Source organism: Mesorhizobium sp. WSM4820 (assembly GCF_055811075.1).
The window spans coordinates 293130-403845 of the sequence record NZ_JBVVQN010000003.1 but is presented as its reverse complement, the minus strand read 5'-3'; the positions used below and the strand labels follow the sequence as shown (position 1 = coordinate 403845).

The window sequence follows — 110716 nt, the reverse complement described above, 5'->3', positions numbered from 1 at the left end:
GCACCAAGCGACAGGGCAAGGTCGAGCTTGACCCTGCTGCCGGCGACCGCGATCACGTTGCTGGCGGCCTGGCGTTTGGCGAGTTGGACCAGCAGGGAGCCAACACCGCCTGCAGCTGCAGTGACCAGCACCGATTTGCCGGCTGGCGGGCTTTGCCGCAGCAGATGAAAAGCCGTCAGTCCCTGCACCATCAAAGCCGTCGCGCCGTCGAATGAGAGCGCATCGGGCAAAGGCACGGCCAGCCTTGCATCGATCGTCACATAGTCGGCATAGCCGCCAAACGGGCGCTTCGAAGCGAACAGCGGCGCAGCTATGCGTGTCCCGGCCAGCGAGATGTCGACCCCGTGACCAAGCGCCTCCACGGTGCCGGCAGCCTCGACGCCGGGAACCATCGGCAATTGCGGCGTCACCGCGTAGCGATCCCCGCGCATCAACACTTCGAAGAAATTCACGCCGGCCGCATGAACGCGGATCAGCACCTCGCCTGTTTGCGGCTCTGGCTTCGGCATCTCGACGACGTCCAGGACGTCAGGACCGCCGAAACGGTTCAGTTGAATGGCTCTCATGGCATGCATCCATCGCTATGGCATCGGCTGCTGTTTGCCACTATCTGCCTGATCGCGACTACACACTCATTTGTCCCCTGCTGACCAGGAGGTGACCATGGCCATGCCTACCAAAACGGGGCCGACCAAAACGGGGCCGACCAAAAGGCTGCCAACCAAGAGACTGCCGCTGCTGCCGGCGGAACGCGCGCTGAAGGTGATCTCGGGCAGATGGAAGGCTGTCATTCTCTACCATCTCTTCGACGGCCCCCGGCGGCTGTCGGTGCTGAAGACGCAGGTGCCTGATATCACCCAAAAAGTGCTGATCCAGCAGCTTCGCGAAATGGAGGAACACGGCCTCGTCAGACGCGAGATCTTTGCCGAGATTCCCTCACGCGTCGAATATTCGGCGACGCACCTCGGCCTCAGCCTCGAGCCTATCCTTCTGGCGCTCTGCGCGTGGGGCCAGCACCACGCGGATGAGCTGAACGAGATGGACCGCCTCGCCGATTGCATCATCAAGCCTCGGCAGGCGCGGCAGCCAGCCATCGCCTGAATACCAGCCACCGCCTGAATCAAAAGGGGCGACGCAAGCGCCGCCCCCCGGAATCCTTCTAGGCATAAACCCTTGGGAGGATTGTCCTGGTCTGCGGTTCAGGCCGCCTTGACTTCCTCGGCCACCGCGTCGGCCTGGCGCGCCGCCTTCAGCACTTTGGCCCACCATGCAACGTCGTTGACCAGCGCGGTCGCCGCCTGGTTCAGGTGCTCGAGCTCCTCGAGCTTCTTTTCACCTTGCCGGACGGCAAGGAAATCGCCCCAGGCGATATGGACTGCCGACTTGACCGGCGCCATCTGCAGCTCGACCGCATGCAGCCTCAGCTGCTCGACGGCACGCGCGCCGCCGACGCTGCCATAGCCGACGAAGCCGGCCGACTTCTTGTTCCATTCATTGGCGGCGTAGTCGATCGCGTTCTTCAGCACGGCGGTCGGGCCATGGTTGTATTCGGCGGCGGTGAAGATGAAGCCATCGAACTCGGCGACCTTCTTCTGCCAGCGCTTTGCCACTTCATTCTGCGACGGCGCCCAGGCGGACGAAGCGACCTCGTCGAAGAACGGCAGCGGGAAGTCGCGCAGGTCGACCACTTCCACGTCGATGTCGGCATGCGACTTGGCGATCTTGGCGATCCACTGGGTCGGAACGTCGGCGAAGCGTGCGGCGCGGGTCGAACCGACGACAATGGCGATTTTGGGTTTGGACATAGAGGGGCTCTCCTTCAGGCGAATTTCTGGTATCGTTTAGATACCTGAGCTATATGAGTGACTGTGCTCACGAGGCGCAAGGAGGCACCTTTTTGATACCAAGGCACCCGCACCGCACCGAGGACTGCCGCGCCATCTCGGAAATCCTGCAGCGCGTCGGCGACAAATGGACCGTGCTCGTCGTCGGCAAGCTCGGTGACGGGCCGCTGCGCTTCAACGAATTGCGCAGCGCCGTCGGCGGCATTTCGCAAAAGATGCTGACCACCACGTTGCGCGGGCTGGAGCGCGACGGCTTCGTCACCCGCACCGTGTTTCCGACCATTCCGCCACGCGTCGACTATGAGCTGACCGACCTTGGCTACGAGCTGCTTGTACCGGTCGGCGCGCTCGGCGAATGGGCGCGCAAGAACACCGAGCGGGTCAAGGCCGCTCGCGAAAAGTTCGATGAGATACATGCCTGAAACCTTTGCGCCGCAAGGCTTTGCGGCAGCGAGCCGCTCGTCTCGCCGTCCCTTCTCTCCTTGTGGGAGAAGGTGGATTGGCGCGCAGCGCCAAGACGGAAGAGGGGTGTTGGACGGAGTGCCGTCGGTGCCAAGCTGGACCACCCCTCATCCGACCGCGCTTCGCGCGGCCACCTTCTCCCACAAGGGGAGAAGGTAACTCAGCCCTCCGCCGGAACTGCCTTCGGCTTGCCTTCGCCGTCCAGCGCCACCATGACGAAGTCGGCGTGGGTGACCTTCTCCATCAGGTCGGAGAGGTAGCGCTGCGCCCATGCCTCGACCTTGAGCGTCATCGAGGTGCGGCCGACGCGCTCGACATGCGTATAGATGCACAGCGTGTCGCCGATCTTCATCGCCTTGGCGAACGACATTTCCTTCACCGCTGCCGTCACCACGCGGCCCTTGGCGCGCTCGGCGGCGCGGATGCCGCAGGCCAGATCCATCTGCGCCATCACCCAGCCGCCAAAAATGTCGCCCGCCGCATTGGCGTCCGAAGGCATGGCCAAGGTCCTCAGCGTCAGATCGCCGATCGGCCGTCCGTCCGCGTAATGCACCATGCGCCAAATCCCCTCGATATCGATCTTCTCCCCTATCGGGATGGCACCGATGCGTCAACGCGCTGCCAGGTGCTAGACTGCGCACAGCGAGTTGAGAAAGGCAGCTGACATGGAACTTACCTCTCGCCCTCTGACATCAGATCTATGGCCCGCGCTCGAGGAGCTGTTCGGTGAGAGCGCCGTCTGCAGTCGCTGTTGGTGTATGTACGGGCGGATCGGCAGTTCTTATCGAAAGCGACCAGGCGAGGAAAACAAGGCTGCGTTCCGACAAGCCGTCGAGCATGGTCCGCCTCCAGGCGTACTCGCTTTCGACGGCGCTACTGCTGTCGGCTGGTGTCAGGTGACGCCCAGAGATGCCGCGCCCTGGCTCGATCGGCTGTGGCAGCTCAAGCGAGTGGATGATGCGCCGGTCTGGTCCTTGTCCTGCCTCTACGTGCGAAAAGCATACCGCCTGCAAGGCATCACGTCTCACCTGATCGCAGCGGCGCTGCAAGCTGCAAGGCGCGCAAACGCCCCTGCACTCGAGGCCTATCCTTTTGATGCCGGCGTATCGCCGAGCGCTTCCGGCAGCGGATACGCCTCCACCTTCGCTCGCGCCGGGTTCAGGGTCGTCGCCCGCAGGGTGCCAGCCCGCCCGATCATGCGTTATGATTTCACGCAAAATGCTGATGATGGCGTGTAATGCTGGACCGCTTGGCGACGCGGCAAAGGCCGCTTCGGGCAGGACACCAACTGCAAATGAAGTGCCGGTCGCTTTTTTCACAGGCGATGCCGGAAGCTCCGGTGATCGCGGCGGCTTGCGGCGTCTAGGTTGAGCGAGAATTCGGAGCCGGCCGCAGCCATCATGCAGACCTATGATTTCATCATTGTTGGCTCCGGCTCGGCCGGCTCGGTTGTGGCCGAAAGACTGTCGGCTTCCGGCCGCTTCTCGGTTCTGGTGCTCGAGGCCGGCGGCAGCGACCGGCGTTTCTACGTCCAGATGCCGCTCGGCTACGGCAAGACCTTCTTCGACCCTGCGGTCAACTGGAACTACAAGACCGAGCCGGACCCCGGCCTCGCCGGCAATGTCGACCACTGGCCGCGCGGCAGGCTGCTCGGCGGCTCGAGCTCGATCAACGCCATGGTCTGGATTAGGGGCGCGCGCGAGGATTTCGACGCTTGGGCAGCGGCCGGCAATCCCGGCTGGGGCTTTGACGACCTGCTGCCCGTCTTCAAGGCGCTGGAGGACAATCAGGCCGGCGCCGATCAATGGCGCGGGGTTGGCGGTCCGCTGCATATCACCGACTGCTCGACCTCGGTCCATCCGCTGACCAAGCGCTATCTGGCGGCCGCCAATCAGGCCGGCCTGCCGTTCAACCCGGATTTCAACGGCGCCGCCCAGGAGGGCGCCGGCATCTATCAGATCACCACCAAGAACGGCCGCCGCATGTCGGCCGCCCGCGCCTTCCTGCGCCCGGCGATGAAGCGCAAAAACCTCCGCGTCGAGATCAATGCGCTGGCGACCAGGATCCTGTTCGAGGGCAAGCGCGCCGTTGGCATCGAGTATCTCCAAAATGGTGAGACGAAAACCGCCCGCGCCGGCCGCGAGGTCATCCTGTCGGGCGGCTCGATCAATTCGCCGCAGTTGCTGCAGCTTTCCGGGATCGGTCCCTCGGCGATCCTTGGCGCCCTCGGCATTGCCGTCGTCCACGCCAACGAGAATGTCGGCGCGAACCTGCAGGACCATGTCGGCATCAACTACACTTTCAAGGGCAGGCTGCCGACGCTCAACCAGATCCTGCGCCCGTGGTGGGGCAAGCTCATGGTCGGCATGCAATACATGCTGATGCGCTCCGGCCCGCTGTCGCTGTCGATGAACAATGCCGGCGGCTTCTTCCGCACCGACCCGGCCGCGGCACGGCCCAACATGCAGCTCTATTTCCAGGCATTCTCGACCGTCATTCCGAAGAGCGGCGAGCGCCCGATCCTGACCCCAGATCCGTGGCCGGGCTTTTCGATCGGCCTGTCCAATTGCCGTCCCTCGAGCCGCGGCGAGATCATGATCCGCTCCAGCAATCCGCGCGACTATCCGAAGATCGTCGCCAACGCCTTTTCGACCGAGGCTGATGTCGCCGAGATGCTGGCGGCGGTGAAGTTCATCCGGAAGATCGCCGCCATGCCGGCAATGGCCGAGATCATCGAGGAAGAGGTGTTGCCGGGCCCGTCAATCACCTCCGACGCGGATATCATCCAGGATTTCAGAAAGCGCTCGGGCACCGTTTACCACCCGGTCTCGACCTGCCGCATGGGACCGGACGCTACCGCCGCCGTCGTCGACCCGCGCCTGCGGGTTCACGGCCTCGCCGGCTTGCGGGTCATCGACGCCTCGATCTTTCCCGATAACATCACCGGCAACACCAATGCCGCCGCGATCATAACCGGATGGAAGGGCGCCGAACTGGTTCTGGAGGATCAAAAATGAAAATCACCGACGTAAAGACCTGGGTTGTCGGCAATCCGCCGCCCGGCATCGGCGGCAAGTATTTCATCTTCGTCAAGCTCACCACCGACGGCGGCGTCGTCGGCTATGGCGAGGCCTACAACGCCACCTTCTCGGCCCATGTCACCGCAAGAATGATCGAGGACATGGCCGAGCGCTATCTGATCGGCCGCGATCCGCACGACATCGAGAACTTCTTCCGCCGCGCCTATTCGTCGGGCTTCACCCAGCGCCCGGACGTGTCCGGCATGGGCTGTTTTTCGGCGCTCGAAATCGCCTGCTGGGATATTATCGGCAAGGAGGCCGGCAAGCCGGTCTACAAGCTGCTCGGCGGCCAGGTGAACGAAACGCTGCGTTCCTATACCTATCTCTATCCGCACAGCGGCAGCGTCCATTCGGAAGATGCGCGCGGCAAGAACGTCTACAACGACCCCGGCCTGGCGGCCGAATGCGCGCTTGAATATGTCGAGCAGGGTTTTAATGCCGTCAAGCTCGATCCGGCCGGCCCCTACACCGCCTTTGACGGTCACCAGCCGCGTCTCGCCGACATCGATCTCTCCGCCCGCATGATCAAGGCGATCCGCGAGGCGGTCGGCACAAGGGCCGACATCCTGTTCGGCACGCATGGCCAGTTCACCGCATCGGGCGCGCTGCGCATGGCCCGCGCCATCGAACCCTACGATCCGCTGTGGTTCGAGGAACCGGTGCCGCCCGACATGCCCGAAGTGATGGCGCAGGTGGCGCGCGGCACGTCGATCCCGATCGCCACCGGCGAACGGCTGACGACCAAGTTCGAGTTTGCCCGCGTCATCGAGAACCGCGCCGCGACCATTCTGCAGCCCGACCTCGGCCGCTCCGGCGGCATTCTCGAAACCAAGAAGATCGCCGCCATGGCCGAGGCCTATCACATCCAGGTCGCCCCGCACTGCTATTGCGGGCCGATCGTCGGCGCGGCCAACATCCAGCTTGCCGTGACCTTGCCCAACTTCCTCATCCTGGAATCGCTGAAGCAGTGGGACGGTTTTCACGAAAAACTGCTGAAGAAGAAGATCGAGTGGCAGGACGGCAACGTCATTCCGTCGAAGGAGCCGGGCCTTGGCGTCGAGCTCGACGAAGCCGTCTGCGAAGCGCATCCCTGGACCGGCACGGAGCTGCATTTGCAGATGATGCAAACGCCGTTGACGCCGTGAGCGCGCGCAAGAGTTGCGGCCGGGTTTCCCTGCCAGGCTCAAGCTCTGCCGTCAGGTAATTGTCGCGCGATTCCAGCATGTTGTCCTGGTCGCCTAAATCACGATCGAAGCGACCGGAACCAAGGTCTCAACAGCTTGATTCAATACCTCAGCGTCAGCGCGCCGGGCAGGATCTCGAAGGTCGCCGGTATGCGCCCCGGCGACTCGCCGTCTATGTCGACCAGAGCGCCGTTTTTTTGCACATCGCCGAGTGGTTCGACAACGACTTTCCTGCCGCGCAAAATGGTGATTGCCGGATGGTTGCGATGCCGGCCGCCATAGAGCAGACGGATGTCCCAGATCAGCTTCAGCTTGCCAGCCGCGCGCAGGATGACGATGTCGAACTGGCCGTCGTCCAGTTCGGCATCCGGCGCGATCATCATGCCGGCGCCGAAGAATTTTCCGTTGGCCACCGCCACCAGCGCGACGCGCGCCTCGACCGGGACGCCGTCGTCGACGGTGATCACAACGTCCTGGAACCGATAGCGCATGAATTCCCACACGGTGCGCCAGTAGAACAGCGCCTTGGCCGACACATTGCCCTTGCGCTTGTCGGCGTTGACCGCGCGGTCGGTGGCGCCCGACAGGCCGAGGCTGGCGATGTTGATGAAATGGCGGCTGGCCAGGGCGCCATGGTCGTCGACATAGGAGATGCGGCCGGCATCGACCCGGCGGGCCTTGGCCTCGGCGATGCGCTTCAGCGTCAGGTCGACCTCACCAGACAGGCCGAGCCCGCGGGCGAAATCGATGCCGGCGCCGCAAGGCAGCAGGCCGAGCTCGGCCGTCCGGCCGCTTTCCGCAAACGCCTGCAGCAGCCCATCGGCGACTTCGCTGGCGGTGCCGTCGCCGCCCGCCGCGATCACCAGATCGAAGCCGCTGGCGGCAAGGACCAGCGCCAGCCGTTCGGCGTCGCCGGTCGCCTGCGTCTCGCGCAGCTCGAAATCGCCGAAATGTTTCCTGAGCGAAGCGCTGACCTCCGGCCAATGCCGCTTGAGCCAGCCGCCGCCGGCAATCGGATTGAGAACCACCCCGACCTTCAAGAATGCCTCCCCATAGGATAGCAACGACACTGCTGTCCTAAAATCCTTCGCCGGCATTGAAGCCCGCGCCGCAGTGTCGGGCAAGGGCAGAATCCTGCAGCTCGCCGCAGGATGGGCGTGTCCCGCCCCGCATCTCGGCAAAATAAACGCGCCGATGCGGGCCCTGGTCCCCGATAATCCCGCTATCCACAGGCTCGCAACCGTTTCGCCGAACGCTTATCTCCCGTACATTAATCCCATCTCAGGCGGCTACCGATTGCCAAGTCGAAAGGCAAAGCGAAACGGCGGATTTCCTGAGGCCCGTACGGCCCCGAACGCAGGCTTGCCTGTTTTGAGGACCGAGACTACGGGGCCGCGGAAAGCGTGCGAACGCCTACGGCGGACCGATGCTGCCATGAAGGACGGCAAAAACCTTCGATGGCGCGCTGGACGAAGCTTGCAAGGGTGGAGACTGGCGAGGTCCCGAACGGACGCTGCCCTCGGGCGGTGGCTGGCAGGACCGTCAACATCAAGGCCGGCATGGCGCGACGTCTTTACGGAAGTTGCTGCCGCGACCGTGTCCTGATCTGACAGGGAGGCGCTGGGAGAAATCCCGGCGCCGACTGTTTTTTGGGCTTCTCTCGCGATTTGACTGCCTGTCTCACGCGGTTCGACCGGAGCGAAGCTTCCTGGTGTTGATTCAGAAGCTGGCAGCAGACCTCAAGTTCGGGCTAACCCGCCGCCGCGTCCGTTGCGCCGATCTTGCGCACCAGCGCCGCCGTCGCCAGCATCGCCCCCATGTCTGATATCATAGGCGCGACATGCTTGGCGTAGTCGAGCGGCACCGAGATATCGGGCAGCTCGAAAAAATTCCTCGTCTGCGGCAGGAGTAAAAATCCGTCGCTGCCATTGAGCGCGACCCGCGCCGGATCATCAGGCCATGTCTCCTTGAGCCATGTCAGTGCCTGCGCCAGCCGGCCGCTCACCAGCGGCTGCGCAGCCTCGATGTTGTCGCTGCGGAAGTCGTAGGCGGCATCGAGTTCGGGCACCCCGCATGACAATTCCTGCATCCTGCTGGCGAACATGCCGCGGAAGAACCCGACGGCCATCTCACTCCGGCGGGCGGCCACCGATATGCCGGGGAACGGCACCATGGTCCCGAAGGCAACGACGATCCCCTTGAATGCTATCGTGCCGCCCGTGCCTTGCCGGAGATCGGCTTCGTAAAGCTCGAACGGAAATCCCTCGTAACGGCCGGAGACGATGTCGTCGAAGCGTTTGGTGGTGAACGTGCCGATCGTCTCGCGCGGCAGCCGGTCGAACGAGTTCGGTGTCACCTCATGCTCGTAGCGCATGTCCCTGATGAAGCCGAAGATGATCGGCAGCAGTGTCTTGCGGTGCTGCAACCTGCTCGTCGGCTTGATCGCCTGGAAATAGAGCAGGATCGCCGCCACCAACCCGACGACATAGAGCAACACATGCGGCGTCGAGAGCCATTGCTCGTAGGGATCGGCGATCCTGTTGAAAAGCCAGGCGACAAGCGCCACGAACACCAGCACCAGTCCGATGAACAGCGGCACCCGCCAGCGGACTTGCCGGTAGGCCGAAGCCCTTTCGGCCTCGTAGGCCGCCAGATTGCGCTTGATGCCGGCGATGTCAGCTTCATCAGGCATGAAATCCGCTGCTTCCATCGCCATCCCGCGCCCCCTAACAAACTCATGATAGCCGATTTTATAGACATCTCGACTACAGCGCTGAGAGGCAGCGCTTCTCAAGCAGATGTTTGTGCTGCCCCTCATCCGCCTGCCGGCACCTCTCCCCGTGACCGGGGAGAAATGTCCGGCAGGACAATGAGGGGCAGCGCCATACTTGTGCGATAAGCAACGTGCGACTAGCCCTCACTTACGGCGCTACGGAAAAATCGCAGTCAACCGGCCTTCGACTTTGCTGCGCATTCGGTCCTCCAGCGCCTCGACCGGAACCAGATGCTCATGGTCGCCGGCGCGCAGCCGCATGAAGGGATGCAGCCGGTAGGCGGCAATGGCGCCACGCGTGCCGGCGTCGGCGCTGATATCGACGGTCAGGATGCTACCGATGCGGCCGGGCCATGGCTGGCGCGCCAAGGCGGTGCCGAGGAAATCGCCGAGCCCATAGGCGACGAGCGCCTTGCCGATCCGCTCCACCGGCTGCACAACATGGGCATGATGGCCAGCGATCAGCCCGACGCCCTGCGCGGCCAAACGCCGGGCCAGCGCCCGCGTTTCAGCCTGCGGAAAATGCCGGAATTCCCAATCCCAATGTGGCACGGCGCAGGTGAGGTCGACGGCGTCGCGGCGCGGCCATCGTGCGGGGTCGCCTTGCATCGACACACGGCCGGCGAACGCCGCCGCGCCGGCGTTGCGCCACAGCGTGAAGGCGGCGAAGCCTATTGTCAGCGGCCCGACTGCGATGCGTTCGACCGGACCGGCGGCCGCGGTACCGATGCTGCGGATGCCAAGCCGTTCCAGCGCTGCCACGGTCTCGTCAAAACCCTCGACGCCCTGGTCGAGCGCATGGTTGTTGGCGAGCGACAGCACCAGTTTATCGCGCGAGATGCCTACTGACGCCAACGCCTCGGCAAAGAACCGCTCGGTCATGGCATGACGGGTGCCAAGCTTCGTACCCATCGCCGCGCTCGGTCGCTCCACCACCGGGCTTTCGCAATTGCCGATCACCAGATCGGCGGAGCCGAGCAGCGTGGCGATCGCCGGGTCGCATTGCGGCGCGCTGCGATTGGCCACCGCCGAGATATCGCCGACAAAGGCGAACCGCACCGTCCGCGCCGGTGGCGGCTCGATCATGATTCCTGCCGCTGGCGCAAAGCCTTGGCGATCGCCGCTGAGCGAAGGCTTCAAGAAGCGTGGCAGCCAGGACAATTTGTAGGAAAGCGGATAGTTCGACACGCGCAGCCCTGCACCGGGATGAACGGCCAAGGTAGACGATGCGCCCGATATAGCGAAGCGCCTCCGTTCGCAATCGTGCGACCAGAAGCCCGCAGTAGGCGCAACACACAAGATGCGTATATGGTTGCCGCCGAACGGCATACCGGAGGACCAAGATGAAGCGATTTTCGAGCCTGCTGGCATCCGCCCTTCTTCTGCTGCTGCCGGTTGCTTCCGCCGGTGCCGCGGCCTCCGAACCGGCCGCCCTGTTCGAGGCTAAAACCGTGGCCGACCGCGACAGCACGCTTGCTGCGCTGGAAGCCGCTGCGCCCACTGATCCTGCGTCGGCCTACGCCACCGGCGCCGGCCAGTTCTTCACCGCGCTGGAGATCCTGGCCGGCGGCCTGCACCGCCACGGTTTCGAAAGCCCGCAATCCTTCATGCTGCCGCTGATGCGGCTGCCGGTGCCGGACAATCCCAATCCCGAGCCACTAACCTACGACGACTTCCGCGCCATCCTGGTCGCCTTCCGCGATCGGCTGGAAAAGTCCGCGGCCACGCTTGGATCCGTGCCTGCCGATGCCGACATCGGCATCGAGGTCGACCTCACCCGTCTCGGCATCGACCTCAACGAGGACGGCCAGATCGCGCCGGACGAAAGTGCCGCCGCGATCATGGCGTCCCTGTCACACGGCGGCGGTGCGCCAGACCCGGCCGCACCCGCCCTCACCTTCCGCTTCGACCGCGCCGATGGCTACTGGCTGCAGGGCTATGCCGAATTCCTGATGGCGCAGGCGGATTTCTGGCTGGCGCATGACTTCAGCAACGCCTTCGACGGCTCGTTCCACATGCTGTTTCCGCGCGCAAAACTGCCGCTGCAGGACACGCTCGTGCCGCCGGACGGCGGCATGAGCGGCGGCATGTTGTCGGCCGAGTGGCGCATCGCCGACTTCATCTCGCTGGTTCATCTGGTCAATTGGCCGGTGGTCGAGCCGGAGCGCCGCCACGCGGCGCGCCGCCACCTCATGGAAATGATCCGGCTGTCCCGCGAAGACTGGAAGGCGATCCGCGCCGAGACCGACAACGACCGTGAATGGCTGCCCGGCCCGCAACAGAAAGGCGCCAGCCCGCTCACCGGCCTGGAGGTCGGCGAGGAGCAGGTCCAGGCCTGGCACGCCGCGCTTGATATGGCCGAGGACCTGCTCGAAGGCCGCACCTTGCTGCCGCATTTCCGCTTCGCCGACAAGGGCATCAACATGAAGCGCTTCTTCGACGAGCCAAAGCCCTTCGACCTGGTGCTGTCGATCACCGGCCCGGCCATCGCGCCCTATCTCGACAGCGGAAAGATCCTCACCAGCGAAGAGTTCGACCAGATCCGGCGCCAGTTCGGCGGCGCCGGGTTTTTGACCTTTGCGCTGTGGTTCAACTGAGGGCGCGTTCGACATCGCTCCTGACACCCTTGTGTCAGCAGCCTGGTTTCCTCTCGCGCCCCTGGCCACTCCGCTCTTTCCATTTTGGCCGATACCTCCCATATTTGGGGCATGGCCAAACTTCCCGACAAAAAGACGCCGCCGCCGGCGCGTGACGATCGTGCTTCGCCGCCCAAGCGGCGCAGCCCGTTGACCGATTTCCTCGATGCGTCCGAGCCGCTGCACAAGCGCGGTTTTGCCGAGGCGCCGCAGGCTGAATTGTCAGGCACGCCGCTGACCGGCTCGATCGCCGATTGGGCCGAGCAGATCGAGCAGGAGGCCGAAAAGGAAGGGCGCCAAGTCTCCCCCCTCGAGGGGGAGAAGGCGACAGAGGGGGTCGGCAAAGGAAGCGCTCAACATGAGGGCACGTCGAGCCCGGCCGCACCGACCCCACCCGGCGGCTCCGCCGCCACCCTCCCCTCAAGGGGGAGGGAAGTCGCCAAGGCGAAAAAGATCCCTGAACGCTCCTCTTCCCCTGGCCGCACGGCGCGCGGCACCTCCATGGGCGGCGCGGCTTCAGCGCGGGAGCGAACCGCGGCCGGCCTCAATCCGGTTGCCGGCCTCGATGTTTCGCTGGAGGAAGCCGAGACCATGGCCTCCGGCGGCGTCACCGCCACCGTGGCGGCGCTGTCGGCGCTGATCGAGTCCGGCAACCCGCTGCACAAGGACGGCGTGCTGTGGACGCCGCATCGCCCTGCCCGGCCCGAAAAATCCGAAGGCGGCATCGCCATCAAGATGGTGTCGGATTTCGAGCCGGCCGGCGACCAGCCGACGGCGATCAAGGATCTTGTCGAAGGCGTCAACGACAACGACCGCACCCAGGTGCTGCTCGGCGTCACCGGCTCGGGAAAAACCTTCACCATGGCCAAGGTGATCGAGGAGACGCAGCGCCCTGCCTTGATCCTCGCCCCCAACAAGACGCTGGCCGCGCAGCTTTATTCCGAATTCAAGAAATTCTTCCCGGAGAATGCCGTCGAGTATTTCGTCTCCTATTACGACTACTACCAGCCGGAAGCCTATGTGCCGCGGACGGATACCTTCATCGAAAAGGAATCGTCGATCAACGAGCAGATCGATCGCATGCGCCATTCGGCGACGCGCTCGCTGCTGGAGCGCGACGATGTCATCATCGTCGCCTCAGTGTCCTGCATCTACGGTATCGGCTCGGTCGAGACCTACACGGCGATGACCTTCCAGATGCAGATCGGTGACCGGCTCGACCAGCGCGCGCTGCTCGCCGATCTCGTCGCCCAGCAATACAAGCGGCAGGATATCAATTTCGTCCGCGGCTCGTTCCGCGTTCGCGGCGACACGATCGAGATTTTTCCGGCCCACTTGGAAGACCGCGCCTGGCGTATTTCGCTGTTCGGCGACGAGATCGAGGCGATCACCGAGTTCGACCCGCTGACCGGCCAGAAGACCGGTGAATTGAAGAGCGTCAAGATCTACGCCAATTCGCACTATGTGACGCCGCGCCCGACCTTGAATCAGGCTATCAAGTCGATCAAGGAAGAGCTCAAGCAGCGGCTGGTCGAACTCGAGCGCGCCGGACGCCTGCTCGAGGCGCAGCGGCTGGAGCAGCGCAGCCGCTTCGACCTCGAGATGCTGGAAGCCACCGGCTCCTGCGCTGGCATCGAGAACTATTCGCGCTATCTCACCGGCCGCCAGCCGGGCGATCCGCCGCCGACCCTGTTCGAGTACATCCCCGACAATGCGCTGGTCTTCATCGACGAAAGCCACGTCACCATACCGCAGATCGGCGGCATGTATCGCGGCGACTTTCGCCGCAAGGCGACGCTGGCCGAGTACGGTTTCCGCCTGCCGTCCTGCATGGACAACCGGCCGCTGCGTTTCGAGGAATGGGACGCGATGCGCCCGCTTTCGGTCGCGGTTTCGGCGACGCCCGGCGCCTGGGAGATGGAGCAGTCCGGCGGCGTCTTTGCCGAGCAGGTCATCCGCCCGACCGGCCTGATCGATCCGCCGGTCGAGGTGCGCCCGGCCAAGACCCAGGTCGACGACGTCGTCGGCGAAATCCGCGAAACGACGAAGGCCGGCTACCGCACGCTGGTCACCGTGCTGACCAAGCGCATGGCCGAGGACCTGACCGAGTATCTGCACGAGCAGGGCATTCGCGTCCGCTACATGCACTCCGACATCGACACGCTGGAGCGCATCGAGATCCTGCGCGACCTGCGCCTCGGCGCCTTCGACGTGCTGGTCGGCATCAACCTTTTGCGCGAAGGCCTCGACATCCCCGAATGCGGCTTCGTCGCCATCCTCGATGCCGACAAGGAGGGTTTTTTGCGCTCCGAAACCTCGCTGATCCAGACCATCGGCCGTGCCGCCCGAAACGTCGACGGCAAGGTCACCCTCTACGCCGACCAGGTCACCGGCTCGATGGAGCGGGCGATGGCCGAGACCAACCGCCGGCGCGAAAAGCAGATGGAGTGGAACGCGGCCAACGGCATCACCCCGGAATCGGTCAAGTCGCGCATCTCCGACATCCTGGACTCGGTCTACGAGAAGGACCACGTCCGCGCCGACATCTCGCAGTTCACCGACAGCGCCGGCGCGATGATGGGCAACAATCTGAAAGCCCATCTCGACGCGATGGACAAGCAGATGCGCGACGCCGCCGCCAATCTCGACTTCGAGAAGGCGGCCCGCATCCGCGACGAGATCAAGCGGCTGCGCGAGATGGAACTGTCCATCTCCGACGATCCGCTGGCCAAATATGCCGATATGGAAAGCCCGGTTTCGGGCCGCGAAAAGGGCAAGCACAACAAGGGCCGCGCCATCCACCGCACGGTGGATGATGACGGCAAGGGTCTGTTCCGCAAGCCCGCACTCGACGAGATGGGCGCCGACGGCGCCGTGCCGGTCAAGAAGCCGCTCTTCGCAAAACCCTCGCTCGACGTCATGGGCCCGGGCACCGACATGCCGACACCGGCCGGGGCGGTGTCGCGCTCGCTGTTCAAGAAGCAGTCGGCCGAAGAGGCACACGGTTCTGATTTCGGCATCCCTGGCGATTCAACCAAGCCGCTGTTCAAGAAGAACTCGCTCGACGAGATGACGGTGCGACGCACGGAAAAACCGGTCGAAGGCAAAGTGCCAGCCAAGCCACAGCCGATCTCCCCCCAAGTGGGCGCGAAGGAACGCGACGGTTCGGCCAAGCCAGTTGTCCGCCAGCGCGCCGGCATCGGCTCCTACGAAGATCCAGCCGATGCCCGCCGTGAAAAGCGCCGGCCGGGTAAGACGGGCAGGCCGGGACGGTAGCGAGCTTCCCTTCTCCCCTTGTGGGAGAAGGTGGCCGAGCGAAGCTCGGTCGGATGAGGGGTGTTCCAGCTTGGCAAAAGCGGTGCTCCGTCCAGCACCCCTCAACCTGTCTCGGCGCTGCGCGCCGATCCACCTTCTCCCACAAGGGGAGAAGGGATGCGCCCGCCCTTGCCATCGGCCCCTCCCTTGGTGTAGCCAGTTCTACAACTCGAACGTCTTAAAAGGAGGGCTGCGTGCATATCGACCACCACCGTCAGCGCGGCCCTGTCCCTGCCCTGCGAGCTTGCTTGCAGGGCTGACCAGAGACGGTCCGGGTTCTCCCGCTTCGATTTTCTTGGTCCTGCCCTTCGTGGTGCTGCAACGCCGAGCCTGATGGCCAGCCTGCGCACCGTCAAAGTGCATCGAACCGGACCTTTATTCCGGGCAGACCAGAGAAACCAACGTGGCCCTGATCAGCCTCAAGTCCCTCGGCGTCACCATGAGTGCGCCGCTCTTTTCCAACCTTGACCTCAGCATCGGCACCGGCGACCGGCTCGGCATCGTCGCCGCCAACGGCCGCGGCAAGTCCACCTTGCTGAAGTGCCTGACCGGCGAGATGGAGCCGACATCCGGCGACATCACCCGCACGCGCGGCCTGCGCGTCGGCCATGTCGAGCAAGCCATTCCCGCAGCATTGGCCGAGCACGGCTTTCAGCAGGTGGTGGCCGACGCCTTGCCGGCCGAGCAGGCCGAAAGCGAGCAATGGCGCGTCGATGTCGTTCTCGATTCACTCGACGTGCCCCAGCCGATGCGCGAGCGGCCGATGCGGGCCTTGAGCGGCGGCTGGCAAAGACTGGCGCTTATCGCCCGCGTCTGGGTCACCGATCCCGATGTGCTGCTTCTCGACGAGCCGACCAACCACCTTGACCTTGCCAAGATCAGCCAGCTCGAAACCTGGCTGAACGCACTGCCGCGCGAGGTGCCGGTGGTGATCGCCAGCCACGATCGGGCTTTCCTCGACGCAACGACCAACCGGACGCTGTTCCTGCGCCCCGAGCAGTCGCCGGTATTTTCGTTGCCCTATTCGCGGGCGCGCGATGCGTTGAGCGAAGTCGACGCCTCGACCGAGCGCAAGTTCCAGCGCGACATGAAGGTGGCGCAGCAATTGCGCCGGCAGGCGGCCAAGCTCAACAACATCGGCATTAATTCGGGCAGCGACCTTTTGACGGTCAAGACCAAGCAGCTCAACCAGCGCGCCCAGCGCCTCGAGGAGGTCGCAGCACCGGCGCACCGCGAAAAATCGGCGGGCGCGATAAAGCTCGCCAATCGCGGCACCCATGCCAAGGTGCTGATCACGCTTGACGACGTGGCGGTCGAAACGCCTGACGGCACGCTGCTGTTCAGGACCGGCAAGCGCCACATCTGCCAGGGCGACCGCATCGTGTTGCTCGGCCGCAACGGCGTCGGCAAGTCGCGGCTGATCAGTCTGGTCAGAAATGCCGTCGTCGAGCCAGAGACGGCAACACAAGGCGTGAAGGTGACGCCGTCGACGGTGCTCGGCTACAGCGACCAGGCATTGTCGGGCATCAGCGGCGACGACACGCCGCTGGCGATGCTCTCGCGCAAATTCGATGTCGGCGAGCAGCGCGCCCGCTCGCTGCTGGCCGGTGCAGGCGTCAGCATCGACATGCAGGAGCGCAGGATCGGCGTGCTGTCGGGCGGACAGAAGGCGCGGCTGATGATGCTGGCGCTGAGGCTCGCCAATCCCAATTTCTACCTGCTCGACGAGCCGACCAACCATCTCGACATCGACGGCCAGGAGGCGCTGGAGGCGGAATTGCTCGGCCATCAGGCGAGCTGCGTGCTGGCATCGCACGACCGCTCCTTCATCAGGGCGATCGGCAACCGTTTCTGGCTGATCGAGAAGCAGCGGCTGGCCGAGATCGACAGCCCGGAGGATTTCTTCCGGGAAGTCGCCCGGACGGCAGGTTGAGTGATTTGGCGGCAGGATGTCTGTCGATGATCTCTGGCAGGTGTGATCTGACCACGAAGGGGCCGCTTGCTCGGCTGAGCGGCCCTTCTGAATGCCCTTCATAGGTGGAGCAGTAACGCCCCGGATGGAGATAGACACTTATGACGACGTTCCGACGCGTCAGCGCGACCTTCAGATCACAAGAATTTCGTATCACACTATGAGACGCTTCCTTGACTTCCGAGACGTATCATGTGATGGTACGCTTCCTGGAGACGGCAGATGATCCGTTCGTTCAAGGACAGGACCAGCGAGGCGGTTTCGAAAGGCAAGGCTCCGAAGGGCTTCCCCTCTGATCTTGTTCGTTCGGCTCAGCGTAAGTTGTTCATGATCGACAACGCCGCTGAACTGGCGGACCTGAAGACGCCGCCCGGCAACAGGCTTGAACCGCTGAAAGGCAATCGTACCGGTCAGCATTCAATTCGCATCAACGATCAGTTCCGCGTCTGCTTTCGGTGGGTGGACGGGCAAGCAGAGGATGTCGAATCACCGACTATCACTGAACTAGGGCTCGATACCACGATGCACGACGCATGATCATCGCTTTCCTTGGCAATTAACTGTTGTCAACCGCTCACTGCCAGGAGCTTGTAATGTTGTACTTTGACACCCCGATCCACCCCGGAGAAATCCTTCGAGAGGAATTTCTGGTTCCGCTTCGTCTGAAGCCTTACACGCTGGCCAAAAAGCTGCATGTTCCGCGCACGCGCATCGAGCGCCTAGCCAGCGAGACGACACCGGTAACTCCCGACACCGCGCTGCGCCTTGCCAAGTTCTTCGGAACAACGCCACAGTTTTGGATGAACATGCAGTCCAGTTACGATCTCGCGGTAGAGGGCGAAGCCAAGAAGGCCGAACTCGACGCAATCGAGCGGATGGAAGCTGCTTGAGATCATCGACGGTGGAGTGAATCCGGTCCTGCGGCAAAAAAATTCCAGCGGTCTGTCGGATCGTCGCTGCGCGCCACGTCCTTGGGATGCCGACACGGTGATGCCGGCGCCAATCGAGGAGAGAGCATCATGTCTATTCTGTCATCCGTAGGCCGCATAGCGACCCGTTACTCAGCGGCGCGCGCCCGCTACCGCAGCGAGCGTGCCATCCTTTCGTTGCCGATCGAACTGCGCAAAGACATCGGCTGGCCGGAAATCGTCATCGACGCACAGAACAGCCCGCGGATTGGCCTGGCTCCTTGACAAGGGGGCTCCTTGACAAGGGCGGCCGTCGCACGCTCGGCATCAAAAAAACAGCAGCGGCCATGTAGGATCGCCGCCGCTTCATTCGTCCTGTGATCCGCAAGGTCAAACCAAACGCAGAGAGGAGCAAAAAGATGAACGACCAGCCCCAAACCCAGCCTAAAGCGAAAGTCCTCGGCGGATTGACGCCCTACCTTCAGTTGGACGGCGCCTTCAAGGCTTCGGAATTCTATCAGAAGGCCTTCGGCGCCGAGCAGGTCTTCTTCTACCCGCCGGACGAGCAGGGCCGGACGATGCACATCCATCTCCACATCAACAGTTCGACCTTGATGATTTCCGACTTCTATCCCGAGCACGGAATGGCCCCGGTGAAGCCGCAGGGCTTCACCATGCAGCTCCATCTCGGCAGCGACGACATCGACGCCTGGTGGCAGCGCGCCATCGATGCCGGTTGCAAGGTCGGCACGCCGCTGCAGGTGATGTTCTGGGGCGATCGCTGGGGTCAGTTGACTGATCCCTTCGGCGTGGAGTGGGCGATGAACGCGCCAGTAAAGGCGGCGTAGCGTCACCGTTTCTTCCTTCTCCCCTTGTGGGCCCCTTGTGGGAGCAGGAAATCCAACCCAAGGAGAACCACAATGTCCTATGTCGATGGTTTCGTACTCGCCGTGCCCAAGGCGAATCTCGATGCCTACAAGGAAATGGCGCAGCTGGGCGGCACCGTCTGGATGGAGCATGGCGCGCTCGCCTATGTCGAGTGCATTGGCGACGACGTGCCCTATGGCGAAATGACCTCGTTCCCGCGCGCCGTGCAGGCCAAGGACGACGAGATCGTCGTCTTCTCGTGGGTCGTCTATGAATCGCGGCAGAGCCGCGATGCGGTGATGGCCAAGGTCATGGCCGATGAGCGGCTGAAGTCCGACTGGTCGGCGATGCCGTTCGACGGCAAGCGCATGATCTTCGGCGGCTTTCAGCCCTTCATTGAGTTGTAGGCCCGCATTACGCCAGCCGGTCGAGCAGCGGCTTGAGCCGGTCGCCATAGCGCTTCCACAGATCGACCGAGCCCTGGTACATCGGCTGGCGCACCTGCGCCGCCGACGCCGTGCGCACCGGCCGGTCGGTCTCGTGGAACGACAGCACTGCATCGTCCCATGGCAGGCCGAGATAGGCGATCAGCGCCCGCGTCTGCCCTTCCTGGTCGGCAACGAAATCCTCGTAGCGCACATCATGCACGACATCAGGCAGAACGGTGCGCCAATGCGCCATGATGTCGGTGTAGAGATTGTGGAAATCGGCAAGCTCGCCGAGGTCGTAGCCGTAGCGGTGGCTGTCGCCGCGGAAATGCACCTTGTAGATCGACAGGCAGGTCGCCGCCGCGTCGCGCGCGCAATGGATGATCTTGGCCTTGGGCAGCATCAGATGGATGAAGCCGACCAAAAGGAAATTGCCGGGCATCTTGTCGGTGACATGCCGGAAATCCGGATAGCGGGCGTGCAGCAGGTCGAGATAGGCCTGGCCTGCCTCGGCAAAGGCCTTGTCGGGCATGTCGGCGATCCCGCTGGGGAAACCGCCCTTCATACCAGGCGGAAACTGTTTTCCCACCGCCGTCTTCAAAATGCCGAGCTCGCCCGCGCCATAGACTTGGCGGTGGCTGGCGATGATCTGCTCGACAAGCGTGGTGCCGGAGCGCGGCATGCCGACGACGAAGATCGGCGTGTCGTCGGCAATCCCGCTCGGTCTGTGCTTGTCGAAGAAGGCCTTGTCGAACACCGCCTTCATCGTTTCGAATTCGGCGCGTGTCTTGTCCGCATCATAGTCGATGCCCATGCGGCGGATGGCATTGCCTTCGGCGAAATAATCGAAGGCACGGCCATAATCCTTCAGGTCGTCATTGGCCTTGCCGAGGCCGAACGAAAGCTGCATGCGCGCCAGGCTGCCGTCCGGCGCCTTGGCGTGCTGCGCCTCCATCCCGGCAAGCTCGGCGTCGCGCTCCTGCTGGCGCTTGACCTGGGTGAGCAGCAGCCAGGCCCTGGCCATGCCGGGATCGACCGCCAGCGCCTGCCGGAAATGCTCCGCTGCCTCTGCGAGGCTGCCCTTCTCCATCAGCCCGACGCCCAGCCCGTGCAGCAGGTCGGCGTCCTTCGGCCGAATTGCCAATGCTTCGCGGAAGACGGCGAGCGCCTCGTCGAGCCGCCCAGCCTCCTGCAGCGTCTCGGCAAGCCCGATGCGGGCGCGGACATGGAACGGATTGCGGCCGATGGTGCCGCGATAGATCTCCTCCGCGCCCTCGAACTGGCCGAGTTGCTTCAGCGAAGAGCCGAGATTGTCGCGCGCCGCGAGTTGCTCCGGCCGGATTGCCACCGCGCCACGGAAGAAATCGACGGCTGCACCGACACGGCCGAGGTCGCGCATCACCGTGCCGAGATTGTTGAGGAAATCTGGATTCTTGGGTTGCAGGCGCACCGACTGTTCGAGGAGATCAAGTCCTTCGGCGCTGCGCCCGGTCTGGTGCAGCAGCAAACCGAGGAAATGTGCTGCCGCCGCGTGATTGGCCTTTTGCGCCAGCACCTGCCGGTAGAGCATCTCGGCTTCCTGCCGGCGCCCCGCCTGATGCAATTGCAGGGCCTGCTGCACGCGCTGGTCGAGCCCCAGCGGCGGCTGTCCGCCTGAGCCGAAATTGCCGCCCGCGCCTGCCGGTCTTCTCGGATCTCTGTTGATGGGAAACCTGCCGTGTTTTGTCCGCCTGCCGCGATCTAAGCCATCGGCGCGGCAGGTTCAAGGGTTCGCAGGCCAGCTTGCCGGAAATCCTGGGTTCATGGGCCGGCCGTGTCAGATCAGGCGGTTGGTCTCCGCAACCTGTCTGGCCCGCCGCAGCGTGCCGTCGGTATCGGCGATCCTGCGCCTTGCTGCCTCGTCACTTCGTATCGTCAGCCGTGCCGACACGACTTTCGCAGGCCCGGCGACCTGCTTGACAATCGGCTGGATGGTTACGGTCGAACCATCAGGTGTTTTCACGGAAAACATGATTTTTCCTTTCAGATGTAAATAAAAATCGATTCCGGGATGAATTTTTCCGGCACAATCTCAAACAATTCTTGTGAAGTTTCCGGACCGTATCACCATTTCCCAAATAGCCCTAGAAAAGTAAATTTACGACGAGGTCGGCGACGGGCGGGAATCTTCTTGAATAAACCGCATTTTGGGATTAGTGAATTGAGATCGTTTTTTGGGCCAAGCTTGGCATCTCGCGGCGTCAGAAGTTCTCGACCCGCCAAACTCATTCCAGATCGCCGATACCCAAATTGCCGATACCCAAATTGCCGAACAGGGACCCACGACCTTAGGTCCCGGTGCCGCGAAGCGGGCACCACCCTATCGGATCCAAGACGACACTTCGAGGCACGAGAATGTCTGGCCGAACTACCCATTCCATCGCGCATTTCGAGGCACCCTTCATGATTGGCGGCCTAGAAGGACAATTGCCGGCCGGCGACTACGACATCGACCACGATGAGGAGCTTGTCGATGGCATCTCGTGGCTTGCCTGGCGCCGTGTCGCCACTTTCATCCACCTGCCGGCAAGGACGGTGAAAAGCCAGACCAGCCAATTGGTCGCCATCGACTTCGCCGAACTCGAAACCGCGCTGAGGCGCGACCAGGAGAATGCCGCATGATCCGCTTCCAGCAGAACGCGCGCCCGCGCACCGACACGCCTGCGCATCTTTTCGCGATCGGCCAGACCGTTCGCATGAAGAGCCGCACCGGCCTTGTTCAGAAGACCGCCGAGCTGTTCCAGATCAAAAGCAGGCTGCCGGTCAAGGACGGCTCGCCGCAATACCGCATCCGCAGCAACGAGGAGACCCATGAGCGGGTCACCACGGAAGACAATCTCGAAGTGGCCGAGGATCCAAACAGCTAGCCGCCCATCAAGCGTCGCCACCATGTTCATCAATCACGAGGACCAGGAAACGGCCAAGGGTCAACAGCGCAGCAACCGCGAGACACGCAAGCCCAAGAAGGACAAGACGGCGGCAAAACCGATCTCCCCCTTCGGCTCGGCTGTGAAGCAGGCGGAAGCCGGTTTGAAACCGAAGTCCAAGGGCTAGCGGCGGACGGATGAGCAGCCCTGCATTCATCCAGCCATCGCGGGGCGGATTAAAGATCACGTAATTTCGAAGCCCTATAAGGTCCGCTGGAACCGGGCCCGATCACGGTTGGCTGCCTGGCGGGCCGCGCGCGAAATCGTCGCTCGCAGCCGAAGGCAGGGAGGCGCACATGGACAGGTCGCGCATCATCGTGACTGCGGTGGTGCTGGCCCTGCTCGGGGCGATAGTGCCCATCGCGGCGATGTTCCACTTTTCATGGGTCCTGGCGGTTCAAGAAGAACACGAGCGGCTGGAGCTGTTCGCCAACCGCGCGATCGCCAGGGCCAGCATATCCCTCAAGGATGCAGCCGGCGCGTTGCGGGAGATCGACCGGTTCACCGGCGACCGCTGTTCGGTGGACCACATTGCCCGCATGCGGCGGCTCACCATCAACACGCGCTCGATCGAAGAAATGGGCTATTTCGAAAACGGCCTGCTCAAATGCACATCCTGGGGACCGACCGAAGGAAGCGTTGCGCAAGCCGCACCGGATTTCACCGCTGCAGACGGCGTTGCCGTCACTGCCCGGATACGGCCCCTGGCCAACCAGGACCATCCGCTGATGGCCCTGCAGTACAAGCGCCATAATGTCCTTATCGACCCCCTGCGCTTTGTCGACATCGTCGTCGATCCCGACGTTCAGCTTGCCCTGGCGACAAACACGGGCGTCCTGCTCAGCGCGCTGAACGGGCCTGATCCTGCGCGCATCGGCAAGATCATCGCCGACCCGGGCAAAGGGCCTGGATGACGGTCATCTGTTTGCCGCGGTGCGCGGGACGGACTGGATCGCCGTCGCCACCGAACCGGAAAGCCAGATTGTGGACAGCGTGCGTCGGCGGCAATTGCTGTTGCTTCCCCTCGGCGCTTTCATCGCCGCCTTCATCATCGGCATGGTTGTCTGGCTGTCACGGCGGCGGCTGTCGCCGCTTGGAGAATTGCAGATTGCCGTGCGCAAGCACGAGTTTATCGTCCACTATCAGCCGATCGTCGCGCTCAGGACAGGCAATTGCGTGGGTGCCGAAGCGCTGGTGCGCTGGAGACGACCCGACGGCTCGCTGGTCCGGCCCGATCTTTTCGTCCCGCTGGCCGAAGAGAGCGGCCTGATCGCGGCAATCACTGACCAGATCATCGCCCTTGTTGTTTTGGACCTGAAAAAACTTCTTGTCGCCAATCGTTCGCTCCACATCGCGATCAATCTCAGCCCGGCCGACGTCAGAACGGCAAGGGTCCTTCCGGTTATCGAAAAGACCCTGCAGCACACCGGAATTCAGCCTCGGCAGATCTGGCTGGAGGCGACGGAGCGCGGTTTCGTCGACGTCGATTCAGCGCGTTCGACCGTCATTCGCGCCCGCGAGCTTGGCCATGCCGTCGCAATCGACGACTTCGGCACAGGCTATTCGAGCCTGTCCCATCTCGAGGGCCTGCCGCTCGATGCGCTGAAGATCGACAAGTCGTTCATCGACACGATCACTACGGATTCCGCCACCAGTTCCGTCACGCCGCATATCATCGACATGGCCAAGACGCTGAAGCTGAAGATCATTGCCGAGGGCGTGGAGACACAGGCACAGGTCGACTATCTGATGGAACGCGACGTCGACTATGGTCAGGGTTGGTTGTTTGCCAAACCTATGCCCGCGGCCGAGTTCATTGCCTATTGCCGCAAGGCCAGGCTGCCGGCGTAGAAGCAAGAGCCGCCAGCTGCACTCGCGCGGCTGCGCCCAGTTGATGGATGAGCCTCCCCGCCCGGAGACGGGGAGTAAACCAGCCTCTCAGCAGGGACCGTCGTCGACGATGCGATAGTCGGCGGCGCGAGCCTCGCAGGCGTTGGGGAAGGTGCGCAACGCGCTGCCGCGGCGGGCGCAGACCGGGCGGTATTCGCGCGTGCAGAACGTCTGCTCTCCATCACCGCCACCGTCGCGGCACCGGCCGCCGCTGATGATGCGATATCCGGCCCGCTCGGCAAGGCAGGCATTGGCGAAGGTCTGACGGTCGCCACCGCGCCGGGCGCAGACCGGATCATATTGTCTGGTGCAAAATTGCGGCTCGGGCCGAGGCGGGCGGTACCCGGGTCCGTCCTCCTCCACCACCACCGCGGTACAGGCTGCAAGAACCGCCGACAGCAACAGGATGGCAAAACCCTGTCGCGAGAAGATTGCCGCAGGAAATTTCATCACCAGACCTCCCTCGAGCCCCCGCTCCAATGCATGTCACCCAAAGCATGCCTACGGGACTCTGATCCGAGGGTGCGAAGCGGTTTGGGACAACGGCATGCCAAAAATGAAGCCGATCCTCGCCATTCCACCCGCCGAATGCAACCCCTGTTTGCAGGCTCCCAGCCTGCGTGGCCGGGCTATGGCCGACGACCACCGGGCGAGAACACCGCTTTCTCGATGCCGTGCGTGCGGACGCGCCCATGGGCGGCCGTTGGCGCTACCTTGCAACTACCGCGTTTCCGTGCGATAAATTTTGTGTTCGGGCATTTGCGACCCGGAGAGCGGAACGTTTTGGACGACCTTTCCCCGATACTGTGAATCTCTGACGGCCCCGTTTTTCGGCGGGGGGTTTTTACCATGCGCCAATGCATGACTGCCGAAGCAACCACCGGGACTTGCCCACGGCGTCAGGCGGCGGGCAAACCACAAAGACTGACACGGGTGAAGGAGTTTCCCCAATGGCCCAGACCGGCACCGTTAAATTCTTCAACGCTACCAAAGGCTTCGGCTTCATCACGCCAGATGACGGCGCCAAGGATGTGTTCGTTCACATCTCCGCGATCGAGGCTTCGGGCCTGCGCACGCTCGTCGATGGCCAGAAGGTCACGTTCGATGTCGAGCCCGACCGCATGGGAAAGGGACCGAAGGCGGTCAATCTCCGCGCGGACTGAATCGTCGGCGCGCGCACGTCCGCGCGGACGTGCCAGGAACGAGCCCGAGGCCGCTCCAAAGGCCTTGAACCGGCTTTCAGCGCCGGACCGGAGTTTCGAAGGCGCGGCGGTTTCGTCGCGCCTTTTTTCGTGGCAGGGCGGCAAGCCACTGCTCGCAAAACTTTCTCTTGCCGATGGCGCTAAAATAAACGACAAATTTCCACTCGGGCATTTGCCGGCCCGAGACTGGACTTGATGGGATCAAAGGAGCTTCCCATGCCGCAGACCGGCACCGTCAAATTCTTCAATCATGCCAAAGGCTTCGGCTTCATCACGCCGGATGATGGCGCGAAGGATGTCTTCGTCCATATTTCGGCCGTGCAGGCGTCGGGTCTTCCCGGTCTTGAGGATGGGCAGAAGGTAACATTCGACACCGAGCCGGACAAGCGCGGCAAGGGTCCGAAAGCCGTCAACCTGTCGATCGGCTGAGCCGAGTTCGAGACAGCGTCGGACGATCCGCTGACGCAGCTCCGCTCCTTGTTGAGCATACGATATTTGTGCCTTGCGCCATGCCTGATCGATGAATCGACTGGTCCCAGCCCGCCAATTTCGTTCAGCCCCCGTTCAGCCACGGTCACCTATTAATCTTCGGTAAAGCCGTACCGCATCCCCCAGATTACCCGGGCCGCAGATTACCCGGGCCGGCACGAAGGAGACCGAGATGAACCGAATTTTCAAGACCGCCGTCCTGTCCGCCGCAATTGTTGCAAGCACGCTCGCGACCTTGCCGGCGGCCAGCGCTGGTGACTGGCGCCACCGGCACCATCATCGTGGCAATGGCGATGCGATCGCGGCAGGCGTCCTTGGCCTCGCGGCCGGCGCCCTGATCGTTGGTGCGCTCAACAACCCGCAGCCCAGCTATTACGACCCCGGCTATGACGATTATGGTCGTTATCCACGGCCGGCCCCGGTGCGCCGCTACTACGCGGAACCGCGGGTCGTCTACAATGACGGCTATGCCGAGCCATGGACCCGCGGCTGGTATGAATATTGTTCGGATCGCTATCGCTCTTTCAACGGCCGCACCGGCACGTTCACCGGCTATGACGGCGAACAGCATTTCTGCACCGCGAACTGAGGCTTCCCTGCCCCCCCAAAAAGCGCTGTCCGCAAGGCCAGCGCTTTTTTTCGGCGTCATAAGGAAAGGAGAGACCGACGCGCGCCGCGTGAGGCTCCGCAGCCACGACGCGTTTAAATCAGGAAGGGGTTGCTCCGGCGCTCCTCGCCGAAGCGGCCGCCGGGACCATGGCCGCAGATGAAGCCGATGTCGTCGCCGAGCGGCAGAAGCTTGTCCTTGATCGAGGCGATCAGCGCGGCGTGGTCGCCGCCCGGCAGATCGGTGCGCCCGACCGAGCCGCGGAACAACACGTCGCCGACATGGGCGAACTTCGCAGCACGATTGTAGAAGACGACATGGCCGGGCGCGTGGCCCGGGCAATGAAAGACTTCGAACGCGTGCTGGCCGAACGAGACGGTATCGCCTTCGCCGAGAAAGCGGTCGGGCACGCAATTGCGCACCGGATCGGTGATGCCGTAGTGTTTCGCCTGCTTCTCGAGATTGGCAAGCAACGGACGGTCGGCCTCATGCGGGCCGATGATCTCGAGGCCGAGCGCCTCCTTCAGCTCCATGGCGCCGCCGGCGTGGTCGATGTGACCATGCGTGATCCAGATCGCGCCGGCGTTGATCGCATTGTCCTTGAGCACTGCCAGCACCTTGTCGATGTCGCCGCCGGGATCGACGACGACGCCTTGCCTGTCGTCCATGTCGAAGAGGATGGTGCAGTTTTGCTGGAAGGCCGTGACCGGCACGATGCCGGCGTTGAGCTGACCCATGATCGTCCTTTCGCTGTGTCGCTTCTGATTTAGAGACACATGCGAACGTCGTCCACCGCATCCGGCTGTCGCGACAACGCCAAAATGAAATGGGCGGCCGAAGCCGCCCACGCAAAAGCCCGAAACCGCTAAAGCGCGTCGCGGCTGAATGGATTTATGCGACGCGCTTTAAGTTATTGTCTTTATGCATGTCGTTATCGCAAAACCGCTGCGCACCACGGGTCAGGCCCTGGAGGGCATGCTTTTGCGCGACATGCATTAAGCTCACTTCTTCGTCGCGTTCATGACCGCGCCGATGATGGCCGTCAGGATGGCGCCACCACCAGCACCGCCGAGGATGTTCTGCACATTCAGCGCGCTGCCCAATCCGCCCGTTGCCGCTGCGGCCGCAGCCGGATCGATCGTGCCGCCGCCGAGCAGGCTGCCGAGGATGGCCGCACCGCCGACGCCGCCAAGGGCGCCGCCGAGGATTTTGGTAAGCTGCCCCATTGCCGCTGTCTTGAGCGCGGCGCCCACCGCCTGACCACCAATGACACCCATAATCACCTGAACAATGATCTGAAGAAGCGTGTTCATGTCCATATTACCAGTCCCTCCATAGCTGCCAGCCTCCGTGGCGACAGCATCATGAGACGCCGAACTGGACGAAAGTCAAATGCCGAGGTGCTTAAATAAAAGGGGCAGTCCGAAAACCGCCCCTACTTGTTAAAAAAGTTGTGACTTTCGTTATTCTGCGGCAATCGCATGCTTGGGTTGAACGGCTGCAGAATAGTCGTTCATCAGAGTCTTGGCGATTTCGCCCACCTCGAATCGGTATGGACCGATTTCTGAAACGGGCGTCACCTCGGCCGCCGTTCCGGTGAGGAAGCACTGCTGGAAGCCTTCGAGTTCTTCCGGCATGATGGTGCGCTCGATCACCTCGAAGCCGCGATCCTTGGCAAGACCAATGACTGTACGGCGGGTGATGCCGTCGAGGAAGCAATCGGGGGTGGGTGTGTGGATCTTGCCGTCCTTGACGAAGAAGATGTTGGCGCCGGTTGCTTCCGCAACCTGGCCGCGCCAGTCGAGCATCATGGCGTCGGCATAGCCTTTGGCTTCGGCGGCATGCTTGGACATGGTGCAGATCATGTAGAGGCCGGCAGCCTTCGATTTCGACGGCGCGGTGCGCGGATCGGGGCGGCGCCATTCGGCCAGATCGAGGCGGATGCCCTTCAGCTTCTGTGCCGGATCGAAATAGCTGGGCCACTGCCAGATGGCGATGGCGCAGTTGATCCGGCTGTTTTGCGCCGAGACGCCCATCTGTTCGCTGCCGCGCCAGGCGATCGGCCGGACATAGGCATCCTGAAAACCCTGCTTCTTCAACAGCGTGCGGCAGGCGTCGTCGATCTCGGCAACCGAATAAGGAATCTTGAAGCCGAGCAGGCGTGCCGATTCGTGCAGGCGCTCGCTGTGGTCGGTCAGCTTGAAAATCTCGCCGCCATAGGCGCGTTCGCCCTCGAATACCGCGCTGGCGTAGTGCAGGCCATGGGTCAGCACGTGGATCTTGGCGTCGGCCCATTGGACGAACTCGCCGTTCATCCAGATAAAGCCGTCCATTTGGTCAAAGGGAACGGATGCCATGGTAACCTCCCGCGGGCGGCCGCCCGCACATTATCGTTGCGCGTTTCTTGTCAGCCGCACCGGGCGGCCACTATCTCGAAGCGTAGGCGGATATATAAGGTCTGGCAAACACAGGAAGTTCCGGAAAAACGGCTTTCCCTTGCCTTTTCGTTCGCAATCCGCCGAAAAGCTTGTCAAAAATTACCATTGCCGGGAAATTACGTCAATAGTACTGACATAATTTCCCTTTCGCACGGAGAAAAGATGACGGATCGCAGCCACCCAGCCGGAAAACCGATCAGGACGGCGATCACCGACGAGGACGGCATCGACTTTGCCATCATCGAACTGTTCTTCTTCGCCTATCGCGATTTTACCTCCGATCCGGACCAGATCCTGTCGGACTATGGTTTCGGCCGCGCCCATCACCGGGTCCTGCATTTCGTCAATCGCAGGCCGGGCCTGACGGTCGCCGAACTCCTCGACGTGCTGAAGATCACCAAGCAGAGCCTGGCGCGCGTGCTCAAGCAACTAATCGATACCGACCACATCGTCCAGTTGCAGGGTCCGCGCGACCGCCGCCAGCGCGAGCTCTATCCGACAGCCAAGGGCCGCGCCCTGGCGCTGGCGCTGGCACGGCCACAGTCACGCCGCATCCATGCTGCATTGGAAGATTCCGGAGCCACCGAACGCGCCTTGATCGAGCGCTTCCTGGAAGCGATGGTCAATCCGGAACTAAGGGCGCAGATCGACATTGTGCCCGCAAAAACGTCAGGGAAAAGCCATGGAGACCATTGAAAGGGTTGATCAACCGGCAGCACCGGACGACGATGCGCCGCATCTGCTGGTGATTGATGACGATACCCGTATCCGCAATCTTCTCAAACAATATCTGACCGAAAACGGCTTTCGTGTCACCGTTGCCGGAAATTCCGGCGAAGCGCGGCGCAAGCTCGCCGGCCTCGATTTCGATCTGCTGGTGCTCGATATCATGATGCCGGGCGAAACCGGCGTCGATCTCGCCAAGGCGTTGCGGGCAACCAAGAACGTGCCGATCCTGATGCTTACCGCGCTGTCCGAGACCGACAGCCGGATCACCGGGCTCGAGGCCGGCGCCGACGACTATCTGCCGAAGCCTTTCGATCCCCGCGAATTGATCCTGCGCATCAACAACATCCTGCGCCGCGGCGGTCCTGCAACGACGCCCAAGGTCGAGCAGCTGGTTTTCGGGCCTTACACGTTCCAGATCGCCAGGCGGGAGCTCAAGCGCGGCGGCGAGGCTTTGAAGCTGACCGACCGCGAGCAGGAGATCCTGGCGATCTTCGCGGCCCGGGCCGGCGAAACGATACCGCGTCATGAACTTGTCGGCGACGAATCCGAAGTCGGCGAGCGCACCATCGACGTCCAGATCAACAGGCTGCGCCGCAAGATCGAGCGCGATCCGTCCAATCCGGTCTGGCTGCAGACCGTGCGCGGTATTGGGTATCGGCTCAGCGTGGAATAGACTGCCGCCCGCAGCCCCTTGTCGAGTGGCTGCGGATGAGCAAAAGGGCGAATGGCGACCACGCAACTGGAACGGCCGGGAGATCGCGGCTTGAGCGCTCGCGCCAGGCGGGCACTGAAGGCCGTGCCGCTTGCCTGGAAACGGTTCTGGCGCCTGGTTTCGCTTTACATGCCGAAGCGGCTCTATGCCCGCTCGCTGATCATCGTCATCGCGCCGATGATCCTGCTGCAATCGGTCCTCGCCTTTGTCTTCATGGAACGCCACTGGCAGACCGTGACACAGCGCCTGTCGCAGGCCACGGTCCGCGACATTGCCGCGATCGTCGACCTGGTGGAAACCTATCCGCACGACGCCGACTACGCCAACATCATCCGCATCGCGCAGGATCGCATGCAGCTGAAGATCGACTTGCTGCCGCCCGATCCGCTGCCGGCGCCCGGTCCAAAGCCGTTCTTCTCGATCCTCGACGAAATTCTCTCGTCCGAGATCACCCATCAGATCAACCGTCCGTTCTGGATCGATACGGTCGGCAATTCCAATATCATTGAGGTCCGCGTCCAGCTCGAAGGCAAGGTGCTGCGCGCCTTCGTGCGCCGCAGCCAGGCCTATGCCTCGAACACGCACATTTTCCTGATCTGGATGGTCGGCACCTCGCTGGTGCTGCTGATGATTGCCATCCCGTTCCTGCGCAACCAGATCCGGCCGATCCTGACGCTGGCCGAGGCCGCCGAAAGTTTCGGCAAGGGCCGGCCGATGCCGCTCGATTTCCGTCCGCGCGGCGCCGAGGAGGTTCGCCGCGCCGGCTTTGCCTTCATCCAGATGCGCGAACGCATCGAACGCCAGCTCGAACAGCGCACCGCCATGCTGAGCGGCGTCAGTCACGATCTGAGGACCATCCTCACGCGCTTCAAGCTGCAGCTTGCGCTGACCGGGACCAAGGCCGACACCGAGGCGCTCGGCCAGGACATCGACGACATGCAGTCCATGCTGGAAGGCTATCTCGCCTTTGCCCGCGGCGAGGCAACGGAAGACGCCGGCCGTTTCAACCTTGAAGCCTATTTCGACAAGCTCGGCGAGGAGGCGACGCTGCGCAAGCGCAAACTGTCGACCTCGCTCGCCGGCGATCCAAATGTGCATGTGCGGCCCCACGCCTTTGCCCGGCTGTTGTCCAATGTCGTCGGCAACGCCTTCCGTTATGCCAAGACGGTTGAGATCAACGCCAACCACGGCCGCGGCTCGCTGCTCGTCACCATCGACGACGACGGTCCGGGCATTCCGCCTGAAAAGCGCGAGCACGTGTTCAAGCCTTTCGTGCGGCTTGATGAAGCCCGCAACCTCGATGCCAGCGGCACCGGCCTTGGCCTTGCCATCGCACGCGACATTGCCCGCAGCCATGGCGGCGACATCATGCTCGACAAGAGCCCGCTCGGCGGCTTGCGCGCCGTCATCAAGGTTCCGGCCTGATTAGAGCGACGTGCGTCCTTGGATGCACAAAGTACGCTCTACACATAGAACCCACGCGACGTGCGTCCAATTGGACGTACTGCCTTCATCGGCCCGTCATGAAACCATGCTGAAGAGCGCGCATGAAGCGCGTGATCCTGATTGATTCGGCCTTGCGGCCCCGCATCAAGGAAACCGACGACCTTTCAAGCAAAGGCCTGCTATGCGCATCCTGATGGTGACCGACGCCTGGCGCCCGCAAGTCAACGGCGTTGTCCATACGCTGGAACGGCTTTCAGAAACCCTGAAGTCCTTTGACGTCGAGACGGACTTCCTGACCCCGAATATCTTTCGCACCTTGCCGCTGCCGACCTACCCGGACATCCGGCTGGCGCTGACGACGCCAGGCCGCGTCGCGCGCCTGATCGAAGCGCGCAACGCCGATCATATCCATATCGTCACCGAGGGGCCGCTCGGTATGATGGCGTGGCGCTATTGCCGCAAGGCCGGCCGGCCGTTCACGACAAGCTATCACACGCGCTTCCCGGAATATCTGAGCGCGCGGCTGCCCATACCGGAAGCCTGGGCCTATCGCTGGCTTCGCGATTTCCACAATTCCGGACAAGGCACGCTGGTCGCCACCCAGTCTCTGGCGGACGATCTGGCGGCGCGCGGCTTCACCAAGCTCAGGCCATGGACGCGGGGCGTCGATACCGACCATTTCCGGCCGGACAAGAAAAAGGATATGGGGCTCAAGCGACCGATCTTCCTCTGCGTCGGCCGCGTCGCGATCGAAAAGAACCTGGCCGCCTTCCTCGACCTGGATTTGCCCGGCAGCAAGGTGGTCGTCGGCGAGGGACCGGAGTTGGCGAGGCTCAAGGCGAGATACCCCGATGCCCATTTCCTTGGCCACCGCCCGAACGACGAACTGGCCGAAATCTATGCCTCGGCCGATGTCTTCATTTTTCCCAGCCGCACCGACACGTTCGGCAATGTCATCATCGAGGCGCTGGCCAGCGGCACGCCGGTCGCAGCCTATCCGGTGACCGGGCCGATCGACATTGTCGGCGACGGCGTCGGCGGAGCCGTATCGAACGATTTGCGTGAGGCCGCGCTCGCCGCGCTCGATGTCGACCGCGCCGAAGCGCGCCAACGGGCAATGCGCTATAGCTGGAAGGCCTGCGCGGAGATGTTCCTGGAGACGGTTGGAGAGGCGCTGGGCACCCAGCGAAAACTGACACCACCTTCGTCATCCACGGGCGAAGCGGCGGCAACGCCGGCGCGCAGACCCGAGGATCCATTTCGTGACCTGCGAGCGGCCCCTTCGGTGAAGAACTTGTTGGGTTGAGGCGGCGGCGGGCCGCACTTACTCCGCAGGTTCATCCGGAACGCTTTGCCGAAAACAGGCAAGCGGAGGCGCTGATCGATTTCAATTACTTGCGCCAGTGTGCAGCTCTTGGCGTCCGTCTGGATCGTGACTGCGCTAGCTGAGGCAGCGACCCGGTAGCGCACCCCTCCCGTCGGAAGCAAGAACGCCGTTGATCAGTTGAAGGTGTGCAGCCGGAGTTTCAGGCTGCCATCTGCCTGCTTTTCGAAGACGTGGGTTGCCACCCCGGCCCACGGCTGATCCGCACCATTGGCGTCTTTGCCCTTGGCCGACCATTTCGCCGTGCCAAACAGCAGGTTGCCGTCACCTCCTGCTTCGATCAGTTCGAGCTTGTGGCCTGTCACTCCCATGCCGAAGAGGCCGCCAAAGAATTTCTCGACCCCGTCCGGTGCCTTGATGACGTCATGGGTGGCGGGCAAGAAGATCGCGTCGTCGGTGTAGAAGGCCGCAACCGCCTTTGCGTCTGCTTTGTTGAAAGCAGCGTCCCAGGCCACGTAAGCGGCTTTCACTTGATCGTCGACGGGGTCAGCGTTGGCGGACGACCACGAAAAGAGGCAAAGGGAAAGCACAGCGAAAATCGCAGTCAGCAATCGAACCATCGTATCCTCCCGAGAATTGGCGGCACAGCCCGACAGATGCCGCGTCAAAACAATAAGCCTGGGCCGTTGGACTGTCGACTAATCCGTTTGGGGTGGTCCAAACCATCTAATCTCTCAAGGGCTCTTCGACTGAAAAACGATCATATGGCCGCCCGCAACGAAAGCTCAATCGATGTTGTCGCCGAGGTTCTGGTGATCACGACTTTGGGGAAACCACGCGCTTCATCCTCGTGCCGATGGTCGAGTTCAAACAATTGCTCGCACCCAGAGCGCAACCATTTTTCGTGGGAGATCGGTGGAGCTCGCATCAGAATGGCGCGCTCGATGCGTTTGAGATTAAACCCAGGAACGGCCACGGAAAGTCTGCGCGTCGGCTTCGGTGACGAAGCTAGAACAGTCGGCCGCCGTCAGGCACTCTGCGTTCGATCGCACCGAGGACGACCGCACCCTCCTCGTCGGGAAAGCCAAGCGTCAGCACTTCCGACATGAAGGGGCCGATCTGCCGCGGCGGAAAATTGACCACCGCGAACACCTGCCGGCCGATCAGCGTCTCGGGCGCATAGTATTTGGTGATCTGCGCCGACGATTTCTTCACTCCGATGTCAGCGCCGAAATCGATCTTCAGCTTGATCGACGGCTTGCGCGCCTCGGGAAACGGCTCGGCCTCGACGATCGTGCCGGCGCGAATGTCGACACGGTCGAAATCGGCGAAGCTGATCTCTGGCTTGCGCTGGCTGCTCGAACTCATGGAGAATCAGGACCTGGCTCAGGCGTTTCCGTAGGTCTCGAACAGGACGCCGGCCAGCGCATCCTTGGCCGAGGTTCCCGACCAGACGACGAACTGGAACGCCTGGAAGTAGCATTCGCAGGCTTCCAGCGCCGACGACAGCAGCACCTCGACCTGCTGGCTCGACGGCTCGACCCCGCCGGCGAGCAGCAGCGACTGGCGGAACATGATCGCGCCCTCCTGCTCCCAGAGGTCGAAATGGCCGAACAGCATCTGCTCGTTGATCAGCGAAAGCAGCCGCATCACTTCGAGCGCGCGCGCCTCCGGCACCTTGATGTCGAAAGCGCAGGCCAGATGCAGCGCCTCGAAATCCTCCATCCAGGAAAATGAGACGTGGTAGTCGGTCCAGCTTCCGGCAACCGAAATCGAAATCTCGTCGTCGCCGGCCCGTTCGAAGGACCAGTCGTTGTTGTGCGCCACCTGCTCGATAACATCCACCGGATGGATTTCGCGCGAGAATTCGAGTTCGAGAAGTTCCATGAATGCTTCCTGTCGTTCCTTCGCCTCGGCCGGCGGGGCACCCACAACGAACAATTTTGTCTAGAACTCGGACGGCCGGGACTTCGTCAACGCACAAAGACCCCAGACCGGACCCCACCGCCCGGCGCATGATCCTGCTCCGAATCATGCAACAAATTCAGTCTATTGATCGGGAGTCGCGTGACCAGCCCAATTTTTCGCACTGCGTCATTCGCATGTGGAAAGCCGCTGTCACAAAGATTCACGCAATGCCGGTAAGCGATTCACGACAAAGCGCTTTTTGCGATTGTGCTTTGTGGAAAAGTTTAACGTTATTTTTTTGGTCTGGGCTTCGCCGCAGCCGCAGGCGCGGCCTGCCCGGTCAGATCGGCGAGCTTTGCCTCAAGCGTCTCGATGCGCGCAGCGAGACGGGTGTTTTCTTCCCTGGCTTTTACCGCCATGTCGCGGGCGGCCTCGAATTCTTCGCGCTGCACCAGGTCCATCGAGTTGAGAACACGCTCGGCCTGCCCCTTGAAGGCGGTTTCCACTTCGCGGCGCACGCCTTGCGCGGCACCGGCAGCGTCGGTCATCAGCTTGGCGAATTCATCGAGAATGCGGTTCGGTCCGGTCGACATGGCAAATCCTCGCTTGCTCGATTTGACGTAGTGGCGCGCGACGCGGAATGCAAGAACGTTGAGGCTGCTGCGTCATCAAGTCGATGCAATTTGACCTAGTCTCGCAAGCCATAGCTGGTACCAATCCAAGGAAGAGCATTCCGACCGGGACTGCAATGGCTTTCAGTGTGAATTTGGACCAGCGTCTTGCCGCACGCGACGCCGCGCTCGCCAAGGGCATTGGCGATGCCGACGCAGGGCGGGTGAAGCCTGCGGAAGACGTGCTTGACCGCCTGGAGGCCAAATACAGGGCATTGGCCGGGACCAAGCTGTGAGGCGGCAGTACCGGCACGATCAGCCTGCTTCCCGAAGCCGTATTTGCCGCGCCAGCGTCGCCTTGACCGGGCCAAAACCCTGCCGCATGGTCCGCGCCCGAACGTGATCGCAACCGGGAGATCCTGTTGAGCGAGTATCTTATGCTGCCGCTGGCCGCCCTGCCCTTCCCCAATATCGACCCGGTCATCGTCCAGATCGGGCCGCTGGCAGTGCATTGGTATGGCGTCGGCTACATCGTCGGCATTCTCTTCGCCTGGTGGTATGCCAAGCGGCTCGTCACCAATGCTAGGCTCTGGCCCGACGGCACTGTGCCCATGAAGCCCGAGGATCTCGACGACTTCATCGTCTGGGCGGCTATCGGCGTGGTGCTTGGCGGGCGTGTCGGCTACGTGCTGTTCTACGACCTGCCGCGCTACATCGCTCAACCGTTCGATATCCTTGCCGTCTGGCAGGGCGGCATGTCGTTCCATGGCGGGCTGCTCGGCGTCATTCTCGCCATGACGCTGTTTTCCTGGTCGCGCGGCATCCGCACATGGTCGCTGTTCGACGTGGTGGCGGCCGGCGTGCCGGTCGGCCTTGGCCTCGTCCGCATGGCGAATTTCATCAACTCCGAACTCTGGGGCAGCCCGACCGAGGTGCCATGGGCGGTCGAATTCCCCAATGGCGGGCCATTTGCGCGCCATCCGAGCCAGCTCTACGAGGCGCTGCTCGAAGGCCTGGTGCTGTTCCTGGTCCTGCGCTTCATCACCCATTCCAGGCTCAAGCTGAAGACGCCGCGCTTCGTCGGCGGCGCCTTCATCGCCGGTTACGGTCTCTCGCGCATCTTTGTCGAATTCTTCCGCGAGCCCGACCAGCAGCTCGGCTACCTCCTCGGCACCAACTGGCTGACGATGGGCATGGTGCTGTCGCTGCCGATGCTGCTGGCCGGCATCTGGGCGATGGCGACCGCTGCCGCATCGGGCCAAAAATCGGAATCGATTTTGGGGAAGCACGATGCGTAGAATCAAAGTGCCAGGGCGTACTTTCCAAATGGACGCACGTCGCCCTAGGGCGGTAACACAGCCACAGCCGGTATGACGCGGCTGAAAACCCGAATCGTCGAGCTGATCGGTGCGGCGGGGCCGATCCCCGTCAACCACTACATGGCGCTTTGCCTGTTCGATCCGCTGGACGGCTACTATACGACGCGCGAGCCGTTCGGGGCTGCCGGCGACTTCGTCACCGCACCGGAGATCAGCCAGATGTTCGGCGAGCTGATCGCCGTCTGGCTCTACGAAGCCTGGCTGGCGACCGGCCGGCCGATGCCGGCCACCATCGCCGAGATCGGCCCCGGCCGCGGCACGCTGATGAAGGACATGCTGCGCACGCTTGCGCGGCTCGATCCGGCGCTGACCGCCGGTGCGTCGTTCGCCATGATCGAGACCAGTCCGCGACTGGCCGATGTCCAAAGGCAAACGCTTGCCGCCACGCCGGCCGCGATCGGCTGGCACGAAAGCATCGACACCTTGCCGCAGACCCCGCTTTTCATCGTCGGCAACGAATTGTTCGACGCGGTGCCGATCCGCCAGTTCGTCCGCGCCGGAACAGGCTGGCGCGAACGGATGATCGGCCTCGACGGCGCCGACGAATTGCACGTCTTCGCCGGCGCCGGCTCGGTCGATCCAACGCTGTTGCCGGACGATGCTGAAAACGCGCCACAGGGCGCGATCATCGAGGTCGCGCCGGCCCGAGCCGCGCTGATGGCGACCATCGCCGAGCGCTTGGCCGGGCTCGGCGGCGCCGGCCTGTTCCTCGACTATGGCTACCTCCAGCCAGGGATCGGCGACACCTTGCAGGCCTTGCGCAAGCACGATCACGAAGATGTGCTGGCCAATCCGGGCGAAGCCGATCTCACCGCCCATGTCGATTTCGCCGCCCTTGCCGCGGTTGTGCGGGCGCATGGCCTCGATGCCCATCTCTCCACGCAAGGCGAATTCCTGGTGGAAATGGGGCTTCTCGAACGCGCCGGCCAGCTCGGCGCCAATGCCAATGAGGCGGCGCGCGAAAAGATTGCCGGCGAGGTCGAACGCCTCGCCGGCCCGCAAGCCATGGGCGACCTGTTCAAGGTGCTTGCTGTCCTGCCTGCCGGCATCGCCGTTCCACCCTTTGCAACGGCGGATTGACTTTTCACTGCCGCCTCTCCCACTCTCCCACCTTCCGACTGTCGCCGTTGGACTGTCGCCATCTTTTCGACTGTCGCTTGACGAAACCGCTCTCACGGACAACAACGCAGCCATGCTGAATCAGACCAAACCGGATCCCGTTCGGTCGCCCTTGCTGGAGAAAGCGCATGCGCAAGGCATTCGCCACGGCTATTTCACCCGCGTCGGCGGCGTCTCCAGCGGCATCTATCAGGGCCTCAACATCGGCACCGGCTCGAGCGACGACCAGACGCAGGTCGCCGAGAACCGCCGCCGCGTCGCCGACTGGATGGGCGTGCCGTCAAGACATCTGTTGACCGCCCACCAGATCCATTCGCCCGACGTCGTCATCGCCAGGGAGCCTTTTTCCGGCGAGCGGCCGAAGGCCGACGCCGTCGTCACCGACCGGCCGGGCATTGCGGTGGGCGCCTCGACGGCCGATTGCGGACCGGTGCTGTTCGCCGATACCGAGGCGCGAATCGTCGGCGCAGCCCATGCCGGCTGGAAGGGCGCCTTGTCAGGCGTGCTGGAAAACACCATTGCGGCGATGGAAAGCCTCGGCGCCCGGCGCGAGCGCATCGTTGCGGTTCTCGGCCCGTCCATCGGCCCGGAAAACTATGAAGTCGGCCCGGAATTCATCGCTCGTTTTGTCGAGGCAGATGCCGACAATATCAGCTATTTCGCGCCTTCGGCGAAGCCGGAACATGCAATGTTCGACCTCAACCGCTATACGGTCGATCGGCTGACCCGGGCCGGCGTCACCGCCGATGGGCTCGGCCGCTGCACCTACGCCGAGGAGGATCTGTTCTATTCCTACCGGCGCAGCACCCATCGCAAGGAGCCGGATTACGGGCGGCAGATTTCGGCAATCGTTTTGGAGACAGAATAATGGCGCTGCATTTCGAACGGTCGGAATTTGACGCGCGGCGCGATCGGCTGATGATCGAGATCGCCGAGAAGAAGCTCGATGCCGTCCTTTTGTTTGCGCAGGAGAGCATGTACTGGCTGACCGGCTACGATACGTTCGGCTTCTGCTTCTTCCAGTGCCTGGTGGTGAAGGCAGACGGCTCGATGATCCTGCTCACGCGCTCGGCCGATCTGCGCCAGGCGCGCCACACCTCGATCATCGACAACATCGTGCTGTGGACCGACCGCGACGGCGCCAATCCGGCGATCGACCTGCGCAATCTGCTCAACGACCTCGACCTGCTCGGCGCCCGCATCGGCGTCGAATACGACACCCACGGGCTGACCGCCTACAATGGCCGGCGCCTGGACGAGCAATTGCAGACCTTTGGCCAGATCGCCGACGCGTCCGGCATCGTCAGCCGGCTGCGTCTGTTCAAGAGCCCTGCCGAAATCGCCAAGGTGGAAAAGGCCGCAAATCTCGCCGACGACGCTCTGGACGCGGCCCTGCCGCTGATCAAGCAGGGTGGCGACGAAGCCTTGATCCTTGCCGCCATGCAGGGCGCGATATTTGCCGGCGGCGGCGACTATCCGGCCAACGAGTTCATCATCGGCTCCGGCGTGGACGCACTGCTTTGCCGTTACAAGGCTGGCCGCCGCAAGCTGAGCAAGAATGACCAGCTGACGCTCGAATGGGCCGGCGTCTTCCACCATTACCATGCGGCGATGATGCGCACGGTGCTGACCGGCAAGGTGTCGAAACGTCACCAGGAACTGTTCGATGCGGCGCGCGCCGCACTTCTGGCGGTCGAAAAGGCGATGACGCCCGGAAATACCTTCGGCGACGTGTTCGACGCGCATGCCCGCACGCTCGAAACCCACAATTTGACCAAGCACCGGCTCAACGCCTGCGGCTATTCGCTCGGCGCCCGCTTCACCCCATCATGGATGGACATGCCGATGTTCTATCAGGGCAATCCCGAACCGATCGCGCCGAACATGACGCTGTTCGCCCATATGATCATCATGGACTCCGAAACCGAGACGGCAATGACGCTTGGCCGCACCTATCTGACGACTGAATCGCAGCCGAAGCCGCTGTCCCGCCATGATCTCGACTTGATTGTGCAATGAATCCATAATGGTAAGAATGCAAAGAGGCGTTCATCGCCAGGGAGTTTTGAGGCAAATGAGGCGATCGCATGCGACGACCGTGTCATTGCTCGCGGCGCTGACGCTGGCCGCCTGCACCAACGCGAAGGACGTTCTCGAACCCTCGGCCATCGCCCCGCAGTCGACACAGACCGTGCCAACGGCCGGAAGCGGCACGGCTGCAACGCCGACCGCACCTGCAGCCACCGCCCAGCCTTCCGCAACAACACAGCCTTCCGCGACGGCACAGCCCGCAACCGAGCTGCCGGCAAAGAGCGCCGCCGTCATCGCACGCACCCGCCTGCAGGTGGCGCCGATCGTCGGCGCCTCGGTGGAAGCCGCGACACCGCTGACCGCGGCGCTTCAGACGCGAGCCAAGCAGCGCGGCATCACCTTGGCAGGAAGCGCCGGACAGACCCCGACGCATGTGCTGAAAGGCTATTTCTCGACGATGTCGGAAGGCAAGGATACCACCGTCATCTATGTCTGGGACGTCTATGACCCGGCAGGCAACCGGCTGCATCGCATCAACGGCCAGCAGAAGGCGCCCTCGGTCAATGATGGCGAAGGCTGGGCTGCAGTCGCGCCGGAGACCATGCAATCGATCGCCGACCAGACGATCGACCAGTTTGCCACATGGCTTGGCGGCCAAGCGGGCTGACCGGCGGGCTGACATGTTGCCGGCTTCCCTCGCCGTCGACGTTTATTGAGATTAGCCGGCGGATTCCGATCACGACGCTTGCAATACCGGCACGGGCCGCTAAAAGCCCCGACTAAGGGGCTCAAGAGAGTCTGCCAGAGTCTCCATACTTCACCAGGAACGGTGCATGAAGCTTTTCGCGGGCAATTCCAACAGGGTGCTGGCCGAAGCGGTCGCCCGCTATCTCAACATTCCGCTGGGCAAAGCCAGCGTCAGGCGCTTCGCCGATCAGGAAATCTTCGTCGAAATACAGGAGAATGTGCGTGGCGAGGATGTCTTCATCCTGCAGTCCACCTCGTTCCCGACCAACGATCACCTGATGGAACTGCTCATCATGATCGATGCCTTCATGCGCTCGTCGGCCAAGCGCATCACGGCGGTCATTCCCTATTTCGGCTATGCAAGGCAAGACCGCCGCGCCTCGGGCCGCACGCCGATCTCGGCCAAGCTGGTCGCCAACATGATCACGCGGGCCGGGGTCGATCGCGTCTTGACGCTGGATCTCCACGCCGGCCAGATCCAGGGCTTTTTCGACATCCCGACCGACAATCTGTTCTCGGTGCCGGTCATGGCCCGCGATGTGAAGGCGAAATACAAGCGCCTTGCCAATGTCATGGTCGTGTCGCCGGATGTCGGCGGCGTAGTCCGTGCCCGCGCGCTCGCCAAGCGCATCGACGCCCAGCTTGCCATTGTCGACAAGCGTCGCGAGCGCCCTGGCGAATCGGAAGTCATGAACGTCATCGGCGACGTGCGCGGCAAGGATTGCCTGCTGATCGACGACATCATCGATTCGGGCGGTACCTTGTGCAATGCGGCCGATGCGCTGCTTGCCGCCGGCGCCACCAGCGTCACCGCCTACACCACCCATGGCGTTCTGTCCGGCGGCGCCATCGCACGCATCGGCGCCTCGAAGCTGCAGGAACTGGTCATCACCGATTCCATCCAGCCGACCCAGGCGGTGCTCGACGCCAGCAACATCCGCGTCGTCTCCATCGCCGACCTGATGGGTGAGGCGATCTCGCGCACGGCGACCGAAGAGTCGGTGTCGAGCCTGTTCGACTGAAATCTGCCCGCGATACAGCGCCGCGCGTCCAGAGACGCGCAAAGGACGCTGTAGCACCTTGATTTTGCGCATGATCCTCTCCGAAAAGGTTCGGGGTCATGCGCTAGCGTTCGACACCCTGATGTTGTCCCTAGAGCCGCGCATATAGCCGCGCGGCGATGCCCCCAGCATGCGCTTGAACATGGTGATGAAGGCCGGCACGCTGTCATAGCCGAGGTCGAGTGCTACCCTTGTGATCGGCTCGCCGTCCGCCAGCCGCGGCAAGGCCGCGAACAGGCAGGCCTGCTGGCGCCATGTCGACAACGACAGTCCGGTCTGGCGATGAAAGGCGCGGGTGAAGGAACGCCGGCTCATGCCGACAATATCGGCCCATTCGTCGATCGTCGCGTGCGGCGAGGGTGCTGCGACGAAGCGCCGGCACAGTGCTGCAAGCCTTGGATCCGAAGGAAAAGGCAGGCCGAGCGGCCGTTCCGGCAGGTTCGGGATTTCATGCAGCAGCAGGCTCATGATCAGCCCGCCGCGCCCCTCCAACTCGGCGCCCTGCGGCAGCTTTTCCGATTCCACGATGAGGCTGTGCATCAGATCGGTGATGCCGACGACGCGCAAGCCATCCGGCAGCCCGGCAATGGCGTCCGGCATCACATAGACCGATCGCATGCTGACGTCGCCAAGCATCTCGACGGAATGCTCGGTGCCGGCAGGAATCCACATCGCATGATCGGGCGGCACCATCCAGCGCCCATGCCGCGTCGTCACCAGCACGACGCCGACAAGCGCATGCAGCAATTGACTGCGGCTGTGACGGTGCTGCGGCACGTGGTAGCCGTCGGGAAATTCGGTCGGCAGGGCCACCGCCGGCCCGACAGCCTGCTCCAGCCATTGCCAGCGGCGCAACAGCCCGAGATCGGTGAACTGGCCGAGATCGGTGTCGCCCGCTTTGAAGATTTCTTTGCCATGCGGCATTGGCTATTGGCCCACTCGCGAAACTATTGGACCAAACCACGAAAGAAGTCGCCCGGCAAGTAACTTATAAGGCAGCGGGGCCATAAGGCCCGCCTGCGGGAGCGTCCGCCAAAAAGACCATGGAGCCTGCGTTGACCGATACGACAGCCACCTCCGCCGCCACGCCGGCGACGGCCAGCCACACTTCGGCGCAAGCGACGGCCTTCACCGTCATCCTTGCGGTGAGCTTTTGCCATTGTGTCAACGACATCATGCAGTCGCTGCTGTCGGCCATCTATCCGCTGCTGAAGGACAATTACCATCTCGATTTCTGGCAGATCGGTCTTTTGACCTTCACCTTCCAGGTGACGGCGTCATTGCTGCAGCCGCTGATCGGCATGGTCACCGACAAGCGGCCGATGCCCTACTCGCTGCCCTATGGCATGGCGTCCTCACTGATCGGCCTGATCGTGCTGGCCTATGCCGGACATTATTGGCTGCTGCTGATCGGCGCGTCGCTGATCGGCATCGGCTCTGCGATCTTCCACCCGGAATCGTCGCGCATCGCCCGCTTCGCCTCGGGCGGCAGGTTCGGCCTGGCGCAATCGCTGTTCCAGGTCGGCGGCAATCTCGGCCAGGCCATCGGGCCGCTGCTCGCCGCCTTCATCGTCGTGCCGTTCGGCCAGACCAGCATAGCGTGGTTCGCCGCCGGATCGCTGATCGGCATCATCGTGCTGTGGCGGGTCGGCGGCTGGTACAGCCGGCTGCGCGCCTCGCTCGCCAACCGCAAGGCGGCAGGCTTCGTCTCGCCCTTCCCGCGCCGCAAGGTGATCGGCGCGCTGGCGGTGCTGACCTTGCTGGTGCTGACAAAGAACGCCTACGTTGCCAGCCTCGCCAGTTACTACACCTTCTACGCCATCGATAAATTCGGCGTTTCGGTGCAGATGTCGCAGGTCATGCTGTTCCTGTTCCTCGGCGCCTCGGCGCTGGGCATCCTGCTCGGCGGCCCGTTCGGCGACCGCTACGGACAGAAGCCGATGATCTGGTTCTCGATCGTCGGCGTGCTGCCGTTTACGCTGGCCCTGCCCTACGCCAATTTCGAATGGACGATGATCCTGACCGTGCTGATCGGCCTGATCCTGTCCTCGGCCTTCTCGAACATCGTCGTCTTCGCCCAGGAACTGGTGCCCGGCCGCGTCGGCATGATCGCCGGCATCTTCTTCGGCTTCGCCTTTGGCATGGGCGGCATCGCCGCCGCCGTGCTCGGCGTCGTCGCCGATATGAAAGGCATCGACTTCGTCTTTCAGGTCTGCTCGTATTTGCCGCTGCTTGGGCTGCTGACGGTTTTTTTGCCGAACATGAAGGAGGCGAGGAAGCTCGAAGCTGGAACCACTATCGGGTGAACCTTGAGTTGGCTTGCCCCGGCGACGCCGGCTTCGGCTCTGTCAGCCGCTTTCGTAGTTCATGCCGTCGACATCAAGGCTTGGGGTCAGCCACTCGGGAAAGCCGCCTTCGAACCGGCGTGAGGCCCAGCCTCGCGCCCTCAGGATTGCCAGCGCGTCAGCAGAAAGAATGCACTGGACACCACGACAATAGGCGACGATGACCTTCTGTCGTGGAAGCTCTGCAAGTCGCTCTTCCAACTCACCCACGGGAATGTTGATCGCACCCGGCAAATGCCCGGCCGCGTATTCCTCTTGCGGCCGGACGTCGAGCAGCACGACTTCGTCGTCCCGCATGCGGCGCGCCAGTTCCTCGCGCGAGATGCTCTCCAGCCTGTCCGGCCGGCTCATAGTGTCATCGATAAGCTCGCGGATTTGCCCGCGCCTGTGGTTCGCAAGGCTGCGCAGGGCCCCAAGCACGTTTTCGATTGGACCATCGGCCAAACGATAAAGCACGCGTTTCCCGTCTCGCCGGGTCTGCACCAAGCCGGCCCGCTTGAGCTGTTGAAGATGCTGCGAGGTGTTGGCCATGGCGATGCCGGAAAGTTGCGTCAGCTGCTCCACGGCCAGTTCGCCGTCGGCAATGTGGCGCAGAAGAACCAGCCGGTATGCATGCCCCAGCGTGCGGGCGAGATCGGCTATTTCGTCAAAGATCGGATGATGGACATCTGCGTTTTTCATATCGCATGATACAATAATCAAACGATCAATCAATACATTGAACGTTTTATTTGAAACGGCTAGTGTCTGGCGCCGTGACAGGAAGCATGGACAAGGCAGGAGCAAAAAAATGAACGAGCAGTTGGAGTTCGTTGTCCGCGCAGCCGCGATCGGAACGGGGGCGACGGCGGTGATGGATCTTTGGGGATTGTTCCTGAAACGAACGTTGGCGATTCCGCCGCTTGATTATGGCTGGGTCGGCCGCTGGATCGGCCACTTTCCGCGAGGACGTTTCGCACATGCGAATATCGCGCAGGCGCCCCGAATTCGCGGCGAAACGCCTGTTGGCTGGGTCGCGCATTACGCGATCGGCATCGTCTTTGCTGCATTGCTGATGGCAGTATGGGGCCTCGACTGGGCACGAGACCCGACATTGCTTCCCGCCCTTGTTGTCGGTATGTCCACTGTCGTTGCCCCGTTTTTCATAATGCAGCCAGCCTTTGGAGCCGGAATTGCAGCCTCGAAAACGCACAATCCGAGCACCGCGCGTCTGCGCGGCCTCATCACTCATCTGTCCTTCGGCGTCGGGCTGTATGCCGCTGCGTTGTTTTCCGCACACCTGTTCCCGATCTGATACTGGTCGATTGCGGTCGGCTTTCAGGACACAACCCCAATATTTTGCAAATGCGGGAGCAAGCACGAAACTCAAAAGCGAGACACTGCCCACCCGCGTTCGCCACCCGCCTTTGGCTTGCACCCCGCCCCACCTTCCGCTATAGAGCCGCCACCCGCGTAGACACCCTTGGAGGCAACGCGGCGGAAGGCTGTCCGGCCTCACGTGATCCCAAATAGATTTTGGACCAGATCATGTAGGGCCATGACGGCTTTCGACGTTTACGGCCCAGGCATCTCGCCGGCCGCGAACGCTCCAGAACAACGCGAAAGGAAATGCCATGAGCCAAGCTTCTTACGAGCTCAAGGCCGAAGCGCGCGAACAGGTCGGTAAGGGGTCCGCCCGTGCAGTTCGCCGCAACGGTAAAGTGCCTGCAGTAATCTACGGCGACAAGCAGCCTCCCCTGGCGATTGCGCTGACCTACAAGGACATCTACTACAAGATCCATGGCGGCGGGTTCCTGACCACGATCGCCACGATCGATGTCGACGGCAAGAAGATCCAGGTCCTGCCGAAGGACTACCAGCTCGACCCGGTCAAGGATTTTCCGGTCCATGTCGACTTCCTGCGTATCGGCAAGGACACCGAAGTCAATGTCGACGTGCCGGTCCACTTCATCAACGAGGACAAGTCGCCCGGCATCAAGCGCGGCGGCGTGCTCAACATCGTGCGTCACGAGGTCGAGTTCCACTGCCCGGCCAATGCGATCCCGGAATTCATCACCGTCGATCTCACCGGCACCGATATCGGCGATTCGATCCACATCTCGGCGGTCAAGCTGCCGGCCGGCGTCAAGCCGGTGATCTCCGACCGCGACTTCACCGTCGCGACAATTGCCGGCTCCGCGGCGATGAAGCCGGAGGCTGAAGAGACGGTCGAAGCGGCTGAACCCGAAGCGGCTCCTGCCGACGAAGAGAAGTAATCCTTTCCGCTCGGAGGTGACGATGCTGCTGTTTGCAGGCCTCGGCAATCCGGGCGCGAAATACGCCAACAATCGGCACAATGTCGGCTTCATGGCGGCGGACGCAATCGCCCGCCGCCATTCCTTTTCGCCCTGGTCGAAAAAGTTCCAGGGCCTGATCGCCGAAGGCACGCTTGCCGGCGAAAAAATCATCCTGATCAAGCCGCAGACCTTCATGAACCTGTCCGGCCAGTCGGTCGGCGAGGCCCTGCGCTTCTACAAGCTCGACGCTTCGGCGCTGACCGTCTTTTATGACGAGATCGACCTTGCCGCCGGCAAGGTGCGGGTAAAAGTCGGCGGCGGTTCCGGTGGCCACAACGGTATCCGCTCGATAGACCAGCATGTCGGGAAGGATTTCCGCCGTGTGCGCATTGGCGTCAGCCACCCTGGCGTCAAGGAAATGGTGCATGGCCATGTGCTTGGCGATTTCGCCAAAGCCGACCGCGAGTGGCTGGACGTGCTGCTCGACACCATCGCCGACGATGCCGGACTGCTTGCCAAGGGCGACGACAATTCCTTCATGAATCGCGTGACGCTGGCCTTGCGCGACAAGCTCACGCCGACGGGCGACGACGACCGCCCACCACCCAAGGCGCCGAAAGCACAAAGCCACGTTCGCCAGGCGCGGCCGCAGCAGCCGGCGGCCAAGCTGCCCGAAACCGGCCCGATGGCCGCCATGCTGAAGAAGCTGTTTGGCGGCAAGGATTGAGCCTGGCCAGGATCGGGGCTGCAGGGCTTGACGTCCGTCACCCGTTTCGCCCATAGCCCTCATCAAATTACGATTTCCCGATAGGACCGGATAAAAATGGGTTTCAAATGCGGCATCGTTGGCTTGCCCAACGTCGGCAAGTCGACGCTTTTCAACGCGCTGACCAGAACGGCGGCGGCGCAGGCCGCCAACTATCCGTTCTGCACCATCGAACCGAACACCGGCGAAGTGGCGGTGCCCGACCCGCGCCTGCAAAAAATCGCGGCGATCGGCAAGTCGAAGGAGATCATCCCCACCCGCATCTCGTTCGTCGACATCGCCGGCCTGGTGCGCGGCGCCTCGAAAGGCGAAGGGCTGGGCAACCAGTTCCTGGCCAATATCCGCGAGGTCGACGCCATCGTCCATGTGCTGCGCTGCTTCGAGGATGACGACATCACCCATGTCGAGGGCCGCATCGATCCCGTCGCCGACGCCGAGACCGTCGAGACCGAGCTGATGCTCGCCGATCTCGACAGCCTCGAGCGCCGCATCGTGCAGTTCCGCAAGCGCGCTTCCGGCAAGGACAAGGAGGCGCTGACCGTGCTTCCGATGATGGAAGCCGCCCTTGAGCTCCTGCAGGCCGGCAAGCCGGCCCGCATCCTGCTCAAAAACATCTCCGCGGAGGATCTGCGCATCCTGCAGGGGCTGAACCTGCTGACATCGCACCCCGTGCTCTATGTCTGCAATGTCGCCGAGGCCGATGCTGCCACCGGCAACGCACACACCAAAGCGGTCGAACAGATGGCTGCCGCGCAGGGTGCCCGCACCGTGGTGATTTCGGCGGCGATCGAGGCCGAGGTCGCGCAACTCAGCGACGAAGAGGAAATGGAATTTTTGGCGACCCTGGGGCTCGACGAGCCCGGCCTGAACAAGGTCATCCGCGCCGGCTACGAGCTGCTGCAACTCATCACCTATTTCACCGTCGGGCCGAAGGAGACGCGCGCCTGGACCGTGCACAAGGGCGCCAAGGCGCCGCAGGCTGCAGGCGTCATCCACACCGATTTCGAGCGCGGCTTCATCCGCGCCCAGACCATCGCCTACAACGACTTCGTCACGCTGGGCGGCGAAGTGGCGGCCAAGGAAGCCGGCAAGGCGCGCGACGAAGGCAAGGAGTATGTCGTCCAGGACGGCGACATCATGCTGTTCAAGTTCAACACCTGAGCTGACCGACGGCGCCTTCTTCCTTCTCTGGTGCCAAGCTGGAACACCCGTCATCCGACCTCGCTTCGCGAGGCCACCTTCTCCCACAAGGGGAGAAGGAAGAGCCGTTCCGGCGCGGCTTGACTGCCCGCAACGCCCGGTCTAAGGGGCGTCTGCACCGGCCCTGCTTTCGTCGAAAGCGCGTGCAATCCGAAACGACGCGCCCGCTCCAACCTATCCTTTTGGCCTCAGCAACGGAGACCCGGCGATGATCAAGGCATTCGTCGTGGACAATGATCGCCTGCGCCTTGCCGACGATCTCCTGGCAAACAGCGACCAGGTCGTCTGGGCCGATCTTGTGAGCCCGACAAAGGAAGAGGAAGCGGCCATCGAGGCCTGGCTCGGCGTTGCCATTCCGACGCGCGAGGAGATGGAGGAGATCGAGATTTCGAGCCGCCTCTATGTCGAGGACGGCGCCTATTTCATGACCGCCATTCTGCCGGCCCAGACCGAGGCCGACGATCCCCTGATGTCGCCGGTCACCTTCGTGCTGGCCGGCAACAGGCTGATCACCGTGCGCTACCACGAACCGAAGGCCTTCAAGACGTTTCCGCAGCGCGCCGAGAAGGTGGCGACCGGCTGCACCAGCGGCGACACCATCCTGATCGGCCTGCTGGAGGCGATCGTCGACCGCCTCGCCGACATTCTGGAGCGCGCCGGCCGCGACATCGAGGCGATCTCGCGCGACATCTTCCAGCCAAGCTCGACCAAGGCGTCGAAGCGCAATCGCGATTTTCAGGAATTGCTGAAAGCCATCGGCCGCAAGGAGGACATCGCCTCCTCGATCCGCGACAGCCTGATCTCGCTGCAGCGGCTCGCCGGCTTCCTCACCCACGCCTCGACCCAGACCAAGATGAGCAAGGACATCCGCGCGCGCATCAAGACCTTGTCGCGCGATGTGCTGTCGCTCGCCGACCACGCCACCTTCCTGTCGCAGAAGATCAACTTCCTGCTCGACGCGACGCTCGGCATGATCTCGATCGAGCAGAACGCCATCATCAAGATCTTTTCCGTCGCCGCGGTCATCTTCCTGCCGCCGACGCTGGTCGCCTCGATCTACGGCATGAATTTCAACGTCATGCCTGAACTGACCTGGAACTTCGGCTATCCTTTCGCCATTGGCTTGATGATCCTCTCAGCGATCCTGCCCTTCTGGTATTTCCGCCGCCGCGGCTGGCTGTAGAGGCTTCGGAGCTTCCATTCCCGTTGAGCGTGATGGCCTGGCGCACCAGAAATGACTTGACCGCCCCGCCTGCATCCGGGAAACCCGATCCGTGTCGATCGTACAATCTTGAACCGGATTCCAGACCATGACCGGAAAGAACGAAAAGACTTGGGCCTATGAGGATTTCGTCGAGGGCGCCTCGCTCGACCTCGGCACGAAGCTGGTGAGTGCGGCCGAGATCATCGAATTCGCGCAAGAGTTCGATGCGCAGCCGATGCATCTCGACGAGGCGGCGGGCAGGGCCAGCATCCTTGGCGGGCTGGCGGCCTCCGGCTGGCACACCTGCGCGATGTTCATGCGCATGCTGTGCGACGCCTTCCTGCTGGACTCGACCTCGCAAGGCGCCCCTGGTGTCGACCAGGTCCGGTGGAAGAGGCCGGTGCTGGCCGGCGACATCTTGAGCGGCAGCACCACCGTCCTTGCCAAGCGTCTGTCCAGGTCCAAGCCGCAGCTCGGCCTCGTCACTTTGCGCAGCGAGCTTTTCAACCAGCGTGGCGAAGGCGTCTTCGAACTCGAGAACACGGTCATGTTCCTCGCCCGTGATGCCGCACAGGGCCGCTCATGACATTGGACGAGTTCTTCTGCATCGGCGTCACCGTCACCCTCGGCTCGCATAGATTCGAGCCCGAGGCGATCAAGGCGTTCGCCAGGAAATACGATCCGCAGATATTCCATCTCGACGAAGAGGCGGCGAAGAACAGCGTGTTCGGCGGCCTGTGCGCCTCCGGCTGGCACACAGCTGCAACCTGGATGAAGCTGAACCTCGAGACCGGCGTGGCGGCGGAAGGCGCCCGCTGGGCCGGCGCTGGGCCCGCCCCCGAATTCGGCCCCTCGCCCGGCTTCAAGAACCTCAAATGGCTAAAACCCGTCTATGCCGGAGAAACCGTGACCTTCACCCGCACCGCGCTTGCCCACCGCCCCATCGCATCGCGGCCGGGCTGGCGAGTGCTGACGCTGCGCTCGGAAGCTTTCGATTCGACCGGCGACAAGGTCATCGAGTTCGAAAGCGCCGTGCTGGTGAAGGTGGGGTGAGGCGCCGTTTTCCCTTCTCCCCTTGTGGGAGAAGGTGGATTGTCGCGAAGCGACAAGACGGATGAGGGGTGCTGGCCGGAGCGCGGGGTGCCAAGCTGGAACACCCCTCGTCCGACCTCGCTTCGCGAGGCCACCTTCTCCCACAAGGGGAGAAGGAAAGAGCACTTCAATGCCCTTCGAACCCGATCAGCGTCCTGACCGGCACGCCGAGCGCCTCGAGCTTCTCGCGACCACCGAGATCCGGCAGGTCGATGACGAAGCAGGCGGCGAGGATGTCGGCGCCGATCTGCCGCAGCAGCTTGACCGCTGCCTCTGCCGTGCCGCCGGTGGCGATCAAATCGTCGACGAGGATCACCTTCTCACCCGGAGACACGCCATCCCTGTGCATCTCCATCTCGTCCAGCCCGTATTCGAGGCTGTAGGCGACGCGCACCGTTTCGTAAGGCAGCTTGCCCTTCTTGCGGATCGGCACGAAGCCGGCCGAGAGCTGGTGGGCGACGGCGCCGCCAAGGATGAAACCACGCGCCTCGATGCCGGCGATCTTGTCGACCTTCTGGCCGGCATAGGGATGCACCAGCTCGTCGATGGCGCGGCGGAAGGCGCGCGCATTGCTTAGCAGCGTGGTGATGTCGCGAAACAGGATGCCCGGCTTCGGATAGTCCGGAATGGTGCGGATCGCGGCAACCAGCGTGTCTTCGAGCGAAGGTTTCATGGGGCGGCTCTCCGGGCGTTCGTCCGACTTGAAGACATGAAAGGGAATTTCGGCCGATCGTAACCCGGCGCGGCCGCCGACGGCTACCGCGATGTGGCGCCTGGAAGAAAATTGTCCGGCAAAGGACCGGAGCCGGCTACCTTCGGAGGCGGTCTTCGGAGGCAGTCCTTAGACATGCAAAAAGGGCGCCCTTCGACGCCCTTTTGATCTCGTGGTTTTCCGTAGCTCAGTGCGCCACGCCGGCCCACACCTTGCGCTTGGTCAGATAGACCAGCGCACCGAACAGCAACAGGAAGACCAGCACGCGAAAGCCGGTTTTCTTGCGGGCTTCCAGATGCGGCTCGGCTGCCCACATCAGGAAGGCCGACACGTCGCGGGAATACTGGTCGACCGTCTGCGGCGAGCCGTCGTCATAGGTCACCTGATCGTCGGAAAGCGGGTTGGGCATCTTCAGCGAGACGCCGGCTATGAAGTACGGATTGTAGTGGGTGCCTTCCGGTATCTCCATGCCCGCCGGCGGCTGCTCGTCATAGCCGGTCAGCAGCGAGTGGATGTAGTCGGGACCGCCCTGGGCGTATTGCGTGAAGATGTCGAAGACGAATTGCGGAAAACCGCGCGTGACGCCGCGCGCCTTGGCCAGCAGCGACATATCGGGCGGCGCAGCCCCGCCATTGGCGGCCGCTGCTGCCTGGTCGTTGGGAAACGGCGCCGGGAAATGGTCGGACGGTATGCCGGGACGCTCGAACATGTCGCCGGCATCGTTGGGACCGTCGTTGATCGTGTACTCGGCGGCCAGCGCCTTGACCTGCGCTTCCGAATAGCCAAGGTCTTCCAGCGTGCGAAACGCCACCAATTTCATCGAATGGCAGGTGGCGCAAACTTCCTTGAAGACTTTCAGCCCGCGCTGCAACTGCGCCCTGTCGTAGGTGCCGAAAGGCCCGGCGAAGCTCCAGTCCATCTCCTTCGGCTGGTGTATCGGGAAATGCGTCGGCGCGGCTTCGCTGTGCGCCTCCTCCTGGGCGATCGCCCCGGTGGTCGCGGCCGCGGTGCCTGCCAGCACAAGGCCGAGCAGCGCCAGCGAGGTGAGAATCGTCTTCATACCAAATCCCCTTGAGATTCTCTGGCGCGCTGTCGTCGTCTTGAGCATGATCTTGTCCGAAAACCGGTCTCCACTTTTCGGCGTCATGCTCAGCCCTTGGTTTCCGGCGCGGCTGTCGCGCGAGCCGGATGCCCGCCACCGCCACCCTTGTTCTTCTCGAGAACTGCCTCGGTGATCGAGTTCGGCAATCGCCGCGGCTTCTCGACCAGGCCCAGCACCGGCAGCACGACCAGGAAGAAGGCGAAGTAGAACAATGTCGCCATCTGCGCCATGAAGACATAGCTGCCTTCAGCCGGCTGCGAGCCCAGCCAGCCAAGCAGGACGGCGTCGATCACGAACAGCCAGAAGAACAGCTTGTACCAGGGCCGGTAGACTGCCGAGCGCACCTTCGAGGTGTCGAGCCACGGCACCAGGAACAGCATGGCGATGGAGCCGAACATCGCGAGCACGCCACCGAGCTTGGAGTTGATCGGCCCGATATTGAAGGTGATGGCGCGCAGGATCGCGTAGAACGGCAGGAAGTACCATTCCGGCACGATGTGGGCCGGCGTCTTCAGCGGGTCGGCGACGACGTAATTGTCCGGATGGCCGAGAAAGTTCGGCAGGTAGAAGACGAAATAGGCGAAGATGAACAGGAACACCAGCATCCCGAACGCGTCCTTGATGGTCGCGTAAGGGGTGAAGGCGACGGTATCGGTCTTCGATTTGACCTCGATGCCGGTCGGGTTCGACTGGCCGACCACATGCAGCGCCCATATATGCAGCACAACGACGCCGGCGATCATGAACGGCAGCAGATAGTGCAGTGAAAAGAAACGGTTCAGCGTCGGGTTGTCGACAGCGAAGCCGCCGAGCAGAAGCTGCTGGATCCATTCGCCGACCAGCGGAATGGCGGTGAAGAAGCCGGTGATGACGGTCGCGCCCCAGAACGACATCTGTCCCCAGGGCAGCACATAGCCCATGAAGCCTGTCGCCATCATCAGGAGATAGATGATGCAGCCGAGGATCCACAGAAGCTCGCGCGGCGCTTTGTAGGAGCCGTAATAGAGGCCGCGGAAGATGTGGATGTAGACGGCGACGAAGAAGAACGACGCGCCGTTCGAATGCAGATAGCGCAGCAGCCAGCCCGAATTCACGTCGCGCATGATCTTCTCGACCGAATCGAAGGCGAGACTGCTGTCCGCCGCGTAGTGCATGGCCAGCACGATGCCGGTCAGCATCTGCGCCCCCAGCATGAGCGCCAGGATACCGCCGAAGGTCCACGCATAATTGAGGTTGCGCGGCACCGGATAGGCGACGAAGCTGTCATAGACCAGCCGCGGCAGCGGCATGCGGGCGTCGACCCAGCGTCCGATACCGGTCTTGGGCGTATAGGTCGAGTGTCCCTCGCTCATCGAAATGTCCCCTCGCCTCAGCCGATACGGATCTTGGTGTCGGAAATGAACTGGAATACCGGCACCGACATGTTCTCCGGCGCCGGCCCGCCGCGGACGCGGCCGGCGGTGTCGTATGTCGAACCGTGGCACGGGCAGAACCAGCCGCCGAACTCGCCTTCCTGGCCGAGCGGAATGCAGCCGAGATGGGTGCAGACCTGGACCATCACCATCCAGGCCTCCTTGCCCGGCGTGGTACGGTTGGCGTCGGTCGCCGGCGCATCGGCCGGCAGATTGGCGTTGCGGGCGAGCGGATCCTTGAGCTCGGCCAGATTGACCGCCTCGCCGTCCTTCATCTCTTGTTCGGTGCGATTGCGCACCACCACCGGCTTGCCGCGCCATTTCACGACAAGCGACGTTCCCGGCGTCAGCGAGGAGACGTCGACCTCTACCGAGGCCAGCGCCAGCGTCGAGGCATCCGGGCGCATCTGGTCGATGAACGGCCAGGCGACGGCACCCGCGCCGACCACCGCGGCCATGCCCGTGGCGACGTAGAGAAAATCACGACGGTTGGGATCCTGGATGTCGGTTGCGCTCACGGGTGCCTGATCCTTTCGCCTCTTCCGTGCCGGTGGCCGAGGCTTGTTCCCCGCTCTTTCACGCCAACCCGACAGCGCATGGCGAACAGGCTAGCGAATTCCTCCGGCAATTGGCCTTCGGTTTATGCGTGAAGCCCGTTTTTGTCCAGACGGGTGAAGGCACAAGGGCAGATTGTCGCGGGGACGCAATTCGACGGCGGACGGCGTGGCGACGAAGACGGCGAAACCACAGGAAAACAATGGCAAAGCCGGCGCCTGCGTTGTCTCGACAGGAGACCCAGCCTCGGTCTATCCTCGGCTCATGGCGCATGTCATCGACCGCGACAAATGGGCCAGGACGCCCGACCGCTCGCCCGACCATTGGCAGGGCGAACTGCAGTGCGGCGCCTACGGCTCCAGAAGCTGCCTGATCTTCAACCATCTGCCGGAGATCGGCGGCGGCCCGCGGCTGCACATGCATCCCTATTGCGAGATTTTCATCATCCGCACGGGCACCGGCCTGTTCACCGTCGGCGACCGGCAGATCGAGGCGTCGGCCGGCCAGATCCTGATCGTGCCGCCGAACACGCCGCACAAATTCACCAATCTCGGCCCAGGCCCGCTGGAGACCACCGACATCCACGAAAACGGCAGTTTCATCACCGAATGGCTCGAGTAGGCCATCACGAACCGAAGGTCCGCGTCAGCGAAAACCGGAACCGGTTTTCGGAAAAGATCATGGTCGAACTAGTGGTGAAAATCTGACGCTTGGTACCCGAGGCCACAACTGCTTTGGTGGAGAGCGGAAGTACCAGGAATTGTCATCTGTAGCAGGATTGAGGACCAAAACTGCCATTCGATGATGCGTGTAAGCGAAGATCCAAAATTTTCTGGAATCTTGCGGATCTTCGCTGGGGTGCCGTCTCGGCTCGTCCCGAACATTCGCGCCACCCCGGGAAATGTCGCCTCAGTCGAGGCTGGCCGGCGACGAGAACGGCTGATTGGCGTCGACCACGAAGATGGCCAGCTCGTCGAGATCGGTTGTGCCGGCGCTGAACACCTCCATCGGCGTGTTGGCCCCATGTCCGGTCATGGTCGTGCCGGCTTCAGCATAGGTCACGCCGTGGGGCGTCCTCTGGCCGAGCTTGCCGGCCAGCACATAGAAGGCCTCCGGTCCCGGATGCGTATGGATCGCCGACTTGGCACCGGGTGCTCCACCGGCGCGGTTGACGCGCAGCAAATACTCGCTCGCGCTGATCGGCGGAAGGGGACCGATCTCGACGACCTTGGTTGCGCCGGGCGTAGAGGCATCCTTCGGTCCAAGCGTGAACAGCCAGACCTTGCCTGCGACCTCCGCCGCAAGCGAGGTCGGGCCGGCAGCGCTTTGGGCCTTCGCCAACGTTGGGAAATTTTCCAGCCGCCAGTACAACGGTCCGGAGGGCAGTTCCTTCACCTTTTTCTCAACCACCGGCTCGACAGCGAATTTGCTGTCTGCGGGCATTGAGGCTGACGTCATCAACCCGAAAGCACACAGGGAGAACAAAAGCACGCCAATCCGGCGAGCGCTGAGAGAATGCGGCTTCATGGTCGGTCCTCCTTTGCATGGTCGTCCCCTCGACCAAAATATTAGCTGCCGCTAAGATATCATCTTTGCCGCCTTACGGCACCAAATTTCGGGCCACCCGAGAGCGCCTGCCGCCAAAGAGGTCGGATCGCACGAAGGTCCGCTTGTCGCGCGACCGCGCCGGGCATTGGCAATTTGGCTGCACTGTAAATGCCGGCTACAGCAGAAATCCTGACACCGACGTGTCTCCGCCTGCCTTCGCTCGTTAAACAATCGCAGCTCGGGCGATATCGCTGAGGTCAGGTGCGGTCCGAACGTGAACAGCCAGACTTTGCAAAATTACGGTTCTGATGCGCAGTCGCAGTAATGAAAGGTGGCGAGATAGCCGGGGAGTGCGCGCATGAACTCCTGTTGGTGGGTCCAAGCTCTGCATTCGGCCATGGAGGTCATGGGTTTGACGTGGGGGAGCCTGATTAGGGTCCCCTGGTTGGTCAGATGGATTGTGACAGCGATAGCGGTGAACATGGCGCGGTCATCCATCGACATTAGGCTGGCGACATTGTGACTGCCGGAGTTGGGACGAACGTCGTCCGGGGCGACGTCTTTGACATGACCAGGGCCACAGATTCTTGCGGTGCGGGAATCTGCGTTTGCAGCGGTTTGCGCTGCCAAAAGAAGAGCCAGAGCAATGATGAGCTTGGTGCGATTCATTTCGTCCTCCGTTCCATCCGGTGCTGCAGGGATCGCTTGGAGGCGGCGGCCGAATGGGCTAAGCTAGGAAGCGCGCCAGGAAGGTGAAATGTCCCGAACGGCCCCTGAAATTGATCTGAAATCTGCTGAAACGATCACGTTTCGCGGTTTTGTCTTTCTGACGAAATGCAAAGAACTCCGAACCGTCGACGGCAAAGCGGTCAATCTTCGCAGCCAGTCCGCCGAGGTGCTCTCCGCGCTCGCGGCGCGACCGGGCGAGATCGTGTCCAAGGATGCGCTGATGCAGGCGGTCTGGCCCGATACCTTCGTGACTGACGATAGTCTCACCCAATGCATTGCCGATATTCGCCGCGCATTGGGAGACGACAAGCACATGATCGTGCAAACCCTTCCGAAGAGAGGCTACCGGCTGAACGCCGATCCATCGGACGCGGCGGAGCCAAACGCCGCGGCCGGCCGGGAACCAGGCAGGACACGATTCTCGCGACGCGGCTTCATTTTTGCCGCACTCGTTCTCGTTGCGGCAGCCATTGGCGCATACTACGGCATGGAGACTTGGCGAGTCGCTCCGGTTCCTTCGAGCGACATGCCGAGGATTGCGATCCTTGCCTTCGACGACTTCAGTACCGGTGCGGACAAGGGTTATCTCAGCGATGCCGTCGCTGAGGGCATCATCACTGAGTTGGCGCGGAGCAAGACTTATGCCGTCATCGCCCGGAACTCGAGCTTCAGGTACCGCGACCAGCCGGTCGACGCCAGGCAGATTGGAGATGAGCTCGGCGTCGACTACCTGCTCGAAGGCAGCCAGCAGAAGATCGGAAACCGGCTGAAAGTGACGGCCCAGTTGCTGAACGCGCATGACGGATCGCATGTCTGGGCCAACACCTACAACCGCGAGATTGGCGATCTTTTCGTCGTCCAGGAGGAGATCATCCGCACGCTTGCGGATCGGGTCGGGCGCAGGATCGAGCGCCCGCTGCCACAGAGCGACGCCGCGCAGGTCAGCGCACTGAGCTATGTCCAGATGGGGTTTGCCGAGACCGACAAGGACTTCTCTGCCGCGGGGAACGAGCTGCTACGGCAGTTCAGCCTCAAGGCGGTCGAAGCGGATCCAGACTCCCAGTACGGCTATATCGGGATGGCCTTTGCCTATCGCAATGACGCGCTATTCTGGCACAAGCAGGAGAACAACCCCGACGAGGCGTTGAAGCGCGGCGCCGAATACGCGGACAAGGCAATCCTGCTCGCTCCGGACGATGCCAACGCGCACTATGTCCGCGCCAAAATTCATACCGAAGCCGGAGAGATCGAGCAGGCCATTGCTCGGTACGATCAGGCGATTGCGCTGAATCCCAGCGCCTCGAATATCCTAGCCGGCAGTGCGTCCCCGCTGATCTTTGCCGGCCGAATCGACGAAGCGATCGATCGGATCGAGCAGGCCAAGGGCATCGATCCTTTCCATCCTGACTGGTACCACTGGGACATGGGCTGGGCGCTGTGGGAAAAGAACGATTGCGAGGCTGCGCTGACGGCGATGCGGAAAATGGCCAGAATGCCGAGCGGCGCTCATCGAATGCTTGCGGGGATCCACGCCTGCCTGGGAAACGGGAGGGAGGCAAAGGAAGCGCTTGCGGTTTTCCTCAATGACTCGCCTGGCGACTCCATCAGCAAACAACGCAAGCAGTGGGAGAAGATGTGGGCCGCTCCCAGCCTCGAGCGCTGGATCGAACACATGCGGTTCGCCGGTTTGCCGGAGTGACGCCGACCTTTTGCCGCCTGGCAGAAGACCGATTGGCCGCTAAACCTTTGAAGTCTTTAGACGTATTAGCGCTGATTGTCCTCAAGACTAGCGCCATAATGCGCCCGCACCCGAACTTCTGGAACGGTCGAGTTCGGTATTCGTCTTCGGTACCATCAGATTTCAACACCATTGTCTATTTCGCGCCGAGCCTGGCCAGCACGGCTTTGGGGATGTTGTATTCCCGGATCACTGCGTCGTGCTTGCGCAAGCCGCACAATTCGCGCTGGATGAAATAGGCGTGGACGGCCTCGGCCGCGTCCTTGAGCAGCTTGGCGCGATGTTCGCCATCGTCGCCATGCTCTCGCAATCTCGCTAGCGTCTCATCCACGCGTCGGCCGGCGCGGCCGAGCGCCGCCGCCTTTTCGCCGAGGATTTCATGGCCGAGCAGGTCGAGCGCGCTCTCCTGCGCCCCCGGCCGTCCGAAATTCGATGGCATTCGCACCGACATGATTCACTCCGGTTTTTGCTGAAATCTGGCCCTACTCCGCCGGCCGCGTCTCCTCCAGCACGCTCTCCTCGTTGAACAGGAAGCCGCCGGACTGCCTCTTCCACAGCCGCGCATAGAGTCCGTCGAGCGCCACCAGTTCGTCATGCGTGCCTTGCTCGACGATGCGGCCGTCGTCGAGCACCACCAGGCGATCGAGCGCGGCGATGGTCGACAGCCGGTGCGCGATGGCGATGACCGTCTTGTTCTCCATCAGCCGCGCCAGGTTTTCCTGGATGGCCGCCTCGATGTCGGAATCGAGCGCCGACGTCGCCTCGTCGAGTATCAGGATCGGCGCGTCCTTGAGGAAGACGCGGGCGATCGCCACGCGCTGGCGCTGGCCGCCAGACAATTTCACGCCGCGCTCGCCGACAAAGGCCTCATAGCCCTGGCGATCGCGATTGTCGCGTAAGTCGAGGATGAAGTCGTGCGCCTCGGCCTTCTTCGCGGCCGCGATAACCTCGGCGTCGGTTGCTTCCGGCATGCCGAGCTTGATGTTGTCGCGCAAGGAACGGTGGAAAAGCGCGGTATCCTGGCTGACGACGCCGATGTTGGCACGCAGCGAATTCTGCGTCACCTTCGAGACGTCCTGGCCGTCGATGGTGATCTTGCCGCCCTCGAGGTCGTAGAGGCGTAGGATCAGATTGGCCAGCGTCGTCTTGCCGGCGCCGGACGGCCCGACCAGTCCAACCTTCTCGCCCGGCCGCACGACAAGATCGATGCCGTTGAGCACGCCGAATCCCTTGCCGTAGTGGAACTCGACATTGTTCACTTCGATCCGGCCGCCGGTCACGACAAGCTCCTTGGCGTCGGGCGTATCGGTCAGGCCGAGCGGCTGCGAGATCAGCGCCTTCGAGTTTTCCAGCACGCCGAGATTCCGCAGGATGCTGTTGAGCTGCATCATCAGCCGGCCGAGCAGCATATTGAGCCGCAACACCAGCGACAGCGTGAAGGCGACGGCGCCGACGGTGATCGAGCCTTCGATCCAGAGATAGACGGCAAAACAGGCGATCGCGGTGATCATGATCCCCGACAGCGTCGTCAGCGCCATGCGCACGCCGGTCAGCCTGCGGGTGAACGGGCGCAGCGCATCGAGATAGATATTGAAGCCGCTCCTGATGTATCGGTCGTCGCCATCGGCGGAGAACAGCTTCAGCGTCTGCACGTTCGAGTAGGAATCGACAAAGCGGCCGGTGATCATCGAACCGGCCTCTGCGGTTTGCTCGGCATGCTTGCGGATCGCCGGCAGATAGCGCCTGGCCAGCCAGCCGAAGGCGGTGATCCAGATCACCACCAGCGCCGCCAGCCGCAAGTCGAGGCCGGCGACCAGCACCAGCGTCGTCACCGTATAGACGACCATGAACCAGACGACCTCGATGAAGCTTTGCATCAAATCGCCGGTCGCCTGCCCGGCCTGCCAGACTTTTGTTGCGATGCGGCCGGCGAAATCGTTCTGGAAGAAGTTGTAGGACTGGCGCGAGACATGGCGGTGCGCCTGCCAGCGCACCAGATTGTAGAAGCCGGGGGTGATCGTCTGCTCGTCGACCAGCGCCGCCAGGCCGACGACGATAGTGCGGATGACCAGCACCACGGCGGCCATGAAGACAAGTTCGGGGCCGGCGGCAGTCCACAGCGCGTCCCAGCTGCGCTCGCCGGGGATCTGGTCGAGAATGTCGACCAGCCTGCCGACGAAGTAGAACAGCCCAGCCTCGACCAGCGGCGCAATGCCGCCGATGACAAGCATGGCGAAGAAGGCGACCTTCGCCTGGCCGACATAGTGCCAGAGGAAACCGCTGACGCTGACCGGTGGCCGAAGGTCCGCGGGCTCCCTGAACGGATAAACCCAGTTCTCGAACCAGCGATAGACGGCAATCATCATTCGGCGGCCATCATTCTGGTGCCATCATTCTGCGGCCCATCATTCCGCTGCCCATCATTCCGCTGCTTGACCCTTCACAATGGCATCGTTGGCGGCCGCACCCTCGTCGAGCAGGAAGCCGCCCGACTGACGCTGCCAAAGCTGCGCATAGAGCCCGCCGCTGGCGACGAGTTGCTCATGCGAACCCTCCTCGATGAGGCGGCCCTTGTCCATGACGACGAGCCGGTCCATCGCCGCGATGGTCGAGAGCCGGTGCGCGATGGCGATGACGGTCTTGCCTTGCATAAGCTTGTAAAGGTTCTCCTGGATTGCCGCCTCGGCCTCTGAATCCAGCGCAGACGTCGCCTCGTCGAGGATGAGGATCGGTGCGTCCTTCAGCATGACACGGGCAATCGCGATGCGTTGGCGCTGGCCGCCGGACAATTTGACGCCGCGATCGCCGACATGCGCATCGAAACCGGTGCGGCCACTGGCGTCCGAAAGCCTTGATATGAAATCAAGCGCCTCGGCGCGGCGTGCTGCCTCGACCAGCATCTCGTTGCTGGCGTCCGGTCGGCCATAAAGGATGTTCTCGCGCACCGAGCGATGCAGCAGCGAGGTATCCTGCGTGACCATGGCGATCTGGGCGCGCAGCGAATCCTGCGTCACCGCCGCGATTTCCTGGCCGTCGATCAGGATCCTGCCGCTTTCAAGGTCGTAGAAGCGCAACAGAAGGTTGACCAGCGTCGACTTGCCGGCGCCCGAGCGGCCGACGATGCCGACCTTTTCGCCCGGCTTCACCGTCAGCGACAGGCGTTCGATCATGCCTTTCTGCTTGCCGTAGTGGAAGCGGATGTCCTCGAAACGGATCTCGCCCTTGGTCACGACAATGTCCTTGGCGCCCGGCCTGTCTTCGACGACGCGCGGCAGCGAGATCGAGCTGATGCCGTCCTGCACCGTGCCGATATTCTCGAACAGGGTGGACATCTCCCACATGATCCACTGCGACATGCCCCAGAGCCGAAGCACGAGGCCGATGACCAGGGCGACGGCGCCGATCGTCACCACCTGGCCGAGCCACAGCCACAGCGAGATCGCAGTGACCGAAAACAACAGCAGTGAGTTGAGGACGTAGAGCAGGCCGTAGAGCTGCGTCACCAGCCGCATCGACCGGTAGACCGTATCGAGAAAGCCGGCCATGCCTTCCCGGGCGAAGGACGCCTCGCGCCGCGCATGCGAGAACAGCTTGACCGTCTGGATGTTGGAGTAGCTGTCGACGACGCGGCCGGTCATGGTCGAGCGCGCGTTGGCCTGCTCCTCGCCGACCTTGCCCAATCGCGGGATGAAATAGCGCAGCAGCAAGACATAGCCGGCAAGCCAGACGGCAAGCGGTGCCGCCAGCCGCCAGTCGGCCGAGCCGACAATCAACAGCATGCCGAGGAAATAGACCACGACATAATTGAGCACGTCGATGAGCTTTATGACGCATTCGCGCACGGCGAGCGCCGTCTGCATCAGCTTGGTCGCGATGCGTCCGGCGAACTCGTCCTGGTAGAAGGCCATCGACTGCTTGAGCAGATAGCGATGCACCTGCCAGCGGATACGCATCGGATAGTTGCCCATCAGCGTCTGCTGGTTGAGGAGCGCATGGAACCAGACCGTCGCCGGCAGCGCGAAAACCACGATGAAAGCCATGCCTGCGAGCTTCCAGCCCTCGGTCTGCAGGAATGTCTCGCGATTCTGCACCGACAGCCAGTCGACGATCCGGCCCATGAAGCCGAACATCCACACCTCGGCAAGGGCGATAGCCGTCACCAGCATCGCATCGATTGCGATGTAGGGCCACGCGCCGCGCGTATAGTGGACGCAGAAGGCGATCAGCGTCTTCGGCGGCTCGACCGGCTCCTCGGCAGGGAACGGATCGAGCCTTGTTTCAAACCAGCGGAACATTGTCTTGGTACTCACATGCTCGTTTTCGCTCACGCCGCGCGGGAGTGCGTAGCGTCCTGGGAGCGCATGGCGTCATGGTTCGCGTGGCAGCAAGGACCGGCGTCCCGGAATCACCCGGGCCGCCGATCCTGCTTCGCGCAATATAGGATGTCGCGGGCTTTTCGCCGACAGGCTCGTTTGACGATCCTGACAGCGCTGTGTCGACGACCCGGAGTTTCGCGCCGGTTTTTGCGCCAGGGCGGATCAGCCTGATGATCCGGCGCACCAGCGACGGCCGGCTGCGGTCGGGAACCGCGCGCGAGAAATCGACGTCCGGCAGCATGCCGCGATGTGGGCGCCGGCGGGTTTCGGCGTGAACCGCCGACGAGTAGGTTTCGCCAACCAAAAGCGCCCAGGTCGCCATCCTGCGCTCGTGCAGGTTTCTTGAACCGGGAATTTTGCAGGGATCGAACATCGGTCCGTCCTCCATGTGAAAATAGGGAAGAAAATCCGGCCTGTTCGCAGGTGAATGGCCAGCGAAAGGCGGGGGTTGAACAGCGGCGTGCTCAGGCGGGGCGTTCAGCCCCTTCGACAGCTTGAAAAACATCGCAGGATTCCTTCGAAGACCGAAAAAGGGTTTCGGCTAAGAATCGGTGCGATCGAAATCTAAAAGGTCAGGAGAATCGTCGAACCGAAACCGCCGGCAGGCTGGCAAGCCCACATGAGGGGCGCTGGATGTGCATGATCATCATGAATTACCCCTCCATCGGTTCGGGTTGACAATGCCCGGCGTATAACCGACTTCGCAGAAAATGACCACCCGCCGGTCCAGAAATTTCCAAAACCGCGAACCTGTTGTGGCCGATCTGCCACTTATTAGAAGGATGCGGAAATGAACAACCGTCTCCGCATCGCGCTCTACCAGCCGGATATCGCCGGCAACACCGGGACAATCCTGCGCTTCGCGGCTTGCCTCGGTCTCGGCGTCGACATCATCGAACCGGCCGGCTTCCCGCTCTCCGACCGGGCGCTGAAACGGGCCGGCATGGACTATCTCGAAATGGCGGCGCTGACCCGGCATGTCGACTGGCAAGCCTTCGAGCACTGGCGCCGAGGCGAAGCGCGGCGGCTGGTGCTGCTGTCGACCAGAGCCGCGACCGCCTACACCGATTTCGGCTTCGCCGATGCCGACATTCTTCTGTTCGGCCGCGAATCCGCAGGCGTGCCTGACCCTGTCCACGAAGCGGCGGATGCGCGACTGACCATCCCGATGCAGCCGGGCGCGCGCAGCATCAACGTCGCGCTTTCCGTCGCAATGGTGGCCGGCGAGGCGATCCGGCAGCTCGGATAGGATTTGCAGATCCTCAGCGGGTGCAGCGATTATGGCGGCTTTCTCGCCGACGACCGCACCGCCACTTGTCATTCTCACCCAGGCGCACATCGCCTTCTCCTGCGGTTTGCATATCAAGGGTTTCTTCGTTACAAGCTCAACTTAACTTGAGGTCAAGCGGAAAAATTCGAATGGTTGCGGTGACGGAATTGACGGTCGGCCAGGTGGCCACGCGCAGCGGGGTGGCAGTGTCGGCGCTGCATTTCTACGAGGCGCGCGGATTGATCCGCAGCCACCGCACATCAGGCAACCAGCGGCGCTACGGCCGCGACGTGCTGCGGCGGGTGGCGATCATCAAGGTGGCACAGGAGGTCGGCATCTCGCTGGCCGAGATCGGCGAGGCATTGGCATCGCTGCCTGAAGGCCGCACGCCGACGCGCGGGGACTGGAATGTGCTTTCAACCGCCTGGCGCGACCAGCTCGATCGCAAGATTGCCCAGTTGAAGAAGCTGCGCGATGGGCTGACCGACTGCATCGGCTGCGGCTGCATGTCGATCGACAAGTGCCCGCTGCGCAACAAGGAAGACCGGCTGAGCGCCCAAGGCCCGGGCGCAAGGCGGTTGTTGGTCGCTCGCTAATCCGCCGCCGGCAATCGCCTGATGGTGAATTCGATGACGTCGCCCGGCCGCTCGAACCAGCTTTCGATCTCGGTCCAGTAGGCCTGCTTGGGAAAGCGCTCGAACCACTCCTTCGCCTTGAGCCGCGCATCGGAGCGCGGCAGGACGAAGGTCTCGCGCAAAAACCCGTCGCGCGGCATGCGCTCGCGCTCGGCGCGCGAACGGTCGAGCCTCTTCTTCAGGCCATCCAGCGGCGGTCTTGCCGGAGTGCGCACGAAAGAACTCCATTCACACTTGACCCTTGCACCTAAGAGATTAGGGATCGCGGCCGGAAAAGACGAGTCATTTGTCGGGGTACGCCCCCGACACCGGAGACAGCATTTGCAACGACCCGAAATACCGGCGGGGCTGCCGGCCGACATCGAACAGAAGAAGATGAAGGCGCGGCTGTGGTTCGAGACGCTGCGCGAGCGCATCTGCGCCGCCTTCGAGCAGATCGAGCAGGACCTGCAGGGGCCGCAGGCTTCATGGTCGCCCGGCCGCTTCGAAAAGACGCCGTGGCAGCGCGACGCCGGCAAGGGCGGCGGCGGCACCATGTCGATGATGCGCGGCCGCGTCTTCGAGAAGGTCGGCGTCCACACCTCGACGGTCTACGGCGAGTTCTCGCCGGAGTTCAGGAACCAGATGCCGGGCGCCGAGGAAGACCCGCGCTTCTGGGCGAGCGGCATTTCGCTGATCGCCCATCCGTGGAACCCCAACGTGCCGGCGGTGCACATGAACACGCGCATGGTCGTCACTTCGCGCCAGTGGTTCGGCGGCGGCGCCGACCTGACGCCGGTGCTCGACCGTCGCCGCAGCCAGGAGGACCCGGACACGTTCGCCTTCCACCGCGCCATGCAATTTGCCTGCGAGAAGCACGCCGGCGTCGCCGACCACGCGAAATTCAAGGCCTGGTGCGACGAGTATTTCTATCTGCCGCACCGCAACGAACCGCGCGGCACCGGCGGCATCTTCTTCGACTGGCTGCATTCGGACGAGGGCAGAGGCGGCTGGAACGCCGATTTCAACTTCGTCCAGGATGTCGGGCGCACTTTTCTCGTCGTCTACGGGCATCTGGTGCGGGCCAATTTCAACGACAACTGGACCGAGGGCGACCGTGAAGAACAGCTCATTCGCCGCGGCCGCTATGTCGAATTCAACTTGCTTCACGATCGCGGCACCATCTTCGGGCTGAAGACCGGCGGCAACGTCGTCGCGATCCTGTCCAGCCTGCCGCCAGAGGTGAAATGGCCGTAAAATCTCGGTGAGTTGGACGTGAGTCGCAATCAGGTCCAAATCGCAGGATTCTGGCGGCGAATGTGGCGCGCAGAATATCTTTTTCGTCTAATATCCATTTGAAAAAGCAAGACTATTTTTCGTTACGGGCCGGGAAACGCCGGCGGTTCTTGCCTCCCTGGAACCGCGACCCGACGCGACCGGACGGCCCATGATTAAGTGGGGCACCTTCCAAAAAATGGTGCCTTCATTTCCAGGAGAGCATGCCATGCGCAAGCTTATTATGTCGGTTGCGGCTGCTGCCGTTCTTGCCTCTGGTGGCGCTGCCTTCGCAGCGGTCAAGCACACCACGGGCACGATCAAGACTTACGATGGAACGGCGATGAGCCTCGTTCTGGATAACGGATCTACCTTTACGCTGCCCAAGGCCTTCAAAAATCCTGGCCTGAAGGCCGGCGAAAAGGTCCGCGTTTCGTGGGACATGAGCGGCAAGCACAAAATCGCCGAGGCAGTCAGGATCGTGAAGTGATGGCCTGCCCGCGGGAGCAAGACGAGGTCTTGCCTCCGGGGTAGCGTCAAGATGGCGGAGCAGCGATGCTCCGCCTTTTTCGGTCTCTGCAGCAACCAAAACCATCCGATCGTGTTATGCTGGTTCGGCCAGCGCATGACCCGAAAACCGAACCGGTTTCCGACAGGGATCATGCGTCGATCAAAGGTGCTGGAGCTTCCGTGTCAGAGCAGATGCGGCGCTTCGAGGAGGAAAAGGGAGAAATCCGATGAAGGAATTCCACTGCGGCTCGCTGGTTCCGGGTTGTGACTGGCATACGCGCGCCGACGAGGAAGCCGAGATCATGCGTCGTGCCGTCGAGCATATGCGTGAGACGCATGGCGAGACGATCATTCGCGAGACGATGATCGAAGCGATCCGTTCGCGCATCGAAAAGGCTCGCGACGCGGCCTGATTGCCTAAGAGACTGTTTCGAAATTCGCTCTGGCGAGTCATATGGTGGTGGCTTCGAGAACCCGGAGCGCAGCGGACATTTGGGTCCGTGAGCACCGGAAGCGCAGAAAACGCCATCAGATGGCCGCCAGAGTAGAGTTTCCAAACGGTCTCTAACTTTCGAGTGCTTCTGCGGCGCGCTCGAGAAGTGCGCCGCGATCCAGCGCAAAGCCGGACTCGATCCACTCGTTTTCGAGGTTCTTCAAGGTTGCGCCGAGTTTTGGCCCGGGCGACGCGCCAAGCCTCGTCAGATCGGCGCCCTTGAGCGGAAAGCCGGGCTTTTTCCATTTTTCGGCAAAGGCCAGCAGCCGCGAGAAGCCGCCGGCTTCGAGCAGCGCGTCGTTGTCCTCGACGGCGCGGGCTCGAGCGGAAGCGAGCGACAGCCGCAAGCGATCGACAAGGCCCTGACGATCGCCGCGATAGAGCCGTTTTGCGAGTTCCGCTTCGGTCGTCTTCGGCCCGACGGGCGCTGTCAGCGCCCACTGCCTGAGGCGACCGGCGTCGCTGACGGAGAACCTCAACCGCTCGGCGAGCGTCTTCATCCGCGCTGCGTCCGGTGGCACGATCGCTTCCAGCCTGAGCAGCGGGTCCGGCGCCCAGCCGAGATCCTTCTCGGCCCTGGTCAGCGCATGGATCGCATCGATGCCCCATTTCTCGCTCTCCGGCAGAACGCTGGTGAGCACGCCCGCCTGGCGCATCCACAGCAAGGCACGCGATGGATCGGGGGCCGACAGCAGCTTCTTCAGTTCGGACCAGACGCGCTCGACCGAGAGTTGGCCAAGCCCCTCCTTGAGCCGGGCGCAAGCCTTCAGCCCTTCGGCATCCGGCCGGCCGTCGCCATACCAGGCGAAGAAGCGGAAAAAGCGCAGGATGCGCAGATAATCCTCGCGGATGCGCGCCTCCGGATCGCCGATGAAGCGCAGCCGGCGCGCCTCGATATCGGCAATGCCGCCGACCAGGTCGACGATCGTGCCGTCGGCCTCGGCATAGAGCGCGTTGATGGTGAAATCGCGCCGTTCCGCATCGGCTTTCCAGTCGCGTCCGAACGACACTTTTGCCCGCCGACCGTCGGTTTCGATGTCGGCGCGCAGCGTGGTCACCTCGAACGGCTTGCCGCCGGCGACAATCGTGACGGTGCCGTGCTCGATGCCGGTCGGCACGGCCTTGAAGCCTGCCGCCTCGGCGCGGCGGATGGTCTCGTCAGGCACGGTCGTGGTGGCGATATCGATGTCGGCAACCGGCTGGCCGATGAGCGCATTGCGCACCGCACCGCCGGCGACGCGCGCCTCCTCGCCGCCATCCGCGAGCGCCGCAAGCAAGCGCTGCAAATGCCGTTCCTCGAGCCAGTCGGCTTTGCCCGCGAGCGACTCCCGGCCGCTCACGTATAGAGCCTTTCATAGAGCGTGCGGATGATGCCCGCCGTGACGCCCCAGATGTGTTGTCCGTCATAGGGCATTTCGTAGAAGACCCATTCGAGATCGTTCCACATGCGGCTGTCGCGGCCGTGGTTGGCCGGGTCCATCAGAAAGCGCAGCGGCACTTCGAAGGCGGCGTCGACCTCCTCGGAATTCAGCGTCAGCGAAAAGTCCGGCCGCACTATTCCGAGCACCGGGGCGATCCGGTAGCCGCTGCCGGAGACGTAATCGGGCATGCGGCCGATGATCTCGACCCGATCCTGGCCAAGCCCGATCTCCTCGAATGTCTCGCGCAATGCCGCCGCCTCCGGGCTCGGGTCGGTAGGATCGATCGTGCCTCCGGGAAAGGCCACCTGCCCCGAATGGTTGCGCAGCTTTTCCGCCCGCTTGGTCAGCAGAAGCGTTGCGTCGCGCCCGTGATCGACCACCGGGATCAGCACGGCGGCATCGCGCAGCGCCTTTGCGAGCTTCAAACGCGGATGTCCCGGGTTGAAGCGATGGTCACCATAATCGTCGGCGGCATGCGCCAGCGGCTGCGCCGCGACGCGGGCGCGAAAATCCTCGGCCGAAAACGGCGCCGGCGTCACTTGGTCCATAGTGTCACCTGGTCCATCGCGTCACCTGGTCCATCATGCCCCGGTTCATTTGGCCCTGGTCCATTTGGCCCCGGTCCATTTGGCGTCGCCCTCTCATGCGCTCAGCCGCTGCAGCTTTTCCGCCGGCATGATCGGATAGACCGCACCCTTCGAGCGGACGGCAAACATCCTTCGGCCGCCGACCTCGATCTCCTCGCCATGCTCGACCAATTCATACATGACCGGCCGCGCCAGCAGCGCCTCAAGCCGCCCGCGCACCAGCACATAGGGTTTCAGGCCGCCGGTTGCCTCCTCGTCGACAAAGCGCAGCGGATGCTCCGGCCCGGCCTCGACCACATCGCCGACATTGGTACGAAAGGTGATGACCTGGCCATCGCCGGTGCCGCAAACATCCATCTCGACGGCGATGAACGGCGCATCGACGACGCGGATGGCGACCCTTTCCACCGGCGTAACCAGGTAGGTCCTGCCGTCTTCGTCCTTGCGCAGCACGGAGGAAAACAGCTGCACCAGCGGCATGCGGCCGATCGGCGTGCCCTGGTAGAACCAGGTGCCGTCCTGCCTGATCTCCATGTCGAGATCGCCGCAAAAGGCCGGATTCCAACGCTCCACCGGCGCCGGCCCTTTGCCCGCGCGGGCGGCACGCGAGATCAGCGCCTCCAGTCCGAGCGCCGCGGTCGCGGTCGTCAAACTTCCTTCACGATCTTCGGCGCGTTCTGTCATGGTCACGAAATAGTCACTGTTGTTCCGCTTGTCAGCCTAAGTCAGTGATTTAAGTTCAAAGACGGGCGCCACGCGAGGCCGAATCGCGGCACTCTGTGGCGTCGAAGCTGCAAGCCGGTATTTCCAACGAGAAGGATCGATGCTGCATGAGCGTGATGATCAAGGAAAGCCCGATCAGCGAAGAGGACATGATCGCCCTGGCCGAGACGGCGCTGGCCGACATTTCCAGGGTTCGCGAGGGCGTCGGCCGCGTCATCTTCGGCCAGGAAAGCGTCGTCGAACGCACGCTGGTGGCGCTGCTCGCAGGCGGCCATGCGCTGCTGGTCGGCGTACCCGGCCTCGCCAAGACCAAGCTGGTCGAGACGCTGGGCATCGTGCTCGGCCTCGATTCCCGCCGCATCCAGTTCACGCCCGACCTGATGCCGTCCGATATTCTCGGCTCCGAGGTGATGGAGCAGGACGAATTCGGCAAGCGCTCGTTCCGCTTCATCTCCGGGCCGATCTTCGCGCAACTGCTGATGGCCGACGAGATCAACCGCGCCTCGCCGCGCACCCAGTCGGCGCTGCTGCAGTCGATGCAGGAATACCACGTCACCATTGCCGGTGTCCGCCACGACCTGCCGGCGCCCTTCCACGTGCTGGCGACGCAGAATCCGCTGGAGCAGGAGGGCACCTATCCGCTGCCCGAGGCGCAGCTTGACCGTTTCCTGATGCAGGTCGACATCCTCTATCCGGAAATCGAGGCGGAGCGCCGCATCCTCCTGGAGACCACCGGCATTGAGGACGCCAAGGCGCAGAACGTGCTGCAGCCGGCGCGGCTGAAGGAGATCCAGACCCTCATTCGCCGCATGCCGGTGCCGGAAAGCGTCGTCGAGGCGATCCTCCAGTTGGTGCGCTCGGCGCGCCCCGGCCAGGGCAATGCCGAGACCGACAAGCACGTCGCCTGGGGCCCGGGCCCGCGCGCCAGCCAGTCGCTGACACTGTGCGCCCGCGCCCGCGCCCTTTATGACGGACGGCTGGCGCCGTCGATCGACGACATCAGAGCGCTGGCCGAGCCGGTGCTGCAGCACCGCATGGCGCTGACCTTTGCCGCCCGTGCCGAGGGCACGACCGTGCGCGACGTGGTGGCGAAACTGGCAAAAGGCATCTGATGGCGCGTATAGGCGAGGCCCAGGCACCGGCGGCGACGCGTGACGCGCTCGCCCGCGGCCGGTTGCGGGCTTCGCTGGTGCCGGACCTGCTGGTCGAGGCGCGTCGCATCGTCAATACGGTGATCGCCGGCTGGCACGGCCGCCGCAAGCGCGGCATCGGCGAGAATTTCTGGCAGTTCCGGCCCTATGTCGAGGGCGACTCCTCGCGTATCGACTGGCGCCGCTCGGCCCGCGACGACCACATCTATGTGCGAGACCGCGAATGGGAGGCCGCCCATACGGTGTGGCTGTGGGCAGATCCCTCGCCTTCCATGCTCTACAAATCGACCGGCGCCACCGTCTCGAAGGAGTCCCGCGCGCTGGTGCTGGCGCTGGCCATGGCCGAGCTTCTGTCGCGTAGCGGCGAGCGCATCGCCTGGCCCGGGCTGACCGATCCGTTCACCGCCCGCAACGGCGCCGAGCGGATCACAGCACAACTCACCCTTGCCGGCGAATTGCCGGCAAAACCCGACCTGTCCGCTATCCGCCGCTTCTGCGACATCGTCATCGTCAGCGACTTCCTCGATCCGGTCGAGGACACCATCGCCTGGCTTGACGTGCTCGCCCGCCACGGCGTGCGTGCCCATCTGATCGAGGTCGCCGACCCGGCCGAGGAGAGATTCCCCTATGCCGGCCGCACCGAATTCACCGATCCCGAGACCGGCGACAAGCTGACCGCGGGCCGCGCCGAAACACTGGGCGACGACTACCGACTGCTTTACATCGCCCGCCGCCAGGAACTGACCGACTGGTGCAAGCGCCTCGGCTGGAGCTTTACCGTCAACCACACCGATCGCCTCGCCTCCGATGCGCTGGTGCGTGTCCACATGGCGATGACCGTCGATGGCAGCTCAGCCGGGAGGATCCGCGCATGAGCTGGCTGCCGCTCTCCTTCGGGGCGCCGATGGTGCTGTGGGGCCTTCTGGCCCTGCCGGTGATCTGGTGGCTTTTGCGGTTCACCCCGCCCAAGCCGCAGACCGAGGTCTTCCCGCCGCTGAAGATCCTGGCCCGCGTGCTGAAGCGCGAGGAGACGCCGCAACAGAGCCCGTGGTGGCTGACGCTGCTCAGGCTGCTGATGGCGGCCCTTATCGTTGCGGCGCTGGCCGAACCTGTCTTCAACCCGCGCGAAAGACTGCCGGCCGAGGGCACCGCTCTTGCGCTGGTCATCGACAATGACTGGGCAAGTGCCGCCGACTGGGGCCAGCGCGTCGCCACTGCCGAACGGCTGATCACCGATGCCAGCTCCAACGACGTGCCTGTCATCATCGCCTTCACCGCCGAAAAACCGAATGCCGAGATCGGCCCGTTCGACGCCGCCACCGCGCTCGACCGGCTGCGCGCGGCAAAGCCGCGGCCGATCCCGACCGACCGCCCGGCCGTCTATGCCCGCGTCGCGACAACCCTGGAGAGCTTGCCGGGCGCCAGCGTCGCCGTGCTCGCCGACGGTCTGGCGGCGGAAGGCGACGAGGCCGCCTTCAACACGCTTCTGTCGAAGAACGCCGCCCGTGTCGTCTGGGCCGCCTCCGACCGGCCTGGCCTGATCGGCCTGACTGGCGCCGACAACCAGGTGGACGGCTTCGAGCTGACCGCCATCCGCGCGCCGGGCGATCCGGCGCCGGCTCAGGTGACCGCCGGCGCCTTCGACGACAAGGGCCGCCGCATCGCCGACGCCACGCTGACCTTCTCGCCGGGCGAATCCACCGCCACCGGCACGATGGCGGTGCCCTTCGAGCTGCGCAACGACTTCGCCTCGATCGCGCTCGACGGTCAACGGCAGGCCGGTGCCGTCCGCGTGCTCGACGAGAGTTCCAAGCGCCGCCGCGTCGGACTGCTGTCGCAGGCCGAAGCCGACCAGGCGCAGCCGCTTCTGTCGCCGCTGTACTACATCCGCCGCGCGCTGCAGCCCTTCGCCGATCTGGCCGAGCCGTCGAGCGCCGACCTTGCCGACGCCATCCCGCAGCTCCTCGACCAGAAGCCGGCGATGATCGTCATGGCCGATGTCGGCACCATTCCGCAGCCGGTGCGGCAAAGGCTGGTCGACTGGGTCGACAATGGCGGCACGCTGGTGCGATTCGCCGGCTCGCGGCTGGTCGCCGCCGGCAATGACGACGACCTGCTGCCGGTCAGGCTGCGCACCGGCGAGCGCTCGCTCGGCGGCGCGCTGTCGTGGACGACGCCGCAGCCGGTCACCGATTTTCCGAAGACCGGCCCCTTCGCCGATCTTGCTCCGCCGGCCGAGGTCACCGTCACCAGGCAGGTGCTGGCCGAGCCGACGCCCGATATCGTCGAGCGCAGCTGGGCGACGCTTGCCGACGGCACGCCGCTGGTGACCGGTATGAAGAAGGGCAAAGGCACGCTCGTCCTGTTCCATGTCACGCCGGAGGCGACTTGGTCGAACCTGCCGATCTCCGGCAGCTTCGTCGAGATGCTGCGCCGCATGGTGCAATTGTCGCGCAACCAGGGTGCGGCTGTCGCCAATGCCGAAGCCGCCGCCGCCTCGCTGGCGCCCTACCGCATGATATCAGCCGATGGCACGCTGGTGCCGCCGACGCCGGATGCACGGCCGCTGGTGCCGAGTGCCGGCCCGCTGCCGGTGACGTTCGAGAATCCGCCCGGCCTGTATGGCTCCGACACCGGCGTCATCGCTCACAATCTGCTCAATGCCGAAAGCCGCTTGGCGCCGCTGGTCCGTCCTCAGATCACCGTGCCGGTCACCACCGTCCAGTACGCTTTCGACGAATCGCACAATTTGAAGGGCCCGCTGGTGGCGGCAGCTCTCCTGCTGATGGTCCTTGATACGCTGGCGGTGTTCTGGATGGGCGGCCTGTTATCGCGCCGGCCGCGCCGCGCCGGCACGGCCGCCGCAACCACCGCCGCCCTGCTGATTACGCTCGGCGCCCTGGTCGGCCACACCGACATCGCCCGCGCCGACGATGCCAAACCCGGTGATGAGCGGGCGATCGAGGACATTTCGAAAACCCGGATCGGCTATGTGCAGACCGGCGACCGGAGCGTCGATTCGATCAGCCAGGCCGGGCTGGAGGGCCTGACCCGCTTCCTGATCGAGAAGACCGCGCTCGAGCCGGGGGCACCGGCCAGCGTCGATATCTCGAAGGACCAGCTTGCCTTCTATCCGCTGATCTACTGGCCGATCGATCCTGCCGCGCCGATGCCGAGCCAGGCCGCGATCGCCCGCATCGACGCCTATATGCAGCAGGGCGGCACGGTGCTGTTCGACACGCGCGACCAGTTCGCCACCGGCATCGGCGCGGAGCAGGCCAGCCCGGCGACGGAGCGGCTGCGCGACATCCTCGGCAACCTCAACGTGCCGGCGCTGGAGCCGGTGCCGTCGGACCATGTGCTGACCAAATCCTTTTACATCCTGCCTGAGTTTCCCGGACGCTTCGCCGGTGGCCCGCTCTGGGTCGCGGCGTCGCTCGAAGCCAGCAACACCGAGAACCGCCCGGTACGCACCGGCGACGGCGTCTCGCCGATCATGATCACCGCCAATGATTTCGCCGGCGCCTGGGCGGTCGACGAGAATGGCGACCCGCTTTTGCCGACCGTGCCGTCGGATCCGATGCAGCGCATTTATGCGCTGCGCGCCGGCGTCAACATCATGATGTACATGCTGACCGGCAACTACAAATCCGATCAGGTGCATGTGCCGGTGCTGCTCGAACGGCTGGGGCAGTAAGCCATGAACTTGTCGCTCGCCTTCGAACCGCTCATCTCCTGGCCGCTGCTCGGCCTGGTGCTGGCGCCGCTGTTGCTGCTGGCATTGGTCGGCCTGTGGTTCCGCCAGCGCGGCGCGGTCTTCCGTTTTGCCGCCCTGCTGGCGCTGACTGCGGCCCTGCTCAACCCGGTGTTGCTCGACGAAGAGCGCGAGGCGCTGAAAAGCGTCGTCGCCGTCGTCGTCGACCGCAGCCAGAGCCAGGACATTGGCGAGCGCACCAGGCAGACCGACGAGGCGCTGGCAGGGCTTCAGCAGCGTCTCGGCCGCTTCAAGCAGTTCGACGTCCGCGTCGTCGAGGCCGGCAAGTCGGAAGCCGCCGAGGAGCGCACCGAAACGCGGCTTTTCGGGGCGCTTGAGAGCGCTTTCCGCGACGTGCCGCCTTCGCGCATCGGCGGCGCCATCATGATCACCGACGGCGAGGTGCATGACGTCCCGGGCGGCACGCCCGACTTCAACGCCCCGCTGCACGCGCTGATCACCGGCAACGACCAGGAAAAGGATCGCCGCATCCGCTTCGAGAATGCGCCGCGCTTCGGTCTGGTCGGCAAGCCGCTCGAAATGACCTATCGCGTCATCGGCACCAACAACGAGGCGGGCTCGGTCGATGTGCGCGTCTCGGTCAATGGCGAGCAGGTTTCGGTCGAGCGCGCCACCATCGGCCAGGCCATGCCGCTGCAGGTGACCATTCCCGGCGCCGGCCGCAACATCGTCGAGCTCGCCATCGATCCCGAGCCCGACGAACTCACCGACACCAACAACCGCGCCATCGCGCTGATCGACGGCATCCGCGAGAATTTGCGCGTGCTGCTGGTTTCCGGCGAACCGCATGCCGGCGAACGCACCTGGCGCAACCTTCTGAAATCCGACGCCTCGGTCGATCTGGTCCACTTCACCATTCTGCGGCCGCCGGAAAAGCAGGACGGCACGCCGATCAACGAATTGTCGCTGATCGCCTTCCCGACACGCGAACTGTTCGTCGAGAAGATCAAGGATTTCGACCTGATCATCTTCGACCGCTACCAGCACCGCGACGTGCTGCCGGTCCTCTATTACGACTACATCGCCGAATATGTTGAAAAGGGCGGCGCGCTGCTGATCGCGGCAGGACCCGAATATGCCGGCGAAAGTTCCATCGCCCGCACGCCTTTGATGTCGGCGCTGCCGGCGATGCCGACCGGCGAAGTCGTCGAAAAGGCCTTTTATCCGCGCCTTACCGAGCTCGGCCAGCGCCATCCGGTGACGCGCGGGCTTGACGGCTCCGCCACCGAGCCGCCGCACTGGAGCCGCTGGTTCCGCACCATCGGCGTCGAGAACCCCGGGGGCGAGGCGGTGATGAAGGGCGCCGACGACCGTCCGCTGCTGCTGCTCGACCGCAAGGGTGAAGGCCGCGTCGGCATGTTTTTATCCGACCAGGGCTGGTTGTGGGCGCGCGGCTTCGAGGGCGGCGGCCCGCATGTCCAGCTCTATCGCCGCATCGCCCACTGGCTGATGAAGGAGCCCGAACTCGAGGAGGAGCGGCTGACTGCCGACGGCCGCGGCATGATGCTGGAAATCCGCCGCCAGACGATGAGCGACGATCCCGGCCCGGCGCAAATCATCACCCCGTCCGGCAAGGCGATGACCGTCAAGCTCGAGAGAGCTGAACCCGGCGTTTTCCTGGGCAGCATCGAGACGAGCGAGATCGGCCTCTATCAGGTCGGCAATGGCGACCTGAAAGCGCTTGCCCATGTCGGCCCGGTCAACGCACCGGAATTCACCGACGTCGTCTCCACCGAGAACCGGCTGAGAGCGCCGGCCGAGGCCACCGGCGGCAGCGTGCGCCGGCTGGCGCAATCGTCGACCCTTGGCAATCTCGCCGGCGGCGTGACGCTGCCGTCGGTCGTCCCGGTCCGCTCCACGGGCGCGGCGGCCGGCAACGACTGGATCGGCCTGCGCACCACCGACGACAGCGTGCTGAAGGCCGTCTCGCGCGTGCCGCTGTTCGGCGGGTTCCTCGGCCTCGGCCTGCTGCTTCTGGCATTGGGCTCGATGTGGTACCGAGAGGGGCGTTAGCGACGCGCCTTTCCTTCTCCCCTTGTGGGAGAAGGTGGCCGAGCGAAGCTCGGTCGGATGAGGGGTGCTCCAGCTTGACGCAAACTCTCGTATACATCGGCAAAATCACCAACGCCTCATTCCGTCCAACACCCCTCAACCGTCTTGGCGCTGCGCGCCAATCCACCTTCTCCCACAGGGGGAGAAGGGAAAGCGGGCGCTACTCCTCCGGTTCCGTCGTGAACATCAGCGGATAGCCCTTGGCCTTGCCGGCATCGGTCGCCCGAGTCGCCTTGGCCTCGGCGACGTCCCTTGTGAAGACGGCGACGACGCAGACGGCTCAGTCGCCCGGGCCAGCAAACAAAATGAGATTTCCGTCTGGATCCATAACAATGAAGTTTCTGGCACCCCAGGGTTCTTTCCTGAGGACTTGGTGAAAGGGCACCCCTGCGGCCTGAAAATTCAGAAAGAGCTGTTTAATCTCGTCTGCAGTATCGACTGTGATCCCGGCGGAGAGCAGGTGTTCACGTTGCCGTATATCGCCAACGAACACAGGTTCGCAAACCAACCTCAGCGCGAGTTGCGCATTGTCACGCGTCACCTGTCCGTAAAATGCCGGGTCGCCGTAAACAAAGTCGACTCCGAAGCCGAGCTTGGTGGTGAAGAATTCGAACGACGCTTTGATGTCGGTGACGAACAACTGCGCTGAGGTCGAACGCAGAACGGGTGCAGGCACGGTCTGTTTTTTCTGAACTGTCATGGCTGGGGCTCCTGTCTTGAGCGCCTGCCATCCCTCGAACCCCAATTGACGCGCGATCAGTTCCTGCGCGTCGCTGAGCTTGAAATTTGCTTCCAGTACCTGATTGTCATCGAGATGCTGGAAGCGTGGCAACGCAGCCCTGATCTCGGCTGCGACCGGATAGTACCGTTCGCGGTGCCACCGCAAATATTGCTTGGCCTGCTTTTTGAGGTTTTCGAGATTCGGCATCGGCGCAACTGTGGTCCAGTATAGGCGGGCATAGCCCTTTCGACGTTACACCGATGCGCCCTACGCAGCGCTGCGAACCGTGCCTCGGCGATGAGCAGTTGTCAATTGCCGCATCCCCTCGTGCCCCCTCAACCGTCTTGGCGCTGCGCGCCAATCCCCTTCTCCCGCAAGGGGAGAAGGGGAAGCCGGCGCTACTCCTCCGGTTCCGTCGTGAACATCAGCGGGTAGCCCTTGGCCTTGCCGGCATCGGTCGCCCGTGTCGCCTTGGTCTCGGCGACGTCCCTGGTGAAGACGGCGACGACGCAGACGCCGCGCTGGTGCGCGGTGATCATCACCCGCCGAGCCTGGTCCTCGCTCAGCTTGAACTCGCCCTTGAGCACCGTCACCACGAACTCGCGCGGCGTGAAATCGTCATTGAGGAGGATGACCTTGTAGAGCTTCGGCCGTTCGATCTTCGGCTTCGTCTTGGTGCGGGGTTTGGTGACGATCTCAGGCATCGGAACCGGCAACTGCGCGCAAGAATTTCGCTTTTATTCTGACATGGACGAAAGCAATCGTCCATTTTGAACCGCCCGCAAACCGCCTTCCTGGCGGGGCGCCGCCGTTCACAAGTCCGTACCTTATGTGGGACCGCCGCTAAGCCGCGCAGAGACCGCGAAGAAACGATACGGGCCGTTTCGTTTAGAAATAGCTACCGCCGCAATACCGCGCTCAGCACGTCCCTGATGCCGATGGCGCCGACGAAGCGCGACTGGTCGTCGAACAGCGCCACCGGTGCGGTCTGCGAGCGGTGCATGGCCAGCATCACCGTCTTCAGCGAGGTGCCGGGATTGGCCCAGAATACCTGCGTCGTCTCCTCCGGCTGCGCCTCGACATCGGCGCACGACACCCAGAACGCCGGCTTGCCGTCGCGCTCGGCCGCTGCCACCAGCCCGTGCTCGTCGATCTTGAAACGCGTCGTCTTGCGGCGGTCGAGCCACACCCAGCCGTCCTCGCCGTGGTCGAGGTCGCGGCGGTCGCGCATCACGTTCCAGGCGGTCAGCACCGAGAGCGGATTCACATTGGCGATGAAGTCGCGGACATAGTCGTTGGCGGGGCGCAGCACGATGTCTTCCGGCGCCCCGGTCTGCACGATGCGCCCGCCTTCCATGATGGTGATGTGGCTGCCGATCTTCAGCGCCTCCTCGAGATCGTGGCTGACGAAGACGATGGTCTTCTTCAGCTCGGCCTGAAGCTGCAGCAATTCGTCCTGCAGCTTGGTCCGGATCAGCGGGTCGAGCGCCGAGAACGGCTCGTCCATCAGCAGGATCGGCGCTTCGGTGGCAAACGCGCGCGCCAGCCCGACGCGCTGCTGCATGCCGCCGGAAAGCTCGTGGGCGTATTTCGACGCCCACTGGTCGAGCCCGACGAGCTTCAACTGGCGGTCGACGCGCGCCTTGCGCTCGGCTTCGGGCACGCCGGAAAGCTCGAGCCCAAAGCCGACATTTTCCGCGACGGTGCGCCAGGGCAGAAGGCCGAACTGCTGAAACACCATGGCGACCCGCGTCTGTCTGATGTGGCGCAGCGTGGCGGCGTCGCAGGTTGCGACATCGACCATGCGGTCGCCGTCCTTGACCATGACGTTGCCGCGCGCCGGCACGTTGAGCAGGTTGACGGCGCGCAGCAGCGTCGATTTGCCGGAGCCGGAGAGGCCCATCAGGACGGAAATCTCGCCCTCGTTGACGGTCAAATTGGCACCGGCGCAGCCGAGCACGGCGCCGGTCTTCTCCAGGATTTCCTGACGCGTCGCGCCCCTGTCGACGAGCGCCAGCGCTTCCTTGCGCGCCGCGCCGAAGACGATGTCGACATTCTTGAAATCGACCGCAGCGCTCATTTGGCGGCTCCCGTGCCGATGCGGCTGATGCGGTCGAGGATGATGGCGAGCACGACGATGGCGAGGCCGGCTTCGAGGCCGAGCGGGATGTTGACCGAGTTCAGCGCGCGCACCACCGGCTTGCCAAGGCCGTTGGCGCCGATGAGCGCAGCGATCACGACCATGGAGAGGCAGAGCATGATGCACTGCGTCAGCCCCGCCATGATGGTCGGCAGCGCCGCCGGCAGCTCGACTTTCCACAGCAGCTGGCGTTTCGTCGCGCCGAAGGCTTCGCCGGCCTCGATCATCGGTTTCGGCACCGAGGTGATGCCGAGATGCGTCAGGCGGATCGGCGCGGGAGCGGCGAAGATGACGGTGACGATGAGGCCGGGAGCGATGCCGAGGCCGAACAGAATGAGCACCGGGATCAGGTAGACGAAGGTCGGCATGGTCTGCATTAGGTCCAGGACCGGCTGGAGATAGCGATAGCCGCGCTCGTTATGCGCCGCCCAGATGCCGATCGGCACGCCGATGGCCATCGAGGCCGCAGCGGCGCCCACGACCAACACCAGCGTCTCGACGGTTTCCTGCCAGAGATCCTGGTTGACGATGAAGAGCAGGCCGAGCGCGACAGCAAGCGCCAGCTTCCATGATTTCTGCAGGTACCAGGCAAGCCCGGCTATGGCGGCGACCAGGAGGACCGGGGGGACGAGCAGCAAAAGATCGACGAGCCCGTCGAGAACGACGGTGAGCCCGTCGGCGATACTGTCGAAAAACCACTCGAAATTGGTGGTCAGAAAGTCGAAGAAGGTCTTGCCCCACCGCCCGATCGGGATCTTGAAGCTCGAAATCAGTTGCGAAACCGGATCCATGCCAAATGTCCCCTCATTCTTTTTTCACCCTCCCCCCGGCGGGATGGGTCGAACCGCGCAGCCGAGCGGGGTGGGATGGTCACGGTTATGCTCCGTTCCGAACCATCCCAACCGCGGCGCGTGCCGCGCCGAACCTCCCCACACGGGGGAGGTGTAAGTTTGCTACGAACCCAGTGCGGTTTTCACCGCGGCCGCGGCGTCGCCGCCGTCGAAGGTCGTCACGCCGGCGAGCCATGGCGTCATCGCGTCCGGATTGGCCTTGAGCCATTCGGTGGCCGCGGCTTTCGGGTCGGCGCCGTCATTGAGGATCGCACCCATGATCTCGTTTTCCATCTTGAGCGAGAACACCATGTTCTTGAGCAGCGCGCCGACGTTCGGGCATTCGGTGGTGTAGCCGGCCCGGACATTGGTGGCGACGGTCGCGCCGCCGAAATTCGGGCCGAACACCTCGTCGCCACCCGACAGATAGGCCATCTTGATGTTGGCGTTCATCGGATGCGGCTCCCAGCCGAGGAAGACCACGTCTTCGCCCGATGCGGCCGCTTTCTGCACCGCCGACAGCATGCCGGCCTCGGAGCTTTCGACAAGCTCGAAATCCTTCAGGCCGAACTTGTCGGCGGCGATCATGTCGAGGATCAGGCGGTTGCCGTCATTGCCGGCTTCGATGCCGTAAATCTTGCCGTCGAGCTTGTCCTTGAATTTGGCGATATCGGCGAAATCCTTCAGACCGGCATCATAGGTGTGCTGTGGAACGGCGAGCGTATATTTCGCGCCTTCCAGGTTGGTCACGACCGTCTCGACCGACTTGTCTTCGAGATAGGGTTTTATGTCGGCTTCCATGGTCGGCATCCAATTGCCGAGGAAGACGTCGACGTCCTTGTTCTTCAGCGAGGTGTAGGTGACCGGAACCGACAGCACCTGCACGTCGGGCTCGTAGCCGAGCGCTTCGAGGATGACGCTGGCGGTAGCGGTGGTGGCGGTGATGTCGGTCCAGCCGACATCGGCAAAACGCACCGGCTTGCAGCTTTCCGGCTCGGCGGCGAGTGCACCGCTCGCCGAAAGAAATGCCGCCAGACCGAAGCCGGCGGCGAGTAGTTTCATACGCGACATCTGTATTCTCCCATTGTGATCTGTCGGCGAAGCGAAATTGCGGTTTTGTCTCCGCCTTGTTTCGTCAGCCAAACACCATTCTGGTGCGGTTTCAAGCGATAAGACAATTGCCAGCAACGGCGCGGGCTGGCCGACCAGCGACAGGCCGCCTGCTGCTGCAGGCGCTTTTCTGGTGGCCAGGCACTTTTCCGGTGGCCAGGCGCTTTTCCGGTGGCCAAGCGCTTTTCCGGTGGAACGTCGGGACGCCCCCTCCCCGCGTCGGGACAACTCGGCTTAAAAGGGCGGCATGGTAAGCGCCGTCGGCGAAGCTGCCGATCTCCCCCCTTGCGGGGGAGATGCCCGGTAGGGCAGAGGGGGGTGCTGTCCCTCCGGGCTGTCAATCAATCGCAGCCAGGCCCTCAGGCTGATTTCAGTTGGAATTGGCTGAAGCAGACGTTGGGCGATCCTTCCCACCCCCCTCTGTCCTGCCGGACATCTCCCCCGCAAGGGGGGAGATCGGATGTCGCTTCGGCTTTCGCCAATCACCAGCGGTTGAAGGCAGGCCCGAGACGGGCTTTCTTTTATTTTACTTTTTCGGCGCCCTATCAGCCCTAATCTTCCGCCTTTCCTTCCCCCCTTGCCATACATATATTCGCGGCGTTCGCGACACGAACAATTGCCGAAGCGGGAGGCTCCTATGGCGACATTGCAGAATTTCGATGCCGAAATTGCCAAGACCAATCAGGTCGTGCAGGACATGCGCACCAAGATCGAGCAGTCCGGCGCCGTGCTCGACACGCTCGCCAGGACCGACAAGAAGATCGGCGACGCCAATTTCGACCTCGAGAACGCCCGCATCGAGGATGTGCTGAAGCAGCAGAAGGTGATGGAAGGCAACATCGCCGACCTGATCATCGGGCTGGAGGACGCCACAAACGTCTTCGGCGCCGAATTCGAGAGCATGAAGAACTACACCGGCTGGGAAAGCTTCGTCGGCATATTTTCCGACCAGAGCAAGCAACGCATGCGCACCGACCGCGTCCGCAACATGTCGCTGGCCGGCAATCTGCAGGAGCTTCTGGCGAAATCCGACACCATCGTCGGCATCCTCAAGGCGCAGAAGCAGATCCTCGACCAGCGTTACAAGACCTCCGAGGCCAGCCTGTCGCAGGTGATCGAGCGCCGCAAGGCAACCATGTCGAATCTCGAGACCGTGCAAAAGCGCATCGAGGAGCTCAATCCGATGCTGCTCGACATCGAGAACAAGATCGCCGCCTCGACCAGCCAGAAGGAGCGCACCGAGCTTGAGGGCGAGCGTTCGAAACTGGCAACCGAGTACAACGAGAAGCAGGCCAAGGAGCAGGAACTGCTGGCCGAAAGCCAGACGCTGGAGCGCTACACCTCGATGTTCCAGACCTTCGTCGATTCGCTCAACAACCAGATCGCGGCGCAGTCGACGCTGATCAACAAGCTGACCATCGATACCGAGCAGCGCATCGTGCTCTACAAGGCCCTGGAAGATTCGCTGAAGACCGCCGCCCAGCAGGACGTCGCCCACAAGATCAACACGCTGGGCAGCCAGGTCGACAACACCGCCGAGGAAACCATGGCTGGCATCGGCGCGGCCTCGCAGAAGCACATTGGCGATCTCCTCGAAATGCACGAGAAGAACATGGTGGCGACCGCCGACATCCAGCGCCGCAAGAAGCTGGCCGACGATGCCTTTGCCCGCCGCTTCGACGACGTGCTGAAAAAGCACAATGCGGCAAACTACGTGCAGTCGTAATTGCTGCATATCTCCCAAGGGCTGGTTGCATGACCCCCGAAAACGAAGCGGCAACGCGGTATTTCTCGGCGATTACCGCGGCACTCAGCGGCCTCGAAGTGTTCATGCGCGACGATCGCTCGCCGCTCTACCGGCACGGCATCGTCGCCAAGATCGTCGCCGAATACATTGCGCGGCTCGACAACTCGTTTTCCTGCTGGCGCAACCGGCTGGGCTTCATGGAGACATTCCGCATCTCGCGCGCCGAAAGCGGCTTTCCGGTCTTCCAGAACGTGCTCGAACTTGAAAACGACCGCCGCCAGGCCGATACGCGTCTCGCCAACATACCGCTGGCCGACGAGTTGCGCGAGGAAATGGCCGACTTCATCCTGCGCCACAAGGAATTCCCCGAGGCGCTGCAGAAGTCGATGGCCGAGCGGCTTTATCTGGAAGGCGTCAGGAGCGAGACGACCTTCGGGCCGTTCACCTTGGCGCAGACGGCAAAAGTCTCGGTCAATCCGAAGACCATGCGGCCTTACTACCTGGTCCATTGGGCAGCCTTCGACGGCAGCGCGAACCTGCCGCTGGTCTACATGGTGACGGTCGAGGATTCCTCCGAAGAGATGATCGGGCAGCTTGTCGACCGCAATGGCAAGCTCAACGAAAAGGTCGACATTCCGCTTCCGGTTGAAGGACTGCTCAATCCCGAGCTTGCCCACCGCTTCGACGACTTCACCGAGAAGAACTCCGCCTATACGCTGTCGCCGGCTACGATCGCGGTCAACCTCGACAAGGATTTCGAGCAACTCCACCCCAAGCAGCTGCGCCGCGTCGTGCTCGGGCCTTTCTATTCGGCCGGGATCACCGACAACAATTCGACGGTGACCGACATTCTGGACAAGGTGCGCAAGCCGGAAAACGCCTGGCTGCTGACCTGGACCATCCAGGAGGTTTATTCGAAATCCGAAAAGCCAGGTCGCAAGGGGTTGTTTTCGAGCGAGAAGGCGACGCAGGAATTCTTCATCGACACCGACGATCTGGAGGCGGCGCGACAAGGCGTGTCGAGCTACGAGAAGCACGCGCTGATCCCGCATGAGGCCTATCAGGCGCTCTACGCCGCCGGCGAGGCGCAGAAGATCTTTTCCGGCTACAAGGTCCACATCCTGTCCAAAGGACAGGTCATCAGTGACGTCTGACAGTCAAACCGCGGAGCATCCTTCATGGACACCGGCCTGACCACGATTTCGGAAGCGGCAATCGAAAAGCACCGCGCCACCGCGCAGAGCTTCATCACCCGCATCGTCGTGCTGGAGGACCCGTCGCGGGAATCCGGTACCGCACTGGCCGGCACCAACCGCCGCTTCGTCTCGACCGTCTCGGTCGGCTCGGTGCGCCGCACGCGCGAGGTCGAGCTTTCCAAGACCGTCGCCGCCGTCCATCCCGACGACCAGCTGCTGAGCATTGCACAGCACATGCTGCTTTATCGCACCCGGCGCGGGCTGGCGATCGCACTGGCCATATCAGATGTCTTCGCCGAAGGCTCAGATCTCGAGAGCCTGAAGGCGAAAAACGCCCGCGCGCCGCTCGAAGGCGACGAGGCCGCCGCCTTCAAGAAGCTGCTGTCGGCCTCGGCCTATATTTCGGCCTTCAGCCTCGCCTCCTATCTGTTCCAGCTGATCGACAGCGACGGCGAGGCGCCGAACGACACGCCCGAGCCGGACTTTTTGTTCGACACGCCGCAGGACGCGGTGAAATCGATCGTGGCCGGCCTCGACAGCGCGATAGCAGGCGCGAAGGACGACGCCGAGCTGATGACCCGGGCGCGCGCCTTCGCCCGTGTCGTCATCGACGGACTTTTGGCGCGAAAGGGCCGCTTCGACGGCATCGGTCCGTTTGAGAATGCGCATATCCGCATCGACGTCGACGACTTCACCCTCGACGGCTTCGACGTCGCGCCGGGCAAGCGGTCGAAGCCGCTGGTGATGACCTTCAAGAAGCCGGAAGAGGTCGTCGGCAACCACATCGCCAAATACCAGTCGGTCAAGCTCGCCAAGATGCTGATGGCATACGATTTCGAGCGCGAGTTGAACCCGTTCGTCGAGCTCGGCGGCTTCCTGTTCACCTTCATCGGCGACGGCGCGCCCGGCACCGGCAAGACGACGCTGATCCAGATGATCGCCGGTCTCGTCAACGGCTACTGCCAGGTCGCCGGCTATCCCTTCGCCTACGAGAATTTCGGCGTCGACCAGATCTCCTCCTACCAGGGCAAGTCGGGCCAGAACTGCCGCCAGTTCATCAACAATGTGCTGAACCCGCGCGTCATCGGCTTCGGCACCATCGACGATATCGACCAGGTGGCGGCCCGCCGCTCCGACGATCGCGCCTCGGCCGGCCAGCAGGAAATCACCGGCGTCCTGATGGACGCATTCGGGGGTGCGGCCACGGTGGTGCGCGGCAACTGCTCCTTCGGCATGTTCTCCAACTATCCCGAAAACGTCGACGACGCGCTGCGCCAGCGCGCCGGCGCTCGCTGGCTGGTCGATGGACCACAAACGCGCGACGACTATATCGACATCTTCGTGCTGCTCGCGGGGAAAAACCACAAGATCCCGCTCGGCGACCACAAGCTCTATGCCGCCCAAGAAATCCAGCGCGCGGTGATGGAGGCCTATGAAGAGCACGAGAAGCCCAGGGAAGACGGGCTGATGAAGGTCTATGAGCGCTACATGAAGGAGAACGGCGCGCCGAAGTCGATGGCCGACATCGGCACCTATCTGCACATGATCAAGGAGGCCGAGCCGCGCTTCACCGGCCGCGCCATCAAGAACGTCACCGATGCGATCAAGATGCGCGCCATGGACATCGAGTTGCCGGACGAATGGTTCGAGAATCCTGAAGTCTTCATGCACAAGAGCTACGACGACAAGAAGGCGATGATCGAGGAACTGCGCGGCCCGTTCTCGATGGACATGGTCATGCAGGAGGTCAACCGCTACGCCGACTCGGAGTTCCGCTATTCCGACAAGTCAGACGACGCCGCAGTGACCAAGATGATCCGTGACACCCGCCTACGCGACCGCGCAATGCGCGAGATCGAGGAGCTGAAGAAGAAGGGCCTGTGGAATGCGTGAGACGCGCCGACGCTCCCTTCTCCCCTTGTGGGGTCCGAAGGACGGGGCGAGACCGGTGGCTCGCCCCCGGGCGGTGTCGCCGAAGGCGACCGAAGAGGGGCATTCGTCAAGCTGGAACACCCCTCATCCGACCGAGCTTCGCTCGGCCACCTTCTCCCACAAGGGGAGAAGGGACATCCGCGCCCCTCATCCGCCCTTCGGACACCTTCTCCCCGTGAACGGGGAGAAGGGAGAATGAGCCCCGCCAGGAAGTCCGACCTTTTGCGCGAGAACGAGCTGATCTATGGCCGGCTGCTGACCATCGACGAGCCGCATCTGATCCAGCGCTACAACAAGGCTTTGGTCGCCTTCGGCCTGAAGCCGACGAAGCTGAAGAGCTTCGAGATCGACCGCACCGGCTTCTCGCCGCAGGTGGCCGAGGAATGCGGCGACTACAGCTATCTCGATCCCAACGAGATCAACCGCCGCTTCATCATCCTGACGCCGTCGCAGGTCGACCTGCCGGTGGTCCACACCGCCTTTTCCAACACCTCGCAGCTGATGTTCGAGTTCATGTCGACGAACCAGCGCGCCATCGACGCGCTGACCATCAAGGATGTCATCTACGGCGAGATCGAGGATTCGGTCCCCAAGGTTGACGACATCGAGGACCTGCTGTCGATCAACCAAGTCGAGTTCAAGGTGCTGTCGGCGGAGGACGTGCTCGGCAAAGCCGCCGAACTCGGCAAGCTCGTCGACCGGTTGAAGCAGGAGCCGGACGCCTGGCGCGACAGCGCCATGCTCACCCGCATGGTGGAGCTTGCCAAGATCTGCGGCGACATCCGCGAGAACGCGCTGGTGCCGGATCAGGTGATCTTTCGCCACAGCGCCTATTGGACCAGCCATTTCGGCGGGCTCTATGTGTTCATCGACCCCGACATGACGACGGTGATCAGCGACCCGGCAGCACCCGGCTTCCGCCGCTCGCGGCCGTGGCAGGTGAGCTACCTCTCGATCAATGATGCCGACAGGGTGTTCAGGTTCCTTGCCGCGACCGGCCGCATCGAACTGCCGCGGGCCTCGTGGATCGAAACATCAGGCTATCTCGAGCACCGCGCCGAAATGGTGGTGCGGGCGCTGATCCGCGACGCCGAGCCCGACCGCAACCTGACCGACGTCGACAAGGTCTGGCTGCAGACCTGGATCCACAGCCATGCCGACCTGATCACCAGGGATGGAAATTTTCCCTTTCTCAACGCCGCCAAGCGCGAGATCGCTCACCTCGGCTATCTCAAGATCGAGGACGTGTTCCCGCAGCAGCGTTTCCTGACGATCCGGGCCAAGCCCGGACATCCCGACGCCTGGCTGACCAACCAGTTGATTTCGGATTTCGTGCCGCAGGACTTCGTCTCGCGCTACGTCTTCAACAAACCGGGTTTTTACAGGGACTATGACGGCTTCAGCGACGCTTGGCGATCGCATGTTGTGGACGTTCTGAAAACCACATATCTGAAAGACAAGGTGGCGTTTCGCACGCGCCTCTACGGCCTTACCGATTGAATGCCTAACCTTATCGAATACTTGGCTGACTGACGAGGGGTGACATCGCCATGCTTGATCCGATCGTGAATTTTTTCACACGGATATTCCAGTGGATCGGCCGCGGCATCGGCTTCGCCGTCGGCGTGATCCTGTGGCCGTTCATGTGGGCCGGGCGCTGGTATACGCAGCGCGGCTGGATCCTGAAGGCGGTGCTCGGCCTCGCTCTGCTCATGCTGATCGGCCTCTACGGCTATTTCATCTGGAACACGCAGGTCTGGAGCAATTTCAATCCCGCCTATGCGGAAGCATATAGGTTCACGCAGCCGGCCGGAACCACGCCGGCACAGCCCGCTCCTTCTGCCACCGGGGAAACCGCTGGCGTCGAGGGAGAGGTCAAGACCTGCACCCACTCGGCCATTGTCCAGGTTACGGCCGATCTCATCGATTTCAACGTCAACGAGAATGCCTGGATCTCGTCGATGATACTCTACAAGCTCGGGCTCTTCGGCATGGACTGGGACCGCACGCCGTTTCTCGACAACAAGGCCTCCTTCCAGCGCGGCGTCAATCAGGCCATCCGGCGCACCACGGTCGAGCTTGTCGACACGCTGGGCCGCGTCCGCGGCACCAGCCAGATCGACCAGAACCTGCAGGATGCGCGCGGCGCGATCACCTTCGACGAGGAAACCTGGTATTTCGGCCTCAGGCCGTTTGGTCCGAAAACCCCGACGCCGAGTTTTTATCGCACGGCGGCGAACAGCCTTCGCGCCTTCAACGACCGGCTCATGAAATGCGAGGTTGTCTTCAACGCGCGCGCCGACAATCTGTTGCAGTTCGTCGACCGGATCGCGAGTGACATAGGCTCGACGTCGGACCTGATCCGCGACCGTTCGCAGAACTTCAACAGCGGCTGGTTCGACACGCGCGCTGACGACCGCTTCTGGTTCGCCTACGGCCAGCTCTACGGCTATTACGGCATCCTGACGGCGGCGCATCACGATTTTCAGCAGATCCTCGACAATCGCGGCCTCACGCCGCTGTGGAACAGCGTGGAAGGCCAGCTCAAGGCAGCGCTCGCCATCCAGCCTCTGATAATCTCCAACGGCCGCGAGGATGGCTGGATCATGCCCACCCACCTCACCACGATGGGATTCTATGTGCTTAGGGTGCGATCGAATCTCGTCGAGGTCAGGTCCGTTCTGGATCGGTGAAGGGGCCGAATAGTGAAAGACGCCCTGGCTTGAATCACCGCTGCCCGAGATCGGCGACGTTCTGGCGCGGCTGTTCGGCTGCGCATTGCGAGGAGCGGAACCTGATCGTCTCGCCGTCGTTCAACCGTGGGCGGCAGCCAGCGAGGACACGCGATGGATATCCGGGAAATTGCTCGAAATTTCTATGCCACGATCGATGCGCGGGACTGGGATAGACTGGCCGGTCTGGTCTCTCCGGATCTCGCCCTTCATCTCGCCAGCGCCAATCCGATCGGCTTCGATGACTGGCGAAAATCCCTGACCGAATTCTTTGTTGGATTCCCGGACGGCCATCACGTCATCGACGACTATGTCGGCGATGCCGACAGGGTGGTCACGCGCGGTCGCTTTCAGGGCACGCATACCGGCACCTTCCACGGCGTCGCACCGAGCGGAAATTGCGTCTCGGTTGGTGTGATTAACATTGATCGCGTCGAGAACGGCATCGTGGTCGAACATTTCGGCCAGCTTGACGGCTTGGGGCTGATGCACCAGATCGGCGCATTCTAGCGAGACCGCTCGAAGCGCCGACCGGCGCTCGAACCCTGTCGCATTCCGTGCATTCCGCGGCTGTTTTGAGACGGCAGGACGGCGCGTGCTCTGGCTTCTATACGGCGCGACAACCCGCGAAGATCCGGGTCAGGTCGACCAGGAGCCGTCTTTCTCTAGAGGAAACATAGTTGCATGCAAGTTGACGCCACGGCAGCGACAGGGCTAGAAAGTGCCCTCGCCTGCAGTACCGGGCTGTTTCGAACAGGCTTGCGACCACACTGATCAAACCCGTCCCCTCCACCGTCCAATCCAGAGGAAAGCCGCCATGGCCGAAGTGAAGTCCGACATCGAGATCGCGCGCGCCGCCGACAAGAAGCAGATCCAGGCGATCGGCCAGAAGATCGGCATTCCAAGCGAGCATCTTTTGCCTTACGGCCACGACAAGGCGAAGATCTCGGCCGAGTTCATCAAGTCGGTGAAGGCAAACAAGGACGGCAAGCTGATCCTCGTCACCGCCATCAACCCGACGCCGGCCGGCGAAGGCAAGACGACGACGACGGTGGGCCTCGGCGACGGTCTCAACCGCATCGGCAAGAAGGCCATCGTCTGCATCCGCGAGGCCTCGCTCGGGCCGAATTTCGGCGTCAAGGGCGGCGCTGCCGGCGGCGGCTATGCGCAGGTCGTACCGATGGAGGACATGAACCTCCACTTCACCGGCGATTTCCATGCCATCACCACGGCGCATAATTTGCTTTCGGCGCTGATCGACAACCACATCTACTGGGGCAACGAACTCGGCATCGACATCCGCCGCGTCGTCTGGCGCCGCGTCATGGACATGAACGACCGCGCACTGCGCGAGATCATTTGCTCGCTCGGCGGCGTCGCCAACGGTTTTCCGCGCGAGGGCGGCTTTGACATCACCGTCGCCTCGGAGGTCATGGCGATCCTGTGCCTCGCCACCGACCTGAAGGATTTGGAAAAGCGCCTCGGCGACATCATCGTCGCCTATCGCCGCGACAAGTCGGCCGTCTATGCCCGCGACCTCAAGGCCGACGGCGCCATGGCCGTGCTGCTCAAGGACGCCATGCAGCCCAACCTCGTGCAGACGCTGGAGAACAACCCGGCCTTCGTCCATGGCGGTCCCTTCGCCAACATCGCGCATGGCTGCAACTCGGTCGTTGCCACCACGACGGCGCTAAAACTTGCCGACTACGTCGTCACCGAAGCCGGTTTCGGCGCCGATCTCGGCGCCGAAAAATTCTTCGACATCAAGTGCCGCAAGGCCGGCCTGAAGCCGGCGGCCACGGTTATCGTCGCCACTGTGCGCGCCATGAAGATGAATGGCGGCGTCAAGAAGGAAGATCTCGGCAAGGAGAACGTCGAGGCGGTCAAGAAGGGCTGCGCCAATCTCGGCCGTCACATCGAGAATGTCAGGCAGTTCGGCGTGCCTGCGGTGGTCGCCATCAACCATTTCTATTCCGACACCGACGCTGAAATCAGGGCGATGAAGGACTACGTCGCCTCGATGGGCGAAGAGGCGATCCTGTGCAAGCACTGGGCCCACGGCTCGGCCGGCATCGAGGAACTCGCCAACAAGGTGGTGACACTCGCCGAATCCGGCTCCTCGCAGTTTGCGCCGCTCTATCCCGACGCCATGCCGCTGTTCGAGAAGATCAACACCATCGTCCAGCGCATCTATCGCGGATCCGAAGCGATCGCCGACAAGTCGGTGCGCGACCAGCTCCACGCCTGGGAGCACGCCGGATACGGCAATTTGCCGGTTTGCATGGCCAAGACGCAGTATTCGTTCTCGACCGATCCGAACCTGCGCGGCGCGCCGACCGGCCACACTGTGCCGGTGCGCGAGGTCAGGCTGTCTGCCGGCGCCGGCTTCATCGTCGTCATCTGCGGCGAGGTCATGACCATGCCCGGCCTGCCCAAGGCGCCGTCCTCGGAGAAGATATTCCTGAACGAGATGGGCCAGATCGAAGGCCTGTTCTGAGAATTTCGAAGGCCGGAATGATAGGGGCGCCGCAGCGATGCGGCGCCCTCTTTTGCTTGGCCGCGCCAAACTTCTAAGCGGCGTTGCGTGCCAGCCCGCGCTGGTTGGAGGCGTAGGGCGTATCGCGCTCGGGCCGCACGCCGGTCTTCAGGCAGTCGATCCATTCGGCGGTCTTGAGAACGGCGGCGAAGCGCGACTGCAGGACAACCGTCACCACGCGATGGATGTCCTCGGCCGAGGCGTAGCCGGCGCTGTTGGCATAGGGCAGCGACCCCGTCGCATCCGACAGGAACTCGACCGCAAAGCCCATATGGACGGCGTGGATGACCGTCGACAGATCGCAATTATGCGTCATGTAGCCGATGACCGTAATCGTATCGATAGCGTTGGCGCGCAGCCATTCCTCGAGGTCGGTGCCGGTGAAGGCGCTTGGCAAGGTCTTTTCGATGGTGTGGTCGCGGTTTCGCCTCGCGATCTCGGGATGCAATTCTGCGCCGTTACTGCCCTTGGCGAAGACCGGTGATGTTTCCGGCGCCAACTGCTTGACGACCACCACCTTGACGCCTGCCTCGGCGGCCGCGTCCATGGCGCGCGCCACATTGGCGACGCTGTCGCGGAACGGCGGATACTGGATGGCAAGGTTGCCGCCGTCATAGTCGTTCTGGATGTCGACGACGATGAGGGCACGGCGCGGCGCTTTGCCTTTGGCTGAGTCCGACATGGAGTTTTCCTTTCCCGTTTGACATTGATGGCCCGTTTGACATTGGTGGATCGAGGATAGACTCGGCATCGGTCCGCAAAAGTGTCCCGATTGACATAGTTCGAAATAATTGGGACATTCCGGAAACTCTCATGGTGCTCATCATGGCCGATCCGATCGTTGCCGCCATCGCCTTCGATGGCATCAGCCCGTTCCACCTCTCTGTCCCGTGCCTTGTATTCGCAGAGGATCGCACGACGCTCGGCCTGCCGCGCTTTGAGTTCCGGGTCTGCGCGATTGAGGACGGGCCGATCCGCACCGATGCGGGGCTGACCATCAGCGTCCCGCACGGGCTTTCCGCGCTTGATGACGCCGACATCGTCATCTTGCCCAGCTGGAAGAACCTCGAAGTCCACCGCCGGCGGCACTGATCGAGGCGCTGCGTCGCGCGCACCGGCGCGGCGCGCTGATTGTCGGATTGTGCTTGGGAACGTTCGCCGTTGCGGCGACCGGTCTGCTTTCGGGGCGGCGAGCCGCGACGCACTGGGCTTTTTCCGACCAGCTGCAGGCCCTCTATCCCGACATTCTCGTCGAGCCGGAGGTGCTCTATATCGACAACGGCGATGTCGTGACCTCGGCCGGTGTCGCCGCCGGGCTCGACTGCTGTCTCCACATCATACGGGCTCGCTATGGCGCGGAGGCGGCACTCCGGCTTGCCCGGCAGATCGTGCTTTCTCCTCATCGTCAGGGCGGGCAGGCGCAGTTCATAGAACGCCCCATCGCCAGGACCGGCAATGCCGACCGCTTCGCACAGGCTCTCGACACCGTGCGCAAGACGTTGCACGCGACGCACAGCCTGGACAGTGTCGCCGCTACCGCCGGCCTCACCCGCCGGACCTTCACGCGCCGCTTCCAGAAAACAATCGGCACCAGCTTCGGCGACTGGCTGACCGATCAGCGCGTCGCGCTGGCGCAGCGGCTGCTGGAAGCAACGGAAAAATCAATGGACATGATTGCCTTCGAGGCCGGCTTCGGCAGCGCAACCTCGCTGCGCCAGCATTTTGCGGCGCGGCTCAGAACCACGCCCGCGCAGTACCGCCGCGAATTCTCGAAGAACGCTCAGGAGCGCGTCGCAAGATAGCTCCAACTCATGTTGGAAATCACCGTCGATGTCGGCGCTGCCCCTCATCTGCCTGCCGGCATCTTCTCCCCGTTTAGTGACGGGAGGCTGGCCGCAACCTCGGTACCCTTTCTGCAACGCTGGTGATTGGCGAAATCGCCGATGACGGCATCTTTCTCCCCGTCACTATACGGGGAGAAATGCCCGGCAGGGCAATGAGGGGCAGCGCAAGCCTGAAGCATTATCTCTGCTCTCGATCCTGCTCGCCCTTGAAAGCGTCGCGTCACCTGTCATATATTGAAGCGACAGATGACGTTAGGAGGCGAGCCCGTGGCGACGGCATCGAAAAAAACACCTGCAGCGCCAAGAAACAATGAACTGCAGAAGGTGGCCAGATTGCTCGGTGGCGCCCGCATCCTGTCGCGGCATCTCCGGAGCGCATTGGACGCCCATGAGTTGCTTGTTCACGGCCTGCCAGGTTCGGCGCTGGACCATCTGCTTGGGCAACTCGTCTTCATCCAGAAGACTGATTCGCTCGAGAAGGCCGTCGGCATGAGCTTGCGCACCTACCAGCGTCGTAAGGACGCCCCCTCCAAGCCGCTCAGCCAGGACCAGAGCGGACGAACCTGGAAATTCGCCGAGATCCTGTCGAAAGCGACCGACGTGTTCGGTTCACAGGCGGAAGCCGAGCAATGGCTGGAGCGCCCGGCGATCGGGCTCGACCAGTGCCGTCCCATCGATCTTCTGGCAACCCCGGCCGGTGTCGAGCTTGTGCAAGACTATCTCGAGCGGCTTGAATACGGCGTTTATGCATGACGCCGCTGCCGGCGGCACTTGGCGGCTCCGACCTCGTTGGCTGGCGTCTCGATCAGGCTGCGTTTGCGCCCACATGGGACAGTGGCGAGGGCGCATACAGGGTCGGCGGACGATGGAACAGCAGGGGCGTGCGCGCAGTCTACTGCTCAATCGATCCTTCGACGGCGATTCTCGAGGTCGCAGTCCACAAAGGTTTTAGGGCGCTCGACACGATTGCGCATGTGATGACGGCGGCGATAGTCAGCGATGTCACGGATGTGCATATCGTCGACCCTGCCGCCGTTCCGAACCCTAACTGGCTGCGTCCGGGCATTCCGAGTTCCGGGCAGCAGGCATTCGGCGACGATCTTCTCAAACGGCACCGGTTCGTGGTGATTCCGAGCGCAGTATCCCTGAATAGCTGGAATCTGATCTTCGAGGCGAACGTCGCGAAGGGCGCCTATGGCATGAGGACCCAGGAAGCCTTTGCGCTCGATACGCGATTGCATCCGCCTCCTGCTAAATGACCGTGCTTATCTCGCTGCTTCGCTACCCTGCTGTTTCAATAGGGTGTCCATGAAAATCGTATAACGTTAGAGATCGCAGGCCTCTGGTCAAATGCCGAACCTATGCTAGCCTGCCCCGGCTGGGCTGTCCCAGGCCGTGTGATCGAGGGGTCAATCATGCTGTACATCCTTGCACTTCTGATCGGCGTCGTTGCCGGTCTTCGCGCCATGACCGCGCCTGCCGCCGTCGCCTGGGGCGCCTGGCTTGGCTGGCTGCCGGTCGCCGGAACCTGGGCCAGCTTCATGGGCCACTGGATCACCGTCGGCATCTTCACCATCCTGGCCATTGCCGAACTGGTCACCGACCAGTTGCCGTCCACGCCGAGCCGCAAGGTGCCGCAGCAGTTTGGCGCGCGCATCGCTGTCGGCGCCTTCACCGGCGCGGTGATCGGCGCGACCGGCGGCGCCACCGTCGGCGGCCTGATCGCCGGCGCCATCGGCGCGGTGATCGGCACGCTGGGCGGCGCCGAGCTGCGCAAACGCCTGGCGCTGGCTTTCGGCAAGGACCAGCCCGCCGCCTTCATCGAAGACGCGGTGGCGATCGTCGGCGGTCTGCTGATCGTGGCGGCGGTGGCATGACGGCAAAGCCATTCGACGCCATCATCATCGGCGCCGGCCAGGCCGGCCCGCCGCTCGCCGGCCGGCTGACGGCGGCTGGCATGAGCGTGGCGCTGATCGAGCGAAAGCTGGTCGGCGGCACCTGCGTCAACACCGGCTGCATGCCGACCAAGGCCATGGTCGCCAGCGCCTATGCCGCGCATCTCGCCCGCCGCGCCGCCGACTACGGCGTGACGCTCTCCGGTCCGGTCGGCGTCGACTACAAGGCGATCAAGGCCCGCAAGGACAAGGTGTCGGACAACGCCCGCGGCAACCTCGAGAGCTGGATTGCCGGCATGGACAGATGCACGCTTTTTCGCGGCCATGCCCGCTTCGAGACGGCCGATACCGTGCGCGTCGGCGACGACCTGCTGAGCGCCGGGAAAATATTCATCAACACCGGCGGCCGCGCCTCGGTGCCTGATCTGCCGGGCGTCGACGACATTCCGTTCCTGACCAACTCGTCGATGATGGATCTCGACGTGCTGCCGCGCCATCTCGTCGTCGTCGGCGGCAGCTACGTCTCGCTCGAATTCGCGCAAATGTTCCGCCGTTTCGGTTCACAGGTCACGGTGATCGAAAAGAGCCCGCGGCTGATCGGCCGCGAGGACGAGGATGTCTCGGCCGCCATCCTGTCCATCCTCGAAAACGAAGACATCACGGTTCATCTCGGCGCCGGCGACATCGGCTTCGCCAGGCAGGGCAGCGACATCGTCGTGACTTTCACCGCCGGCAAGGCGCCGGCTGTCGGCTCGCATGTGCTGCTGGCAGTAGGCCGGACCCCCAACACCGACGATCTCGGCCTCGACAAGGCCGGCGTCGAGGTCGACAAACGCGGCTTCATTGTCGTCGACGACCAGCTTCGCACCGGCGTGCCCGGCATCTGGGCGATGGGCGACTGCAACGGCAAGGGCGCCTTCACCCACACCTCCTACAATGACTACGAGATCGTCGCCGCCAATCTGCTCGACAACGACCCGCGCAGGGTGAGCGACCGCATCGAGGCCTATGCGCTCTATACCGACCCGCCGCTCGGCCGCTGCGGCATGACCGAGGCAGCGGTCAGAAAGTCCGGCCGCCGCGCGCTGGTCGGCCAGCGGCCGATGACCCGCGTCGGCCGTGCCGTCGAGAAAGGCGAGACGCAAGGTTTCATGAAGATCCTGGCCGATGCCGACACCAACGAAATCCTCGGCTGTTCGGTGCTCGGCCCCGGCGGCGACGAGGCGATACACTGCGTGCTCGGTCTGATGTACGCCAAGGCGCCGATCAGCACGCTGGCGCGCGCCATGCACATCCACCCGAATGTCTCGGAACTTCTGCCGACGATCGCCCAGGAGTTGAAGCCGCTGGCGTAGGCCGGGCAGGCGTTGGACCAGTATGTCCGCGCCCGGCCGAGGAGAGCCTTGCGCCCATAGCGCCGAAAGCTGGACCAATCGACAGCGTAGCGGCGAAAGGGCATGTGTTCGGCTTCTTTCCAGGAGTCGTATCATGCAGAAATCGATCGAGCGCATTGCCGGCGACAGCGAGGGCGTTTCCTACGAATTCCCAGTGTTTCGTTTCGAAGGAACGGACAAGGCGGCATCCTCGGCCTATCTGCAGGCCGCACTCCATGCCGGCGAACTGCCGGGCGTCGTCGCCATCGACGCGCTGATGCCGATGCTTGAAAAGGCCGAAGCCGAAGGCCGCATCAAGGGCAATATCACCGTCGTGCCGCAAGCCAATCCGATCGGCCGCGCCCAGTATCATTTCGGCGAGCACCAGGGCCGTTTTCACCTGGGCACGCGCACCAACTTCAACCGCGGCTTTCCGCTGCTGGCCGCGCCTGACGTAAAATTGTTGCCCGACACCACGCTTGGCACTGCCGATCAGCGGCTGAAGAGCCGGCTGCTGCAGCTGTCGATCGGCCACGACATCGTGCTTGACCTGCACTGCGACGACGAGGGCCTTGCCTACCTCTATGTCCACACCAGCCTGTGGCCGGCGAGGGCGGATTGTGCGGCGGCCATGGGCGTCGATGCGGTGATCCTGTGGGATGAAGATACTGACGGCACCTTCGAAGGCGCCTCAATCACGCCGTATCTGAACCTCCCTGCCGAGGTGGCGCGGTTCGACCGGCGCGTCGCCACCACGGTCGAGTATCGCGGCATACTCGATGTCGACGGCGCTCTGGCCGGCACCGATGCCGAAGGGCTCTATCGGCTGCTGGTGGGGCGCGGCGTGGTCCTGGACCAGGCCCTGTCCACGTCCGGCAGCTTCACCGGTTTCGTTGCGCCGCTCGAAAACATCGACATGATGCCGGCGCCGCGGGCGGGCGCGGTCCTCTATGCCGTGAAGCCCGGCGACCGTGTGGCAAAAGGCGCACTGCTCGCCACCATCGTCCATGCGCCGGGTGAAGCCGGCGGCCGCACCGAGGTGCTCGCGCCCCAGGCAGGCATCATCCTGACACGGCGTTCCCGGCGCATCATCCGCGCCGGCGAAGATCTGCTAAAACTGGTCGGCGACAGGAAAAGCGCCGATGCACGGTCGGGAACGCTGGAGGATTGAGGGCTCATGCCCTTCTCCATGCCCTCGCCCTTCTCCAGCCCCCTCATTGAATCCAGTTGCGCGGCCGTTCAATCGCCGCTATTGGAATCGCCATGAACATGCGCTCGATCAAGACCGTTTGGTGGTGGGCTCGCTGACAGCGGCCTGTTCGAACGCGTGCGCGTGAAAAATGGAAGATGGCCGCAACGGAATGTCCGGGCGGCCATTTGTTTTTCAAAGCCATGCCCCGGGTCCGTTGCCCCCAAGACGCTGAACTATCCAAGACGCTGAAAAGCCCAAGACGCTGATGGAGACGGCAATGACGACGAAAATTCTGGAGAACGGGGCGGAGCGCTTCGTCACGGCGGGTGGCGTGACGATTACCCGCGAGCGCCATGACCGGCCTTACCAAGGCGCGATCGACGCCTATGTCGACGGGCTGAATTCGCGCCGCGGCGCCGTGTTTTCCTCGAATTACGAATATCCCGGCCGCTATACGCGTTGGGACACCGCCATCATCGACCCGCCGCTGGTGATCTCGGCGCGTGGCCGCGCCATGCGCATCGAGGCGCTGAACAGCCGTGGCGAGATGCTTCTGCCGGTGGTCGGCAAGGCGCTCGACGGCCTTGACGAGGTGACGATCGCCGAGGCGTCGAAGCGACTGATCCGCCTCGACGTGGCCATGCCAGGCCGTGTCTTCACCGAAGAAGAACGCAGCCGCGTTCCCTCCGTCTTCACCGTGCTGCGCGCCATCACCGCTCTGTTCAAGACGGAGGAAGACGCCAATCTCGGTCTCTATGGCGCCTTCGGCTACGATCTCGCCTTCCAGTTCGATCCGGTCGACTACAAGCTCGAGCGCCAGCAAGGCCAGCGCGACCTCGTGCTGTTCCTGCCCGACGAGATTCTGGTCGTCGACCACTATTCGACAAAAGCCTGGACCGACCGCTACGACTATTCCAGCGATGGGTTTTCGACGCAGGGATTGCCGCGCGACGAAATCGTCGAGCCGTTCAGGACCGCCGACCGCATCCCGCCGCGCGGCGACCATGAGCCGGGCGAATATGCCAATCTGGTGCGCAAGGCGATGCAGAGTTTCAAGCGCGGCGACCTGTTCGAGGTGGTTCCCGGCCAGATGTTCTACGAGCGCTGCGAGACGCCGCCCTCCGACATCTCCCGCAAGCTGAAGGCCATCAACCCCTCGCCCTATTCCTTCTTCATCAATCTCGGCGAAGGCGAATATTTGGTCGGCGCCTCGCCCGAGATGTTCGTGCGCGTCAACGGCCGCCGTGTCGAGACCTGCCCGATCTCCGGCACGATCAAGCGCGGCGGCGACGCCATTTCCGACAGCGAGCAGATCCTGAAGCTGCTCAATTCGAAGAAGGACGAATCCGAGCTGACCATGTGCTCCGACGTCGACCGCAACGACAAGTCGAGGGTCTGCGACCCGGGCTCGGTACGCGTCATCGGCCGCCGCCAGATCGAGATGTATTCACGGCTGATCCACACCGTCGACCACATCGAGGGGCGGCTGCGCGAAGGCATGGACGCTTTCGACGCGTTCTTGTCGCATGCCTGGGCGGTCACCGTCACCGGCGCGCCGAAATTATGGGCGATGCGCTTCATCGAGCAGAACGAGAAGAGCCCGCGCGCCTGGTATGGCGGGGCGATCGGCATGGTCAATTTCAACGGTGACATGAACACCGGCATGACGCTTCGCACCATCCGCATCAAGGACGGCATCGCCGAGGTGCGCGCCGGCGCCACGCTGCTCTTCGACAGCATTCCCGAGGAAGAAGAAGCCGAAACCGAACTGAAGGCATCCGCCATGATCTCCGCCATCCGCGACGCCAAATCAGGCAATGCCGCCGACACCGAACGCGCCACCGCGCGCGTCGGCGACGGCGTCAACATCCTGCTGGTCGACCACGAGGACTCCTTCGTCCACACGCTGGCCAATTATTTCCGCCAGACCGGCGCCAACGTCTCGACCGTGCGCACGCCTGTGCCGGACGAGGTCTTCGACCGGCTGAAACCCAATCTCGTCGTGCTGTCGCCCGGTCCCGGCACGCCGAAGGATTTTGACTGCGCCGCCACCATCAAGCGGGCCCGCGCGCGCGACCTGCCGATCTTCGGCGTCTGCCTCGGCCTGCAGGCGCTGGCCGAAGCCTATGGCGGAGAGCTGCGGCAGCTGCACGTGCCGATGCATGGCAAACCGTCGCGTATCCGCGTGTCGAAGCCGGGCATCATCTTTTCCGGCCTGCCCAAGGAGGTGACGGTCGGCCGCTATCACTCGATTTTCGCCGATCCGGTCCGCCTGCCCGACGGCTTCGTCGTCACCGCCGAGACGGAAGAAGGCGTCATCATGGCCTTCGAGCACAGCAAGGAGCCGATCGCCGCGGTGCAGTTCCACCCGGAATCGATCATGACGCTCGGCCACAATGCCGGCATGCGCATCATCGAGAACATCGTTGCGCATCTGCCGCGCAAGGCCAAGGAAAAGGCGGCTTAGCTCCGGTTTCGGCGGCCGGAAGCAATCGATGACCGCTATTGATTCGAAAAACACCGCCAAGCGCAAGGTCGCCAGCCTCGCCTTCTGGTCGATCATCGTCGCCTTCGTCGTGCTCGGCCTGAAGCTGGCGGCCTGGTACGTCACCGGCTCCGTGGCGCTGTATTCGGACGCGCTGGAATCGATCGTCAACGTCATTGCCTCTGCCGCCGCCTACTGGGCGATCCAGGTCAGCCACAAGCCGGCCGACCAGGATCATCCTTTCGGCCATCACAAGGCCGAGTATTTCTCGGCTGTTTTGGAAGGCGTGCTGATCGTGCTGGCAGCCCTGCTGATCCTCAACGAAGTGTGGTGGTCCCTGCGGCATCCCGTTCCGCTCGAACAGCCCTGGACCGGCCTCGCCATCAACGGCGTCGCGACGGTGATCAACGCCTTCTGGGCCATGACGCTGATCCGTGCCGGCCGTGCCGAAAAATCACCGGCACTGGTCGCCGACGGCAGGCACATCATGACCGACGTGGCGACCTCGGTCGGCGTGTTCATGGGTGTGGTCGGCGCCGTGCTGACCGGCTGGCAAGTCCTCGATCCCGCTCTTGCCGTCATCGTCGCGCTGAACATCCTGTGGCAGGGCTGGCACGTCATCGGCTCGTCGATGAACGGACTGATGGACCGCGCCGTCGACACGCAGGAGCACATGCGCATCCGCGACATCATCTCGGCCAATTGCAAAGGCGCGCTGGAAGTCCACGATCTGAAGACGCGGATTGCCGGCCGCGCCACCTTCATCGAGTTCCACCTGGTCGTCGACGCCGACATGTCGGTGGGCGCCAGCCACGTCATCTGCGACCGCATCGAGGATGCGCTGAAGGCGGAAATCCCCTCGGTGCGCGTCACCATCCATGTCGAGCCCGATGACGAGGCAAAACTGCCCAGGGGCACGACCGCCGTGCCGTTCGCGTGAGATGGTTCACGCAGTAACGCTGCACAGGGGATTTGAGGGGTTGGAGGCTTGCCGACAGGCAACAGCCATCGTTCGTTTCAGCGGACTATCGCAAACGCTGGAGATTGGCCGAAGCCTCCCCAACTTCGTCATCCTTGGGCGAAGCAGGAGCGAAGCTCCGTCGCGGAGACCCTGGGATCCATGCCGTAACCTTAGTCGGCAGCGGAGCAGAATTCAGCAGCGCAGCAGCGCTCTGAAGTCACGGCATGGATCCTGGGGTCTGCGCCGCGTCGCTTCGCTCCTTGCTTCGCCCCAGGATGACGAAGCGATGGCTGTTTTCCGCCGATCACCACCTGCGAGCGGCCTGACCAGAACACCTTTGCCTTGTTCATACGCCGTCCTTTCTGGCCCGAAATCTCAACGCGCGCAGGCAGCCTGCGGCATCGGCTCCAGCCGATAGACCTTGTCGTCGGAAGCGGTCTCGCCTTCTGCCGCCTTCGAGCACAGGTCGACGATCGGCAGGCTGCTGTTGGGGTTGGCCAGCATCATCGTGCCCTTGGCGCCGCGACGCAGAAAAATCTCCCTGGCCGCGATGTCGCAGGAAAAGTCGCTCGTCCTTCCGCTCGCCACACAGCGCCACTGGTCCGCTTCGCCGTCACAACTGTAGCTCTGCGTGACCTCTACGGCATTCTGGCGCGTGGTGACGGAAACGACTATCTCGGCGCCATCAGGCCAGCTTGCCGTCTCGCCATTCTTGGCGAAGGCGGCCAGTTCGATCGGGCCCCGGAAAACCCGGATGGTGTGGGTAAGCTGATCGGGATGCGAGCCGAGATGCGCGGCATCGTAGTCGCGCCCGTAGCAGAACGGCTGGTCCGGCTTCAGCCGCTCGCGCAGCGGTGCTCCCAGCGCCGGATCGACCGGATCGATGCGCGCGAATTCGGCCTTGCAGGTCTCACCCGGCATGCGGTCGAGCCGGAAGCCGTCGTCTTCCGTGCCGAGTGCCTGCCTGGAAAACTCCGTTTCGCCAAGCTCGTCCTCGGCGCCGGCATCGAGATAAAGGTCGCGATGCACGCCGGAGACGATCAGCCGGCCTTTTTCGTCGACCTTCAGCAAGGCCATGGTGCGGTCGCATTCCATGCCGCAATGGATCTCGCCCGACTGCGGATCATCCTTGCCGCACCAGCCGCCGACCCATTCGGGCTTGTTGGCGCCGCGCACCGTCGTCGCCAAAAAACCGTTGTAGCCGGATGGACCGCTGCTCGGCTCCTCGTTCGGAGGGCTGACCGGATCGCTGCCATAGTAGAAGAAAATCCGTCCCACCTTCTGGTTCGGGTGCACCTTGAGATGCGCGGCATCGTAGATACGCCCGAAACAGGCATCCTTGCCGTCCGGGCTGAGTCCGGTGAGCTGAGGCGTATCGTCGGCAAGGGCCGTGCTGGCGACAGCGGCCAGCAAGGCGACAGCAAGTCCGGCGCCCGCAATGGTCTTCCCCCCAATGGTCTTCCCCCGAATGGTCTTCGATGTCATGTGCCCCTCCTCGCCCCTCTTCGCCCGACCACGACGTCACGTCAATTTATGCTAGGATCGAGGCCGAAGCCACGCAATTTGCCAAGACATAGTGGAGGACGACACGATGCGACGCCGCGATATTTTCCGCGTGGCTCTTGCCGGAGCCGCCGGTCTTCTCGGGCTGCGCCAGGTCAAGGCGGCGGCCGTGGCAGAGGAAAGGCAGAAGGTCGCCTATCACCTCAGCGACCTCGACAAGGTCGGCTTCGTTCTGGGCAATATCAAGAACCACTATGAGGGCACCGGCGGCAAGGTCGACATCGTGCTGGTCGTGCACGGACCGGCACTCGCCGCCTTCAAGTCGAAGAGCGCGTCGGCTGCCGTTTCCAGCCGTTTTTCCGGTCTGGTCCGCGACGGGCTGGCCCCGCATGCCTGCGCCAATACCATGCAGGGCATGGACGTTGCGCTCACCGATCTGCTCGACGGCTTCCATGCCGCCGAGACCGGCGGCGTCGTCAAGCTCGCCGAATTGCAGCGCCAGGGCTACGCCTATTTGCGGCCCTGAACCTCTACGGACTTGAACATGAGCACGGAGAGGCCCTACGAAGAGCAGGAGGACTCCGGAGGAATGCCAGCCACCACAACCGCCCCTGTCACCTCCGCCCCTGTCACTTCCACACCTGTCACTCCGCCCCTGTCGCCCCCACTTTGGCGACCTCGCCGGCAAGGCGGTGCTGGTCACCGCGACCGGCATCGGGGCAGCACCTGCACTGGCCTACGCCGCGCAGAAATGCCGCGTCGCGCTGCATTACAATTCAAGTCGGCGAAAACCTGGCCAAAACCATCCGCAACGGCGGTGGCGAGGTATTCCCGGTCCAGGGCGATTTCTCGATCGCTGCCGATGTCGAGCGCGCCGTCGAGGACAGCGCGCAACATTTCGGCCGGCTCGATGGCCTGGTCAACAATGCCGCCTCGGCCGCGTGCCTAAGCCGAACTGACCGAGGCGCAATTACGACGCGGACCTCAACGCTCCGTGCTGACCGCATCACGCAAGGCGATGCCATGGCTGAAGCGCCAGGGCGGCTTCATCGTCAACACCTCGTCGATCGCGGCACGTAATGGCGCCGGCGGCGGCGCCGGCCTTTATGGCTCGGCTCGTCTCCACCTGCGGCATGGCCAAGGAACTGATCGGCTCGCGTCAACGCGGTGGCGCCGGACACCATCGCGACCCCTTTCCATGAGCGCTATTCGACCGAGGAGCAGGCCATGGTTGCCACCATTCCGCAGGGCCGCGCCGGCACGCCGCAGGACTGCGTCGGCGCCGTTCCTCTCCACCGCCCTGTTGAGCGGTTACATCACCGGGCACGACGGCGGCCAGTTGATGCCGTGAGCGGCGGCCTGCATACTTGTCGCAGCAAGCAACGGAGAAACCGGCAATGTATGGTCTGATCGGCAAGATGCGGGCGACGCGCGGCCAGCGCGACGCAATGATGGACGTCCTGCTGGCCAGCACCGGCGCCATGCCGGGCTGCCTGAGCTACATCATCGCCACCGATCCGGCCGATGCCGACGCGATCTGGGTGACCGAGGTATGGACCGACCAGGCAAGCCACAAGGCTTCGCTGCAATTGCCGGAAGTCCAGGCGGCGATTGCCAAGGCGCGGCCGATCATCGCCGGGTTCGAGTTCCAGGTCGAAACGCATCCTGTTGGTGGGTTTGGGTTGGCCAAGGCGGGATAGGCTGGCGGGACAGCGGCCTGGGCGCTGTCCTGCCGGCGTATCAAGTCGTACCGGCGAGCCCTGCCTCGATCACAATATGCTGGCAGACGTTGTCGATGTCGCGAATGACATCGTCATTCAAGAAGCGCAGGAGGGTCCAGCCGTCCTGTTCACGACGCTTTGTTCTTGCCTCATCGCCTGTATTGGCGTCGGCATGCTGCGAACCATCGACTTCGACGACGAGCTTCTTGTCCGGGCAAGCGAAGTCGACAATGTAACCGGCGATCGGAAATTATCGGCGGAAGCCAAGCCCCATCAGGCGATGCGCGCGAAGCTCGTTCCAAAGCTTCAGTTCGGCGTCGGACATGGCTTTGCGCATCGACTTGGCATTTGCGCGATTTCGCGGAGGCAATGGCGTGTGAGGCATTTGGTCAGTGCTCGGTCCGTATTGAGGTTGGCGCTCTACGGCGCCCCCTCTGTCCTGCCGGACATCTCCCCCACTTGGGCAGGGCTGTCCGGGGAAAGTTATTCATATGTGAAGGCCATCTGATTGGAGAGGCTCGGTCTCTCGGTCGGCTTGGATTGACCGGTGGCGGCTTGGTGATGGTGTGCATTTTCCGCCGCCCGAGCAAGTATTGAGCGACCAGTTCTGTGAACCTCAAGATAGAAATAGGGACGCGGCGGGTGCGCGACAATGCGCAGCAGCGCATCGGCGATCATTGCGGCAAAGAGTTGCAGGCGGATTGCATTGCCGTTGTTGCCGAGGAACTTGCGGATTTTGAGGTGCAGCTTGATCCATCGGAACAGAAGCTCGATTTGCCAGCGGCCTTTGTAGAGCCGTCCAATCTCGACGGCGGAGCGCTCCAGATCGTTGGTCAAAAGCGTGATGGTGTCGCCCGCTTCGCACTGAACGCGCAGGCTGCCACTTGGGGGGGAGATTGGCCGTGGCCGCTGACTTCGCCAATTGCCAACGCAAGAAAGGGGCAGGCGTTGGTGTTCCCTGGAACACCCCTCATCCGGCCGCGGAGCCTGTCTTCGGGCTTGCCGGAGGCAAGACCCGTGGGCGGCCACCTTCTCCCACGAGGGGAGAAGGGAAGACCAGCGCCGGGCTACGTCTCAATAATCGCCGCGGTAGTAGCGGTCGTCGCAACGGGCGGTGTAGATGCGGCCGTAGCGGTCCTGATAGCGGCAAAGCTGTTCGCCGCGCCGCTGTGGCGTCGTTGCGCTGCCGACGACCGCCCCCAGCAGGGCGCCGCTGGCTGCGCCGATGACCGTGCTCTTGGTGTCGCGGCCTAGGGCCTGACCGACGAGAGCGCCGCCAGCGCCGCCGACCAGGGCCCCCGTGGTGGCTCTTTGCTGCCCTTCGGTCTGTGCACATCCTGCCAGCGCGGCAGTCACAAGCAGGGCGGCAATGGCTTTGTACATCGTCATCGTCTGATACTCCGTTGAAGCCTATGAACTAATACACTGGCTGGTTTTGCCAAGTGTTTGCCAAGTGCGGTTGCATTGCGGCGGAACCGCGGCAACCGCTTGTCACGAAATGCGACATGGTTTCTTTCGTCTTGACGGTGCGTGCCGCCGGTTCTGAAAGATCGTACTCGAACAAGACGATAGGGCCAGGTTCTGTCGAAAAGAATCAGGCTGCGGCCGCAACGATTCCGCCGCGTCCAGCCGATCCCTCAACAATCCAATAACACGCCCGGCTGAACTGGCCAGTGCTCGTTTCCATTTGCAAACAACAAGAAGGAATCTTTCTCATGACAGATCTGGCAGACGCCGGGTCCGTGGTGGCGTCGCCACCGGCGGGCAACCTTGCACGGCCACCGGCCGCCGGGGACAACGGGTCCGCCCCGCCGGCTGCAGAAAGTTGGTTTGACGGTCTTTCCGAAGGCAACCGCAAGCTCGCTGAAACCAAGGGCTGGACCAAGCCTGAAAGCCTCGACCGGGTTCTCACATCCTATGCCGAGCTGGAACGGCAGCAGGGCGAAAGCCTGCGTATTCCCGCAGCGGACGCAGCTGCGGAAGACTGGGACAGGTTCCAAGCCAGGCTGCCTGAGGCGATGCGCCCGCTCACATCGCCCGACAAGGTCGAGTACAGGCGCCCCGACGGGCTTCTCGAAGGCTTCGCCTATTCGGACGAACTCGCCAACGCGTCCAAGGCGTGGGCGGTCGAGGCCGGCGCCACGCCCAAGGTGGCGCCGGCCTATCACGACCGCTTCGTCGGCTACATGGTCGAACAGGCCAAGGCGCAGCAGATCGCCGTTGCCCGTTCGGTCGAGGCCACTCACGACGACCTGGCCCGGGACTGGGGACCGACCGACAGCGACGGCTTTCGCCAGCGACTGGAGGTCGCCAACCGGGCGATGAAGAAGCTCGGCCTGGTCGATGCCGACAAGGCGAAGGGCATCCTCCTGCCTGACGGTGCCTTGACCGATCCGCAGATCGCCAAGGCTTTCCAAGCCATCGGCGAGGCGATGTTCAGGGAAGACAAGATCGGCGGCGGCGCTGCCTTGAGCGGAGGCAATCCGTTCAAGCGCAACGCCGCCGGCGAACGCAACCTGACCGATATCTCGGCCCTCGTCAGAAGCGACCCCGTCCGCGCCCGGCGGCTGGCACGCGAGGCCGGCGAAAACCCCGATCTGTGGGTACCGAACAACCCCCTTTGAAATAGGGCAACCGCATCCGGATGCCCCCTCATCCGGCCTGAGGGGGCGCAGCCGTCAATCAAACTGAAGGAAAGAAAAAAATGGCAGACGCCTATACCCGTATCGCGGACGCGATCGTTCCGTCCGTCTACGCACAATACTCGTTCGAGGGGCATGTCCAGTCGCTCGAGATCTACCAGGCCGGGATCCTGTTTTCCGACCCGGCCATCGCCTCGAAGCTCTCCATGGGCGGGCGTTCCGTCGACATGCCAGGCTGGAAGGATCTCGGCAACGATTCGTCCGAGCCGGTCATGACGATCCGGCCGACTCGATCGAGATGAAGAAGATCGGCGCGCGCCGCGAGGTCGCCGCCCGCAATGTCCGCGCCCAGGCGTGGGGCATTCCGGACCTGACCTCAATCCTGGCCGGCGACGACCCGCAGAAGCTGATCGTGCGCCGCCAGACCGACTACTGGCAGCGTGCCAACAAGCTGACGCTGCTCGGCATCCTGAAAGGGGTGCTGGCCGACAACCTCGCCAATGATGCCGGCGACCTCGTCCGCATCACCGGCGCCTCCATCGTCGACACCGACATCATCGAGGCCACCTATCTGATGGGCGACCGCGCCGACAAGTTCAAGACGATCTGGATGCATTCCAAGCAGATGAAGGCGCTGAAGCTCGCCGACCTCATCGACTATGTGCCGCCGTCCGAGCAGGGCGGGCCGCTGATCCCCTATTACATGGGGCTGCGGGCCGTCATCGACGACGACATCCCGGTCGCCGCGGGCGTCTACACAGCGTTCATGTTCAAGGACAAGGCAATCCTGTGGAACGAGCTGCCGGTCAACACCGAGGGCGGGCCGCTGGAGTTCGACCGCAAGCCGCGCCAGGGCCATGGCGGCGGCGTCACCGAAATGGTCGCCCGCCGGCATTTCGTCCCGCATGTGCCCGGCACCCGCTTCCTCGATGCGTCGACGGCGGGTGAGTTTGCGACCGATGCCGAGCTGGCGCTGGCGGCGAACTGGGACCGCACGGCGTCGAGCATCAAGCACATGACGTTCATCGCGCTGAAGACGACCGAGGCCCGAGCGGACCGGAAGGGGCGGGGCGTCAGAGTCCCGCCCCTTCTGGACACCGGGTCGGCCGATGTGGCTAATCCCAATTCACGCGCCGTGCTGCCCCAGAATTGTTGTTGTTGCACATTGATCAATCGCCGCCACCAAACGGTTACACAAGCGGGCGATGCTGCCATGTCTTTGCAATGGAGGGTAACCATGAATATGACCTACAAGGCAGTTCAGGATGTGCTTCGAAAAGCCGGCATTGTCATAAGCAAAAAGGGCGAACTTCACCGCATCAACTTCTTCAGCGGTCTGGAAAACACCGCCTACTACACGACGAGCCTCGAGAATGCGCTTGAGCGCGGTTTGGCAATGGCGAGAGGCGCCGAAAGGTTGCCAGCAAGCGCCTTTGCTAAGTCGCGCGGGCGGCCGGCGAGCGCACACTTCGGCTGACGCCGCAGGATGTCATCGCCGCGTTGCGCGGCGATGTTGGGAAAATGCATATTATCAGGTGGCGCACGCCACAGGTCCTGGCGCCGCATTCCCTCGCGGTCAGAGGATGCCGGCGCTTCACGCGAGACGACCCCCCTCTGTCCTGCAGGACATCTCCCCCTCAAGGGGGAAGATTGGATGTCACCGTCGCTTTCGCCAACCACCAAACGTTGCAGGAATAGCCGCCACGCCTGAACTGCCAATCTCCCCTTGAGGGGGAGATGTCCGGCAGGACAGAGGGGGGTGGGCCACGGAACGCGACCTTTCCCCACCTGCAATCCCCGCCCGCAAACAGGAACTGGAAAAGGCCAAGTGTCGTGCGATGTTCGGCCGTAGCGACCTGGCGGCGGCGCGCATTGCGCTCTCCGAGGCCAACGCCGTCGTTGCGCTGCTGGAAAAAACCGGTAAGGCGGCGAACGAACGCCGTGCCGCCGCGCAAAGCGAAGACTGCGTCGACATCGCAGCACTTTGCCGACGAGATCAGGGCAAACGCCGCTTCCCTGGACGAGCGCTGGCGCATGGCCCACTGGCTGGTCGAGCAACTGCGCCAGCAACTGTTTGACGCCGATGCCTTGCGCGGTGCCGTTGCCACCGTCAACAGCCAGCTCGACGCCGCCGGCGTCGCCAACCTGAAAATCAACCCGACCGCCGTCCGGCGCGCCGCCGTGACCGGGCTGCGAGCGACAGCTCCGGCTCGTCTCAGCGCGGCAGCGATCCAGGCCGACAGACTGCTTTTGTCGCTGCTCAGCCCCGGCGGCGCGCTCGACCCGCGACCGCCGCTTGGCGCGCCGGTCGGAGGCATCGCGGGTCGATATTCGCTGCGTGGCCGAGGCCGCGGCTGACCATGTGCACACTTGCCCTTATCGGCACGGCTCTCTCGGTCGGCGGCGCGCTGGTCGAAGGCCAGCAGTCGCGGCAGATGGCCGACTACCAGGCCAGAGCCTACGAGCAGCAGGCGCAGGCTGACGCGCAAGCCGCCGCCTTCGAGCAGGCCCAGGAACGCCACAAGCAGGATCTGTTGCTGTCGCAGGCGCGCGCCCGGGCCGGCGCCTCGGGCGTCGCCCTGTCAGGCTCGCCGACCGAGGTGCTCGCCGCCAATGCAAGGCAGGGCCAGCTCGACATCAAGGCGATCCAGTACGGCTCGCAGCTGCGCCAGAACAATTTCGCCACGCAGGCCGCGATCTCGCGCTTTTCCGGCAGGCAGGCGGCGGCTGCCTCGATCTTCAGGGCAGGCGGCAATCTCGTGTCCGGCCTTTCCGGGCTGTACGACCCGAAGAAAGCGGTGACGTTCGGCAACAGCGCCTTTCCGCCGGCGCCGAGCGGAGGGCTTTACTGATGGCGACCATCCCCCTCCAGCTCGCCCAGCGCCGGCTCGACAGCGGCAGCGTGGTTTCCTATCCCGACAGCTCGCCGGTCGGCGCCGCGATGCAGGACTTTGGCGACGAGCTCGCGGCCGTCGCCGAGCGTTTCCGGCAGCAGAAGCAGCAGCAGGACGCGTTCGACGCCGAGGTCATCGGCCGCGAGCTGAACGGACAGATCGCCCAGGCCGAGAAAGAAGCGATCCAGAATGCGCCGGCCGACGGCCG

General features: G+C 63.2%; 113 protein-coding genes and 5 pseudogenes (2 of these 118 only partly in view). 75 read left to right on the top strand and 43 right to left on the bottom strand.

Features of this window, described 5'->3' with window-relative positions; translation table 11 throughout:
* Nucleotides 1-566, bottom strand: the 5' portion of a protein-coding gene (locus AC0L2R_RS07905) for a quinone oxidoreductase family protein (RefSeq protein ID WP_473508345.1). 415 nt of this gene lie to the left of the window's left edge; the window shows 566 of its 981 coding nt (coding positions 1-566); its start codon is at nt 564-566; its stop codon lies off the left edge, out of view.
* Between the two features lie 103 nt (nt 567-669).
* Here AC0L2R_RS07905 and AC0L2R_RS07900 point away from each other — a divergent pair, with 103 nt between their 5' ends.
* Complete coding sequence (locus AC0L2R_RS07900) at nt 670-1101, top strand: winged helix-turn-helix transcriptional regulator (RefSeq protein ID WP_473508344.1); 432 nt, start codon at nt 670-672, stop codon at nt 1099-1101.
* Nucleotides 1102-1199: 98 nt separating this feature from the next.
* Here the strand turns inward: AC0L2R_RS07900 and AC0L2R_RS07895 are convergent, their stop codons facing one another.
* Nucleotides 1200-1805 carry an NADPH-dependent FMN reductase gene (locus AC0L2R_RS07895; RefSeq protein ID WP_473508343.1) on the bottom strand — a complete coding sequence of 202 codons (606 nt, stop codon included), beginning with the start codon at nt 1803-1805 and terminating at the stop codon, nt 1200-1202.
* 92 nt (nt 1806-1897) lie between these two features.
* On the opposite strand from AC0L2R_RS07895, the gene AC0L2R_RS07890 reads away from it, so the two are divergent.
* Nucleotides 1898-2266, top strand: a complete 369-nt coding sequence (locus AC0L2R_RS07890) for a winged helix-turn-helix transcriptional regulator (protein ID WP_167366537.1) — start codon at nt 1898-1900, stop codon at nt 2264-2266.
* A gap of 200 nt (nt 2267-2466) precedes the next feature.
* Here AC0L2R_RS07890 and AC0L2R_RS07885 read toward each other — a convergent pair whose 3' ends face one another.
* Nucleotides 2467-2862, bottom strand: coding sequence for an acyl-CoA thioesterase (locus AC0L2R_RS07885; protein ID WP_023761257.1), 396 nt, complete (start codon nt 2860-2862; stop codon nt 2467-2469).
* A 109-nt stretch (nt 2863-2971) separates the two neighbouring features.
* On the opposite strand from AC0L2R_RS07885, the gene AC0L2R_RS07880 reads away from it, so the two are divergent.
* The 3 genes from AC0L2R_RS07880 (at nt 2972) to AC0L2R_RS07870 (ending at nt 6531) form a co-directional block, all read left to right on the top strand.
* On the top strand, nt 2972-3544 hold the full coding sequence (locus tag AC0L2R_RS07880) for a GNAT family N-acetyltransferase (protein WP_473508342.1): 573 nt from the start codon (nt 2972-2974) through the stop codon (nt 3542-3544).
* 162 nt (nt 3545-3706) lie between these two features.
* Complete coding sequence (locus AC0L2R_RS07875; protein ID WP_473508376.1) at nt 3707-5323, top strand: GMC family oxidoreductase; 1617 nt, start codon at nt 3707-3709, stop codon at nt 5321-5323.
* On the top strand, nt 5320-6531 hold the full coding sequence (locus tag AC0L2R_RS07870) for a mandelate racemase/muconate lactonizing enzyme family protein (RefSeq protein WP_473508341.1): 1212 nt from the start codon (nt 5320-5322) through the stop codon (nt 6529-6531). Before AC0L2R_RS07875 ends, AC0L2R_RS07870 begins: the two co-directional genes overlap by 4 nt.
* A 140-nt stretch (nt 6532-6671) precedes the next feature.
* Here AC0L2R_RS07870 and AC0L2R_RS07865 read toward each other — a convergent pair whose 3' ends face one another.
* The 3 genes from AC0L2R_RS07865 to AC0L2R_RS07855 all read right to left on the bottom strand — a co-directional run bounded on the left by AC0L2R_RS07865 (nt 6672) and on the right by AC0L2R_RS07855 (nt 10531).
* Nucleotides 6672-7610 (bottom strand): diacylglycerol/lipid kinase family protein, encoded by a 939-nt coding sequence (locus AC0L2R_RS07865; RefSeq protein WP_473508340.1) that lies wholly within the window; start codon nt 7608-7610, stop codon nt 6672-6674.
* Between the two features lie 710 nt (nt 7611-8320).
* Nucleotides 8321-9280 carry a hypothetical protein gene (locus AC0L2R_RS07860; protein ID WP_473508375.1) on the bottom strand — a complete coding sequence of 320 codons (960 nt, stop codon included), beginning with the start codon at nt 9278-9280 and terminating at the stop codon, nt 8321-8323.
* A gap of 219 nt (nt 9281-9499) precedes the next feature.
* The gene (locus tag AC0L2R_RS07855) at nt 9500-10531 is read right to left on the bottom strand and encodes a CapA family protein (RefSeq protein ID WP_473508374.1); all 1032 of its coding nucleotides are present in this window, start codon (nt 10529-10531) and stop codon (nt 9500-9502) included.
* 155 nt (nt 10532-10686) lie between these two features.
* Here AC0L2R_RS07855 and AC0L2R_RS07850 point away from each other — a divergent pair, with 155 nt between their 5' ends.
* The 8 genes and pseudogenes from AC0L2R_RS07850 to AC0L2R_RS07815 all read left to right on the top strand — a co-directional run bounded on the left by AC0L2R_RS07850 (nt 10687) and on the right by AC0L2R_RS07815 (nt 19448).
* Nucleotides 10687-11940 carry a hypothetical protein gene (locus AC0L2R_RS07850; protein WP_473508339.1) on the top strand — a complete coding sequence of 418 codons (1254 nt, stop codon included), beginning with the start codon at nt 10687-10689 and terminating at the stop codon, nt 11938-11940.
* A gap of 111 nt (nt 11941-12051) precedes the next feature.
* Complete coding sequence (gene uvrB, locus AC0L2R_RS07845; protein ID WP_473508338.1) at nt 12052-15255, top strand: excinuclease ABC subunit UvrB; 3204 nt, start codon at nt 12052-12054, stop codon at nt 15253-15255.
* 442 nt (nt 15256-15697) lie between these two features.
* Nucleotides 15698-17227: an ABC-F family ATP-binding cassette domain-containing protein gene (locus AC0L2R_RS07840; RefSeq protein ID WP_473508337.1), complete on the top strand. Its 1530-nt coding sequence runs from the start codon at nt 15698-15700 to the stop codon at nt 17225-17227.
* A 261-nt stretch (nt 17228-17488) separates the two neighbouring features.
* Nucleotides 17489-17769, top strand: a pseudogene (locus AC0L2R_RS07835) (type II toxin-antitoxin system RelE/ParE family toxin).
* 90 nt (nt 17770-17859) lie between these two features.
* Nucleotides 17860-18156 (top strand): HigA family addiction module antitoxin, encoded by a 297-nt coding sequence (locus AC0L2R_RS07830; protein WP_473508336.1) that lies wholly within the window; start codon nt 17860-17862, stop codon nt 18154-18156.
* Nucleotides 18157-18285: 129 nt separating this feature from the next.
* Nucleotides 18286-18459, top strand: a complete 174-nt coding sequence (locus tag AC0L2R_RS07825) for a hypothetical protein (RefSeq protein WP_164547136.1) — start codon at nt 18286-18288, stop codon at nt 18457-18459.
* A 134-nt stretch (nt 18460-18593) separates the two neighbouring features.
* Nucleotides 18594-19022 (top strand): VOC family protein, encoded by a 429-nt coding sequence (locus AC0L2R_RS07820; protein ID WP_473508335.1) that lies wholly within the window; start codon nt 18594-18596, stop codon nt 19020-19022.
* Nucleotides 19023-19094: 72 nt separating this feature from the next.
* Entirely contained in the window at nt 19095-19448 is a 354-nt protein-coding gene (locus AC0L2R_RS07815; RefSeq protein ID WP_473508334.1) for a DUF1428 domain-containing protein, read from the top strand.
* A gap of 7 nt (nt 19449-19455) precedes the next feature.
* On the opposite strand, the gene AC0L2R_RS07810 is transcribed toward AC0L2R_RS07815, so the two are convergent.
* Entirely contained in the window at nt 19456-21090 is a 1635-nt protein-coding gene (locus tag AC0L2R_RS07810; protein ID WP_473508333.1) for a tetratricopeptide repeat-containing sulfotransferase family protein, read from the bottom strand.
* A 195-nt stretch (nt 21091-21285) separates the two neighbouring features.
* Nucleotides 21286-21480 (bottom strand): hypothetical protein, encoded by a 195-nt coding sequence (locus AC0L2R_RS07805; RefSeq protein ID WP_473508332.1) that lies wholly within the window; start codon nt 21478-21480, stop codon nt 21286-21288.
* Nucleotides 21481-21863: 383 nt separating this feature from the next.
* Here AC0L2R_RS07805 and AC0L2R_RS07800 point away from each other — a divergent pair, with 383 nt between their 5' ends.
* The 5 genes from AC0L2R_RS07800 (at nt 21864) to AC0L2R_RS07780 (ending at nt 24286) form a co-directional block, all read left to right on the top strand.
* Nucleotides 21864-22130, top strand: a complete 267-nt coding sequence (locus AC0L2R_RS07800; RefSeq protein ID WP_027151071.1) for a hypothetical protein — start codon at nt 21864-21866, stop codon at nt 22128-22130.
* Complete coding sequence (locus AC0L2R_RS07795; protein WP_473508331.1) at nt 22127-22375, top strand: hypothetical protein; 249 nt, start codon at nt 22127-22129, stop codon at nt 22373-22375. The genes AC0L2R_RS07800 and AC0L2R_RS07795 overlap by 4 nt, the downstream gene beginning before the upstream one ends.
* A gap of 22 nt (nt 22376-22397) precedes the next feature.
* A complete protein-coding gene (locus AC0L2R_RS07790; RefSeq protein WP_473508330.1) occupies nt 22398-22562 on the top strand; it encodes a hypothetical protein in 165 nt (54 codons plus the stop codon).
* Nucleotides 22563-22731: 169 nt separating this feature from the next.
* Nucleotides 22732-23349, top strand: coding sequence for a CSS-motif domain-containing protein (locus tag AC0L2R_RS07785; RefSeq protein ID WP_473508329.1), 618 nt, complete (start codon nt 22732-22734; stop codon nt 23347-23349).
* 70 nt (nt 23350-23419) lie between these two features.
* Nucleotides 23420-24286, top strand: a complete 867-nt coding sequence (locus AC0L2R_RS07780) for an EAL domain-containing protein (RefSeq protein WP_473508328.1) — start codon at nt 23420-23422, stop codon at nt 24284-24286.
* Nucleotides 24287-24373: 87 nt separating this feature from the next.
* Here AC0L2R_RS07780 and AC0L2R_RS07775 read toward each other — a convergent pair whose 3' ends face one another.
* Nucleotides 24374-24775, bottom strand: coding sequence for a Kazal-type serine protease inhibitor family protein (locus AC0L2R_RS07775; RefSeq protein WP_473508327.1), 402 nt, complete (start codon nt 24773-24775; stop codon nt 24374-24376).
* Nucleotides 24776-25275: 500 nt separating this feature from the next.
* Here AC0L2R_RS07775 and AC0L2R_RS07770 point away from each other — a divergent pair, with 500 nt between their 5' ends.
* From AC0L2R_RS07770 to AC0L2R_RS07760, 3 genes are all read left to right on the top strand, one after another.
* Nucleotides 25276-25488: a cold-shock protein gene (locus tag AC0L2R_RS07770; protein WP_023799871.1), complete on the top strand. Its 213-nt coding sequence runs from the start codon at nt 25276-25278 to the stop codon at nt 25486-25488.
* 255 nt (nt 25489-25743) lie between these two features.
* A complete protein-coding gene (locus AC0L2R_RS07765) occupies nt 25744-25956 on the top strand; it encodes a cold-shock protein (protein WP_006202521.1) in 213 nt (70 codons plus the stop codon).
* 232 nt (nt 25957-26188) lie between these two features.
* Nucleotides 26189-26605, top strand: coding sequence for a BA14K family protein (locus tag AC0L2R_RS07760; protein ID WP_473508326.1), 417 nt, complete (start codon nt 26189-26191; stop codon nt 26603-26605).
* A gap of 113 nt (nt 26606-26718) precedes the next feature.
* On the opposite strand, the gene AC0L2R_RS07755 is transcribed toward AC0L2R_RS07760, so the two are convergent.
* The 3 genes from AC0L2R_RS07755 to AC0L2R_RS07745 form a co-directional block, all read right to left on the bottom strand.
* Nucleotides 26719-27360, bottom strand: coding sequence for an MBL fold metallo-hydrolase (locus AC0L2R_RS07755; protein ID WP_473508325.1), 642 nt, complete (start codon nt 27358-27360; stop codon nt 26719-26721).
* Between the two features lie 264 nt (nt 27361-27624).
* Entirely contained in the window at nt 27625-27942 is a 318-nt protein-coding gene (locus tag AC0L2R_RS07750) for a hypothetical protein (RefSeq protein WP_027151066.1), read from the bottom strand.
* 144 nt (nt 27943-28086) lie between these two features.
* Nucleotides 28087-28980 (bottom strand): branched-chain amino acid aminotransferase, encoded by an 894-nt coding sequence (locus AC0L2R_RS07745; RefSeq protein WP_091598375.1) that lies wholly within the window; start codon nt 28978-28980, stop codon nt 28087-28089.
* 243 nt (nt 28981-29223) lie between these two features.
* Here AC0L2R_RS07745 and AC0L2R_RS07740 point away from each other — a divergent pair, with 243 nt between their 5' ends.
* From AC0L2R_RS07740 to AC0L2R_RS07725, 4 genes are all read left to right on the top strand, one after another.
* Complete coding sequence (locus tag AC0L2R_RS07740; RefSeq protein ID WP_031255243.1) at nt 29224-29757, top strand: MarR family winged helix-turn-helix transcriptional regulator; 534 nt, start codon at nt 29224-29226, stop codon at nt 29755-29757.
* The gene (locus AC0L2R_RS07735; RefSeq protein ID WP_036261013.1) at nt 29744-30463 is read left to right on the top strand and encodes a response regulator; all 720 of its coding nucleotides are present in this window, start codon (nt 29744-29746) and stop codon (nt 30461-30463) included. The genes AC0L2R_RS07740 and AC0L2R_RS07735 overlap by 14 nt, the downstream gene beginning before the upstream one ends.
* A 51-nt stretch (nt 30464-30514) precedes the next feature.
* The gene (locus AC0L2R_RS07730; protein ID WP_091598380.1) at nt 30515-31927 is read left to right on the top strand and encodes an ATP-binding protein; all 1413 of its coding nucleotides are present in this window, start codon (nt 30515-30517) and stop codon (nt 31925-31927) included.
* A gap of 202 nt (nt 31928-32129) precedes the next feature.
* On the top strand, nt 32130-33254 hold the full coding sequence (locus tag AC0L2R_RS07725; protein WP_473508324.1) for a glycosyltransferase family 4 protein: 1125 nt from the start codon (nt 32130-32132) through the stop codon (nt 33252-33254).
* Nucleotides 33255-33448: 194 nt separating this feature from the next.
* Here AC0L2R_RS07725 and AC0L2R_RS07720 read toward each other — a convergent pair whose 3' ends face one another.
* From AC0L2R_RS07720 to AC0L2R_RS07705, 4 genes are all read right to left on the bottom strand, one after another.
* Nucleotides 33449-33892, bottom strand: a complete 444-nt coding sequence (locus AC0L2R_RS07720) for a YybH family protein (protein WP_091598383.1) — start codon at nt 33890-33892, stop codon at nt 33449-33451.
* A 388-nt stretch (nt 33893-34280) separates the two neighbouring features.
* The gene (locus AC0L2R_RS07715) at nt 34281-34640 is read right to left on the bottom strand and encodes a tRNA-binding protein (RefSeq protein ID WP_027151061.1); all 360 of its coding nucleotides are present in this window, start codon (nt 34638-34640) and stop codon (nt 34281-34283) included.
* An 18-nt stretch (nt 34641-34658) separates the two neighbouring features.
* Nucleotides 34659-35159: a type III secretion system chaperone family protein gene (locus tag AC0L2R_RS07710; RefSeq protein ID WP_006202532.1), complete on the bottom strand. Its 501-nt coding sequence runs from the start codon at nt 35157-35159 to the stop codon at nt 34659-34661.
* A gap of 311 nt (nt 35160-35470) precedes the next feature.
* Nucleotides 35471-35773, bottom strand: coding sequence for an accessory factor UbiK family protein (locus AC0L2R_RS07705; protein ID WP_027151060.1), 303 nt, complete (start codon nt 35771-35773; stop codon nt 35471-35473).
* Between the two features lie 155 nt (nt 35774-35928).
* On the opposite strand from AC0L2R_RS07705, the gene AC0L2R_RS07700 reads away from it, so the two are divergent.
* The 7 genes from AC0L2R_RS07700 to AC0L2R_RS07670 all read left to right on the top strand — a co-directional run bounded on the left by AC0L2R_RS07700 (nt 35929) and on the right by AC0L2R_RS07670 (nt 42089).
* Entirely contained in the window at nt 35929-36087 is a 159-nt protein-coding gene (locus AC0L2R_RS07700) for a hypothetical protein (RefSeq protein WP_473508323.1), read from the top strand.
* Nucleotides 36088-36213: 126 nt separating this feature from the next.
* Entirely contained in the window at nt 36214-37089 is an 876-nt protein-coding gene (gene lgt, locus AC0L2R_RS07695; RefSeq protein WP_473508322.1) for a prolipoprotein diacylglyceryl transferase, read from the top strand.
* Between the two features lie 72 nt (nt 37090-37161).
* Nucleotides 37162-38250, top strand: a complete 1089-nt coding sequence (locus AC0L2R_RS07690; RefSeq protein ID WP_473508321.1) for a class I SAM-dependent methyltransferase — start codon at nt 37162-37164, stop codon at nt 38248-38250.
* 112 nt (nt 38251-38362) lie between these two features.
* The gene (gene pgeF, locus AC0L2R_RS07685) at nt 38363-39157 is read left to right on the top strand and encodes a peptidoglycan editing factor PgeF (protein ID WP_473508320.1); all 795 of its coding nucleotides are present in this window, start codon (nt 38363-38365) and stop codon (nt 39155-39157) included.
* On the top strand, nt 39157-40308 hold the full coding sequence (locus AC0L2R_RS07680; RefSeq protein WP_065011962.1) for a M24 family metallopeptidase: 1152 nt from the start codon (nt 39157-39159) through the stop codon (nt 40306-40308). Before pgeF ends, AC0L2R_RS07680 begins: the two co-directional genes overlap by 1 nt.
* Nucleotides 40309-40363: 55 nt before the next feature.
* Entirely contained in the window at nt 40364-40987 is a 624-nt protein-coding gene (locus tag AC0L2R_RS07675) for a hypothetical protein (RefSeq protein WP_473508319.1), read from the top strand.
* Between the two features lie 166 nt (nt 40988-41153).
* Complete coding sequence (locus AC0L2R_RS07670; protein WP_023799890.1) at nt 41154-42089, top strand: ribose-phosphate pyrophosphokinase; 936 nt, start codon at nt 41154-41156, stop codon at nt 42087-42089.
* A 96-nt stretch (nt 42090-42185) separates the two neighbouring features.
* Here AC0L2R_RS07670 and AC0L2R_RS07665 read toward each other — a convergent pair whose 3' ends face one another.
* Nucleotides 42186-43052 carry an AraC family transcriptional regulator gene (locus tag AC0L2R_RS07665; protein ID WP_287230749.1) on the bottom strand — a complete coding sequence of 289 codons (867 nt, stop codon included), beginning with the start codon at nt 43050-43052 and terminating at the stop codon, nt 42186-42188.
* 131 nt (nt 43053-43183) lie between these two features.
* Here AC0L2R_RS07665 and AC0L2R_RS07660 point away from each other — a divergent pair, with 131 nt between their 5' ends.
* Complete coding sequence (locus AC0L2R_RS07660) at nt 43184-44434, top strand: MFS transporter (RefSeq protein ID WP_473508318.1); 1251 nt, start codon at nt 43184-43186, stop codon at nt 44432-44434.
* Between the two features lie 42 nt (nt 44435-44476).
* On the opposite strand, the gene AC0L2R_RS07655 is transcribed toward AC0L2R_RS07660, so the two are convergent.
* Nucleotides 44477-45259, bottom strand: coding sequence for an ArsR/SmtB family transcription factor (locus AC0L2R_RS07655; RefSeq protein WP_473508317.1), 783 nt, complete (start codon nt 45257-45259; stop codon nt 44477-44479).
* Between the two features lie 4 nt (nt 45260-45263).
* Between AC0L2R_RS07655 and AC0L2R_RS07650 the strand changes: the two genes are divergently transcribed.
* From AC0L2R_RS07650 to AC0L2R_RS07620, 7 genes are all read left to right on the top strand, one after another.
* Entirely contained in the window at nt 45264-45767 is a 504-nt protein-coding gene (locus AC0L2R_RS07650; RefSeq protein WP_473508316.1) for a DUF2938 domain-containing protein, read from the top strand.
* A 319-nt stretch (nt 45768-46086) separates the two neighbouring features.
* Nucleotides 46087-46728: a 50S ribosomal protein L25/general stress protein Ctc gene (locus tag AC0L2R_RS07645; protein ID WP_023799895.1), complete on the top strand. Its 642-nt coding sequence runs from the start codon at nt 46087-46089 to the stop codon at nt 46726-46728.
* 22 nt (nt 46729-46750) lie between these two features.
* A complete protein-coding gene (gene pth, locus AC0L2R_RS07640; protein ID WP_473508315.1) occupies nt 46751-47476 on the top strand; it encodes an aminoacyl-tRNA hydrolase in 726 nt (241 codons plus the stop codon).
* 96 nt (nt 47477-47572) lie between these two features.
* Nucleotides 47573-48676 carry a redox-regulated ATPase YchF gene (gene ychF / locus AC0L2R_RS07635; protein WP_091598417.1) on the top strand — a complete coding sequence of 368 codons (1104 nt, stop codon included), beginning with the start codon at nt 47573-47575 and terminating at the stop codon, nt 48674-48676.
* A 247-nt stretch (nt 48677-48923) separates the two neighbouring features.
* On the top strand, nt 48924-49898 hold the full coding sequence (gene corA, locus AC0L2R_RS07630) for a magnesium/cobalt transporter CorA (RefSeq protein ID WP_287280406.1): 975 nt from the start codon (nt 48924-48926) through the stop codon (nt 49896-49898).
* Nucleotides 49899-50025: 127 nt separating this feature from the next.
* The gene (locus tag AC0L2R_RS07625; RefSeq protein ID WP_287316643.1) at nt 50026-50505 is read left to right on the top strand and encodes a MaoC family dehydratase; all 480 of its coding nucleotides are present in this window, start codon (nt 50026-50028) and stop codon (nt 50503-50505) included.
* On the top strand, nt 50502-50972 hold the full coding sequence (locus AC0L2R_RS07620; RefSeq protein ID WP_473508314.1) for a MaoC family dehydratase: 471 nt from the start codon (nt 50502-50504) through the stop codon (nt 50970-50972). The genes AC0L2R_RS07625 and AC0L2R_RS07620 overlap by 4 nt, the downstream gene beginning before the upstream one ends.
* A 166-nt stretch (nt 50973-51138) precedes the next feature.
* On the opposite strand, the gene AC0L2R_RS07615 is transcribed toward AC0L2R_RS07620, so the two are convergent.
* From AC0L2R_RS07615 to petA, 4 genes are all read right to left on the bottom strand, one after another.
* Nucleotides 51139-51684: an adenine phosphoribosyltransferase gene (locus AC0L2R_RS07615; RefSeq protein WP_287246380.1), complete on the bottom strand. Its 546-nt coding sequence runs from the start codon at nt 51682-51684 to the stop codon at nt 51139-51141.
* Nucleotides 51685-51910: 226 nt separating this feature from the next.
* Nucleotides 51911-52783: a cytochrome c1 gene (locus AC0L2R_RS07610; protein ID WP_473508313.1), complete on the bottom strand. Its 873-nt coding sequence runs from the start codon at nt 52781-52783 to the stop codon at nt 51911-51913.
* A gap of 89 nt (nt 52784-52872) precedes the next feature.
* Nucleotides 52873-54177, bottom strand: coding sequence for a cytochrome b (locus tag AC0L2R_RS07605; RefSeq protein ID WP_287064209.1), 1305 nt, complete (start codon nt 54175-54177; stop codon nt 52873-52875).
* A 17-nt stretch (nt 54178-54194) separates the two neighbouring features.
* On the bottom strand, nt 54195-54755 hold the full coding sequence (gene petA, locus AC0L2R_RS07600; protein ID WP_077380015.1) for a ubiquinol-cytochrome c reductase iron-sulfur subunit: 561 nt from the start codon (nt 54753-54755) through the stop codon (nt 54195-54197).
* 301 nt (nt 54756-55056) lie between these two features.
* Here petA and AC0L2R_RS07595 point away from each other — a divergent pair, with 301 nt between their 5' ends.
* The gene (locus AC0L2R_RS07595) at nt 55057-55413 is read left to right on the top strand and encodes a cupin domain-containing protein (protein ID WP_287073506.1); all 357 of its coding nucleotides are present in this window, start codon (nt 55057-55059) and stop codon (nt 55411-55413) included.
* Between the two features lie 288 nt (nt 55414-55701).
* Here the strand turns inward: AC0L2R_RS07595 and AC0L2R_RS07590 are convergent, their stop codons facing one another.
* Complete coding sequence (locus AC0L2R_RS07590) at nt 55702-56235, bottom strand: cupin domain-containing protein (protein WP_473508312.1); 534 nt, start codon at nt 56233-56235, stop codon at nt 55702-55704.
* Between the two features lie 402 nt (nt 56236-56637).
* Nucleotides 56638-57009 carry a hypothetical protein gene (locus AC0L2R_RS07585; RefSeq protein ID WP_473508311.1) on the bottom strand — a complete coding sequence of 124 codons (372 nt, stop codon included), beginning with the start codon at nt 57007-57009 and terminating at the stop codon, nt 56638-56640.
* Nucleotides 57010-57097: 88 nt separating this feature from the next.
* Here AC0L2R_RS07585 and AC0L2R_RS07580 point away from each other — a divergent pair, with 88 nt between their 5' ends.
* On the top strand, nt 57098-58768 hold the full coding sequence (locus AC0L2R_RS07580; RefSeq protein ID WP_473508310.1) for a winged helix-turn-helix domain-containing tetratricopeptide repeat protein: 1671 nt from the start codon (nt 57098-57100) through the stop codon (nt 58766-58768).
* Nucleotides 58769-58943: 175 nt separating this feature from the next.
* Here AC0L2R_RS07580 and AC0L2R_RS07575 read toward each other — a convergent pair whose 3' ends face one another.
* From AC0L2R_RS07575 to AC0L2R_RS07565, 3 genes are read right to left on the bottom strand one after another with little or no spacing between them, the layout of a single operon-like run.
* Nucleotides 58944-59258 carry a DUF6665 family protein gene (locus AC0L2R_RS07575; protein WP_473508309.1) on the bottom strand — a complete coding sequence of 105 codons (315 nt, stop codon included), beginning with the start codon at nt 59256-59258 and terminating at the stop codon, nt 58944-58946.
* A 31-nt stretch (nt 59259-59289) separates the two neighbouring features.
* Entirely contained in the window at nt 59290-61173 is a 1884-nt protein-coding gene (locus tag AC0L2R_RS07570; protein WP_473508308.1) for an ABC transporter ATP-binding protein, read from the bottom strand.
* Nucleotides 61174-61227: 54 nt separating this feature from the next.
* Nucleotides 61228-63102, bottom strand: a complete 1875-nt coding sequence (locus tag AC0L2R_RS07565) for an ABC transporter ATP-binding protein (protein ID WP_473508373.1) — start codon at nt 63100-63102, stop codon at nt 61228-61230.
* Nucleotides 63103-63973: 871 nt separating this feature from the next.
* On the opposite strand from AC0L2R_RS07565, the gene AC0L2R_RS07560 reads away from it, so the two are divergent.
* Both AC0L2R_RS07560 and soxR read left to right on the top strand, forming a co-directional pair.
* Nucleotides 63974-64432 carry a tRNA (cytidine(34)-2'-O)-methyltransferase gene (locus AC0L2R_RS07560; RefSeq protein WP_473508307.1) on the top strand — a complete coding sequence of 153 codons (459 nt, stop codon included), beginning with the start codon at nt 63974-63976 and terminating at the stop codon, nt 64430-64432.
* 170 nt (nt 64433-64602) lie between these two features.
* Nucleotides 64603-65049, top strand: a complete 447-nt coding sequence (gene soxR / locus AC0L2R_RS07555; RefSeq protein ID WP_473508306.1) for a redox-sensitive transcriptional activator SoxR — start codon at nt 64603-64605, stop codon at nt 65047-65049.
* Here the strand turns inward: soxR and AC0L2R_RS07550 are convergent.
* Nucleotides 65046-65303, bottom strand: a complete 258-nt coding sequence (locus AC0L2R_RS07550; protein WP_006202578.1) for a hypothetical protein — start codon at nt 65301-65303, stop codon at nt 65046-65048. The genes soxR and AC0L2R_RS07550 overlap by 4 nt on opposite strands.
* A 106-nt stretch (nt 65304-65409) precedes the next feature.
* On the opposite strand from AC0L2R_RS07550, the gene hemF reads away from it, so the two are divergent.
* The 3 genes from hemF to AC0L2R_RS07535 all read left to right on the top strand — a co-directional run bounded on the left by hemF (nt 65410) and on the right by AC0L2R_RS07535 (nt 67265).
* Nucleotides 65410-66324 (top strand): oxygen-dependent coproporphyrinogen oxidase, encoded by a 915-nt coding sequence (gene hemF / locus AC0L2R_RS07545; protein WP_473508305.1) that lies wholly within the window; start codon nt 65410-65412, stop codon nt 66322-66324.
* 247 nt (nt 66325-66571) lie between these two features.
* Complete coding sequence (locus AC0L2R_RS07540; RefSeq protein WP_023799944.1) at nt 66572-66832, top strand: DUF1344 domain-containing protein; 261 nt, start codon at nt 66572-66574, stop codon at nt 66830-66832.
* Between the two features lie 247 nt (nt 66833-67079).
* Entirely contained in the window at nt 67080-67265 is a 186-nt protein-coding gene (locus AC0L2R_RS07535; protein WP_023799945.1) for a DUF1059 domain-containing protein, read from the top strand.
* Between the two features lie 151 nt (nt 67266-67416).
* On the opposite strand, the gene AC0L2R_RS07530 is transcribed toward AC0L2R_RS07535, so the two are convergent.
* From AC0L2R_RS07530 to AC0L2R_RS07520, 3 genes are all read right to left on the bottom strand, one after another.
* Nucleotides 67417-68685, bottom strand: a complete 1269-nt coding sequence (locus tag AC0L2R_RS07530; RefSeq protein ID WP_473508304.1) for a CCA tRNA nucleotidyltransferase — start codon at nt 68683-68685, stop codon at nt 67417-67419.
* Nucleotides 68682-69314 (bottom strand): CoA pyrophosphatase, encoded by a 633-nt coding sequence (locus AC0L2R_RS07525; RefSeq protein WP_091598462.1) that lies wholly within the window; start codon nt 69312-69314, stop codon nt 68682-68684. Before AC0L2R_RS07525 ends, AC0L2R_RS07530 begins: the two co-directional genes overlap by 4 nt.
* A gap of 93 nt (nt 69315-69407) precedes the next feature.
* Nucleotides 69408-70037: a DUF1285 domain-containing protein gene (locus AC0L2R_RS07520; protein ID WP_473508372.1), complete on the bottom strand. Its 630-nt coding sequence runs from the start codon at nt 70035-70037 to the stop codon at nt 69408-69410.
* 146 nt (nt 70038-70183) lie between these two features.
* Here AC0L2R_RS07520 and AC0L2R_RS07515 point away from each other — a divergent pair, with 146 nt between their 5' ends.
* The 4 genes from AC0L2R_RS07515 to AC0L2R_RS07500 are packed head-to-tail and all read left to right on the top strand — an operon-like array spanning nt 70184 to nt 77015.
* Nucleotides 70184-71188 (top strand): AAA family ATPase, encoded by a 1005-nt coding sequence (locus tag AC0L2R_RS07515; protein WP_473494947.1) that lies wholly within the window; start codon nt 70184-70186, stop codon nt 71186-71188.
* Complete coding sequence (locus AC0L2R_RS07510) at nt 71188-72102, top strand: DUF58 domain-containing protein (RefSeq protein ID WP_473508303.1); 915 nt, start codon at nt 71188-71190, stop codon at nt 72100-72102. Before AC0L2R_RS07515 ends, AC0L2R_RS07510 begins: the two co-directional genes overlap by 1 nt.
* Nucleotides 72099-74924, top strand: coding sequence for a DUF4159 domain-containing protein (locus AC0L2R_RS07505; protein WP_473508302.1), 2826 nt, complete (start codon nt 72099-72101; stop codon nt 74922-74924). Before AC0L2R_RS07510 ends, AC0L2R_RS07505 begins: the two co-directional genes overlap by 4 nt.
* A gap of 3 nt (nt 74925-74927) precedes the next feature.
* Nucleotides 74928-77015 (top strand): hypothetical protein, encoded by a 2088-nt coding sequence (locus tag AC0L2R_RS07500; protein WP_473508301.1) that lies wholly within the window; start codon nt 74928-74930, stop codon nt 77013-77015.
* A 199-nt stretch (nt 77016-77214) separates the two neighbouring features.
* Here the strand turns inward: AC0L2R_RS07500 and clpS (AC0L2R_RS07495) are convergent.
* From clpS (AC0L2R_RS07495) to AC0L2R_RS07470, 6 genes and pseudogenes are all read right to left on the bottom strand, one after another.
* Nucleotides 77215-77331, bottom strand: a pseudogene (gene clpS / locus AC0L2R_RS07495) (ATP-dependent Clp protease adaptor ClpS); the annotation flags it as partial.
* Nucleotides 77332-77334: 3 nt separating this feature from the next.
* Nucleotides 77335-77982: a VOC family protein gene (locus AC0L2R_RS07490; RefSeq protein ID WP_473508300.1), complete on the bottom strand. Its 648-nt coding sequence runs from the start codon at nt 77980-77982 to the stop codon at nt 77335-77337.
* Between the two features lie 191 nt (nt 77983-78173).
* Entirely contained in the window at nt 78174-78479 is a 306-nt protein-coding gene (gene clpS, locus AC0L2R_RS07485; RefSeq protein ID WP_023799954.1) for an ATP-dependent Clp protease adapter ClpS, read from the bottom strand.
* Between the two features lie 194 nt (nt 78480-78673).
* Complete coding sequence (gene choV / locus AC0L2R_RS07480) at nt 78674-79855, bottom strand: choline ABC transporter ATP-binding protein (RefSeq protein ID WP_023799955.1); 1182 nt, start codon at nt 79853-79855, stop codon at nt 78674-78676.
* A complete protein-coding gene (gene choW / locus AC0L2R_RS07475; RefSeq protein ID WP_023799956.1) occupies nt 79852-80706 on the bottom strand; it encodes a choline ABC transporter permease subunit in 855 nt (284 codons plus the stop codon). The genes choV and choW overlap by 4 nt, the downstream gene beginning before the upstream one ends.
* A 162-nt stretch (nt 80707-80868) precedes the next feature.
* Nucleotides 80869-81816, bottom strand: a complete 948-nt coding sequence (locus tag AC0L2R_RS07470; RefSeq protein ID WP_023799957.1) for a choline ABC transporter substrate-binding protein — start codon at nt 81814-81816, stop codon at nt 80869-80871.
* Between the two features lie 676 nt (nt 81817-82492).
* Between AC0L2R_RS07470 and AC0L2R_RS07465 the strand changes: the two genes are divergently transcribed.
* From AC0L2R_RS07465 to AC0L2R_RS07435, 7 genes are all read left to right on the top strand, one after another.
* Nucleotides 82493-83581, top strand: coding sequence for a hypothetical protein (locus tag AC0L2R_RS07465; protein WP_287068528.1), 1089 nt, complete (start codon nt 82493-82495; stop codon nt 83579-83581).
* A 29-nt stretch (nt 83582-83610) separates the two neighbouring features.
* Nucleotides 83611-84756 carry a hypothetical protein gene (locus tag AC0L2R_RS07460; RefSeq protein WP_473508299.1) on the top strand — a complete coding sequence of 382 codons (1146 nt, stop codon included), beginning with the start codon at nt 83611-83613 and terminating at the stop codon, nt 84754-84756.
* Nucleotides 84757-84780: 24 nt separating this feature from the next.
* Nucleotides 84781-86691, top strand: coding sequence for an AAA family ATPase (locus AC0L2R_RS07455; protein WP_473508298.1), 1911 nt, complete (start codon nt 84781-84783; stop codon nt 86689-86691).
* 234 nt (nt 86692-86925) lie between these two features.
* A complete protein-coding gene (locus AC0L2R_RS07450; RefSeq protein ID WP_473508297.1) occupies nt 86926-88230 on the top strand; it encodes a DUF6638 family protein in 1305 nt (434 codons plus the stop codon).
* Nucleotides 88231-88280: 50 nt separating this feature from the next.
* Nucleotides 88281-89423, top strand: a complete 1143-nt coding sequence (locus AC0L2R_RS07445; RefSeq protein ID WP_091598492.1) for a DUF2333 family protein — start codon at nt 88281-88283, stop codon at nt 89421-89423.
* A gap of 153 nt (nt 89424-89576) precedes the next feature.
* Nucleotides 89577-89972: an ester cyclase gene (locus tag AC0L2R_RS07440; RefSeq protein WP_473508296.1), complete on the top strand. Its 396-nt coding sequence runs from the start codon at nt 89577-89579 to the stop codon at nt 89970-89972.
* A gap of 307 nt (nt 89973-90279) precedes the next feature.
* On the top strand, nt 90280-91959 hold the full coding sequence (locus AC0L2R_RS07435; RefSeq protein ID WP_023799967.1) for a formate--tetrahydrofolate ligase: 1680 nt from the start codon (nt 90280-90282) through the stop codon (nt 91957-91959).
* A gap of 73 nt (nt 91960-92032) precedes the next feature.
* On the opposite strand, the gene AC0L2R_RS07430 is transcribed toward AC0L2R_RS07435, so the two are convergent.
* A complete protein-coding gene (locus tag AC0L2R_RS07430; protein ID WP_473508295.1) occupies nt 92033-92680 on the bottom strand; it encodes a cysteine hydrolase family protein in 648 nt (215 codons plus the stop codon).
* A 143-nt stretch (nt 92681-92823) separates the two neighbouring features.
* On the opposite strand from AC0L2R_RS07430, the pseudogene AC0L2R_RS07425 reads away from it, so the two are divergent.
* The 6 genes and pseudogenes from AC0L2R_RS07425 to AC0L2R_RS07400 all read left to right on the top strand — a co-directional run bounded on the left by AC0L2R_RS07425 (nt 92824) and on the right by AC0L2R_RS07400 (nt 98281).
* Nucleotides 92824-93800: pseudogene (locus AC0L2R_RS07425) on the top strand (helix-turn-helix domain-containing protein).
* A gap of 309 nt (nt 93801-94109) precedes the next feature.
* Nucleotides 94110-94595, top strand: coding sequence for a type II RES/Xre toxin-antitoxin system antitoxin (gene parS / locus AC0L2R_RS07420; protein WP_473494936.1), 486 nt, complete (start codon nt 94110-94112; stop codon nt 94593-94595).
* A complete protein-coding gene (locus tag AC0L2R_RS07415; RefSeq protein WP_473508294.1) occupies nt 94592-95101 on the top strand; it encodes an RES family NAD+ phosphorylase in 510 nt (169 codons plus the stop codon). Before parS ends, AC0L2R_RS07415 begins: the two co-directional genes overlap by 4 nt.
* Before the next feature lie 156 nt (nt 95102-95257).
* Nucleotides 95258-95719 carry a membrane protein gene (locus AC0L2R_RS07410; protein WP_023797878.1) on the top strand — a complete coding sequence of 154 codons (462 nt, stop codon included), beginning with the start codon at nt 95258-95260 and terminating at the stop codon, nt 95717-95719.
* Nucleotides 95716-97092: an FAD-containing oxidoreductase gene (locus AC0L2R_RS07405; RefSeq protein WP_473508293.1), complete on the top strand. Its 1377-nt coding sequence runs from the start codon at nt 95716-95718 to the stop codon at nt 97090-97092. The genes AC0L2R_RS07410 and AC0L2R_RS07405 overlap by 4 nt, the downstream gene beginning before the upstream one ends.
* 133 nt (nt 97093-97225) lie before the next feature.
* The gene (locus AC0L2R_RS07400) at nt 97226-98281 is read left to right on the top strand and encodes a peptidase M14 (RefSeq protein ID WP_473508292.1); all 1056 of its coding nucleotides are present in this window, start codon (nt 97226-97228) and stop codon (nt 98279-98281) included.
* A gap of 43 nt (nt 98282-98324) precedes the next feature.
* On the opposite strand, the gene AC0L2R_RS07395 is transcribed toward AC0L2R_RS07400, so the two are convergent.
* Nucleotides 98325-98504 (bottom strand): hypothetical protein, encoded by a 180-nt coding sequence (locus tag AC0L2R_RS07395; RefSeq protein WP_473508291.1) that lies wholly within the window; start codon nt 98502-98504, stop codon nt 98325-98327.
* Between the two features lie 75 nt (nt 98505-98579).
* On the opposite strand from AC0L2R_RS07395, the gene AC0L2R_RS07390 reads away from it, so the two are divergent.
* Both AC0L2R_RS07390 and AC0L2R_RS07385 read left to right on the top strand, forming a co-directional pair.
* Nucleotides 98580-100769, top strand: a complete 2190-nt coding sequence (locus tag AC0L2R_RS07390) for an anthranilate synthase (protein WP_473508290.1) — start codon at nt 98580-98582, stop codon at nt 100767-100769.
* A gap of 28 nt (nt 100770-100797) precedes the next feature.
* A complete protein-coding gene (locus AC0L2R_RS07385; RefSeq protein WP_473508289.1) occupies nt 100798-101727 on the top strand; it encodes a cation diffusion facilitator family transporter in 930 nt (309 codons plus the stop codon).
* A gap of 396 nt (nt 101728-102123) precedes the next feature.
* Here the strand turns inward: AC0L2R_RS07385 and AC0L2R_RS07380 are convergent, their stop codons facing one another.
* Complete coding sequence (locus AC0L2R_RS07380; protein WP_473508288.1) at nt 102124-103233, bottom strand: hypothetical protein; 1110 nt, start codon at nt 103231-103233, stop codon at nt 102124-102126.
* A 106-nt stretch (nt 103234-103339) separates the two neighbouring features.
* Here AC0L2R_RS07380 and AC0L2R_RS07375 point away from each other — a divergent pair, with 106 nt between their 5' ends.
* The 3 genes from AC0L2R_RS07375 to AC0L2R_RS07365 all read left to right on the top strand — a co-directional run bounded on the left by AC0L2R_RS07375 (nt 103340) and on the right by AC0L2R_RS07365 (nt 104951).
* Entirely contained in the window at nt 103340-103777 is a 438-nt protein-coding gene (locus tag AC0L2R_RS07375) for a DsrE family protein (RefSeq protein ID WP_473508287.1), read from the top strand.
* 143 nt (nt 103778-103920) lie between these two features.
* Complete coding sequence (locus AC0L2R_RS07370; RefSeq protein WP_473508286.1) at nt 103921-104331, top strand: SDR family NAD(P)-dependent oxidoreductase; 411 nt, start codon at nt 103921-103923, stop codon at nt 104329-104331.
* 317 nt (nt 104332-104648) lie between these two features.
* Entirely contained in the window at nt 104649-104951 is a 303-nt protein-coding gene (locus AC0L2R_RS07365; RefSeq protein WP_091594554.1) for a putative quinol monooxygenase, read from the top strand.
* Between the two features lie 40 nt (nt 104952-104991).
* On the opposite strand, the pseudogene AC0L2R_RS07360 reads toward AC0L2R_RS07365, so the two are convergent.
* From AC0L2R_RS07360 to AC0L2R_RS07350, 3 genes and pseudogenes are all read right to left on the bottom strand, one after another.
* Nucleotides 104992-105357, bottom strand: a pseudogene (locus AC0L2R_RS07360) (endonuclease domain-containing protein).
* Between the two features lie 98 nt (nt 105358-105455).
* A pseudogene (locus AC0L2R_RS07355) lies at nt 105456-106001 on the bottom strand (transposase).
* A 45-nt stretch (nt 106002-106046) separates the two neighbouring features.
* A complete protein-coding gene (locus AC0L2R_RS07350) occupies nt 106047-106361 on the bottom strand; it encodes a YMGG-like glycine zipper-containing protein (protein ID WP_027154393.1) in 315 nt (104 codons plus the stop codon).
* A 326-nt stretch (nt 106362-106687) separates the two neighbouring features.
* Here AC0L2R_RS07350 and AC0L2R_RS07345 point away from each other — a divergent pair, with 326 nt between their 5' ends.
* The 6 genes from AC0L2R_RS07345 to AC0L2R_RS07320 all read left to right on the top strand — a co-directional run.
* Nucleotides 106688-107596, top strand: coding sequence for a hypothetical protein (locus AC0L2R_RS07345; protein WP_473508285.1), 909 nt, complete (start codon nt 106688-106690; stop codon nt 107594-107596).
* Between the two features lie 80 nt (nt 107597-107676).
* The gene (locus AC0L2R_RS07340; RefSeq protein ID WP_473508284.1) at nt 107677-107916 is read left to right on the top strand and encodes a hypothetical protein; all 240 of its coding nucleotides are present in this window, start codon (nt 107677-107679) and stop codon (nt 107914-107916) included.
* Nucleotides 107913-109091, top strand: coding sequence for a hypothetical protein (locus AC0L2R_RS07335; RefSeq protein ID WP_473508283.1), 1179 nt, complete (start codon nt 107913-107915; stop codon nt 109089-109091). Before AC0L2R_RS07340 ends, AC0L2R_RS07335 begins: the two co-directional genes overlap by 4 nt.
* 464 nt (nt 109092-109555) lie before the next feature.
* A complete protein-coding gene (locus tag AC0L2R_RS07330) occupies nt 109556-109972 on the top strand; it encodes a hypothetical protein (protein WP_473508282.1) in 417 nt (138 codons plus the stop codon).
* A 2-nt stretch (nt 109973-109974) separates the two neighbouring features.
* Nucleotides 109975-110466: a hypothetical protein gene (locus AC0L2R_RS07325; RefSeq protein WP_473508281.1), complete on the top strand. Its 492-nt coding sequence runs from the start codon at nt 109975-109977 to the stop codon at nt 110464-110466.
* Nucleotides 110466-110716: the 5' portion of a hypothetical protein gene (locus tag AC0L2R_RS07320; protein WP_473508280.1), read on the top strand. The gene runs 460 nt beyond the window's last position; only the first 251 of its 711 coding nucleotides appear in the window; its start codon is at nt 110466-110468; its stop codon lies off the right edge, out of view. The genes AC0L2R_RS07325 and AC0L2R_RS07320 overlap by 1 nt, the downstream gene beginning before the upstream one ends.

Coding starts and splice junctions, on each gene's coding strand:
- AC0L2R_RS07900 (WP_473508344.1), top strand. CDS start 670: ATGCCTACCAAAACGGGGCCGACCAAAACGGGGCCGACCAAAAGGCTG.
- AC0L2R_RS07895 (WP_473508343.1), bottom strand. CDS start 1,805: ATGTCCAAACCCAAAATCGCCATTGTCGTCGGTTCGACCCGCGCCGCA.
- AC0L2R_RS07885 (WP_023761257.1), bottom strand. CDS start 2,862: ATGGTGCATTACGCGGACGGACGGCCGATCGGCGATCTGACGCTGAGG.
- AC0L2R_RS07880 (WP_473508342.1), top strand. CDS start 2,972: ATGGAACTTACCTCTCGCCCTCTGACATCAGATCTATGGCCCGCGCTC.
- AC0L2R_RS07875 (WP_473508376.1), top strand. CDS start 3,707: ATGCAGACCTATGATTTCATCATTGTTGGCTCCGGCTCGGCCGGCTCG.
- AC0L2R_RS07870 (WP_473508341.1), top strand. CDS start 5,320: ATGAAAATCACCGACGTAAAGACCTGGGTTGTCGGCAATCCGCCGCCC.
- AC0L2R_RS07860 (WP_473508375.1), bottom strand. CDS start 9,280: ATGGAAGCAGCGGATTTCATGCCTGATGAAGCTGACATCGCCGGCATC.
- AC0L2R_RS07850 (WP_473508339.1), top strand. CDS start 10,687: ATGAAGCGATTTTCGAGCCTGCTGGCATCCGCCCTTCTTCTGCTGCTG.
- uvrB (WP_473508338.1), top strand. CDS start 12,052: ATGGCCAAACTTCCCGACAAAAAGACGCCGCCGCCGGCGCGTGACGAT.
- AC0L2R_RS07830 (WP_473508336.1), top strand. CDS start 17,860: ATGTTGTACTTTGACACCCCGATCCACCCCGGAGAAATCCTTCGAGAG.
- AC0L2R_RS07825 (WP_164547136.1), top strand. CDS start 18,286: ATGTCTATTCTGTCATCCGTAGGCCGCATAGCGACCCGTTACTCAGCG.
- AC0L2R_RS07820 (WP_473508335.1), top strand. CDS start 18,594: ATGAACGACCAGCCCCAAACCCAGCCTAAAGCGAAAGTCCTCGGCGGA.
- AC0L2R_RS07815 (WP_473508334.1), top strand. CDS start 19,095: ATGTCCTATGTCGATGGTTTCGTACTCGCCGTGCCCAAGGCGAATCTC.
- AC0L2R_RS07805 (WP_473508332.1), bottom strand. CDS start 21,480: ATGTTTTCCGTGAAAACACCTGATGGTTCGACCGTAACCATCCAGCCG.
- AC0L2R_RS07800 (WP_027151071.1), top strand. CDS start 21,864: ATGTCTGGCCGAACTACCCATTCCATCGCGCATTTCGAGGCACCCTTC.
- AC0L2R_RS07795 (WP_473508331.1), top strand. CDS start 22,127: ATGATCCGCTTCCAGCAGAACGCGCGCCCGCGCACCGACACGCCTGCG.
- AC0L2R_RS07790 (WP_473508330.1), top strand. CDS start 22,398: ATGTTCATCAATCACGAGGACCAGGAAACGGCCAAGGGTCAACAGCGC.
- AC0L2R_RS07785 (WP_473508329.1), top strand. CDS start 22,732: ATGGACAGGTCGCGCATCATCGTGACTGCGGTGGTGCTGGCCCTGCTC.
- AC0L2R_RS07775 (WP_473508327.1), bottom strand. CDS start 24,775: ATGAAATTTCCTGCGGCAATCTTCTCGCGACAGGGTTTTGCCATCCTG.
- AC0L2R_RS07770 (WP_023799871.1), top strand. CDS start 25,276: ATGGCCCAGACCGGCACCGTTAAATTCTTCAACGCTACCAAAGGCTTC.
- AC0L2R_RS07765 (WP_006202521.1), top strand. CDS start 25,744: ATGCCGCAGACCGGCACCGTCAAATTCTTCAATCATGCCAAAGGCTTC.
- AC0L2R_RS07760 (WP_473508326.1), top strand. CDS start 26,189: ATGAACCGAATTTTCAAGACCGCCGTCCTGTCCGCCGCAATTGTTGCA.
- AC0L2R_RS07755 (WP_473508325.1), bottom strand. CDS start 27,360: ATGGGTCAGCTCAACGCCGGCATCGTGCCGGTCACGGCCTTCCAGCAA.
- AC0L2R_RS07750 (WP_027151066.1), bottom strand. CDS start 27,942: ATGGACATGAACACGCTTCTTCAGATCATTGTTCAGGTGATTATGGGT.
- AC0L2R_RS07745 (WP_091598375.1), bottom strand. CDS start 28,980: ATGGCATCCGTTCCCTTTGACCAAATGGACGGCTTTATCTGGATGAAC.
- AC0L2R_RS07740 (WP_031255243.1), top strand. CDS start 29,224: ATGACGGATCGCAGCCACCCAGCCGGAAAACCGATCAGGACGGCGATC.
- AC0L2R_RS07735 (WP_036261013.1), top strand. CDS start 29,744: ATGGAGACCATTGAAAGGGTTGATCAACCGGCAGCACCGGACGACGAT.
- AC0L2R_RS07730 (WP_091598380.1), top strand. CDS start 30,515: ATGGCGACCACGCAACTGGAACGGCCGGGAGATCGCGGCTTGAGCGCT.
- AC0L2R_RS07725 (WP_473508324.1), top strand. CDS start 32,130: ATGCGCATCCTGATGGTGACCGACGCCTGGCGCCCGCAAGTCAACGGC.
- AC0L2R_RS07720 (WP_091598383.1), bottom strand. CDS start 33,892: ATGGTTCGATTGCTGACTGCGATTTTCGCTGTGCTTTCCCTTTGCCTC.
- AC0L2R_RS07715 (WP_027151061.1), bottom strand. CDS start 34,640: ATGAGTTCGAGCAGCCAGCGCAAGCCAGAGATCAGCTTCGCCGATTTC.
- AC0L2R_RS07710 (WP_006202532.1), bottom strand. CDS start 35,159: ATGGAACTTCTCGAACTCGAATTCTCGCGCGAAATCCATCCGGTGGAT.
- AC0L2R_RS07705 (WP_027151060.1), bottom strand. CDS start 35,773: ATGTCGACCGGACCGAACCGCATTCTCGATGAATTCGCCAAGCTGATG.
- AC0L2R_RS07700 (WP_473508323.1), top strand. CDS start 35,929: ATGGCTTTCAGTGTGAATTTGGACCAGCGTCTTGCCGCACGCGACGCC.
- AC0L2R_RS07690 (WP_473508321.1), top strand. CDS start 37,162: ATGACGCGGCTGAAAACCCGAATCGTCGAGCTGATCGGTGCGGCGGGG.
- pgeF (WP_473508320.1), top strand. CDS start 38,363: ATGCTGAATCAGACCAAACCGGATCCCGTTCGGTCGCCCTTGCTGGAG.
- AC0L2R_RS07680 (WP_065011962.1), top strand. CDS start 39,157: ATGGCGCTGCATTTCGAACGGTCGGAATTTGACGCGCGGCGCGATCGG.
- AC0L2R_RS07675 (WP_473508319.1), top strand. CDS start 40,364: ATGAGGCGATCGCATGCGACGACCGTGTCATTGCTCGCGGCGCTGACG.
- AC0L2R_RS07670 (WP_023799890.1), top strand. CDS start 41,154: ATGAAGCTTTTCGCGGGCAATTCCAACAGGGTGCTGGCCGAAGCGGTC.
- AC0L2R_RS07665 (WP_287230749.1), bottom strand. CDS start 43,052: ATGCCGCATGGCAAAGAAATCTTCAAAGCGGGCGACACCGATCTCGGC.
- AC0L2R_RS07650 (WP_473508316.1), top strand. CDS start 45,264: ATGAACGAGCAGTTGGAGTTCGTTGTCCGCGCAGCCGCGATCGGAACG.
- AC0L2R_RS07645 (WP_023799895.1), top strand. CDS start 46,087: ATGAGCCAAGCTTCTTACGAGCTCAAGGCCGAAGCGCGCGAACAGGTC.
- pth (WP_473508315.1), top strand. CDS start 46,751: ATGCTGCTGTTTGCAGGCCTCGGCAATCCGGGCGCGAAATACGCCAAC.
- ychF (WP_091598417.1), top strand. CDS start 47,573: ATGGGTTTCAAATGCGGCATCGTTGGCTTGCCCAACGTCGGCAAGTCG.
- corA (WP_287280406.1), top strand. CDS start 48,924: ATGATCAAGGCATTCGTCGTGGACAATGATCGCCTGCGCCTTGCCGAC.
- AC0L2R_RS07625 (WP_287316643.1), top strand. CDS start 50,026: ATGACCGGAAAGAACGAAAAGACTTGGGCCTATGAGGATTTCGTCGAG.
- AC0L2R_RS07620 (WP_473508314.1), top strand. CDS start 50,502: ATGACATTGGACGAGTTCTTCTGCATCGGCGTCACCGTCACCCTCGGC.
- AC0L2R_RS07615 (WP_287246380.1), bottom strand. CDS start 51,684: ATGAAACCTTCGCTCGAAGACACGCTGGTTGCCGCGATCCGCACCATT.
- AC0L2R_RS07610 (WP_473508313.1), bottom strand. CDS start 52,783: ATGAAGACGATTCTCACCTCGCTGGCGCTGCTCGGCCTTGTGCTGGCA.
- AC0L2R_RS07605 (WP_287064209.1), bottom strand. CDS start 54,177: ATGAGCGAGGGACACTCGACCTATACGCCCAAGACCGGTATCGGACGC.
- AC0L2R_RS07595 (WP_287073506.1), top strand. CDS start 55,057: ATGGCGCATGTCATCGACCGCGACAAATGGGCCAGGACGCCCGACCGC.
- AC0L2R_RS07590 (WP_473508312.1), bottom strand. CDS start 56,235: ATGCCCGCAGACAGCAAATTCGCTGTCGAGCCGGTGGTTGAGAAAAAG.
- AC0L2R_RS07585 (WP_473508311.1), bottom strand. CDS start 57,009: ATGAATCGCACCAAGCTCATCATTGCTCTGGCTCTTCTTTTGGCAGCG.
- AC0L2R_RS07580 (WP_473508310.1), top strand. CDS start 57,098: ATGTCCCGAACGGCCCCTGAAATTGATCTGAAATCTGCTGAAACGATC.
- AC0L2R_RS07575 (WP_473508309.1), bottom strand. CDS start 59,258: ATGTCGGTGCGAATGCCATCGAATTTCGGACGGCCGGGGGCGCAGGAG.
- AC0L2R_RS07570 (WP_473508308.1), bottom strand. CDS start 61,173: ATGATGATTGCCGTCTATCGCTGGTTCGAGAACTGGGTTTATCCGTTC.
- AC0L2R_RS07565 (WP_473508373.1), bottom strand. CDS start 63,102: ATGTTCCGCTGGTTTGAAACAAGGCTCGATCCGTTCCCTGCCGAGGAG.
- AC0L2R_RS07560 (WP_473508307.1), top strand. CDS start 63,974: ATGAACAACCGTCTCCGCATCGCGCTCTACCAGCCGGATATCGCCGGC.
- soxR (WP_473508306.1), top strand. CDS start 64,603: ATGGTTGCGGTGACGGAATTGACGGTCGGCCAGGTGGCCACGCGCAGC.
- AC0L2R_RS07540 (WP_023799944.1), top strand. CDS start 66,572: ATGCGCAAGCTTATTATGTCGGTTGCGGCTGCTGCCGTTCTTGCCTCT.
- AC0L2R_RS07535 (WP_023799945.1), top strand. CDS start 67,080: ATGAAGGAATTCCACTGCGGCTCGCTGGTTCCGGGTTGTGACTGGCAT.
- AC0L2R_RS07525 (WP_091598462.1), bottom strand. CDS start 69,314: ATGGACCAAGTGACGCCGGCGCCGTTTTCGGCCGAGGATTTTCGCGCC.
- AC0L2R_RS07520 (WP_473508372.1), bottom strand. CDS start 70,037: ATGACAGAACGCGCCGAAGATCGTGAAGGAAGTTTGACGACCGCGACC.
- AC0L2R_RS07515 (WP_473494947.1), top strand. CDS start 70,184: ATGAGCGTGATGATCAAGGAAAGCCCGATCAGCGAAGAGGACATGATC.
- AC0L2R_RS07510 (WP_473508303.1), top strand. CDS start 71,188: ATGGCGCGTATAGGCGAGGCCCAGGCACCGGCGGCGACGCGTGACGCG.
- AC0L2R_RS07505 (WP_473508302.1), top strand. CDS start 72,099: ATGAGCTGGCTGCCGCTCTCCTTCGGGGCGCCGATGGTGCTGTGGGGC.
- AC0L2R_RS07500 (WP_473508301.1), top strand. CDS start 74,928: ATGAACTTGTCGCTCGCCTTCGAACCGCTCATCTCCTGGCCGCTGCTC.
- AC0L2R_RS07490 (WP_473508300.1), bottom strand. CDS start 77,982: ATGCCGAATCTCGAAAACCTCAAAAAGCAGGCCAAGCAATATTTGCGG.
- clpS (WP_023799954.1), bottom strand. CDS start 78,479: ATGCCTGAGATCGTCACCAAACCCCGCACCAAGACGAAGCCGAAGATC.
- choV (WP_023799955.1), bottom strand. CDS start 79,855: ATGAGCGCTGCGGTCGATTTCAAGAATGTCGACATCGTCTTCGGCGCG.
- choW (WP_023799956.1), bottom strand. CDS start 80,706: ATGGATCCGGTTTCGCAACTGATTTCGAGCTTCAAGATCCCGATCGGG.
- AC0L2R_RS07470 (WP_023799957.1), bottom strand. CDS start 81,816: ATGTCGCGTATGAAACTACTCGCCGCCGGCTTCGGTCTGGCGGCATTT.
- AC0L2R_RS07465 (WP_287068528.1), top strand. CDS start 82,493: ATGGCGACATTGCAGAATTTCGATGCCGAAATTGCCAAGACCAATCAG.
- AC0L2R_RS07460 (WP_473508299.1), top strand. CDS start 83,611: ATGACCCCCGAAAACGAAGCGGCAACGCGGTATTTCTCGGCGATTACC.
- AC0L2R_RS07455 (WP_473508298.1), top strand. CDS start 84,781: ATGGACACCGGCCTGACCACGATTTCGGAAGCGGCAATCGAAAAGCAC.
- AC0L2R_RS07450 (WP_473508297.1), top strand. CDS start 86,926: ATGAGCCCCGCCAGGAAGTCCGACCTTTTGCGCGAGAACGAGCTGATC.
- AC0L2R_RS07445 (WP_091598492.1), top strand. CDS start 88,281: ATGCTTGATCCGATCGTGAATTTTTTCACACGGATATTCCAGTGGATC.
- AC0L2R_RS07440 (WP_473508296.1), top strand. CDS start 89,577: ATGGATATCCGGGAAATTGCTCGAAATTTCTATGCCACGATCGATGCG.
- AC0L2R_RS07435 (WP_023799967.1), top strand. CDS start 90,280: ATGGCCGAAGTGAAGTCCGACATCGAGATCGCGCGCGCCGCCGACAAG.
- AC0L2R_RS07430 (WP_473508295.1), bottom strand. CDS start 92,680: ATGTCGGACTCAGCCAAAGGCAAAGCGCCGCGCCGTGCCCTCATCGTC.
- AC0L2R_RS07415 (WP_473508294.1), top strand. CDS start 94,592: ATGACGCCGCTGCCGGCGGCACTTGGCGGCTCCGACCTCGTTGGCTGG.
- AC0L2R_RS07410 (WP_023797878.1), top strand. CDS start 95,258: ATGCTGTACATCCTTGCACTTCTGATCGGCGTCGTTGCCGGTCTTCGC.
- AC0L2R_RS07405 (WP_473508293.1), top strand. CDS start 95,716: ATGACGGCAAAGCCATTCGACGCCATCATCATCGGCGCCGGCCAGGCC.
- AC0L2R_RS07400 (WP_473508292.1), top strand. CDS start 97,226: ATGCAGAAATCGATCGAGCGCATTGCCGGCGACAGCGAGGGCGTTTCC.
- AC0L2R_RS07395 (WP_473508291.1), bottom strand. CDS start 98,504: ATGGCTTTGAAAAACAAATGGCCGCCCGGACATTCCGTTGCGGCCATC.
- AC0L2R_RS07390 (WP_473508290.1), top strand. CDS start 98,580: ATGACGACGAAAATTCTGGAGAACGGGGCGGAGCGCTTCGTCACGGCG.
- AC0L2R_RS07385 (WP_473508289.1), top strand. CDS start 100,798: ATGACCGCTATTGATTCGAAAAACACCGCCAAGCGCAAGGTCGCCAGC.
- AC0L2R_RS07380 (WP_473508288.1), bottom strand. CDS start 103,233: ATGACATCGAAGACCATTCGGGGGAAGACCATTGGGGGGAAGACCATT.
- AC0L2R_RS07375 (WP_473508287.1), top strand. CDS start 103,340: ATGCGACGCCGCGATATTTTCCGCGTGGCTCTTGCCGGAGCCGCCGGT.
- AC0L2R_RS07365 (WP_091594554.1), top strand. CDS start 104,649: ATGTATGGTCTGATCGGCAAGATGCGGGCGACGCGCGGCCAGCGCGAC.
- AC0L2R_RS07350 (WP_027154393.1), bottom strand. CDS start 106,361: ATGACGATGTACAAAGCCATTGCCGCCCTGCTTGTGACTGCCGCGCTG.
- AC0L2R_RS07345 (WP_473508285.1), top strand. CDS start 106,688: ATGACAGATCTGGCAGACGCCGGGTCCGTGGTGGCGTCGCCACCGGCG.
- AC0L2R_RS07340 (WP_473508284.1), top strand. CDS start 107,677: ATGGCAGACGCCTATACCCGTATCGCGGACGCGATCGTTCCGTCCGTC.
- AC0L2R_RS07335 (WP_473508283.1), top strand. CDS start 107,913: ATGAAGAAGATCGGCGCGCGCCGCGAGGTCGCCGCCCGCAATGTCCGC.
- AC0L2R_RS07325 (WP_473508281.1), top strand. CDS start 109,975: ATGTGCACACTTGCCCTTATCGGCACGGCTCTCTCGGTCGGCGGCGCG.